The organism is Pseudonocardia sp. P1, from assembly GCF_000178675.2.
Lineage (GTDB): Bacteria > Actinomycetota > Actinomycetes > Mycobacteriales > Pseudonocardiaceae > Pseudonocardia.
Map to the genome: position 1 here is coordinate 4,357,358 of NZ_ADUJ02000001.1, position 111,388 is coordinate 4,468,745.

Sequence of the window (111,388 nt, forward strand, 5' to 3'; positions counted from 1 at the left end):
CGACGTCGACCTGGGCGTCGACGGTCTTCCCGTCGAGCTTGTCGAGGCGGCGCTCGAACCGGTCGACGGCGCTCGCCATCTTGACGAAGACCTTCGACGCCTGATCGAGGGCGGAGACGTCGAATCTAAGTTCCCGGCTGGCCACGTGCGCACCTCGCGACTCTTCTCCGCGAAGTACGCGCCGGCCCGGGTTCGCGGGTCCCGGTGCCGGCACTTCCTCCGATGATCAGTCGAAGGCGTTCAGAGGATGGATGGTCAGCGGCCGCGAGGCAGGCCGAACAGCGGATCCGGCCCCTCGTTGAACCGGTCCGCCAGACCGGAGGGGTCAGTGTCGCGGCGGGTAGCACCGATCGGGTCGTCGACCAGGCCGTCGCGCGGATCGAAGTCGCTGCTCAGGTACTCGTCCGGGGTCATCGCTGTTCTCCTCATCGGTGCTTCGGCGGGACGTACGGAGTGCGTTCGCCGCACTCGCACGGACACGTGCAGGCCTTCGCTCCGGACGGCGGCGCGATCAACCGCTCGGCCCGACTCACCTGATGCCCGACCGGCAAGTTCATCTGGAGGTGGAGACGCCGAGCACGAGCGGCGACAAGTGGCTCCTCGGTCCGCGTCTTGGCCGCCTGGGCCTGCTCGTACTCGCCCTCCGCAGCTTCGAGCTCGCGGCGGAGTCTCCGCATCTCCGACCGCGACTTCGGGCCGGGAGGAGGGAACGCCCACGCCTGATGTGCCTCGCCGTACCGCTTCGCAGCCCGATGCCAGACACCCTCGGCAGCAGTGAACCGCTCGAGGAGTGCGTCCACCTCGCGGCCGGCCGCCTCGATCCTCGCCCGGTTCTCCGCGTACTCGGCCTCCTCGGCCTTCCGCCGCACCTCGTCCTGCCGGCGCTTCTCCTCGGCCGCGCGCGCCCGCTCGATCTCCTCCGGATCAGCTTCATCCGGCTGCGGCACGGCGGCCAGCTGCAGCATTTCTCGCTCGGCGGCGGCGCCGCCGAGCAGCCGCCGGCCCCACCCGCGTCCGGGTCCGTTGTTCATCGCCAGAGCCACCGAGCCACCTCCACGGGCCCCGGGTACGCCGCGGCCGCCTTCGCCTCGAACAGGACAGCACCGGGCTCGTCGTGCCCGGCCAGATGCGCGACCTCGTGCGCCGCGACCGCCCAGGCCCGGCGAGACGGCAGATCCGAACGCAGCCACACCGTCCAGTCCGCGTTCGGCCGGCAGAACCCAAGCAGCGGCTGCTCGGCGTAGGCCACGACGTGATCATCGCCGGACACAGCAGACAGCTCGGCCGGCTCCGGCGAGAACCACCGGATCTGCGGATCCACGTGCACCCCCAGCTCAGTCACCGCCCACCGAGCTCCCGCCCAGGCCGGCGCGAACGTCGCGAGCGGGGGCCGCCGCACGAGATCCTCGCTGTAGGGGATCAGCTCGCCGGCCCGGACCGCCTCGGCCAGCTGCTCGCGCCGGAATCGCAGATCCGCGTCGCGCCGATGAGCGGCCTCCCGGATCGCACGGACCTCGTGCAGCTGCGCGATCGCGCGCAGCTCCGCGCGATCACCGGGAGACAGATGGTCCCGCGCTGCGCTCTTCGCGACCAGGGTCCGTGTCCGTCCCGGACCAGCGGCGCCGAGCAGCACCGGGGACACCTCGTGCACGCTCAGCCGGCGCAAGAACCGGACCCGCTGGCCCGCATGATCGCCGAACTCGGAGTCGACCACGTCGAAGCCGTAGGACCACTCCTGCAACTCGCCCATGTGCTTGACCACCGCGAACGTGTCGCGCCCGGCCTCGGTGTCGAGGAAGAACTTGCCGGCCATCACGGCTTGGTTCCCGCGCACCGTGATCCGGCCGCGACCCACCGGCAGCGCGCCGTCCCACGACGAGTGCCCATAGGCCGAGATGCGCACCTCCTGGCCCTCCGTGAAGGCCCCCGGAATCGTCACGTCGCCGTCCAGGTCGCGGACCCCGAGCGTCGCGAACACTGCCTCGACCTCGCCGCGGGCCTCGGACTTCACCCGCAGTGCACCGACCCGCTTCGTGTCCATCACGCCGCACCCCTCCGCTTGCGGCGCTCGGCGAGCACCTCGTCACGATCCAGCAGCCACGACCCGTCAGGTCCTCGCACCCCGCCCAGAGAGGGAGCGAGCTGCCGGACCCGCTGTTCGGATACCCCGAGCAACTCGCTCACCTCCTGGACCCGCATCGCCTGACGCGGGGCAGAGGCTGGCACAGATCGGTCAGGGACAGGTTTCGCGCTTTCGTTGATCATGGCCGTTGCGGCACTCTCCTCCAGCTCGCCGATGAGCAGCAGGACCTCGTTCCGCTGGTCAGGGAGCAATTCGTCGAACGCTCCGGACCGGGCCGCGGCGCGCAAGATCAACGAAAGTGGCCGCAACACCGGGCCCGCGATCAACACCCCCGACGGCAGCCTCACGACGCACCGGTGACCATGATCCAGACTTCCGGAATCGGCCCTCGGAAGAAAATTTCGAGCTTGGGAGCGGGGTCAGGGGCCTCTGACCAGCCACGATGCCTACCCGCCCCCCTACTCCCGCAGGTCAGAGCGTCATGGACGTCGATCTCGAAGTCGACCACTTCGTGTGCGCTGATGATCGCGAGATCGATCGATCGATGATCGTCGCTGCGAGCTCGTCGCTGCTCGTCGCTGCGACCGTGTGGGCTGGGTGGCAGTGGGTGGTAGGCGGGCAGGGCGGGGGCCGGGGCGGGCCGGTGCCGGTCGGGCGATGGGGTGCGTGCGTGCGGTGACGTGGTGTCGGCGTCGGGCTGCTGGTGCTGGTGCTCACCAGTGCTTGCCGGCGACTGTGCGACCTGCGAGTACGAAGCCGTGGCTGCCTCGCTGTGCTGCGAAGTCGTCGGCGGTGAGCTCGCAGGCGGTGAGGGCGGGGCAGCGCTGGCAGATGGTGCGGGCGCGGTGCCGGCGGTAGTCCAGGTCATCGGGGGGTTCGCCGGCGTGGGGCGGGTCGAAGAGCTCCCACCGGCCTGTGCAGGCGGCTTCCGGGAGGTCGGGCCCGAGGATGGCGGGGAGCAGCGTGTCGCGAGGGGGAGCGGGAGGTGGCACGCGGGGGCTCCGATCGTGGCGGGTGGGTACCTGAGGCAGCGCGAGCGGGGAGGCGCCTCGTCCTCCGAGCGGGTGCGGTGTTGCTGCTGGGGGTGCACTTCGCGGCGCCTTGTCCTGGTCGTGGCGGGACGAGGGGGCGCGGTCACGCGGGTCGTGGTCATCGGTCCGGGTTCTCCTGCTGTTCCGCGACGATGGCCTGAGTGGCGGCCGTGATGGTCGTGCCGAGGTCAGCGAGCTGGTCTGCGTCGCAGAGCAAGGCGGCGAGGCCGATGCTGCTGACGATGTCGGCGAGCTCCTGGATGAGGCGTGGCTCGGTGCGCAGGCAGTCCGGGCACAGTGCGCCGGCCTGGGCGGGACCGAGGCGGGGGCCGTGGCTGTCGAGGGTGGCGGCGCATCGGCCGCACACCAGGGGGTCAAGGTCGCTGGTCCAGAACACGGTGCAGTCGGTGAGGTTCATGGATGGCAGCTCGCCTCGGTTCGAGCCGCGAGGCGGTATCTGGTGGCTCGGTGGTGCATTCCGGGGACGCGGACGTACTCGACTTCGAGGTGGCCGTCTCGGCGTGCGAGGCGCAGCAGGTTCCGTGCGGTCTTCTCGGCGAGGGGCGCGGCCCGGAGCATGTGCTCGACGAGCTCGGCCGAGGTGAGCCAGGAGTCTGGGTTGCTGGTGATCAGCGACCAGGCGGCGCGCCAGGCGGGGCCGATGACGCCGCCGGCGAGGGGGTAGGTCCCGACGAAGTTCGGGGCCGGGGGCCGGTCGGTCTGGCTGGGCATGGTGGGTGGCTCCTACGCGGGTCGTTCGTAGCGGGGTGGAATGGGGGTCTCGAGCCATCGCTCGGGGCGCAGCTCGCGCTCCAAGGCCGCGCGTAGGTAGCGCTCAGGCGACTTCGGCGCGCGGCCGTCGAGGACCTCGCGCACGACTGCGTCGGCGTAGTCGTCGGAGATGCTCTTCCCCGTCCGTTCTTCGAGGACGCTTCGCACGACTGCGCGGTGCTCGGGAGCTGCGCGCGCGGATGACGGTTCCCTGACGGGATGAACTTCTGACGGAAGGGCGGTCCCACGGGTCCGCCTTTCTCCGGGTTTGGCGGTCTCACGGGACCGCCTTTCCGGTCCGACGGGACCGCCTTTCTCGTCGCGAAGGCGGTCCCCTGGGTCCGCCTTCTGCGAGGCAATGGCGGTCTCACGGGACCGCCTTTCGTCGTCCTCGGCGCCGGTCGAAAGGCGGTCCGCTCGGTCCGCCTTCTCCGGGCCGGTCACGATCCTGAACGTCGTCCGATGACCGCGGTGCGCGTAGACCGTGGTGCCGTTCCGGTCGGTGCCGCTGGCGACCCGCTCCAAGATCCCGAAGGTGATGAGCCGACGGACGGAGCGCCGGATGCTTCCCTCGGACATGCCGGTTCGAGTCGTGAGCGTGTCCGTGCCCGGCCAGCAGAGCCGCGTGCTGTCACGCGCTTGTTCCGCAAGTACGAACATCACGAGCCGATCGCCGAGCGTGGCCTCTTGAGGCATGGCGTCGAGGACGTAGGACAGCAGCCGGACGCCCATCAGCGCCGCCCGCGAGGTACCTGAACCGACCTGCGATGTGTGCTGGTCTGAGGCTCGACCAGGTCGCTACCATCCGAGGGCGTCCCGCCGGCCAGCTGGATGTTGCAGTTCGCGCCCGTCCCGGCTCGGACCCCGGGGCGGGCGCTCTCATCTGTGCTCATCCTGCCGCGGCCTCCATCTCGGGACCGGCGAGCAGCAGCTCGGCCAGGCGCTCGCGGTCGCTGCTCGTCAGCGGTGGATCGGCGACGAGTGCATGCCGGATCTGCTCTTCGAGGCGGAGCCCGAAGAACTCGGCACGGGTGGCGCGCAGCTGATCGACGCGGTCGGGATGGTGGCGGGTCAGCCCGCCGAGCCGGGCGCGGGCTGCGCGTCGACGTGCGACGACAGACGGGGTACTCACGGGGGTGCCCTCCGAGCATGCTCGATGAGGGCACCGGGGCGTGGCTGTCTGCCGGTGCCGGCCTGAGGCGGCTGGATTGACCATGACCCACGAGCGGCCAGCCGCGGCCGATGTGCTTGCGAACGGTAGCAGCGCCGGTCGCCCGCGGGAACGGTTCGGACGGCCGCGGGGAGTGCGCTTCATCGCGGTCAGCTGGCGCGGTCGGAGATGCGGTCTGCCGACCGCTGCTCCTCGATCCAGCGCATCACCTCGTCGCGGTCGAACACGACCGCGCGCCCGAGCCGGAAACCGGTCGGCCCGTAGCCCTTCGCTCGCCAGTTCAGGAGGGTCTTCCGCTCGACGCGGAGGACCGCACACACCTCATCCACGGTCAGGAGGCTCAACTCGGCCATCTCGCCATCTCCGATTCTCAATGAGCATCACACCGGTGTCGATGTGGCATCAGTGACGAAGCATGGTGCGCGGGGGTTGTGTTGTCAATCGGGATCAGGTTTGATGCCCGCATGGAATCGAGAGCGGACGCGGTCACGGCGGTCATCGCTCGCCGGGTGCGGACGCTCCGCGAGCACGCACGGCTCTCCGGCGCCGACCTGGCCGACCGGATGATCGATCTCGGTGTCGCCTGGAACCGCACGACCGTGGCGAAACTTGAGACCGGACGGCGTAGCAACGTCACGGTGTCGGAACTGCTGGCTCTCGGACTTGCGCTCGATGTGCCGCCGATCCTGCTCATCGCGGACCCGCGAGCAGGAGAAGAAGTCCCCGTAGCGGCAGGAACGTCGTCCGACGCATGGTCGGCGCTGCTCTGGCTAGCTGGTCGCCAGCGGATCGCGGACAGCGACTTGAACAACTACCCGTCGTCGTCGTTGCTCATCCAGCTCGGCGCCGACGTCGTTGACGCCCTGGCCGAGCTCGAACGCTGGGAGCAGCACGTCAGCTGGCCGAGCGCGGAGGCTCAAGAGCGTGCGAAGGCTCGCGATGACGAGCGCCACCGCGACGCGCTGGAGAAGCTCCAGGTTGCCGTTCTTGGTCTCACGCAGAAGTCGGTCGTCGCCGACGGCGCGGTGCCGACGATCCCGGGAGTCGACTTCACGGTCGCATCGAAGCGAGCCGCAGAGCTGGGCGTATCGGTGCTGTGGGACCTCGACGGAGACGTCGGCCAGCCCGAAGAGCGGAGCAGCTGACATGGGCTACATCCGCGACCGCTGGCGCGACCCTGCCCGCGTAGGCAAGGGGCGCCGCTGGCAGGTCAAGGTGCGGGTCGACGGCCGCGAGCGCGACGGCGGCACGTACGACACGAAGGACATGGCGAAGCGCCGGCTCGTCGAGCTCGAGGCTGCCGCCCAGCGTGGAGCGTGGGTAGACCTCACGGACCGGACGACCGTCGCCGAGGCCGCCCGCGCCTACATCGCCACCCGGCCCTACAAGCCCGGCACCCTGGAGCGGGTCGACGGCTACGTGCGGAACCACATCGAGGGCACAACGCTCGGGCCGCGGCGGCTCACAGCGGTCCGCCCGTCGGATGTCCAGTCCTGGGTCACCGACCGGTCTGCCGCGATGGCGCCGACGACGCTGCGCGCACTGGTCAAGTTCGTCCGCTCGGTCTTCCGAGCGGCCGTCGACGACCACCGCATCGCCCGCAGCCCGTTCGTTCGGATCACGCTGCCTCGGCACGAGCCGGACCGCATCGTCCCGCTGACCGTCGACCAGGTCCGCACGCTCGCCGAAGCGGTACCCGCCCGGCACCGCGCTCTGGTCCTCGCGCAGGCCGGCCTCGGGCTGCGCATCGGCGAGCTGCTCGCGCTGCGCGTGGTCGACGTCGACTTCCTGCGCCGCACGGCCCGCGTTGAGCACCAGATCGACCGTCGGACGCGGGACCGCGTCCCACCCAAGACGCCTCGGAGCCGGCGCACGATCCCGCTCCCTAACGTCGTCGGGGTGGCGCTGGCCGAGCATCTCGCGGAGTACGGGCCGGCCGCTGACGGGCTGATCTTCCACACCGCCGAGGGACGGCCGCTGCTGCAGGAGTACGTCAGCCGCAACGTGTTCGGCCGAGCCGTCCGGCGAACCGACCTGCCCGCCAGCACGACGAGCCACGACCTACGCCACCACTACGCGTCGATCCTGCTCGCCGCCGGCGAGAGCGTGCTCGCGGTCGCAGAGCGGCTCGGTCACGAGGACGCGACGCTCGTGCTGACGACGTACGGCCACCTGATGCCGGACTCGGAGGACCGGACCCGCAAGGCCGTCGACGGAGCGTGGTCCGGGCAGCCCGGGCCGCTGCCCGCGGAGGCTCGTGCTGCCCAGGTGCTGCCCGGATGATCTACGCCGTCATGTTCACGCTGCTCAGCGCCGGTGCGCTGCTTGCCGTTAGTAGTGCCAGGGGAACGGTGACCAGTCCGGGTCCCGCTTCTGCAGGAACGAGTCCCGGCCCTCGACCGCCTCGTCGGTCATGTACGCCAGCCGGGTCGCCTCCCCGGCGAACAGCTGCTGGCCGACCAGGCCGTCGTCGGCGAGGTTGAACGCGTACTTCAGCATCCGCTGCGCGGTCGGGGACTTGCCGTTGATCTCACTGGCCCACTGCAGCGCGGTGGTCTCCAGCTCGGCGTGCGGGACGACCTCGTTGACCGCGCCCATCCGGTGCATCTGCTCGGCCGAGTAGGTCCGGCCCAGGAAGAAGATCTCCCGGGCGAACTTCTGCCCGACCTGCTTGGCCAGGTACGCCGAGCCGTAGCCGCCGTCGAACGAGCCGACGTCGGCGTCGGTCTGCTTGAACCGGGCGTGCTCCGCCGAGGCCAGGGTCAGGTCGGCGACCGCGTGCAGCGAGTGCCCGCCACCGGCGGCCCAGCCGTTGACCACGGCGATGACGACCTTGGGCATGAACCGGATCAGGCGCTGGCACTCCAGGATGTGCAGCCGCCCCGCCCGCCCGGCCTGCACGGTGTCGGCGGTGTCGCCGTCGGCGTACTGGTAGCCGGTGCGGCCGCGGATGCGCTGGTCCCCGCCGGAGCAGAAGGCGCGCTTGCCGTCCTTGGGGGAGGGCCCGTTCCCGGTCAGCAGCACGGCGCCGACGTCGGCGCTGGTCCGGGCGTGCTCCAGAGCGGTGAACAGCTCGTCGACGGTGCCGGGGCGGAACGCGTTGAGGACCTCGGGCCGGTCGAACGCGATCCGCACCGCCCCGGTGGCCACCGCACGGTGGTAGGTGATGTCGGTGAAGGAGAACCCCTCCACCGGCCGCCAGGCGTCGGGATCGAAGGTCTCGGAGACGGGCATGATCGGCAGCCTAGAGTCCGCGCTCCGGCTCCAGCAGGCCGCGCCCTCGGCGCCCGCTCGTCGCGCGGGGTGGCGGGCACGCTGCGAGTCTGCGAGGGCCGCCCGACCCCGAGCAACGGAGTTCCGCCGTGCGCCGCACGCTGATGATCGTCCTCGTCGCCCTCCCCGGCCTGCTGCTCGCGCTCGCCGGCTACCACCACCCGCGCGGGCTCGACCTGACGACGGCGAACGAGTGGTGGACCGCGCACGTCCCGCTGGTCCCGGTGTTCCCGCTGCTCGGCGTGGCCCTGTGGGTGCTGCTGCGCCAGGAGACCGGGCCGGTCGCCTGGATCGGGAAGATCGGGGCGTACCTGTTCGGGTGCTTCTACACCGCGCTCGACTGCCTGGCCGGGATCGCGGCCGGGCTGGTGCTGGAGACCGAGGGCCGCGGGCAGCAGTCGATCATCGAGCTGATCGCGCTCGGCGACCGGCTCTCCTACATCGGGACGGCGTCGTACCTGGTCGCGACGGTCTGCGTGGCGGGGCTGCTGTTCCGCCGGGCCGGGTGGGCGGTCCTGCCGGGGGCGGTGCTGCTGATCGGTGCGGCGATCCCGTTCCAGACCTCGCACATCTTCTGGCCGACCGGCGTGGTCGCGATGCTGCTGACCGGGCTGGGCGCCGGGCTCGTCGAGTGGGCCCGGCCGGTCCCGGCGGGGACCGGCGACCGTGAAGGGATGCGCATCTCCTGATCGACGGGGCAGACTCGGCCGCGGAGTTCCACCCGTTGCCGTGTCGGACCCTGGAGGACGCGTCCATGACGATCCCGAATGTCGACCTCACCGAGGAGACGATCTTCACCTGGGGCGCGCCGCCCCTGAAGTTCGGTGCCGGCTCGATCGACGAGATCGGTTTCGAGATGACCGGCTACGGGGCGGGCCGGGTCCTCATCGTGACCGACCCCGGTGTGCGCCTGCTCGGCATCCCCGAGCGCATCGCCGAGTCCCTGCAGCGCTACGGCATCGGTTCCGAGATCTTCGACGGCGTCCACGTCGAGCCGACCGACGACTCGATGGTCAAGGCCACCGAGTACGCCCGCGCCCAGGGCCCGTGGGACGGCTTCGTCGCCGTCGGCGGCGGGTCCGCGATCGACACCGCCAAGGCGATCAACCTGCTGACCAGCGGCCCCGGCGAGCTGATGGACTTCATCAACAAGCCGATCGGCAACGCGAAGGTGCCCGAGGGCCCGCTCAAGCCGCTGATCGCCGTCCCGACGACGGCCGGTACCGGCTCGGAGTCCACCGCGATGTGCGTGCTGGACATCCTGTCGATGAAGGTCAAGACCGGGATCAGCCACTGGCGGCTGCGCCCGACCCTGGCCGTGATCGACCCGCTGGTCACGATGTCGCTGCCGCCGGAGGTCACCGCCGCGTCCGGGATGGACATCGTCTGCCACGCGCTGGAGTCCTACACGGCGCGCTGGTACACGACGTTCGACCGGAAGAAGCCCGAGGAGCGGGTCACCTACTGCGGCTCGAACCCGGTCTCGGACCTCTGGTGCGAGAAGTCGATGACGCTGCTCGCACAGTCCTTCCGGGACGCCGTGCACCGCGGCGCCGACGACCTGGAGGCCCGCTCGAACATGATGATGGCGGCGACGTTCGCCGGGATGGGGTTCGGCAACTCCGGCGTGCACATCCCGCACGCCAACGCCTACCCGATCGCCGGGATGGTCAAGGACTTCACGCCGGCCGGCTACCCGCAGGACGAGCCGATGGTGCCGCACGGCATGTCGGTGTCGCTGACCGCGCCGGAGGCGTTCCGGTTCTCCTTCGACTCCGCACCGGACCGGCACCTCAAGGCGGCCGAGCTGATGGCCCCGCGCGCGGACCGGCTGAACGACCAGCGTGAGCAGCTGCCGTCGGTGCTGATCGACCTGATGCGCGACATCGGCATCCCCAACGGGATCGGCGGCGTCGGGTACACCGAGTCGGACGTGCCGGACCTGGTGCCCGGCACGATGAAGCAGCAGCGGCTCCTGGCGACCTGCCCGCGCACCCCCACCGAGGACGACATCGCCGACATCCTCACGAAGTCGGTCGAGAACTGGTGAGCCGGTGACCTCCGGCAGGCCGGGGTAGCGTCGTCGCGTCCCGGCCTGCCGAGAGGAGTGCTGTGAGTACCGCGACCACCACCGCGTACCGCGCCCTGGAGAACGAGCTGCGTGCCGCCGTCGGCGGTGAGGTCCGGTTCGACGCCGGCAGCCGCGCCATGTGGTCGGCCGACGCGTCGAACTACCGGGGTGTCCCGATCGGTGTGATCGCTCCGCGCAACGCGGCCGACGTCGAGGCGGCGATGGCGGTCTGCCGCGCCCACGACGTGCCCGTCATGCCGGTCGGCTCACGGACCTCGATCGCCGGTCAGGCGGTGAACACCGCGGTCGCGCTCGACTTCCGCACCCACATGGACTCGATCCTGTCGGTCGACCCGGACGCGCGGACCGCGACGGTCCAGCCCGGTGCGGTGTGCGACGCCGTCCGCGACGCCGGGAAGCCGCACGGGCTGACGTTCGGGCCGGACCCGTCGACGCACAACCGCTGCTCGATCGGCGGGATGATCGGCAACAACGCCTGCGGCTCGCACTCGGTGGCCTGGGGCAAGACGGTCGACAACGTCCGCTCGCTGGACGTCCTGACCTACCGCGGGGAGCGGATCACCCTCGGCCCGGACGGCACCGAGACGGGCGCGATCCCGGACGCGCTGCGTGCGCTGGGCGCCGAGATGGCGACCGACGTGGCGAACCACGTCCCGGAGCTGACCCGCCGGGTGTCGGGCTACAACCTCGACCAGCTCGTCCCCGGGAACGTGAACCTGGCGAAGGCACTGGTCGGGACCGAGGGCACCTGCGCCACGATCCTCGCCGCGACGGTGGACCTGGTCGAGTCGCCGCCCGCGCGGGCGCTGGCCGTGCTGGGCTTCCCGGACGCCTACCACGCCGCCGACAACGTGATGATCGTCCGCGAGCACTCCCCGCTGACCATCGAGGGGATGGACGCCGGCCTGATCGCCTCGCTGCGTGCGCTGCGCCCCGACGAGACGACCTCGCGGATGCTGCCGGAGGGCAAGGGCTGGCTCTACGTCGAGACGGGCGGCGAGGACCGGGCGGCCGCCGAGGCCGCCGCGCACGCCGTCGCGTCCGCGATGAAGCCCTACACCACCGGCGCCGTCGTGGTCTCCGAGCCGAAGCAGATGGCCGCGCTGTGGCGGGTCCGCGAGGAGGGTGCCGGTCTGGTGACCCGCTCGCCCGACGGCGGCGAGGCATGGCCGGGCTGGGAGGACGCCGCCGTCCCGCCGGAGAAGTTCGGTGCCTACCTGCGCGAGTTCGACAAGGTGCTGGAGCGGCACGGCCGCACGGGCATCTACTACGGCCACTTCGGCGACGGCTGCCTGCACGTCCGGATCGACTTCGACCTGCTGACGAAGCCGGGGATCGCGAACTTCCGGGCGTTCATGACCGATGCGGCGGACGTCGTCGTCGCGCACGGTGGGTCGCTCTCGGGTGAGCACGGCGACGGGCAGGCCCGCGCCGAGCTGCTGCCGCGCATGTACCCGCCGCAGATCATCACCGGCTTCGAGCGGTTCAAGGCGGTCTGGGACCCGGACGACCGGATGAACCCCGGCCGCGTCGTGCGCCCGGCGACGATGGACGAGAACCTGCGCGTCCAGCTCGGCATGCCGACCATGCCCGACGAGCCGAAGCTGGCCTTCGGGCACGACCGCGGCTCGTTCCACCGGGCCACCCGGCGCTGCCTGGGTGTCGGCAAGTGCGCGATCGACACCGGCTCCGGGGTGATGTGCCCGAGCTGGAACGTCACCAAGGAGGAGAAGCACTCCACCCGCGGACGCGCGCGGCTGCTGTTCGAGATGGCGAACGGCGAGATCATCACCGACGGCTGGCAGTCCGACGAGGTCGCCGAGTCGCTCGACCTCTGCCTGTCCTGCAAGGGCTGCAAGTCCGACTGCCCGGTCGGTGTGGACATGGCGTCGTACAAGACCGAGTTCCTCGCCAACCGCTACCACCGCAGGATCCGGCCGCGCACGCACTACTCGATGGGCGCGCTGCCGCGCTGGCTGCGGATGGTGGGGGCGCTCCCGGCGGCCGCCGTCGACGGGCTGAACCGGCTCGCGCAGGTGCCGCTGCTGGCGACGGTCGCGAAGAAGGCGGGCGGGATCGACGCCCGCCGGGCCATCCCGCCGATCGCCCGCGAGACCTACACCGCGCAGGCCGCACGCGGCCTGCCGATGTCGCGGGTCCCGGACCTCGGGATCGCCCCGGGAAGCCGCGGCCCGCTGCTGCTGTGGACCGACACCTTCACCGACCACTTCGACCCGGAGATCGCGGCGGACGCCGTCGCCGTCCTCACCGGGCTCGGGTATCGGGTCGAGCTGCCGCCCAGGAACGTGTGCTGCGGCCTGACCTGGACCTCGACCGGCCAGGTCACCGCCGCCCGCCGGGTGCTGGCGCGCAGCCTGCGGGCGATCGGCCCGGCGCTCGACGCGGGGATCCCGGTCGTCGGGCTGGAGCCGTCGTGCACCGCCGCCCTGCGGTCCGACGCGGCGGAGCTGCTGCCCGACGAGCCGCGGGTCACGGTCCTCGAGCAGCAGGTGTCGACGTTCGCGGAGTTGCTGAACCGGCACGCCGACGAGCTCGCCGCCGTCGCGGGGGAGGGCAACGGCGCGGCGCTGGTGCAGATCCACTGCCACCAGCACGCCGAGCTGGGCAGCGAACCGGACCGCGCGGTGCTGGCGGCGCTCGGGGTGGACGCGACCGTGCTCGACTCCGGCTGCTGCGGCCTGGCCGGCAACTTCGGCTTCGAGGACGGGCACTACGACGTCTCGATGGCTTGTGCCGAGCGTGCGCTGCTGCCCGCGGTCCGGGCCGCCGACGGCGCGGTGGACCTGCTCGCCGACGGCTACTCCTGCCGTACCCAGGTCCGGCAGGCCGGGGAGCGGGAGCCGGTGCACCTCGCCCAGATCGCCGCCCGGGCGCTGCGGGGCTGACAGCGGATGGGCGACGAGCGGCGGGCACTGGTCCTCGGCGGTGGCGGGATCACCGGGATCGCCTGGATGTACGGGCTGGTCGCGGGTCTGGCGGCGGACGGGATCGACCTGACCGGGGCCGATCTCGTCGTCGGGACGTCGGCGGGGTCGGCGGTCGGAGCGAACCTCGCCGCCGGACGGGACCCGCAGGCGTTGCTGGAGACCCAGCTCGCACCGCCGTCGGGCGAGATCGCGGCGAACCTCGGGCTGCGTCTCGCCGTCCGGTACGGGGTGGCCGCGCTGGCGGGCCCGCGGGACGCCCGCCGGGTCCGCGCCCGGATCGGCCGGATGGCGCTGGCCGCCGACACCGTCGGGGAGGCCGAGCGGCTCGCCGCGATCGGGTCCCGGCTCGGCGACGCCGGCTGGCCGTCCGGCCGTGACCTGTGGATCACCGCGGTGGACGCGTACACCGGCGACCTCCGGGTCTTCACCCGCGACGACGGCGTCCCGCTCGCCACCGCGGTCGCCGCCAGCTGCGCGGTCCCCGGCGTCTGGCCACCGGTGACGGCCGCCGGAACCCGCTGGATCGACGGCGGGGTGCGGTCCATGGCCAACGCCGACCTCGCCGCCGGGTACGGCCGCGTCGTCGTGCTCGCCCCGCTGACCGGCGGGCTCGGGTCGGCCGTCGCCCCGCGGGTGCAGGCCGAGGCGCTCGGCGCGCTCGGGCGGGTCGCCTGCGTCGAGCCGGACCGCCGCGCCCGGCGCGCGTTCGGCCGCAACGTGCTCGACCCGGCACGGCGGCCGGCCGCGGCCCGGGCCGGGCGGGCGCAGGCGGCCGGCGTCGCAGCAGAGATCGCCCGGGTGTGGGGCTGAGCTATTCCCCGTCGAGGCACATCCCACGGTGGGGCATGTGCGCGCGCAGGCGCGGGTAGACCGGAGTCATGGCTACTCCCACGATCACGCTCAACGACGGCCGGGAGATCCCGCAGCTCGGCTTCGGCGTCTTCCAGATCGAGCCCGGCGACACCGCGGAGAAGGTCAAGGCGGCCCTGGACGTGGGCTACCGGCACATCGACACCGCGCAGATGTACGGCAACGAGGAGGGCGTCGGGAAGGGGATCGCCGACGCGGGCGTCCCGCGCGACGAGCTCTGGATCACCACGAAGCTGAACAACGACGGCCACGGCCGCGGCTCGGCCGTCGAGCGCCTCGACGACAGCCTCACCAAGCTCGGCCTCGACCACGTCGATCTCTACCTGATCCACTGGCCGAAGCCGCAGGAGGACCGCTACGTCGAGACCTGGCAGGGCTTCGAGGACGCGAGGAAGGCCGGCAAGGCCCGGTCGATCGGCGTCTCCAACTTCCAGGTCCCGCACCTGGACCGGCTCGCGGCCGAGACCTCGACGGTGCCGGCGATCAACCAGATCGAGTTCCACCCGCACCTGGTCCAGCGCGAGCTGCGCGACTACCACCGGCAGCACGGCATCGCGACCGAGGCGTGGAGCCCGATCGGCCAGGGCAAGGGCCTGCTCGACGCCCCGGAGCTCGCCGAGCTCGCCCGGAAGTACGGCAAGTCCGCCGCGCAGGTCGTGCTCCGCTGGCACATCCAGCTCGGGAACATCGTGTTCCCGAAGTCGAACGACCCGGGCCGGATCAAGGAGAACTTCGAGATCTTCGACTTCTCCCTGACCGACGACGACATCGCGTCGATCGAGAAGCTGCACACCGGCAAGCGGATCGGCCCGGACCCCGACGACTTCGGCTGAGTCCGCGCCACCCGCTCGCGGTACCTGCGGCCCGGCGTCCCACGGTGGACGCCGGGCCGCTCTCGTGCGCGGGGCCGGTCGCCGGGGTGGGTGACGTAGCTCACCCGGCGCATTCCCGGTGGACACGGGGCCGTCGCCACCCGAACGTGATCGGGACGGGGGGACACCGGTGGACGTGCACACCGCCGTCCGTACGGTGGGGTCGATGTTGGCGATCACCGAGAACGCCGCCGAGGCGATCAAGACCCTGAGCACCGACGCCGAGCTGCCCGACGACGGCGGCCTGCGCATCACCGCGCCGGACCCCGCGCAGGGCCTGGAGCTCGCGCTGGCGCAGACGGCCGACGACCAGGACACCGTCCTGCGCGGCGAGGGCATCACCGTCTTCCTGGAGCCCACCGCGGCCCAGCTGCTGGACGACAAGGTGCTCGACGTGCAGCCGGTGACGACGGAGGGCGGTGAGGAGGAGCTGCGCTTCGCCATCGTCGCGCAGTCCGACGCCGCCGAGCCCGAGCAGGCCTGACCCCGCCCACCCTTCTTCCGCACTCGAACCGGGGAGCCCCGGACCGGCGACACCGGTCCGGGGCTCTCCGGTTCGTAGCGGGGTCAGAGCTCGGTGACCGCTCCGTCCCGCAGCTCCCAGCGACGGGTCGCGCGAACCGTGTCGAGCATCCGCCGGTCGTGCGTGACCAGCAGGACCGTCCCGGTGAACGCGTCGAGCGCCTGCTCCAGCTGCTCGATCGCGGGCAGGTCGAGGTGGTTGGTCGGCTCGTCGAGCACCAGCAGGTTCACCCCGCGGGCCTGCAGCAGCGCCAGCCCGGCCCTGGTCCGCTCACCCGGTGACAGCGACGCCGCGGTCCGCAGCACCTGGTCGGCGGTGAGCGCGTACTTGGCCAGCAGCGTCCGCACCTCGGACTCGGGCCAGTCGGGCACCTGCTCCCCGAACGCCCGCAGCAGCGTCTGCTCGCCGAGGAACGCGCCGCGGGCCTGGTCGATCTCCCCGACGACCACCCCCGATCCCGGCCCCGCGGCGCCGGTGTCCGGTGCGATCCGGCCGAGCAGCAGCCCGAGGAGCGTCGACTTCCCGGCACCGTTCGCGCCGGTGACGACGACCCGGTCCGCCCACTCCAGCTGGAGCGTCACCGGGCCGAGCACGAAGTCCCCGCGGCGCACGACGGCCGCGTCCGCCCGCGCGACGACCGTCCCGGACCGGGGCGCGGCCGCGATCGTCATCCGCAGCTCCCACTCCTTGCGGGGCTCCTCGACGACCTCCAGCCGCTCGATCGCCCGCTCGGTCTGGCGGGCCTTCGCGGCCTGCTTCTCGCTGGACTCGGCGCGCAGGGCGCGCACGTTCTTGTCCGGGTCCTTGGTCTTGCGGCGCGCGTTCCGGACGCCCTGGGCCATCCAGTTCCGCTGCATCACGGCCCGCTGCCGGAGTGCGCCCAGCTTGTCGGCGTACTCGTCGTAGTCCTCGCGTGCGTGCCGGCGCGCGATCTCGCGTTCGGCGAGGTAGGCCTCGTGTCCGCCGTCGTGGATCCGGACCTGCTGCTGGGCGAGGTCGAGCTCGACGATCCGGTTCACCGTGCGGGCCAGGAACTCGCGGTCGTGGCTGACCAGGACGGTCGGGGTGCCCTGGCGGGCGAGGCCGGTGACGAACCGCTCCAGTCGGTCCAGCCCGTCGAGGTCCAGATCGTTGGTGGGCTCGTCGAGCAGCAGGAGGTCGTAGCGGGACAGCAGCAGCGCGGCGAGGTTCGCCCGCGCCGCCTGCCCGCCGGACAGCCCGGTCATCGGCGCGCCGGTCCCGACGCCGAGCCCGACCTCGCGCAGCGCGTCGCCGGCCCGCTCGTCGAGGTCGGCCCCGCCGAGGGCGAGCCAGCGGTCCAGCGCGCCGGCGTACCGGTCGTCGGCACCCGGGGCGCCGGACGCCAGGTCCTCGGCCGCGGTGTCCATCGTGGACTGTGCCGCGGCCACGCCGGTGCGCCGGGCGAGGAAGCCGGCCACCGTCTCGCCGGGCCGCCGGTCGGGCTCCTGTGGCAGGTGCCCGACCGTGGCGTCCGGCGGGGCGAGCGTCAGCTTTCCGGCGTCGGGCTCCCGTTCCCCGGCGAGCAGCGACAGCAGGGTCGACTTCCCGGCGCCGTTCGCGCCGACCAGGCCGACGACGTCGCCCGGTGCGACGACGAGGTCCAGCCCGGAGAACAGGGGGTGATCGCCGTGGCCCGCGGCCAGGCCCGTCACGTGCAGGGTCGCGCTCATCTCGGGCGGAACGTTACCCCGCGGCCGTTCCCGTCAGAGTGCGCCGCCGAACAGGCGGTGCAGGGCCTCCCAGTGCCGCTGCTCGGCGGCGTCGTCGTGGGCGGGAGTGTCGGGGACGGCGAACCCGTGCGCCGCCGGATAGGTCTCCACCGTGTGGCCGACACCGGCGCCGGACAGGGCCTCCTCCAGCCGCTGCCGCTGCTCCTCGGGGAACGAGCGGTCGTCGGTGGCGCCCGCGACGTACACGGTGGCGCGGATCCGGTCGGCGAGCCGGTGCACGCTGGCCGGGTCGTCGGTGGCGAGGTTCCCGCCGTGGAACGACGCCGCCGCGGCCACCCGCTCGGGCTGCGTGCCGGCCGTCCGCAGCGCCATCACGCCGCCCATGCAGTACCCGGTGACGCCGACCCGGGGGCCGGCGACCTCGGGGCGGTCGAGCAGCGCCGTCACCCAGGCCTCCGCGTCGACGGCGACCATCCGCGGCTCCAGCGAGGAGACCATCCCCATCAGCCGGGCGCGCTCGTCGTCGTCGGTGAACACGGTGCTCATGTCGAAGGGCGCCCAGTCGCCGTGCCGGTGGTAGACGTCGGGCAGCAGCACCGCGTAGCCGAGGACGGCGAGGTGGGCGGCCATGTCGTGCATGGCCTTCCGGACCCCGCCCGCGTCGACGTAGAGCACGACCCCGGGCCAGGGGCCGTCGCCGTCCGGGGTGTGCAGGGTGGCACGGGCGTCGCCGTCGGGGGTGGGGATCGTCAGGTCGGTACGCGGCACGGGGCGGCTCCGGGGACGGTGGTCGGGTCGGTGCCCGTTCTACGCCCGGCGGAGCCGCCGCGCTCGGTGAGGATCTGTCCCGCGTCAGCGCTCCGTCAGCGCTCCGTCAGCGCATCGTCGGCGTCGAGGCGGCGGGTCCGGGTCTCCGAGTAGAGCGCCACGGCGACGATCGTCACCACCGAGCTGGCCGCGATGTAGACGGCGATCGAGAAGCCGGTGCCGGTCGCGGTCAGCAGTGCGACCGCGATCACCGGGGCGAGACCGCCGGCGAACACCGAGGCCAGCTGGTAGCCGATCGACACCCCCGAGTAGCGGACCTTCGTGCCGAACAGCTCGGACAGGAACGCCGCCTGCGGGCCGTACATCGCGCCGTGCAGCACCAGGCCGACCGTCACCGCGATCGCGGTGAGCGCGAAGTTCCGCGTGTCGAGCAGGGCGAAGAACGCGAACGCCCAGACACCGACGCCGACCGCACCGACCAGGTACACCGGCTTGCGCCCGACCCGGTCGGAGATCGCGCCCCACATCGGGGTGGTCACCAGGTGCACGGCCGCACCGATCAGCACCGCCCCCAGCACGAACGACGACGGCAGGTCGAGCTGACGGGTCGCGTAGGTGGAGATGACGATCGTGAAGATGTAGTAGGAGACGTTCTCGGCGAACCGGGCGCCCATCGCGGTCAGCACCTCGCGCGGGTACTGCCGGAACACGTCGACGATCGGCATCGTCTCCTTCTCGCCGGCCGCGGCCCGCGCGGCCGCCTTCGCCTGCGCCTCCCGGAACACCGGGGACTCCTCGACGGCGAGCCGGACGTACAGGCCGATCAGCACCAGCACGGCGGACAGCAGGAACGGGATCCGCCAGCCCCAGGCCTGGAAGGCCTCCTCGGACTGCACCAGCGCCATCACCGCGAGCAGGCCGTTGGCGAGCAGCTGCCCGGCGGGCGCGCCGGCCTGCGGCCAGCTCGCCCAGAACCCCCGGTGCTCGGGCTTCCCGTGCTCGGACACGATCAGGACGGCGCCGCCCCACTCGCCGCCCAGTGCGAAGCCCTGGATCAGGCGCAGCAGCACCAGCAGCGCCGGCGCGGCGATGCCGATCGTGGCGTAGCCCGGCAGCAGGCCGATCGCGAACGTCGACAGGCCCATCATGAGCAGCGAGATGACCAGCAGCTTCTTGCGGCCGATCTTGTCGCCGTAGTGGCCGAACACCAGGCCGCCCAGCGGGCGCGCGATGAACCCGACGGCGAACGTGCCGAGCGAGAGCAGGAGGCCGGTGGCGCCGTCGGAGTCCGGGAAGAACACCTGCGGGAAGACCAGCGCCGCGGCGACGCCGTAGAGGAAGTAGTCGTACCACTCGACCGTCGTGCCGAGCATGCTCGCCGCGACCACGCGGCCGATCGGCGTGCGTGGCCGGCCGGGCTCCGTCGGCGTCGTCCCGGTTCCCGGTGCGGTGGCACCGGACTGCGTGTCGGACACGGTCTCTCCCCATCGTGAGACTGGCTGTCGGTGGCGTCACCGTAGTTCGTCCGGGTGATGGATACACCGGTTCCCACCACACCAGGACCCGGCATCCGACGTGCTGCGGCCACACCGGGCCGACGGTCCCCGCCACACTGGACCCATGTCCGACGACGACTACCTGCCGCTGCCCGAGGACGCCGACCGCGTGCTGGTCGTCGTCGCCCATCCGGACGACATGGAGTACGGCGGTTCCGGCGCCGTCGCCCGCTGGACGTCGCAGGGCAGGCGGGTCACCTACCTGCTGGTCACCCGCGGTGAGGCGGGGATCGACACCCTCGCCCCCGACGCGTGCGCCCCCGTCCGCGAGGCCGAGCAGCGGGCGGCGTGCGCGGCCGTCGGCGTCGACGTCGTCGAGTTCCTCGACCATCCCGACGGCCTGGTCGAGTACTCGGTCGCGCTGCGCCGCGACATCGCCGCGGCGATCCGCAGGCACCGGCCGCAGCTCGTCGTCACCGGGAACCACCGGGAGTCGTGGGACGCCGACGGCGCCGCGCCCAACCACGCCGATCACGTCGCCGTCGGCCGGGCCGTCATCGACGCCGTCCGGGACGCGGCGAACCGGTGGCTGTTCCCGGAGGCGGGCGAGCGGTGGGACGGCGTGCGCGGGGTCGCGGTCGCGGCGTCGCCCCGCGCGCGGCACGCGGTCGACATCTCCGGGCACCTCGACGCGGCCGTCGCCTCGCTGGAGGCGCACCGGGCGTACCTGGCGGCGCTGGACGGCGACATGGCGGGCAGCGGGGTCCTGCGGGAGTGGGCGGCCGGGGTCGCGACCCGGCTCCCCGGCGCGAGCGCGGCGACGACCTTCGAGTACCTGGAGGTCTGAGCCGCCGACGACGGGCGTCACAGGTGGAGGCCCCGCCGTACGGGGTACCGTCGATACCGGCCGGTCGCGGTCGCGCCTCCCGAGCGCCGGACCGCACGACCGGCGGCGGGTTTCCGGAGCGTGCGTCTCGCCGCCCGCCCGGCCCCCACCACGGCTACCGAGGGTTGATTGCGTGAACGGCTCCACCGCCCAGGCTCGCGTCCTCGTGGACGAGCTGATCCGCGCCGGCGTCACCGACGCTGTGCTCTGCCCGGGCTCCCGCAACGCGCCGCCGGCGTTCGCGCTGGCCCGGGCCGAGGCGCTCGGGCTGATCCGGCTGCACGTCCGGATCGACGAGCGGACGGCGGGCTTCCTCGCACTCGGCCTGGCGCTGGCCTCCGGGCGTCCGGTGCCGGTCGTCGTCACCTCGGGGACGGCCGTCGCGAACCTGCATCCCGCCGTGCTCGAGGCCGCCCACGCCGGGGTGCCGCTGATCGCGCTCACCGCGGACCGGCCGCCCGAGCTCGTCGGGACCGGTGCCAGCCAGACGATCGCGCAGTCCGCCCTGTTCGGGCCGACCGTGCGCTGGTCCGGCTCGCTCGCCGTGCCCGACGTGGTGACCGACACGGAGGCGCGGCGCTGGCGGTCGTCGGTGGCGCGCGCGCTGGCGGCGGCGACCGGGACCGGGGCCGGTGCCCCCGGCCCGGTGCACCTGGACCTGCCCTACGCCGAGCCGCTGGTGCCCGAGGGCCCGGCCGCGACGCCCGGTGCGCAGGACCTCCTCGGGCCCGGCGTCCCCGCCGGCCGCGCCGCCGGAGCGGCCTGGACCGCGGTGACCCGGCCGGTGCGGACGGCGCCGCCACTGCCGCTGGACCCCGCCGCCCGGACCCTCGTGATCGCCGGTACCGGCGGCCCGGCCGTCGATCCCGGCCTGCTCGGTGGCGCCCCGCTGGTGGCCGAGCCGTCGTCGCCGTGGTGGCCGCACGCCCTGCGCACCGGCCCCTGGCTGATCGACCGGCCGGAGCTGCGGCCGACGCAGGTGGTCGTCCTGGGCCGTCCGACGCTGCACCGCGCGGTGTCCGCCGTGCTCGCGGACCCCGGCATCGCGGTGTACGCCGACCCCGGTCAGGACGGCGTCGGCTGGACCGACGTGTCCGGCACGGTCCGGGCCGTCGGCGCGCTGCCCGCCCTCACCCCGCCCGACGACTGGACGTGGGCGTGGGGCGACGCCGACCGGGCCGCGGCCAAGGCCCTCGACACCGCCCTCGACGACGGCACCGCCGACGGTGCGCCCGGCCTGCGCCTGGCCCGTCAGGTCGTCGCCGCGCAGCGCGACGGCGGGCAGCTCGTCCTCGGCTCGTCGAACCCGGTCCGCGACGTCGCGCTCGCCGCCACCCCCCGGTCCGGGCTGACGGTGCGCGCGAACCGGGGCGTCGCGGGGATCGACGGGACGGTGTCGACCGCCGTCGGCGCGGCGCTGGCGCACGACGGCCCGACCGCGCTGCTGCTCGGTGACCTCACCCTGGTGCACGACACGACGGGCCTGGTCATCGGCCCGGACGAGCCCTGCCCGGACCTCACCGCGGTCGTCCTCGACGACGACGGCGGCGGCATCTTCCACCTGCTCGAGCAGGGCGGCGCGGAACACGCGCACGCCTTCGAGCGGATCTTCGGCACGCCGACCGGGGTCGATCTCGTCGGTCTGGCCCGCGCCGCGGGCTGGGACGCGGCCGACTGGTCCGGTGACCCGGCCGAGCTGACCGCACGGCCCGGCTCCGGGCGCCGCCTGGTCCGTGTCCGGGTGCCGCGGGCCGGTCTGCGCGACGCGCACGCCGCCCTCCGCGAGGCCGTGGGCGCGGCACTGGGCTGAGGGCGCTCAGCCCTCCAGCGCCTCCCGGACGGCGCGCATCTTGGCGGCGGCCTCGCGCACCTCCGCGTCGGGATCGGAGTCGGCGACGATCCCGCACCCGGCGAACAACCGCGCCGTGCGGCCGCGCAGCTCGGCGCAGCGCAGCGCGATGCCGGTCTCCCCGCCGCCGTCGGCGTCGACGTAGCCGACCGGGCCGGCGTAGCGGCCGCGGTCGAGCCCCTCGATCTCCGTGATCAGCGCGGTCGCGTCCGGGGTCGGGGTCCCGCCGACGGCCGCGGTCGGGTGCACCGCACCGAGCAGCGTCAGCAGGGAGGCGGGGCGCGCCGCGTCGAGCCGGGCGGTGACGTCGCTCGCCAGGTGGGACACGTTGGGCAGGGTCAGGACGGACGGGCCGTCCGGCACCCGCAGGTCGGTCACCAGCGGCCGCAGCGACGCGGCGAGGGAGTCGACCGCGTAGGCGTGCTCGCGGCGGTCCTTCGCGGACCCGGCGAGCGCGCTGTCCACATCGGTCCCGTCGCCGGAGGGCCACATCGTCCCGGCCAGCACCCGCGACTCCACGGTCGGCCCGTCGAGCCGCAGCAGCAGCTCCGGGGTGGCGCCGACCAGGCCGTCGACGGCGAACGTCCAGCACGTCGGGAACCGTCGGGCGAGCCCGCCCAGGAGGAAGCGCGTGTCGAGGTCCGCGTCGGCGTGCGCGAGCAGGTCGTGGGCGAGCACGACCTTGTCCAGCTCACCCGCCCGCATCCGGCGCACGGCCTCGCCGACCGCGCCGCGGTAGCGGTGGGCCGGGACGTCGCCGTCGGCGAAGTGCAGCCGCCCGCCGGGCCGGACCGGCGCGGGGACGGGCAGCGCCGCGCCGGGCGGCTCGTCGTCCGTGGAGATCTCGGTGACCCACGCCCGGTGCCCGCGGCGGCCGACGACGACCCGCGGCACCACCAGCACCGACCCGGCGGAGGCCGGATCGAAGGTGAAGGAGGTGAAGGCGACGGCGCCGGTGCCGGGCAGCCGGACGTCGTCGTCGACCTCCAGGTCGGCCACGACCGAGCGCCACCAGCGGTCGGCCTCGGCGAACCGCCCGGGACCGGACGCGGTGAACCGGGCGGCCTCGCCCCACCCGACGATGCCCTCGTCGCCACGCACCCAGGACAGCGCGCCCGCACCGCGGGGCAGCACGTCCAGCAGCGGCCCGTCGAGCCGGAGCGGGCGGGTGCGGACCCGCAACGCGGTGCCGGCCGGTGCGACAGTCACACCCCGAGGGTAGGCAACGGACCGCGGCGGTGCGGGGCGGCGGGGCGAGGCACCCGACACACCCGGGTGGCCGTGGCCCGGTGGGCGGCTCCCTAGAATCGGGTGTCGTGACCAGTCCGACCGGCGACGTGCTGACCGAGACCCGGGCCGCTGCGGGCCGCTTCATGGCCCGGGTGCGCTACCGGGTGCCGGAGATCGTCGCGGGTGTCGGGATCACCCTGACGCTGCTGGTGCTGATCGCGCTCGGTGGGGCGTTCCTCACCGACATCCGGATCTCCTCGCACGGCGCCACCACGGCGGCCACCGTCCTCGACGGCTCCGGCTACTGGCGCTCGGTGGTCCGGTTCGTCGACGCCGAGGGGCGCCTGCAGACCCCCGGGGCCGGGATCGCCTACCCGGTCGGTCTCACGCCCGGCGAGAACATCTACGTCGAGTACGACATCGCGGAGCCCACCCGGGTCCGCGTCGCCGGCCGGTCCGCGGTCGACGGCATCCTCCCGGCGGCCGGCGCGCTCGCCGCGATCTGGGTCGTGGTCGGCCCGGCCTGGGTGACGCTGCGGCGCCGCCGCGATCAGCGGTCCTGACCGCGCCAGAGCGCGCACGTCTCCGCCGCCACCTCCGGCGCGACGACGAGCAGCCCGTCCGCCGGCATCGGGGCGGACCGCCCGTCGCGGCCCAGCACCATCGCGCCGGACTCCGCGGCCAGGCACAGCGCCCCCGCCACGTCCCACTCGTGGTAGCGGGTGAGCACCGCGGCGACGGCGTTGCCCAGCGCCACCTGGGTGATCGCCAGGGCGGCCGACCCGAGCACCCGGACGCCGGCGTGCGCGGCGCGGGCACGGTCGACGAAGGCCGGGTCCGGGTCCTCCGCACACACCAGTGAGCCGGCCAGCCGGGCCGGCCGGGCCGGGGGGACCGGCTTGCCGTTCGCCCGGAACCCGCGGCCGCGGGCGGCCGCGTAGATCTGCCCGCGGCCCGGATCGGCGACGACGCCGACGGCCGGGCCGTCGCCGTCGACCAGGGCCAGGCTGTACGCGCACCACGGGAGCCCGGCCACGTAGTTCGCGGTGCCGTCGACCGGGTCCACCACCCACCGCATCGGCGCCTCCGCCGCGCCCCGGTCGGCGCCGTACTCCTCGCCGACGACCGGGCAGCCGGGGAACTCGGCCGCCAGGACGCGGCGGGTGTGCCGCTCCAGCGTCCGGTCGGTGTCGGTGACCCAGTCGAACGGGTTCGCCTTGGCGGTGGCCTCCGGCGGTCCGCCGTGCTCGCGGCCGAGCGTCGCGGTGATCACCTCGGCGGCGTCGTTCGCCAGCCGCCCGGCCGTCTCCAGGGCGCGGGAGAGCAGCGCCGGGTCCACCGGGCGCACGGGTCGGGTGGTCTGCGGGACGGCCGTCATGCGCACCGAGTGTCCGGGCAGGTGGTGACCCGGTCGCGACCGCGAGATGACGCGACCGTGCCGGGCACACCAACTCGCGGGCGCCCCACCCGATGTTCGCCGAGGGTTGGGTGGTTGATCACGCCGTGGACCCGGCCCGGCGTCCCGCTCCGAGCACTGTCGAACCGTGCGCGTCGCAATCGTCTCGGAATGCTTCCTGCCGGTGGTCAACGGCGTCACCAACTCCGTCCTGCGGGTGTGCGAGCACCTGCGGGCCGGTGGTCACGACGTCCTCGTGATCGCACCCGGGTCCGGTGAGCCGCAGGAGTACGACGGGATCCCGGTCGTCCGGATCCCCGCCGTCGGGCTCCCGGTGGTCAACTCGATGCCGGTCGGCGTCCCGAGCCGCCGGGTGCTCACCGCGCTGCGGGCGTTCCGGCCGGACGTCGTCCACCTGGCCGCGCCGTTCGTCGTCGGGGCGCGGGGGCTGGCCGCCGCGCGCCGGCTCGGCATCCCGACGGTCGCGATCTACCAGACCGACGTCGCCGGGTTCGCCTCGTCGTACGGGCTCGGTCTCACCGCCCGTGCGGCCTGGCGCTGGACCTGCCGGCTGCACTCGATGGCGGACCGCACGCTCGCCCCGTCCAGCTGGGCGACCGGCGCGCTGCGCGAGCGCGGCGTCCCGCGGGTGCACCAGTGGGCGCGCGGCGTCGACACCCGGCGGTTCACCCCCTCCCGGCGCGACGACGCGCTGCGCGCCGAGCTGGCGCCGGACGGGGAACGGCTGATCGGGTTCGTCGGCCGGCTGGCCCCGGAGAAGCAGGTCGACCGGCTCGCGGTGCTGGGGTCGATGCCCGGGACGCGGCTGGTCGTCGTCGGGGACGGGCCGAGCGCGGACGGGCTGCGGGAGCGGCTGCCGTCGGCGGCGTTCCTCGGGCACCGCGGCGGCGACGAGCTCGCCCGGATCTACGCCAGCCTCGACGTCTTCGTCCACACCGGACAGGCCGAGACGTTCTGCCAGGCCGTGCAGGAGGCGCTGGCCTCCGGTGTCCCGGTCGTCGCGCCGGACGCGGGCGGACCGCGCGACCTCGTCCTGCCCGGCCGCACCGGGTACCTCGTCGCGCCCCGCCCGGACGGCGGCGAGCCCGGCGATCCCGCCACCGACGAGGCCGACCGCGAGCTGGTCGGCGCCGTCACCGCGCTGTGCGACCCGGGCCGCAACCGGGCGTTCGGCACCGCCGCCCGCCAGTCCGTCCTGCGCCGCACCTGGACCGCGGTCGGGGACGAGCTGCTCGCGCACTACACCCAGGTGCTGCACGCCGCGCCCGAGCACCTCGCCGCCTGACCCCGCTCGGTCGCGGCTGCGTAGTCGTGCGGATCCGGGAGCAGCCCGCCCGGCGCAGGCTCGGCGGCATGACACACGTGGGCACGACCGTCGTCGTCGAACCGCAGGGTGAGCTCGCCGGGGTGGACACCTCGGCCGCCGTCGCGCAGATGCAGCGGCTGCTCGACCGCAACCCGGCCGTCCGTGCGACGGCCAGGGCCGAGGTGCTGGCCGCGCCGCACCGGGTGCTGCCGCCGGTGCTGTTCGCCCTGTCGGAGAACCTGGTCGCCGAGGGCGACATGGCGGAGGCCGCCCGCTGGTTCTACGCGGCCCAGGTCCGTGCCCGGTTCGACGCGACCCGCTGCACCGACCCCACGGCCGCGTCGGCGGTCGGGGTGCTGCGCGAGCGGTTCGGCGAGGCGGTGAACCGGTGGGCCTTCGCCGACCCGGCCCGGGTCCGGCGCGCCGCCGTGCGGGCCGTCGCCTGGGACCGGGGCGCCCCGCACGACTACGACCACCGGTGGATCGCCCTGCACGGGATGGGCGCCTTCACCGGACCCGGGACCGGCGTCGACACCCCCGCCGGGGAGTGGCCGGCGACCGCGGCCCGGGTCCGTGCGGAGTACCTGTCCGGGCTGCGCGAGGTCCTGCGGGAGCAGTTCGGCGAGCGGTGACCGCCGCTGCGTACGCTCGTGGCGTGTCCCGCGCCGAGCTCGACAAGGATCCGCACGACGTCGCCCGGATGTTCGACGGCGTCGCCCGGCGCTACGACCTGACCAACACCGCGATGTCCGGCGGTCAGGACCGCTACTGGCGGGTGCAGACCCGGCGCGCACTGGCCCTCTCGCCCGGCGAGAAGGTCCTCGACCTCGCCGCCGGTACCGCGGTGTCCACCGTCGAGCTCGCGAAGGACGGCGCCTGGTGCGTCGCCGCCGACTTCTCGCTGGGCATGCTGCGCGCGGGCGCCCACCGCGACGTGCCGAAGGCCGCCGCCGACGCCCTGCACCTGCCCTTCGCCGACGCCTCGTTCGACGCCGTCACGATCTCCTTCGGCCTGCGCAACGTCGCCGACACCGTGGCCGGGCTGCGCGAGATGGCCCGGGTGACCCGCCCCGGCGGACGTCTCGTGGTCTGCGAGTTCTCCACCCCCACCTGGGCGCCGTTCCGCGCGCTCTACCAGGGCGCCGTCCTCGGGCACCTGATCCCCACCGTGGCCCGCACGGTGTCCTCGAACCCGGACGCCTACCTCTACCTCGCCGAGTCGATCCGGGACTGGCCCGACCAGGCCGCGCTCTCCCAGAAGATCGCCGACGCGGGCTGGGAGCGGGTGGCCTGGCGCAACCTCACCGTCGGCGCCGTGGCGCTGCACCGGGCGTACAAGCCCGCCTGACCCACGCCGGCCTCCGCGCCGACGCCCCGTCCCGGCGCCGCCGCCGCGCCGTGCCGCCGCGCCGTGCCGCCGGGGCCGTGCCGCCGCGCCTCGTCCCCCGGGCCCCCGCCCCGCCTCCGCGCCGCGCCCCTCCGCGCCCCCCTCCGCGCCGCGCCCCGCCTCCGCGCCCCGCATCGCGCCGCGCCTCCGCGCCGCGCCGCGATGCGGCCGCACAGGTTCTGTGCTGCCCGCGCAGATTCCGTGCCTTCCGCACAAGTCCGGACCTGTGCGGCAGGCAACGAACCTGTGCGGTCGCGGTGCGGCTGTGCGGCTTCCCGGCGCCGGGTGTGCGGCCGCTCGGCCGGGTGTGCGGTTCCTCGGAGGTGTGCGGCTGTCGGCCGGGTGCGGGTCCTCGAGGGTGTGTGGCTGTCGGCCGGGTGTGCGGTCCTTCGCGGGCGTGCGGCTGTCGCGGCCTCTCCCACGTCGTGCTCCACCCCGTTGCCGCCGCCCGATGCGGCACGGCACCGCCAGCCGGGCGAATCGCCCCCGGGGCCCCGGCCCCCGGCGCCCGCCCCCGCCGGGCCACCCTCGCCGCCCACCCCCCAGCGCAACCGCACACCCTTGCGGCGTCCCGCACAGGCTCGGAGTTGTGCGGCGAGCCAGCAGACTGTGCGGCTGGAAGAGAGCCTGTGCGGTTACGGGTGCGACAGCTGCCGCCGGGGGAGCGGTACCGCCGCTGCGGGGTACGCGGCGGGCCTGCGGGCTGTGCGGCTGCCCTGCAGGGTGCGCGACTGCTCGGGAAGCTGTGCGGCGATCCGTGGGTGCCCGGCGCGTCAGAGCCGGACCGGCGGCCGGACCACGGCCGACCGCACGGGGCGGTGCCCCCCGGCCGCCGGCACCGGGCCGAGGGGCACCGTTCTCCGCGCGCCGGGCGGCTCCTGCATCCCGAGCGCTCCGGCCCGACCGGCGGTTCCTGCATCGCCCGAGCGCTCCGGCCCCGACCGACCGGTCCTGCACGGCCCGATCGGTCCTGCACGGATTCGTGCCTGCACCGACCGACCGCTCCCGCACGGGGCGAGCGCTGTCGCACCGGCCGGGCGGTGCCGGACCCTCTGTCACCGCCCGGTCGCGTCGCGTTGCGCCGCAAGAAGTTCGTCGTCCTCGCCCGATCCGCCGACGCGGATCCGTGGCTCACGTCCTACACTCGTCGCGACGTTCGTGAAGTTTTTCACAAGCGTGGTGCTCGACACGGCGATCGGAGGGCCTCGACCAGCGACGATGTGGATCACACGTGATCCAGGTCCCCCCTCAGGTAAGGCTCGCCTGGGTTCTTCGTCACACGGTGGCGGACATAGGGTCCCCCCGACCGGCTTGTCGATCACCACCAACGACGGTGGCGGCGCGACCACGAAGGTGAACGGATGCTCGATCCCTATCTCCCGCTCGTCCTGCTGTTCGCGTTGGCGGCGGGGTTCGCGGTGTTCTCGGTCGCCGCGGCGCCACTGATCGGGCCGCGCCGGTTCAACCGGGCGAAGCTGGACTCCTACGAGTGCGGCATCGAGCCCTCGCCGCAGCCCGTCGTCGGTGGCGGTCGCGTCCCGGTCGCCTACTACCTCACGGCGATGCTGTTCATCCTGTTCGACATCGAGCTGGTGTTCATGTACCCGTACGCCGTCGTCGCCGACGCGGTCGGTGTCTTCGGGTTCGTGGCCATCACGCTCTACATCGCCACGATCGCCTTCGCGTACGCCTACGAATGGCGTCGCGGCGGGCTCGAGTGGAACTGAGGCCGTCATGGGACTCGAGGAGAACCTGCCCAGCGGTGTCCTGCTGACCAACGTCGAGAAGCTGGTCAACTGGACCCGGAAGTCGTCGCTCTGGCCCGCCACGTTCGGCCTGGCCTGCTGCGCCATCGAGATGATGACCACCGGCGCACCGCGCTACGACCTCGCGCGGTTCGGCATGGAGGTCTTCCGTGCCTCGCCGCGCCAGGCCGACCTGATGATCGTCGCGGGCCGGGTGAGCAACAAGATGGCGCCGGTCCTGCGCCAGATCTACGACCAGATGCCCGAGCCGCGCTGGGTGCTCGCGATGGGCGTGTGCGCCAGCTCCGGCGGCATGTTCAACAACTACGCGATCGTCCAGGGCGTCGACCACGTCGTGCCGGTGGACATGTACCTGCCGGGCTGCCCGCCGCGGCCGGAGATGCTCATCGACGCGATCCTGAAGATCCACGCCAAGATCATGGACGAGCCGCTGGGCCCGAAGCGGGCCGCCGAGCTGGCCGAGTCCGGGTACCGGACGCCGATGGTGCCGTCGTCGGTGAAGTTCGCGCCGAAGCACAAGCAGCTGGACGCGCTGAAGAGCACGCCCACCCCGGACGTCCCGAACCATCTCGAGCCGGGCGCGCAGCCGAAGCCGGCCCTGAACGAGCTGGTCGCGGCCGAGCGGCCGGACCTGCCGTCGCTGGCCGACGCCGCGCGTGGAGGTGAGCAGCAGTGACCGGACCGACCGGTACCTCGAAGGACGACGCCGAGCCGACCGGCGGCGAGCACTCGTCGTCGCAGGAGAGCGGCGCCGCGCTGGAGCAGCAGCAGGCCGGTGGTGGTGGGGACGCGCTGGCCGGTGTCCGGCCCGCCGCCCGCATCACCGAGACCCGGGCACGCTCGGGCATGTTCGGCGTCCGCGGCACCGGGGACACCTCCGGCTACGGCGGGCTGACGCTGCCCGGGTACGCGCCGGCGCCGGCCGAGCGGCCCTTCGGCGGCTGGTTCGACGAGTTCGCCGACGAGCTGGGCGCGGCGATGGACGAGCGATCCATCCCGCGGGACGCGATCGAGCAGGTCACGATCGACCGCGACGAGATGACCCTGTACGTGCTGCCCGACAAGCTCAACGCGGTCGCCCGCACGCTGCGCGACGACCCGGGCCTGCGCTTCGAGTTCTGCGCGACGGTGTCCGGTGTGGACTACTCGGCGCCGGACGGGTCGCCCGTCGACCGGCCGGTGCACGTCGCCTACCACCTGCTGTCCATGACCTACCGGCGCCGCATCCGGCTCGAGGTCGCGCTGGACATCGAGAACCTGCACGTCGACAGCGTCGTCGACGTGTACCCCACCGCGGACTGGCACGAGCGCGAGACCTGGGACATGTTCGGCGTCGTCTTCGACGGCCATCCCGCGCTGACCCGGATCCTCATGCCGGACGACTGGGAGGGCCACCCCCAGCGCAAGAGCTACCCGCTGGGCGGCATCCCCGTGGAGTACAAGGGGGCGGAGATCCCGCCGCCCGACGAGCGGAGGGCCTACTCGTGACGAGCACCGACGACCGCCCCACCACACCGCAGCAGGACCCCTACGCCGCTCCCGGCCGGGAGACCACCGAGGGCACCGTCTACACGGTCACCGGTGGCGACTGGGACACCCTGATGGATGCGGACCACGACGACCGCATCGTCATCAACATGGGTCCGCAGCACCCGTCGACGCACGGCGTGCTGCGACTCGTCCTCGAGCTGGAGGGCGAGACCGTCACCCAGGGCCGTGCGGTGATCGGCTACCTGCACACCGGCATCGAGAAGAACTGCGAGTACCGGACCTGGACGCAGGGGGTCACGTTCGTGACCCGCGCGGACTACCTGGCGCCGCTGTTCAACGAGGCCGCGTACTGCATGGCCGTCGAGAAGCTGCTCGACGTCGAGGTGCCGCACCGGGCCGAGCACATCCGGGTGCTGCTCATGGAGCTCAACCGGATCGGTTCGCACCTGGTCGCGCTCGCCACCGGCGGCATGGAGCTGGGCGCGCTGACCGGCATGACGTCGGGGTTCCGCGAGCGCGAGGAGGTCCTGCACCTGCTCGAGTTCCTGACCGGCCTGCGGATGAACCACGCGTTCATCCGGCCCGGCGGGCTCGCCCAGGACCTCCCCGAGGGGTACCGGGAGCGGGTCACCGAGTTCCTCGACGTCATGGACTCGCGGCTGCCCGACTACGACCGCCTGCTCACCGGCCAGCCGATCTGGAAGCAGCGGCTGGAGGGTGTCGGCTACCTGCCCGTCGACGGCTGCCTGGCGCTCGGTGCGTCCGGTCCGATCCTGCGGTCGGCCGGGCTGGCCTGGGACCTGCGCAAGCACATGCCGTACTCGGTCTACGACGAGTACGACTTCGAGGTCCCGACGGCGACCGAGGCCGACTGCTACGCCCGCTACCGGCTGCGTGTCGCCGAGATCCACGAGTCGCTGAAGATCATGCGGCAGGCGCTGGCGAAGCTCGACGAGATCGGCCCCGGCCGGGTCATGGTCGACGACCCGAAGGTCGCGTGGCCGGCTCAGCTCTCGATCGGCAGCGACGGCATGGGCACGACGCTCGAGCACGTCCGCAAGATCATGGGCCAGTCGATGGAGTCGCTGATCCACCACTTCAAGCTGGTGACCGAGGGCTTCCACGTGCCGCCGGGCCAGGCCTATGTCGGCGTCGAGTCCCCGCGCGGCGAGCTCGGCGTCCACCTGGTCTCCGACGGCGGCACCCGCCCGGTCCGCGTCCACGTGCGCGACCCCAGCTTCGTGAACCTGCAGACGATGCCCGCGATGAGCGAGGGCGGCCAGGTCGCCGACGTCATCGCGGCCGTCGCGTCGATCGACCCCGTGATGGGAGGTTGCGACCGATGACCCTCCCCGGAGGCAACCCGGAGTCCAACTCGCCGGCCCCGGTCACCCCGACGGAGCGCGAGTTCCCCGCACCGCCGGAGCCGTCGCCGGTCTCGCCGACGTTCGACGAGCTCACCCGCGCGCGGACGAAGGAGACCATCGCCCAGTACCCGGAGCCGCGGTCGGCGCTGCTCCCGCTGCTGCACCTGGTGCAGTCGGTCGAGGGCTACGTCAGCCAGGACGGCATCCGCTACTGCGCCGAGGCCCTCGAGCTGACCACGGCCGAGGTGTCCGCGGTGGCGACGTTCTACACGATGTACAAGCGCAGTCCCTGCGGCGAGCACCTGGTCAGCGTGTGCACCAACACGCTGTGCGCGGCGCTCGGCGGGGACGACATCTACGCCCGGCTGCAGACCCACCTGGGTTCCGAGGACCGCCCGCTGGGGCACGAGGAGACGGTGGGCGAGCCGGGCACGACCGGCTCCATCACGCTCGAGCACGCGGAGTGCCTGGCGGCGTGCGATCTCGCCCCGGTCCTGCAGGTCGACTACGAGTACTTCGACAACCAGTCGGTCGAGTCGGCGGTCGAGCTGGTCGACGCGCTGCGCCGCGGTGAGCGTCCGCAGCCGACCCGCGGTGCCCCGCTGACCGACCTCCGCACCGTCGAGCTGGAGCTGGCCGGCTTCACCGACGAGGCGGCCCCGGTCGACGAGACCGCTCGGGTCGAGGGGCCGTCGTCGGCGATCGAGTCGGTGCGGGGGGCGCGGCTGGCCGAGGACAACGGCTGGACCGCCCCGGCGATGCCCGGCAGCCCGCCCGCGATGCCCGCGCTACCGGAGAAGAAGTGATCGCATGAGCACCACAGAGCCTGTGCGCAAGCCGGACCCGGTCACGCCCGTCCTGACGAGGCGGTGGCTGTCGCCGCGGTCGTGGTCCATCGACACCTACGAGCAGCTCGACGGCTACACGTCGCTGCGCACCGCGTTCGCCGCCCACCCGGACCAGCTCATCCAGCTGATCAAGGACTCCGGCCTGCGCGGCCGCGGCGGCGCGGGGTTCCCGACCGGCATGAAGTGGGGCTTCATCCCGCAGGACGACGGCAGCGGGAAGGGCCCCGGCGCGAAGCCGAAGTACCTGGTCATCAACGCCGACGAGGGCGAGCCGGGCACCTGCAAGGACATCCCGACGATGATGGCCGACCCGCACTCGCTCATCGAGGGCTGCATCGTCACCAGCTACGCGATCCGCGCGAACTTCTGCGCGATCTACGTGCGCGGCGAGGCGCTGCACTGCATCCGCCGGCTCCGTGCCGCGGTCCGTGAGGCGAAGGCGCGCGGCTACCTCGGCACCGACATCCTCGGCTCCGGGTTCGACCTGGAGATCGTGGTGCACGCTGGTGCCGGCGCCTACATCTGCGGCGAGGAGACGGCGCTGCTCGACTCGCTGGAGGGCCGGCGCGGCCAGCCGCGGCTCAAGCCGCCGTTCCCGGCGACCGCCGGGCTGTACGCCTGCCCGACCGTCGTGAACAACGTCGAGACCATCGCGAGCGTCCCGGCGATCGTCAACGGCGGCTCGGACTGGTTCCGCTCGATGGGCCGGGAGAAGTCGCCCGGCCCGAAGATCTACTCGATCTCCGGGCACGTCGAGCGCCCCGGCCAGTACGAGGCCCCGCTCGGCATCACGCTGCGCGAGCTGCTGGAGCTGGCCGGCGGCATGAAGGACGGCGTCCCGCTGAAGTTCTGGACGCCGGGCGGCTCGTCGACGCCGCTGCTCACCGCCGACCACCTCGACGTCCCGCTCGACTTCGAGGGCGCCGCCGAGGCCGGTTCCATGCTGGGGACGACCGCGGTGCAGGTCTTCAACGAGACCGTCTCGGTGCCGTGGGCGGTCATGAAGTGGACCGAGTTCTACAAGCACGAGAGCTGCGGCAAGTGCACCCCGTGCCGCGAGGGCACGTACTGGCTGGTGCAGGTGCTGGAGCGCATGGTGCACGGCCAGGGCACGAGCGCGGACGTCGACATGATGCTCGACGTCTGCGACAACATCCTCGGCCGCTCGTTCTGTGCGCTCGGGGACGGCGCCACGTCCCCCATCACCAGCGGCATCACGTACTTCCGCCAGGAGTTCCTGGACCTCATCGCGGAGCAGCCCGATGTGGACCGCCCGGAGCAGCTGACGGACGTGGAGCTCGCGCAACGGACCAACGGCACTGAACTGACCGGAGCCACCGCATGACGATCGCGCCGGACGAGAAGACCGAGACCCCGGTCCCCGAGGGCCACGTCCGCCTCACCATCGACGGCCAGGTCGTCGACGCCCCCAAGGGCGAGCTGCTGATCCGCACCTGCGAGCGCCTCGGCATCGTGATCCCGCGGTTCTGCGACCACCCGCTGCTCGACCCGGCCGGCGCCTGCCGGCAGTGCCTGGTCGAGGTCGAGATGGGCGGCCGGCCGATGCCGAAGCCGCAGGCCAGCTGCACGATGACCGTCGCCGACGGCATGGTCGTCAAGACCCAGCACACGTCGGAGCGGGCGGACAAGGCGCAGCAGGGCGTGATGGAGCTGCTGCTCATCAACCACCCGCTGGACTGCCCGATCTGCGACAAGGGCGGCGAGTGCCCGCTGCAGAACCAGGCGATGGCGCACGGCCGCGCCGACTCCCGGTTCGTGGAGACGAAGCGGACGTTCCCGAAGCCGCTGCCGATCTCCACCGAGGTGCTGCTGGACCGCGAGCGCTGCGTGCTGTGCCAGCGCTGCACCCGGTTCTCCGAGGAGATCGCCGGCGACCCGTTCATCGACCTGCTGGAGCGCGGCGCGAACCAGCAGGTCGGGATCGCCGAGGACCAGCCGTTCCAGTCGTACTTCTCGGGCAACACGATCCAGATCTGCCCGGTCGGCGCGCTGACCAGCGCCGCGTACCGGTTCCGCTCCCGGCCGTTCGACCTGCGCTCGACGCCCGGCACCTGCGAGCACTGCAGCTCCGGCTGCGACATGCGGACCGACTCCCGGCGCGGGACGGTGCTGCGCCGCCTGGCAGGCAACGACCCGGAGGTCAACGAGGAGTGGCTCTGCGACAAGGGCCGTTTCGCCTTCCGCTACCTCGGCAGCCGGGAACGGATCACCCGGCCGATGGTGCGCCGGGAGAACGGTGAGCTGGAGGAGGCCTCCTGGACCGAGGCGCTGCAGGTCGCCGCGGAGGGCCTCCTCGCGGCCCGCGACGGCGCCGGCATCGGCGTGCTGCCCGGCGGTCGGCTCACCGTCGAGGACGCCTACGCCTACTCCAAGTTCGCTCGCGTCGTCGCCCGCACCAACGACATCGACTTCCGGGCCCGGCCGCACTCCGACGAGGAGCTGGAGTTCCTGGCCGCCCACGTCGCCGGGGGCACCCCCGACGACGCGGTGACCTTCGAGCGGATCGAGAACGCCCCGGCGGTGCTCACCGTCGGGACCGATCCCGAGGAGGAGTCCGGGATCGTCTTCCTCCGGCTGCGCAAGGCGTGGCGGAAGAAGGGGCTGCGGCACTTCCAGGTCGGACCCTTCACCTCGACCGGCGCGGAGAAGACCGGGGCCACGGTGCTGCACGCCGTGCCGGGCGCCGAGGCCGCGGTCGTCGCCGACCCCGGTGCCGACGTCGTGACGGCGCTGGAGCAGCCGGGCACGGTGATCCTCGTCGGGGACCGCGCGGCGGAATCGCCCGGCCTCTACTCGGCGGTCTCGGCACTGGCCGCGCGGACCGGGGCGGCGATCGGCTGGCTGCCGCGCCGGGCCGGGGACCGCGGGGCGCTGGAGGCCGGTGCGCTGCCGACCCTGCTGCCCGGCGGGCGTCCGGTGACCGACGCCGCGGCCCGCGCCGAGCTGGAGCAGGCCTGGGGCTCCGGGCCGCTGCCGGAGCGGCCCGGTCGCGACGGTGACGCCATCCTGGCGGCCGCCGCGGGTGGTGCGCTGGCGGCACTCGTCGTCGGCGGGGTGGACCCGCAGGACATGGCCGACCCGCAGGCCGCGATCACCGCGCTGCGGGAGGTCGGTTTCCTGGTCAGCCTGGAGATCCACACCTCGGCGGTGACGGAGCTGGCCGACGTCGTGCTGCCGGTCGCGCCGGACGCCCAGCGCTCCGGGACCTACGTCAACTGGGAGGGCCGCCGCCGCCCGTTCGGCGTCGCGCTGGACGCGGCCGGCGTCCTGCCGGACTGCCGGGTGCTGGACACCCTCGGCGTCGAGATGGACGTCGACCTGTTCACCCAGACCCCGGCCGCCGCGGCCGGGGAGCTCGACCGGCTCGGCTCGCACCGTCCGGGCACCGCCGCACCGTCCCGGGCACCGGGTGAGGCGCGCCGTCCCGGCTACGGCCAGGCCGTCCTCGCGACGTCCCGCCAGCTGGTCGACGACGCCTCGCTCGCGATCGACGAGCCGGCGCTGGCGGGCACCGCACGGCGGCCCTACGTGAAGGTCAACGCGGCCACCGCCGAGCGCCTCGGCCTCGTCGAGGGCGACGACGCGGCGGTCCGCACCGACCGCGGCACGATCACCCTCCCGGTCTCGCTGACCGACCTGCCGGACGGCGTCGTGTGGCTGCCCACCTGCTCGCCCGGCTCGCACGTCCGGCCCACCCTCGGGGCCGGGCACGGTGACCTCGTCGGCGTGGCGCCGGCCGGCCCGAACGGGAGCGACTCGTGAACCTCCTGCCGCTGCAGGTGCCCGCGCCTCCGATCGAGGGGATGACGCGCACCCAGCAACTGCTGGCGGACGACCCGATCTGGCTGATCCTGATCAAGGTCGTCGGGCTCTTCGCGCTCGGCGTCGTGCTGACCCTGTTCATGATCAACTGGGAGCGCAAGGTCGTCGGCCGGATGCAGCACCGTCCGGGGCCGAACCGGACCGGTCCCGGTGGCTGGCTCCAGAGCCTCGCCGACGGGCTGAAGCTGGCGTTCAAGGAAGACATCATGCCGGCGCTCGCCGACAAGAAGGTCTACTTCGTCGCCCCGATCATCTCGACGGTGCCGGCGTTCGTGGCCCTCTCGGTGATCCCGTTCGGCGGCGAGGTCACGATCTTCGGCGAGGAGACCGTGCTGCAGCTGGTCGACGTGCCGGTCGGCGTGCTCGTCGTGCTGGCCTGCTCGTCGATCGGTGTCTACGGGATCGTGCTCGGCGGGTGGGCCTCCGGCTCGCCGTACTCCCTGCTCGGCGCGCTGCGCTCCGCGGCGCAGGTGATCTCCTACGAGATCGCGCTCGGTCTGTCGCTGGTCGGCGTGGTGCTCTACGCCGGGTCCGGTTCCACCGCCGACATCGTCGCGTCGCAGTCGAGCGGCTGGTACGCGATCCTGCTGGTGCCGAGCTTCGTGGTCTTCGTGATCGCGATGGTCGGCGAGACCAACCGCGCCCCGTTCGACCTCCCCGAGGCCGAGTCCGAGCTCGTCGGCGGGTTCCACACCGAGTACTCGTCGCTGAAGTTCGCGCTGTTCTTCCTCGCCGAGTACGTGAACATGGTGACCGTCTCGGCGATGGCGGTGACGCTGTTCCTCGGCGGCGGGATGTGGCCGTGGCCGCTGAGCTTCCTCAACGAGTACGGCTGGCTGCAGTTCCTGCTCTTCATCGCGAAGATCCTGCTGTTCCTGTTCGTCTTCATCTGGCTGCGCGGCACGCTGCCGCGGTTCCGCTACGACCAGTTCATGAAGCTGGGATGGAAGGTCCTCATCCCGGTGATGCTGGTGTGGACCGTCGCGATCTTCGGCATCCGCGCCTTCCAGAGCTCCGGTGGCGACAACGTCGTCCTGCTGCTGTCGCTGATCGGGTTCGCGCTGGCCGTCGTCCTCGCGGTGGCCTTCCTGCTCCCGGACCGGCAGGTCGAGCCACCACCGGTGGAACCGGCGTCGGACTACCCGGTGCCGCCACTGGACCTGAAGGTCCCCGAATCACCCCCCAGGCGTCGCAAGGCCGTCGGTGCCGGAAGGGAGAGCGAGTAGATGTTCGACTTCTTCAAGGGTTTCGGCGTCACATTCTCGACGATGTTCAAGAAGGTCGTCACCGAGGAGTACCCCGAGGACTTCCCCCCGGCCGCGCCCCGCTACCACGGTCGGCACCAGCTCAACCGGCACCCGGACGGGCTGGAGAAGTGCGTCGGCTGCGAGCTGTGCGCCTGGGCGTGCCCGGCCGACGCGATCTACGTCGAGGGCGGCGACAACACCGAGGAGGCCCGGTACTCCCCGGGTGAGCGCTACGGCGCGATCTACCAGATCAACTACCTGCGGTGCATCGGCTGCGGCCTGTGCATCGAGGCCTGCCCGACCCGTTCGCTGACGATGACGAACTTCTACGAGCTGGCCGACGACAACCGGCAGGACCTCATCTACACCAAGGAGCAGCTGATGGCTCCGCTGCTGCCGGGGATGGAGCAGCCGCCGCACCCGATGCGTCTGGGCGACGACGAGCAGGACTACTACGTCTCCGGGCCGACGCTCGCGAAGGTCTCCGTCCTGGACCAGACCGGGGAGCAGGTGCGATGACAACCCCGTACGCCGTGCTGGCCCAGGCCGCCGGGGAGGTGACGACGGGCGAGGCGATCACGTTCTGGATCCTCGGCCCGGTGGCCCTGGCCGGCGCGCTCGGCCTGGTCTTCGCCCGGCACGCGGTGCACGCCGCGCTGCTGCTGGTGCTGACGATGTTCTCGATCGCGGTGCTCTACATCGTGCAGTCGGCGCCGTTCCTCGGGTTCGTGCAGATCATCGTCTACACCGGCGCGGTGATGATGCTGTTCCTGTTCGTCCTGATGCTGGTCGGGAAGGACTCGAAGGACTCGGTGATCGAGGTGCTCCGCGGTCAGCGGGCCGCGGCGTTGGTGTTCGGCGTCGGGCTCGCCGCGCTGCTGGTCGCCGGGATCTCCCGGGGCCTCACCGAGGTCACCCCGGCCGGCCTGCAGGCGGGCGGGATGGGCGGCAGCGCGAACGTCGCCGGGCTCGGCAGGCTGATCTTCACCGACTATCTGCTGGCGTTCGAGCTGTCGGCGGCGCTGCTGATGGTGGCCGCGCTCGGCGGGATGGTGCTGACCGGGTCGCAGAGCTCCCAGCACGCCAAGCTCTCGCAGCGCGAGACGGTGCTGCGACGGCTGCGCGGGCAGCACGCCCGGATCTCGCCGTTGCCCGGCCCGGGTGTCTACGCGACCGCGAACTCGGTGGCGGTGCCGGCGCTGCTGCCGGACGGGTCGATCGCACAGGACTCGATGGCGGAGATCATCGAGTCGGTCGCGGTCGACGTCCCCGACACCACGACGCCGGACGCGCACGCGCTCACCGGACGTCCCGCCCCCGACCGCACGATCGAGTCGGGCGAGGCGAGTGCGACCGGGGAGGACCGATGACACCCGAGTACTACCTGCTGCTCTCGGCCCTGCTGTTCAGCATCGGTGCCGTCGGCGTGCTCGTCCGCCGCAACGCCGTCGTGGTGTTCATGTGCATCGAGCTGATGCTGAACGCCGTCAACCTGTCCCTGGTCACGTTCTCGCGGATCAACGGGAACCTCGACGGCCAGGTGATGGCGCTGTTCGTGATGGTCGTCGCCGCCTGTGAGGTCGTGGTCGGCCTCGCGATCATCACTGCGATCTTCCGCGCCCGGCAGTCGTCCTCGGTGGACGACGCGAACCTGCTGAAGTACTAGGAGCGGACAACGGTGACCCAGCTCCCCCTCACCCTCGCGCAGGCGGTCGAACCCGCCACCGGCGCCGCGTCGCTGGCGTGGCTGCTGATCGCGCTCCCCGCCGCGGGCGCACTGGTGCTGTTCCTGGCCGGCCGCCGCGCCGACGCCTGGGGCCACTGGCTCGGCGTCGCGACCGTGGTGGCCGCCTTCGCCGTCGGCCTCGCGATCTTCGTCGAGACCCTCGGGCTCGACCCGGACGCCCGCACCCGCGAGCTCTCGATCTACGAGTGGATGTCGTCCGGCGCGCTGAGCGTGGACTTCGGCGTCCGGCTCGACCCGCTGTCGCTGACGTTCGTCCTGCTCATCACCGGTGTCGGTGCGCTCATCCACCTCTACTCGGTGGGCTACATGAGCGACGACCCGAACCGCCGGCGGTTCTTCGCCCAGCTGAACCTGTTCGTCGCGGCCATGCTCGTGCTGGTCCTCGGCAACAACTTCGTGATGCTGTACCTCGGCTGGGAGGGCGTCGGCCTGGCGTCCTACCTGCTGATCGGCTTCTACCAGGACCGGGCGTCCGCGGCGACGGCCGCGAAGAAGGCGTTCATCATGAACCGGGTCGGCGACGTCGGCCTGGCCATCGCGATCTTCCTGCTCTGGCTGGAGCTCGGGACGCTGCAGTACACCGAGGTCTTCGCCCGGATCGGCGAGGTGCCCGGCGGGACCGTCCTGGCGGTCACCCTCCTGCTCCTGCTCGGCGCCTGCGGCAAGTCGGGCCAGTTCCCGCTGCAGTCCTGGCTCCCGGACGCGATGGAGGGCCCGACCCCGGTCTCGGCCCTGATCCACGCGGCGACGATGGTCACCGCGGGTGTCTACCTCATCGCGCGCGCCTCGCCGGTCTACGACCTCTCGGAGACCGGTCGGCTGGTCGTCTCGATCATCGGCGTGGTCACGCTGATGATCGGTGCGATCGTCGGCTGCGCCTACGACGACATCAAGAAGGTGCTGGCCTACTCCACGGTCAGCCAGATCGGCTACATGATCCTGGCCGTCGGGCTCGGCCCGGTCGGCTACGCGCTCGGCATCCTGCACCTGCTCACGCACGGCTTCTTCAAGGCGGGGCTCTTCCTCGGGGCCGGCTCGGTCATGCACGCCATGAACGACGACGTCGACATGCGCCGGTTCGGCGGGCTGTGGAAGAAGATGCCGGTCACCTTCGTGACCTTCGGCCTCGGCTACCTCGCGCTGATCGGGTTCCCGTTCCTGTCCGGCTACTTCTCCAAGGACGCGATCATCGAGGCCGCGTTCGCCCAGGACGGCTGGCAGGGCTGGACCTTCGGCGGGCTCGCGACGCTCGCGGCCGGCCTGACCGGCTTCTACATGACCCGGCTGATGCTCATGACCTTCTTCGGTGAGAGCCGCTGGAAGGACCTGAGATCCACCGACGGCCGGGAGTACCACCCGCACGAGTCCCCGGTGACGATGACCGTCCCGATGATCGTGCTGGCGTTCGGCTCGGTGTTCGCCGGTGGCCTGCTCTACGGGGTGCTGCCGACCTGGCTGGCACCGTCGGTCGGGGAGCGGGTCGAGGCCGAGGGCGGGGTGCTGCCGCACGCGGTGATCCCGTGGCTGGTCGTCGGGATCTCGCTGCTCGGCGTCCTGCTCGCGTACCTGTTCGTCGGGCGCTCCTCCGTGCCGGTGGAACGCCCGCAGCGGGTCTCGCCGGTCGTCCGGGCGGCCCGCGCCGACCTCGGGGCGAACGCCTTCAACGAGACCGTCATCGAGCGGCCCGGGATCTGGCTCACCCGGCTGCTGGTGTTCTTCGACAACCGCGGGATCGACGGCGTGGTCAACGGGACCGCGGCCGCGTTCGGCGGTGGCTCCGGCAGGCTCCGCCGGATGCAGACCGGCTTCGTCCGGTCCTATGCCCTATCGATGCTCGGCGGCGGGGTCATCATCGTCGCGGCGATGCTGGCGGTGAGGTTCGCATGATCGCCCAGGCCCAGATGGTCGACCCGATCGTCCCCGGGTCCGGTGGGAACCCGTTCCTGCTGGTCCTGCTGCTGGTCCCGGTGGCCGGCGCGCTGGTGATGTACCCGTTGCGCCGCAACGTGCCCGCCGCGAAGGCCGTCGCGATGGCGACGGCGTTGCTGGAGTTCGTGCTCGTCGTCGTCGCCTGGGGGATGTACTCGATCCCCTCGGCGCAGGCGGGCACCCGCTTCCAGCTGGAGTTCTCGCTCCCGTGGATCCCGGCCTTCGGCACCCACATCGCCTTCGGCGTCGACGGCATCGCGCTGGCGATGATCGCGCTCACCGCGTTCCTCGTGCCCGGCCTGATGCTGTTCGCCTGGGCGGAGAAGCTGCCCGAGGGGCGTTCGGCGGCCGGCTACTTCGCGCTGCTGCTGGCCACCGAGGCGACGCTGGTCGGCGTCTTCGCCGCGACCGACGTCTTCCTGTTCTACGTGTTCTTCGAGGCCATGCTGGTCCCGATGTACTTCCTGATCGGTCGCTTCGGCGGACCGAGGCGGCAGTACGCGGCGGTGAAGTTCTTCCTCTACTCGCTGCTCGGCGGCCTGATCATGCTGGCCTCGCTGATCGGCCTGTTCGTGGTCAGCGAGCAGCAGCTCGGGCAGGGGACCTTCACCTGGGCCGAGCTGCAGACGATGGCGGCGAGCGTGCCGCCGTCGACCCAGGTGTGGTTGTTCCTCGGCTTCTTCGTCGCGTTCGCGATCAAGGCGCCGCTGGTGCCGTTCCACACCTGGCTGCCCGACGCCGGCGCCGAGGCCCCGATCGTCGGGGCGGTGCTGCTCGTCGGCGTCCTCGACAAGGTCGGCACGTTCGGCTTCCTCCGCTACCTGCTGCCGCTGTTCCCGCAGGCCAGCCAGATCATGGCGCCGGTGGTGCTGGTGCTGGCGGTCGCCGGGATCGTCTACGCGGCGCTGCTCGCGGTCGGCCAGACCGACATGGGCCGGTTCGTCGCCTACACGTCGGTCGCGCACTTCGGGTTCATCGCGCTCGGGGTGTTCGCGTTCTCCTCGCAGGCCTTCGCCGGGGCGACGCTCTACATGGTCAACCACGGTCTCTCGACCGGCATGCTGTTCGTGATGGTCGGCGTGCTGATCAGCCGCGGTGGGTCCCGGCTGATCTCCGACTACGGCGGTGTCGCGAAGCTGGCGCCGGTGATGGCGGGCTGCCTGCTGCTGGCCGGGATGTCGTCGCTGGCGCTGCCGGGCACGAACTCGTTCGTCTCGGAGTTCCTGGTGCTCCTCGGGTCGTTCCCGACCCGCCCGGTGTTCACGATCATCGCGACCGTCGGGATCATCTTCGCCGCGCTCTACGTGCTGTGGTTCTACCAGCGCACGATGCAGGGCCCGGTCCGCGGCGACGCCGTCATCGCGGCCCTGGAGCGCGGGGGCGCGGGCGGGCCCGGGTCGATGATCGACCCGGTGGTCGCTGCGCAACGCAAGGGCAGCGGCTTCCCGGACCTCACCGGCCGTGAGATCGGCGTGCTCGCGCCGCTGATCGTCGCGATCGTCGTGCTGGGCTTCTACCCGGCGCCGGTGCTCGACCTGATCAACCCGTCGGTGACGGCGACCATGGCAGAGCTCGGCCTGCCCGACCCGGTGCCCGCTGGAGGGATCCGATGACCGTGCTGCTCCCGACGGCCCTCCCGGCGCAGGTGACGCAGATCGAGATGCCACCGATCGACTGGGCGGCGTCCTCGCCGCTGTGGATCGTGTTCGCCGGCGCCTGCGTGTCGGTGCTGCTGGAGGCGTTCCTGCCCCGGCACCAGCGCTGGCCGGTGCAGGTGCTGTGGACCGGGATCACCCTGGTCGCGGCGCTGGTGGCACTGGCGGGGTACGCGCTGTCGTCGCCCGGGCCGGTGCTCACCTTCGGCGCGGCACTGGCCGTCGACAGTCCCGCTCTGTTCCTGTGGGGCACGCTGATCGTGCTGGCGATCCCGAGCCTCCTCCTGCTGGCGGACCGGTCGGTCGAACCCGGCGGGGTGTTCGTGGCCTCCGCGGCCGAGCGGGCCGCGGCCCGCGCCGGCGTCCCCGCCACCGGTGGCGGGGCACCTCCCGAGCACGTGGACCGCTCCTACGGCGCGCCGGACGAGCAGCCGACGATGCAGACGGAGCCGTTCCCGTTCGTGCTGTTCGCGCTCGGCGGGATGATGGCGTTCGTCGCGGCCAACGACCTGCTGACGATGTTCATCGCGCTCGAGGTGCTGTCGCTCCCGCTGTACCTGATGTGTGGCCTGGCCCGTCGCCGGCGGCTGCTGTCGCAGGAGGCGGCGGTCAAGTACTTCCTGCTGGGTGCCTTCGGCTCGGCGTTCTTCCTCTACGGGATCGCGCTGCTCTACGGCTACGCCGGGTCGGTGCGGCTGAGCGCGATCTCGCAGGCCACCGCGGGCACGCTCGCGTCGGACACGCTGCTGTTCGCCGGGCTCGCCCTGCTCCTGGTGGGGCTGCTGTTCAAGGGGTCGGTGGCGCCGTTCCACACCTGGACGCCGGACGTCTACCAGGGCGCCCCGACACCGGTCACCGCGTTCATGGCGGCCTGCACGAAGGTCGCCGCGTTCGGGGCGATCGCCCGCGTGCTCTACGTCGGGTTCGGCAGCACCGTCTGGGAGTGGCGGGGCGTGCTCTGGGCGGTCGCGATCGTGTCGATGGTCGTCGGCGCGGTGCTCGGCCTGACCCAGACCGACGTGAAGCGGATGATCGCCTACTCGTCGATCGCCCACGCCGGGTTCATCCTGCTCGGCGCGATGGCCCTCACCCCGCAGGGCACCGCCGGGCTGCTCTTCTACCTGCTCGCCTACGGCTTCACCACGGTCGCGGTGTTCGGCGTGGTGTCGCTGGTCCGCGGCCCGGACGGCGAGGCGAGCCACCTGTCGGCCTGGGCCGGGCTCGCGAAGCGGTCCCCGCTCGCTGCGGGGATCATGACGTTCCTGCTGCTCGCGCTCGCCGGAATCCCGCTGACCAGCGGGTTCACCGCCAAGTTCGCGGTGTTCTCGGCCGCCTCGGCGGACGGGATGGTGCCGCTCGTCGTGATCGCGCTCGTCGCGTCGGCGGTGGCCGCGTTCTTCTACCTGAGGATCGTCGTGCTCATGTACTTCAGCGAGCCTGCGGAGGACGGCCCGACCGTCGTCGTGCCGGGTGCGTTCACCACCGTGGCGATCACGTTGGGCACGCTCGCGACGCTGGTACTGGGGATTCTTCCCACACCCGTCCTCGAATGGGCCGCCAGCGGCGCGTTCGCGGGCTGACGTTCGTACGCTGTGGGGGTGGAGACACAGAGTGTGGCCGGGGTCCGGATGGCCGATCCGGCCCTGGCGGAGGCCACGGCGGACGGGCTGAAGCGGGTCGAGGACCTGTTGCACCGCGAGGTGCACAGCGACTACGAGTTCGTCACCGAGACCTCGCTGCACCTGATCGAGGCGGGCGGGAAGCGGTTCCGGCCGCTGTTCACGCTGCTCGCGGCCCAGGTGGGGCCGCATCCGGAACGCGACGGCGTGATCACGGCGGCCGCGGTGGTGGAGCTGATCCACCTCGCGACGCTGTACCACGACGACGTCATGGACGAGGCCGCGATGCGCCGCGGCGCGGAGTCGGCCAACTCCCGCTGGGACAACTCGATCGCGATCCTGACCGGCGACTTCCTGTTCGCGCACGCGTCGCGCCTGGTCGCCGACCTCGGCCCGGACGCGGTCCGCATCATCGCCGAGACGTTCGCCCAGCTGGTGACGGGGCAGATGCGGGAGACCCGCGGCCCGAAGCCGTCGGACGACCCGGTGGAGCACTACCTGCGGGTCGTCGGGGAGAAGACCGGGTCGCTGATCGCGACGTCCGGCCGCTACGGCGGGATGTTCTCCGGGGCCCCCACCGAGCACATCGAGGCGCTGCACCGGTTCGGTGACGTGATCGGGACGGCGTTCCAGATCTCCGACGACATCATCGACATCGCCAGCCCCGCGGACGACTCCGGCAAGACCCCGGGGACCGACCTGCGGGAGGGCGTGCACACCCTGCCGATGCTGTACGCACTGCGCGACGGGGACGACTCGCCGTCGGCGCGGCGGCTGCGGGAGCTGCTGGCGGCCCCCATCACCGACGACGACGAGGTGGCCGAGGCCCTCGACCTCCTCCGGTCGGGCGACGCGCTGGTCCGGGCACGGGAGACGGTCGCGGGTTACGCCGACCGGGCACGGGCCGAGCTCGCGGTGCTCCCGGCCTGTCCGGCGATCGACGCCCTGCGGACCCTGACCGACTACACCGTCGAGCGGACCGGCTGAGCCCGGTCCGCCGGTGGCGGGCGCTTTCGTCGGGAGCAGGGCCGGCGGCGGCCTCGGCGGCCGCCCGGCGGGTTGCTCGGTGTCCTCGATGCGCTGAGACACCATCTGTGTCGGACGCCGTGCGGACACGCGGTGGCCGCCGGCTTCCGGCTCCGGGCCGTATCCGTCCCGAACGGTGGCGGGATGCCGGGCGGCAGCACTCTCCTTCCTGGTCAGGAGTTTGCTATCGCGAACGTTTACTAGCGGATCGAACATATGGTCGAGTACCTTCGACTGTATGACCGCGGTCCAGGAACCTCCACGCACCGGACTGCCTGCCGGGGATCCGGGGTTCCCTCAGGTCGATCTGGCGCTGGTGCAGCTGGCGGTGGAGCAGGCCGCGCAGGACGACCTGTCCGGTGTGTCCGAGGCGGAGTTGATCGATCAGATTCAGCAGCTGGAGTCGGTGCAGCACTCCTTGGCGGCGTTGCAGGCGACTCGGGTGCGGGCGTTTGCCCGGCTCCATGTGGAGAACGGCATCGCGGCCGGGCAGGTCGATCCGGATCGGTTGCTGCGTGGGGTGGTGGCGCAGGTCGGGTTGGCCTGTCGGGTGTCGCCGGCCGAGGCGCGGCGTCGGGTGAGCACGGCCCGGGATCTGCACGATGGTCTCGATCATGTGCGTGGGTTGTTCGGGGCCGGTGAGTTGAGCTCGGCGAAGGTGGCGGTGGTGGTGGCCGCGTGTTCGGGTCTGGACCGTGCTGAGCGTGCCGCGGTGGATGTTCGTCTGGCTGCGCACGATCTGACCAGGCTCGGTCTGGGCCGGTTGCGGGATCTTGCCCGCCGGTTCGCCGCCGAGGTCGCGCCGGGGAAGTTCCTCGCCCGCGTGGAGTCCGCACGGGCGGAACGGCGCGTGACCCTGCGTCCGGCGCCGGATGCGATGACCTTCCTGACCGCGTATCTGCCGGTGGAGCAGGGTGTGGCGTGTCTGGCCGCCCTGAACAAGGCGTTCACCGAGGTGTCGGTGAATCCGGCACCGTTGACCCGGACCCGCGGTCAGGTCATGGCCGACACGCTCGTCGAGCGCCTCACCGGACAGGCGATGGCGACCGATGTGGATGTCGAGGTCCAGGTCGTGGTGCCGATCGAGGCGCTGCTGGATCCGGAGTCGCCGTTGCCGGCGGAGATCCCCGGCCACGGCCCCGTCCCGGTCGAACTCCTCGCCACGAGCGAGGGGAGGAAGACCCTGCGCCGCCTGATCACCTCCGACGGTGTCGTGATCGGCGGGGACTCCCGCCAGCGCACCTTCACCGGGCTGCTGGCGCGCCTGGTGCGGGCGCGGGCCGGGGAACCGGTGTACCGAGCCGTACTGCGATGCCCCGGTGCGGCATATCGATCACATCCGCCGTGATGCCGACGGGGGAGCGACCGAGTTCGACAACGGGAGGGGTGTGTGCGAGTTCCACAACCATGTCCGGGAGCAGGCGGGGTGGCGCGTCGCGCGGGGCCCCGACGGCGCGGTGCGGACCACGACCCCCACGGGGCACACCTACCGGGCGCCCGGATGACCGACCTGCGCAGGCCGTCGGTGCTGACCCGCCCTGCTCCGCCGCGGACCGGCTCTCCTGGCTCGGAGCCGGCCCTCAGGCGACCGCCGGCGCGACGGGTGCCCGTCGGGCCCGGCGGACGAGGTCGATCGTGAAGACGACCAGGGCCAGCCACACGAGCACGAACCCGGCCCAGCGGGTCGGTGGCATGGCCTCGCCGACGACGAGGACGCCCCACAGGAACTGCAGTGTCGGGTTGATGTAGAGGAGTACCCCGAGTGTCGAGAGCGGGAGTCGCCGGGCCGCGGAGCCGTACAGGAACAGCGGCAGCGCCGTGGCCGGCCCGGCGGAGAGCATCAGCAGCAGGTGCCACGGGCCGAGGGACACGAACGTCCCGCTGCCCGCGGACTCCAGGACGAGCAGGTAGATCGTCGCCGGGACGAGCAGCACCAGCCCCTCGGCGGTCAGGCTGGTGGCGGCGGGCAGCCGCACCGTGGCCTTGAACAGGCCGTAGATCCCGAACGAGCCCGCCAGGACCATCGACAGCCAGGGGACCTCGCCGTTGCCGAACGCGATCACCCCGACGGCGACGACCGCCAGGGCGAGCGCCACCCACTGCATCGGCCGCAACCGTTCCCGCAGCACGACGACGCCGAGCAGTACCCCCACCAGCGGCGTCATGTAGTAGCCGAGCGCCGCCTCGACGACCCGGCCGACCGAGACGCCCCAGATGAACATTCCCCAGTTGACGGCGATGAACACCGCGGCCGCCGCGGTCGCACACCAGCCGCGCAGGTCCAGCCGGCGCAGGTCGCTCCAACCGCGCAGGACGGTGAGGACGACGGACATGAGCACCGCCGTCCAGACGATGCGGTGGGCGAGCACCTCGACCGGCGCCGCCGGATCGAGCAGCGGCCAGAACGCCGGGAACAGCCCCCAGATCACGTAGGCGGTGACGCCGGTGGCCAGTCCCTTCGGGTCCAGCTCGTCCCGTTCGGGGGTGGTTCGTTCGGGCGAATGCGCCGTCATCGCGTTACCGTTCCGAGCCCCGTCACGGGCACCATGATCCGGTACGGGCACGCGGGCGCGCGACCGGCTTACCGGCACGCACGATCCGTGATACCGATACCAGGCACGTGCGCTACCGAGGAACAGCGCCGGGGAACACCCGGCGGACGGAGGTCCGGTCATGGGCTGGATGTGGGTACTGCTCGCGGTCGTCGTCGTTCTCGTGGTGGCCGGGCTCGTCGTGGTCCGGGCACGGGGGCGGAACGCCGGCCCGGACGACGCCGTCACGGCGGAGACGTCCGGTGACGCCGGTCCGGGCGGTGCGGAGCCGGACCCCCGCGCGCACACGCCCTCGCCGGACGCCGAGCCTCCGGGGGACGGCCCGGACGACGCGTCTCCGTCCGCGGTGGACCGGTCGGCCGGGCCCGCGACCGTGACGGCGGGGGAGCGGTCCGTGGACCACGGTCCCGGCGCCGGTACAGGGCCGGGCGGAGCCGCGAGTCCGCCCACCTCCGTGACGGAGAACGAGGGGGAGATCTCCGCCTCGACCCCGGAGATCGCGACGCCGGAGGCCGCGACGCCGGAGATCGCGACCTCGGAGGCCGCGACGCCGGAGACCGCGGCCCCGATCGCCGTGGACGGGGACGCCACGGACCCGGATGCCGCGGGTCCCGACGACGCCGCCCAGGGTGCCGCCGTCCCGGACGCCGTTGGTCCCGATGCGGTCCCGACCGCCACCGGCTCGGACGTCACGAACCCGAACGCTGCCGCCCCTGACGCCGCGCATGCGGACACCGTGGCCCCGGAGACCGGGGCGGCCGCAACCGCCACCTCCCGCACCGCGGACGACGGCGAGGGCGCCCCCGTCTCGATCCCGCGGCAGCAGGACGGCACCACCGACGACGCGGAACCGTCCGGCCGCCACGCCCTGCGCGACGGCGTCGCACCGCAGCCGCTCCCGGATCTCGACCTGTCCGAGGAGCCGGCCCCGCCGGAGCCCGTGACGGCGTCGTCCCGGACGGGGAGGCCGTCGTCCGGCGGGTCGGCGCTCGCCGCCCTGGACTCCCGGCTCATCGGGCCGGCCGCGGCGTCCGACCCGGTTCCCGAGGGATCGCGCCCGGGCCCGTTCCCCGGATCGGTCCTGGCGCCCACGGACGGCGCCGAGCCGCCGGAGTCCCACCGGGTCAAGGTGCACAGCGGATCCCGGCGGTTCCACACGACGGAGTCCCCGTACTACGTGCGCACCCGCGCCGACCTGTACTTCACCGCGGAGGACGACGCCCGTGCCGCCGGCTTCATCGCCTGGCACGAGCGACCCGGATCCCGCTGACCGCCACCGCGGCAACTCGACGACGGCCCCGGCACTCGTGGAGCGCCGGGGCCGTCGTCGTCGTGACCTGTCCTAGATGATCGTCCAGGTGTCGCGGCCGTTGAGCAGGGCCTGCAGGTCGGCGCTGCCGGCCTGGCCGCCCTCGTGGACCGCGGTGGCTTCCTCGACCTGGGCGCGGGCGGCGTCGTCGTAGGTGGTGCGGGCGACGTCGCGGAACACGCCGGTGACGGTGTGGGTCAGGTCCTGGTCCGACAGGCGGGACAGGGCGAACGCGAGCTCGTGGTCGGTCGCGTCGTGGACGACGATCTCCGAGGCGTCGACCGTGGCGGCCTCGACGACCTTCAGCCCGAACCCGGACCGGACGACGGCGTGGGTGCCGAGCCCGTCGTCGCCCTCGGCGCCGAACCGGATCGGCTCGCCGTGGGTGACGGGGACGAGACGGTTCTCGTTCTGGCCCTTGCGCAGGACGTCGAAGCTGCCGTCGTTGAAGATCGGGCAGTCCTGGAAGATCTCGACCAGCGCGGAGCCGCGGTGCTCGGCGGCGGCCTGGAGGACGGCCTGCAGGCTCTTGCGGTCGGAGTCCAGCGCCCGGCCGACGAACGACGCCTCGGCGCCCAGTGCCAGCGAGATCGGGTTGAACGGGTGGTCCACCGATCCCATCGGCGTGGACTTGGTGACCTTCCCGACCTCGGAGGTCGGGGAGTACTGGCCCTTGGTCAGCCCGTAGATCCGGTTGTTGAACAGCAGGATCTTGATGTTGACGTTGCGGCGCAGCGCGTGGATCAGGTGGTTGCCGCCGATCGACAGCGCGTCGCCGTCGCCGGTGACGACCCAGACCGACAGGTCGGGGCGCGTGGTGGCCAGGCCGGTGGCGATCGTCGGGGCGCGGCCGTGGATGGAGTGCATCCCGTAGGTGTTGAGGTAGTACGGGAAGCGGCTCGAGCAGCCGATGCCCGAGACGAACACCGTGTTCTCGCGCTTGATGCCCAGGGTGGGCAGGAACTGGCGGACCGCGGCGAGCACGGCGTAGTCACCGCAGCCGGGGCACCAGCGGACCTCCTGGTCGGAGGTGTAGTCCTTCGCGGTCTGCTTGGCGTCGGTGGTGGGGACGCCGTCGAGTCCGCCGATCGAGGGCAGACCCAGGTCGGTGGCGCTCATGCCTGCGCTCCAGTGATCGCTGTGGTGCCGGGGCCGGTGGCCGACTCCGGGTGCTTGCCGGTGAGGTAGTCCAGGAACACGTCCTGCAGCTCCTCGGCGCCGAAGGGCAGCCCGGCCACCTTGGTGTAGCTCTTGACGTCGACCAGGTGCTCGGCGCGCAGCAGCATCGCGAGCTGCCCGAGGTTCATCTCCGGGCACAGCACCGTGCGGTAGGCGCCGAGGACCTCGCCGAGGTTGGCCGGCATCGGGTTGAGGTTGCGCAGGTGCGCGGTCGCGACCGAGTGGCCGAGCTTGCGCACCCGCCGTGCGGCGGCGTTGATCGGGCCGTAGGTCGAACCCCACCCGATGACGAGCACGTCGGCGTCACCGTCGGGGTCGTCCACGGCCAGGTCGGGCACCTCGACGCCGTCGATCTTGGCCTGGCGCAGCCGGACCATGCGGTCGTGGTTGTCCGGGTCGTAGGAGATCGAACCGCGGCCGTCGGCCTTCTCCAGGCCACCGACCCGGTGCTCCAGCCCCGCGGTGCCCGGGATCGCCCACGGCCGCGCCAGGGTCTCCGGGTCACGCAGGTAGGGCCAGAACTCGCCGGAGCCGTCCGGGGCGTTCGGCTCGGTCGCGAACCCGGGGTCGACGGTGGGCAGCGACTCGACGTCGGGGATCTTCCACGGCTCGGAGCCGTTGGCCAGCGCCCCGTCCGACAGCAGCATCACCGGCGTCCGGTACTTCACCGCGATCGCGGCGGCCTCCACGGCGGCGATGAAGCAGTCGCCGGGGGTGCAGGGTGCGATCACCGGCAGCGGTGCCTCGCCGTTGCGGCCGTGCAGGGCCTGCAACAGGTCGGCCTGCTCGGTCTTGGTCGGCAGCCCGGTCGACGGGCCGCCGCGCTGGACGTCGATCACCAGCAGCGGCAGCTCCAGAGCCACCGCCAGACCGACGGTCTCGGCCTTGAGCGCCACACCCGGACCGGAGGTCGTGGTCACGCCCAGCGCGCCGCCGAAGCTCGCCCCGAGCGCGGCACCGACACCGGAGATCTCGTCCTCGGCCTGGAAGGTGGTGACCCCGAACGACTTGTGCTTGGACAGCTCGTGCAGCACGTCCGAGGCCGGGGTGATCGGGTAGGTGCCCAGGAACACCGGCAGGCTCGTGGTCTGCCCGGCGGCGACGATCCCGTAGGCCAGCGCGGCGTTGCCGGTGATCTGGCGGTAGGTGCCCGGGTCCAGCTTCGCCGGCGCGACCTCGTAGGTCACCGCGAACGCCTCGGTCGTCTCGCCATAGGCGTGCCCGGCGCGGAACGCCAGCACGTTCGCCTCGGCGATGTCGGGCTTCTTCGCGAACTTCTCCCGCAGGAACCGCTCGGTCGACTCGCTCGGCCGGTGGTACATCCAGGACAGGAGCCCGAGCGCAAACATGTTCTTCGCCCGCTCGGCGTCCTTCTTCGACAGCCCGGTCTCCTCCAGCGCCCCGCGGGTCAGGGTCGCCATCGCGACCCCGTGCACGGCGTAGGGCTCCAGGGAGTCGTCCTCGAGCGGGTTCGCCTCGTACCCGACCTTGGTCAGGTTCCGCTTGGTGAACTCGTCGGTGTTGACGATCACGACGCCGCCGTGCGGCAGGTCGCCGATGTTCGCCTTCAGCGCCGCCGGGTTCATCGCGACCAGCACGTCCGGGCGGTCACCCGGGGTGAGGATGTCGTAGTTCGCGAAGTGCAGCTGGAACGAGCTGACCCCGGGCAGCGTCCCGGCAGGTGCCCGGATCTCGGCCGGGAAGTTCGGCAGGGTCGACAGGTCGTTGCCGAAGTTGGCCGTCTCCGAGGTGAAACGGTCACCGGTGAGCTGCATCCCGTCACCGGAGTCACCCGCGAACCGGATCACCACCCGATCGCGCTGGACGACCTCGGAGTCACGAGCCTCGACAGGGGTGTCGCTGGTGGTCATGGGCAGATCGGCCCCCGGTTCCGTCGGAAGTGCGGTGCTAAGTCGAGGTTAACTGCCGGTTCGCAACGACGTCCCGTCGCCCTGTCGCACGTCACAGGGGTTCGTGCCGTCGCCGGAGTGAGTCCGGTCACTTCTTGCTGATCTTCTTCTGCAGTGCGGCGACGCGCTCGGCGAACGCCTCGGTGTGCACCGTCTCGGCCTGCGCCCGGACCTCGATGTCGGTGGCGTCGGCGTGCGCGTCGAGCCGGGACGTCACCCGCATGGTGGCCTTCGTCGTCGTGATGAGGTCCCGCGGCGCCGCCGCCGCGCGCCCCGCCAGCTCCATCGCACCGGCGCGCAGGTCCTCGTCGGTGTCGTAGGCGCGCCACGCGAGGCCCACCCGTTCGGCGTCCCGTGCGTCGAGGACGTCGCCGAACAGTGTCATCGCCGCGTTCCCCTGCGCGCCCAGTGCGCGGTGCGCCATCCATGTGTACCCGCCGCCGGGGTGCAGGCCCAGCTGCATGAAGCGGACGTCGAACCTCGCGGTGGGCCCGGCGAGCCGGACGTCGCAGGCCAGCGCCAGGTTGATCCCGGCCCCGACGGCGGCACCGTTCACCGCGGCGAGGGTCGGTAGCGGCGACGCCGCGATGGCGAGGAAGCCCGAGTAGACGCGCCGCAGCGTCTCCGGGTCGGCCTCCTGCAGCTCCGCGAGGTCGCCCCCGGCACAGAACGCCGGCGGCTCGCCGGTGACGACGATCGCGCCGACGTCCCGGTTCGCGTTCGCCGCGTCGACGGCCTCGACGAGCCTCCCGGAGAGCTCCAGGTTGAGCGCGTTCCGTCGCGCCGGGTTCGACACGGTGAGCACCGCGACGCCGTCGGTGATCTCGGTCCGGACCTCGATGTCGCTCATGCCACGGATCATCCACGCCGGAACGGCGGGCTGCACCCGTCGGGTTCCGGGGAGCGGGACGCCGTGGGTCACACCTCGGAACGTTGCGCCCGGTTCGCCCGTTCACCCGGTGAACCCCCACAGGACCGCACGGAGAGGTGAGGGCGGCGTGCACAGCCACATGAACGGTCTGAAGACGGCCGTGCTCCTCGGCGCGATGAGCGCCCTGATCATCGCGATCGGCGGGGTGATCGGCAGTCGCGGCGGCCTGGTCGTCGCCGTCGTGATCGCGTTCGCGATGAACGGCTGGGCCTACTTCAACTCGGCGAAGCTGGCGCTGCGCTCGATGCACGCCCAGCCGGTCACCGAGGCCGAGTACCCCCAGCTGTTCCGCGTGGTCCGCGAGCTCAGCCAGCGTGCGCGCCAGCCGATGCCCGCGCTCTACATCAGCCCGACCGACGCCCCGAACGCGTTCGCCACCGGCCGCAACCCGCGCAACGCCGCGGTGTGCGTGACCACGGGCCTGATGCAGCTGCTCGACGAGCGGGAGCTGCGCGCGGTGCTGGGGCACGAGCTCAGCCACGTCTACAACCGCGACATCCTGATCTCGTCGGTGGCCGGTGCGATGGCCTCCGCGGTGTCCTTCATCGCGAACATGGCCATGTTCAGCTCGCTGTTCGGCGGTGGCGACGAGGACCGGCCGAACCCGATCGCGATCATCCTCGTCGCGATGCTCGGGCCGATCGCCGCCGGCGTCGTGCAGATGGCGGTCAGCCGGTCCCGGGAGTACCAGGCCGACGCCTCCGGTGCCGAGCTGACCGGCGACCCGCTGGCGCTGGCGTCGGCGCTGCACAAGCTCAAGTACGGGACGGCCGCGGCGCCGCTGCCGCCGGACCCGCGGCTCACCTCGCAGTCGCACCTGATGATCGCCAACCCGTTCCGGCCCGGCGAGAAGGCCGCGCGCTGGTTCTCCACGCACCCGCCGATCGAGGACCGGATCGCGCGCCTGCAGGCGATGGTCCGCTGATGCCGGACCCGGCGGAGGTCGCGAATTCGTAACGGTCCGGGGGTTCGCGCGCGATGTAGTGGGAGAGCAGAGCTCCCCCTGCAGAAGAGGACCCGATGAGCGAGACCCCGTCCCGCAAGCCCCGGCACGCGCTGTCGGACACCGGACCGGCCGTGCCGACCCAGGGCGGCCCCCGGGACGACGAGCCGGCAGGTGTCCGGGCGGACGTCCCCGAGCAGCAGGCGTGGTCCCCGGCGGAGGACCGCGCGGAGCGCGTCGAGGTACCGGCCCGGCCGGACGTGCAGGCGACGGGCGACGCCCCGGCCGTGCCGCAGCCCGCGCCCGCCGGTGACGAGCTGTTCACCCCGCACGCGGGTGATCCGGCCGACGAGGCCCCGACCCAGGCGCTGCCGGTGATCCCGCGTCCACGCGACGACCGGGCCTCCTGGCGCGGTCCCCACGCGGTCGCGCAGCTGCCGGAGCCGTTCCGGCCCGCCCCCGTGCGCGGCACGACGGCGACCGTGCTGCCGTCGTCGGTGCGGCCGGTGCTGCCTGCCGTCCTGGGCGCGGCGACGGCGATCGTGCTGGCCCTCGGCGTCGTCGCCGGGGTGAACGGTGCGCCGGATCCCGCTCCGGCACCCGCACCGCCCGCACCGGTGTCCGGCCCCTGATCCGTGCTTCGATCCCCGTGTGGGGATCACGTGGGAGGACTACCGCAGCCACGACGCCGTCGGCCTGGCCGGGCTCGTCGCCTCGGGTGAGGTGAGCGCGCCGGAACTGCTGGAGGCGGCGCTCGACCGGGCCGACGCCGTCGAGCCGTCGATCAACGCGATCCGGCACCGGCTGACCGGCAGCGCCCGTGCCCGCGCGCGGGGCGCGCTGACCGGGCCGTTCGCCGGGGTGCCGTTCCTGGTGAAGGACCTCGGCCAGCACATCGCGGGCGTCCCGACGGGCAGCGGGACCCGGCCGCTGGCGTCGTACCCGCGCCCGGAGACCTCCACGGTGGTGCGGCGCTGGCTCGACGCGGGGCTCGTCGTCCTCGGCCGTACCGCGACGCCCGAGTTCGGTGCCCGCGCGGTGACGGAACCGGTCGCCGGCGGCCCGACCCGCAACCCGTGGGACCCGGCCCGCACCCCCGGTGGCAGCTCCGGCGGGTCCGCCGCGGCGGTCGCCGCCGGGATCGTCCCGGCCGCCGGTGCGAGCGACGGCGGAGGGTCGATCCGCATCCCCGCCGCTGCCTGCGGGCTGTTCGGGCTGAAGCCGGGCCGCGGCGTCGTCCCCTCCGGTCCGGAGGCCGACGAGGGGTTCCACGGCGCCGCCGTGCAGGGCGTGCTGTCGCGGACGGTCCGCGACTCCGCGGCGCTGCTCGACGTCGTCGCCGGTCCCGCCCCGGAGAGCCCGTACCTCGTGCGGCCGCCGGAGCGGCCCTACGCCGACGCGGTCCGCGACGATCCTCGCCGCCTGCGGATCGGGATGAGCACGGCGTCCCCGCTCGGCGGAGCCGTGCACCCCGAGGCCGTCGCCGCCGCGGCCGACGCCGCCGAGCTGCTCACCGGGCTCGGGCACGTCGTCGAGGAGTCCGCTCCCGCGGTCGACGGCCGGGCGCTCGCCACCGACTTCCTCACGACGTGGTTCGGGATGATCGCCACGCAGGTCGACGCCGCCCGCCGGCTGACCGGCTGCGGCGACGACGCGTTCGAGACCGCGACCCGGGTGATGGCCGCCATCGGGCGGGCCACCCCGGCACCGGCCTACCTGGGGGCGCAGGCCCGCTGGCAGACCCACACCCGCGCGCTGGCGGAGTTCCACCAGCGCTACGACCTGCTGCTCACCCCGACCCTGGCCCGGCCGCCGTGGCCGATCGGGGAGCTCGACCTGGCCGCGCCGGTCGAGCTGACCGCGCGGGGGCTGCTGTCGGCACGGGCCGGTGGGCTGCTCGGGCGGATGAACCTGGTCGAGAGCCTGGTCGACGCCAACTTCGCCCCGGTCCCCTACACCCAGCTGGCGAACCTGACCGGGCGTCCGGCGTCGTCGGTGCCGCTGTACCGGACGCCCGGCGGGCTGCCGCTCGGCGTCCAGTTCGTCGGACGGCCCGGGTCGGAGCCCGAGCTACTGGCGCTGGCCGCACAGCTGGAGCGGGCCCGCCCGTGGGCGCACCGGGAGCCGCCGCTCGGTCAGCGGTAGTTCGTGAACTGCAGTGCGATGCCGAAGTCCTTCTCCTTCAGCAGCGCGATCACGGCCTGGAGGTCGTCCTTCTTCTTGCCCGAGACGCGCAGCTGGTCGCCCTGGATCTGGGCCTGGACGCCCTTGAGCTTCTCGTCCCGGATCGCCTTGCTGATCTCCTTGGCCTTGTCCTGCGCGATGCCCTGGAGGATCGTGCCGTTCGCCCGGTAGGTCTTGCCGGAGATCGCCGGCTCGTCGGCCTCGAACGCCTTCAGCGAGATGCCCCGCTTGATCAGCTTCTCCTTGAAGACCTCGAGCCCGGCGCGCAGCCGCTCCTCGGTGTCGGACTCGAAGGTGACGGCCTCCTCCCCGGCCCAGGCGACCGTGGTGTTCGTCCCGCGGAAGTCGAACCGCTGCGAGAGCTCCTTCGCGGCCTGGTTGAGGGCGTTGTCGACCTCCTGCCGGTCCACCTTGCTGACGACGTCGAACGACGGGTCCGCCATGTCTCGGTCCTCCTCTCGGGGTCGGGCCCCCCTCGTCGGGGGCTCACGTGTCGTGTCGTATCCTCGTCCACGCACCGAGAGAGAACGACGTGCACCCCGGCTGGTTGCCCGAGCGGCCAAAGGGAGCGGACTGTAAATCCGTCGGCGTAGCCTTCCCAGGTTCGAATCCTGGACCAGCCACCAGGGTTGAGAGAGGCCCCCGACCAGCGGAGACGCTGGGAGCGGGGGCCTTTCTCGTTGTGGGAGTGCTCCTCCCGGCCGGTCGCTCAGCGGCGCAGCGTCTCCTCGGGGGGCTCGCCGAATGCACGGGTGTAGGCGACCCGGAACCGTCCGAGGTCGCCGAACCCCCACCGGCGCGCGAGGGCGGCGATGTCCGGGGCGGTCTCCGGCGCGGCCTGTTCGAGGGCTCTCCGCGCCCCGCGCAGCCGGGCGTCCCAGAGCAGCTCGGAGGGATGCTTCCCGCGGCTCCGGCGCAGGCCCTCCCCGACGTCACGGGTGGACCGTCCCGTCAGGCCGACGATGTCGGTGGGCCCGAGCGGCCGGTCGGCGTGTGCGTCGATGTACTCGGCGACCTCCCGGAGCGTGGCCTCCGGGAGGTCGCCGTGGACCGGTGGGGTCTCGGGGTCGACCGCGCGTGCGAGCGCCGAGTTCGGGATCGTCGAGAGCAGTCCGGTGGCCAGCGTGCGGAACGCCTGGTTCGCCAGGATCGGCTCGGCGACCACCCAGGGGTTGATCAGCACGTCGTCGCGGACGTGCGCGACCGTGCCCGTCCAGAACCGCGCCATCCGCGGGTCCGCGGGCGTGATCCGGTCGAACCGCAGCTGGTCGGGCTCGATCCCGACCATCGCGGCCGCGTGCCGGGCCACCCGGGCGCGGTCGAGGACGACGACGGCCGCGCCGAGCTGCTCGGACGCCGCGACCGCCGGTCCGGTCGGTGGGCTGAGAGCCACCTCGCCCCGGGTCACGCAGGTGTCCTGGTAGCAGGTCTCGGCGTAGGTGAGCCGGCCGGTGAAGGGGCTGGACATCACGAGGACGTCGTCGAGCATCTGGTCGATCGCGTAGGTCAGGTCGATGCCGATCTGCAGCGTGCTCACCACCAGCCCGGGGCCCGTGACCGCGAGCTGGTCGACGGTGAAGTCCTCCGGTCGTCCGGTGAACCGGAGCCGCAGGTCGGCGTAGGAGTCGCGGAAGAACTGCTCGGCGCGTGCGGGATCGGTGGTGGAGAAGCCGGACCGGGTGATCTCGCCGTCGGACCCGTCGCTCGCGGACATCCTCATCCTCGTGCGGTTCGTGCCGAGGGCCGGCGCCTCCCGCGGACGGCCGTGTCCGGGCGCCTCCCACGGGTCCTGGTTCCGGCAGCCGGTTCGGGCGGGACCCGCGGACCGGATTATCCCCGTCCCGGTGGCGACGGCAAGGGGTGCGGACCCAGGACCTCCCGGTAGTGGGCGGTGAGCGCCTCGTCGGGCCCGGTGTGTTCCGGGGGCTCCTCGCCGTCGAGGTCCGCGGCGAGTGCGTGGAGGCAGCGGTCCCAGCCGGCCGCGGTGTTCGCGGTCCAGCCCGGGTCCGCGACGGGGTTCTCCAGCCGCAGCACGCAGCCGTCACCGTCGGGGGTGACCGTCCATCGCAGGTGCTCACCGCCCCACGTGAACGCCAGCACCCGGGGCGGGTCCAGCTCGGTGATCTCGGCGGTGTCGACGTCGTCGGCGCCGAACCGGAACGTGATCAGGCCGCCGACGCGGAGATCGGCCTCCACCTCGCAGGGGAACCAGCGGCTCATCCGCTCGGGCTCGGTGAGCGCCGCCCACACCCGTTCGACGGAGTGCGGGTAGCGGCGGGTGAAGTGGAGGACCGGCCCTTCCGGGCCGTGTTCCAGCCTGACGTCGGTGCTCATGCGGTGTCTCCTCCTGCGGGGTCCGTCTCGTCGAGGTACTCGCCGAGCGCCTCGAACCGTTCCGTCCAGTACGCGCGGTGCGGTGCGAGCCAGTCCTCGACCGCCGCCAGCCCGCCGGGCCGCAGGCTGTAGCGACGTTGCTGGGACTCGGCGACGACGTCGACCACGTGCAGGTCGCGCAGCACCCGCAGGTGTTTCGAGACCGTGGGCTGCCCGAGCCCGAGCGCCGTCGTGAGCTCACCGACGACGCACCCGCCCCGGCGGCGGAGCTCGTCGAGGATGGCTCGCCGGGTCGGGTCGGCCAGCACGTCGAAGACGTCGCGCACGAGTCCTAGCATGCCGTTACCGGTATATACGTGTCAAGGAATATCAGGTACAGCGTTCCCGCAGGGTCGCGACGCCCGGGCCGTCCAGCTCGCCGAGCACGGCGGCACGCCCGGCCAGCGCCGTCACCAGTGCCACCGTGGTCCCGCGGACCAGGGGCCCCGAGCCGTGGGCGAACGGTCCGTCCGTGGCCTCCAGCCGCAGCCCGGCGGCGGCCCGGCGGCTGTTCACGGTGAAGTCGCGGCGCACGAAGAACCCGGCGACGGCGGTGGCCGCCCCGACCGACGGGGCGCGGTCGATGCCGAGCGGGAGCCGGACGTCCTGGCCGTGCACGACGACCTCGCCCAGCCACGCCGCGGTGTGCCCGGACGCCGCCGTCGTGGCGGTGACCACCGCGCGGAAGCGTTCGAGCGTCCCGGCGGGGGTGACGCCCCGGTGCTCCGCGAGCCGGCGGTCGTTGTGGACGCCGTCGTCGAACCGGGCGGCGAGCATGCTCCGCACCCAGCGGAACGTGCCGGTGCTCGCCGCCGCCGTGAGGTGGGCGACGACCTCCTCGACCGTCCAGCGCCCGCACAGCGACGGCGTCGCCCACTGCTCGTCGGTCAGGTCGCCGAGGTCCTCGGCGAGGGCGGCGCGCTCCGCGTGGATCGCGGCCCACAGGTCGTCACGGGGCGTCAGCGGCACGGTCGTCTCCCGGTGGTCGGTGGCCTCGGAAGGGGAGACCGCGGAACACTGCGGAACTCATCCCGGTCCGTCGACACCGAGGAGCACCGATGCCGCGCTGGACGTCGTTCGTCGCGCCCGACACCGAGCCGCCCGTCCGGACGCTGCACGAGGACGGCAACCCGCGACACCGGCTCCGGGTCGAGCACGACGACCGGATCCTGCTGGTGCACCTGTCCGGTGAGGACGGACCCGGGTGGACGTGCCTGGCCGTCGACCGCGACACGCGGGCGTGGGCGGTCGGGCAGGGCACCCGGCAGATCGACGCGGCCGAGGCCGCCGTCGGGCAGCTGCGCGGCTGACCGGCTCACCCCGCCGGCAGCGCGGGATCCGCTTTCAGCGCCACCCCGGACAGCTTGAGCCGCCACGCCTCACCCATCAGCAGGGCGAGCGTCGTCGCGGCCTCGGCGTACCCGGTGCCGTGCGGGGGCCGGATGTTGGACAGGCAGTTCCGCTCGGAGTCGCGACGGCCGCGGCGGGCGTCGTAGGTGAAGTAGACGCCGAGCGAGTCGACCGAGCTCATCCCGGGCCGCTCGCCGATCAGGACCACCACGCTCCGGGCGCCGACCGCGGTGGCGATCTCGTCGCCGAGCGCCACCCGGGCCTGGGTGGCGACGACGACCGGGGCCACCCGCGCGTCACCGAGCCGGTCGAGGACCTCGGCGAGCATCCCCACCGCGTGGTCGGTCACCGCTAGCGGAGAGAGCCCGTCGGCGACGACGAGCACGACGTCGTGCTCACCCCGCGGCAGCTCCACACCGGGCGCCAGCCGGCGGCCGAGGTCGGGGCGGGTCAGGTACTCGGCGCGGTCGCGCGGGGCGCCGGCCGCACGCAGCGTCGGCACGCCGAGCCCGGCGATCCGGTCGGCGAGCGCGTCGGCGTCGAGCGGGGTGTGGACGGCGTCGCGGGCGGCGGCGTGCGCAGCCCGCAGCTCCAACAGCCGGGCGGTGGGCAGGGCGTCGCCGGCGCGGCCCAGCGCGACCCGGGCCCGGGTCGAGGCGCGCAGGACGTCGAGCGGGTCGGACCCGCCGTGCCCGGTCACCGGACCCCCGCCGTCAGTGCACGCATCGCCGACGCCGGGAGCTCACGGACCCGGCCGTCGTCGTCGAGCATGTCCATCGTCGCCAGCCACGACGCGAACTCGGGCGCGGGCTGCAGTCCCAGCACCTGGCGGGCGTAGAGCGCGTCGTGGAACGACAGCGACTGGTAGTGCAGCATCACGTCGTCGCCGCCGGGCACGCAGATGACGAACGAGCAGCCCGCGGCGCCGAGCAGGGTGAGCAGGGCGTCGGTGTCGTCGGCGTCGGCCTCGGCATGGTTGGTGTAGCAGACGTCGACCCCCATCGGGACGCCCAGCAGCTTCCCGCACACGTGGTCCTCCAGCCCGGCCCGGGTGATCTGCTTGCCGTCGCGCAGGTACTCCGGCCCGATGAACCCGACGACGGTGTTGACCAGCAGCGGATCGAAGGCCCGCGCCACGCCGTAGGCACGGGTCTCGAGGGTCTGCTGGTCGACGCCGTGGTGCGCGTCGGCGGACAGCGCGCTGCCCTGACCGGTCTCGAAGTACATGCAATTCGTGCCGACCGTGCCCCGGCCCAGTGCGAGCGCGGCCTCGTGCGCCTCGCGCAGCAGGTCCAGGCCGACGCCGAACCCCTCGTTCGCGGCCTGGGTCCCGGCGATCGACTGGAAGACGAGGTCGACGGGGGCGCCGCGCTCCATGATCTCGATCGACGTCGTGAGATGGGCGAGCACGCAGGACTGGGTGGGGATCTCGTACCGGGTGCGCACCTCGTCGATCAGGTGCAGGAGCTCGGTCGTGCGCTGCGGCGAGTCGGTGGCCGGGTTGATCCCGATGACGGCGTCGCCGCAGCCGAGCAGGAGGCCGTCCACGATGGACGCCGTCACCCCGCCCGGGTCGTCGGTCGGGTGGTTGGGCTGGAGCCGGGTCGCCATCGTGCCCGGCAGCCCGACCGTGGACCGGAACGCCGTGACGACCGGGGTGCGTCGGCCGACCGCGACGAGGTCCTGCAGCCGCATCAGCTTGGCCGTCGCCGCGACCATCTCCGGGGTGAGCCCGGCGGCGAGGGACGTCGTGTCGGTCGAGGGCCGGAGCAGGTGCTCCCGGAACCCGCCGACGGTCATCGACGCGACCGGGGCGAACGCCTCCCGGTCGTGGGTGTCGACGATCAGCCGGGTGACGTCGTCGTCCTCGTACGGGACGACCTGCTCGGAGAGGAACGTCGCCAGGGGGAGGTCGGCCAGGACGCCCTGGGCGGCGACCCGTTCCTGCTCCGACGACGCGCCGATCCCGGCGAGCACGTCACCGGAGCGTTCCGGAGTGGCGGCGGCCAGCAGCGCCGCGAGGTCCGCGAACTCGTAGGTGTGACCACCGAGGGTCGCCCGCCGCCGTGTCATCCCGCCCCCCGCTCGGCCGTCACATCGGCTCCGTCACGTCAGCTCCGCCTCGGCCTCCGCCAGCGCCGCGAACTCCTCGTCCGGCGCGGCGGCCACCAGGTGACGCCGTGAGTAGAGGGCGAAGTACAGCATGAACAGGGCGAAAGCACCCAGGGTCGCGCCCGCGGCGACCGGATCGACCAGGAACGTCGCGACCACCGCCAGCAGCGCGACGACCAGCGCGAACCCGGTCGTGACCGTCCCGCCCGGCGTCCGGTACGGCCGCGGCATCTCCGGCGCCCGCCTGCGCAGCACGATGTGGCTGACCATCATCAGCACGTACGACAGCGCGGCACCGAACACCGCCATGTTCAGCAGCATGTCGCCCTGCCCGGTCAGCGACAGCAGGAACCCGACCAGGCCGGGGACGAGCAGTGCGAGCGTCGGCGCCTTCCGGCCGTTGGTGATCGACAGGACGCGCGGCAGGTACCCGGCGCGGGACAGGGCGAACGTCTGCCGCGAGTAGGCGTAGATGATCGAGAAGAAGCTGGCGACGAGCCCGGCCAGACCGATGTAGTTGACGACGACGGCGGCCGGCGAGCTGCCGAGCGCCTCGACCAGCGGGTTGCCGGACTCCGAGAGGGCGTCGGCACCGAGCGCCCCGGTGGCCAGCACCAGCACCGACGCACCCGTCAGCAGCAGGACGAGCATCGCGGCGAGGATGCCGCGCGGGACGTTGCGCTCCGGGTCCCGCGCCTCCTCGGCCGCCAGCGGGACGCCCTCCAGCGCGAGGAAGAACCAGATCGCGAAGGGCACGGCGGCCCAGACGCCGAGCCACCCGAACGGCAGGAACGGTGACGCGCCCGCCGCAGCGGTCGGCGCGATGTCGACCAGGTTGGCCGGGTCGAACAGCGGGATCGCGGCGACGGCGAACACCACCAGCCCGACCAGCGCGATCGCCGTGATCACGAACATCGCCTTCAGGGCCTCGCCCGCACCGGTGAGGTGGATGCCGATGAAGACGACGTAGGCGGCCAGGTAGACCCACCAGCCGTCGGTGATCCCGAACAGGCCCAGCGACTCGACGTAGGCGCCGATGAAGGTCGCGATCGCGGCCGGGGCGATCGCGTACTCGATGAGGATCGCCGTCCCGGTGGCGAACCCGCCCCACGGCCCGAGCGCGCGGCGGGCGAACGTGTAGCCGCCGCCGGCGGCCGGGAGCGCCGAGGACAGCTCGGCCATGCCCAGGACCATCGCGAAGTACATCGCGGCGATGACGATCCCGGCGACGAGCAGGCCCCCGAAACCGCCCTCGGCCAGGCCGAAGTTCCATCCGGAGTAGTCGCCGGAGATGACGTAGCTCACGCCGAGGCCGGCGAGCAGCACCCAGCCGGCGGCGCCCGTGCGGAGCGTGCGTCGGGCCAGATAGTCCTCGGTCGGGTCGCTCATGGGGCACGCCTCCGCTCGTCGGGTGAGCGGATCGTAGGAGTGACCCCCGGCCGGGTGGGATACGCCGTTGTGAGGGTTCTGTTTCGTGATGCAGCGGGCGGAAGACGACGCGAGAGGGTGACGCGGGCTCACGCGGCCGTGCGGAGCGACATCACGGAGCGTGGTTCACGAAAAGGATGCGCGTCCGTTCGGGTCCACCGTGGTGACGGTCCGTCGTGCGACGCGTCCGTCGGGGCCAGTTCGACGAAGATCGGGATGCCGGAAGAGAGCAGTATCCTCGCCTAAAGTAATTCCACTGGTCCGATGGTGGTAAGGAATTCGTTGGATCGAGGTACGACCGGATAGCGTTCTGTGCATCGGCGGGGCTCCCGAACCCACGCCGAACACGCCGGTCCGACACGGACCCGTACACAAACGGAGAATGAACTGTGCTGAAGAAGGCTGGAATCGTCACCGCTGGTGTCACCGCCGGGCTGCTCGCCGTCTCGCCGCTGGCGTTCGCCGGTGACGGTGGCCACGGGCACGGGCACGGCGGGGACGTCAACGCCAAGCAGATCAACAACATCGACCAGAACGACTCGAACCGTCAGTCCGGTCTGATCAACGTCGGCGACGTCAACGCCCTGAACAACGCCAACGTGCTCTCCTGCTCGCTGAACAGCGTCGACATCGCCGCCAGCGTGCTGGGTGTGCTGGGTGGGCAGGCCGTGAACGGCGAGGACGCCCCGGCCGTCTCCGAGTGCTCCCCGGGCTCGACCTCGCAGACCAACATCGACGGCTGATCCAGGCCGACGATCTGTCGCGCCCGCCCGGACCCGGGGCCGTCTCCCCGGGCCGGACGGAACGCGTGCACCGGACATCCCCCGCTCTCGAACCGGAGCGGGGGATTCCTGCATTCCCGGGACCGGTTCCGTGACGATTCCGGGAATGCGCCCGAATGCGCTCAGGGGTGGTACGGCAGAACCACGTGCGACGGGTGGTCGGGGCCGTGCAGCACCTCGTACCGGATGGGACGGCCGTCGACCGCGGCCGACATCCGTTCACCCGTTCCGTGGTTGCGGGCGAACCGCGGGAACGCGGCCCCCGCGATCTGCACCCGCAGCCGGTGCCCGGCGCGGACCCGGTACCCGGTCGGGCTCAATGCCATCCGGACGACGGTCGTGCCGTCCGGCGCGCTCGCCTCCCGCCCGGGGACGAGGCGGTGCATCGCGTCGGTGACGTTCGACGACGTCCCGTCCGGCGCGACGTCGCACACCCGGACGAAGACGTCACCGGCGCCCGAGTCGGTGCGGACGTAGACGACCGCCGACACGTCGCCGAGCAGGTCGAGATCGGTCTCCAGCGGCGCCCCGGTGTAGACCAGCACGTCGTCGCGGGCCTCGATGTCGCGGTTGTCGTGCTGCTTCGACGGCGGCTGCAGCATCGGCCCGCCCACGGTCGGCGTCGGGTCGGCCGGGTCGTAGACGAACGTGCCCGCCCCGGCCGGGCCGGTCGAGTCGCTGCGCAGCCGGGACCCGGGGGCCAGGTACCACTCGGTCGGCTGCGCGTCCGGCGGCGGCCAGCACGGCAGGTCGGTCCACCGGTCGGCGTGCTCGACCCACGCGCGGACCGGGGCGCGGCCGTCGTGCTCGCCGCCGTGCAGGTGCACGCCGAGCCAGTGCACCATCTCCTGCGCGATCGTCGGCAGCGAGCTCCGGTCGCCGTGGGTCCAGGGCCCGATCGTGATGCGGGCGGTGGCGCCGCCCCGCTGGAGCGCGGTGAAGTCGACCAGCTGCCGGTCGAGGAACAGGTCCCACCAGCCGGTGACCATGCAGACCGGGGGCATCGCGGCGGCGTCGAACCCGTCGTGCTCGGCGGGTGCCCAGAACTCGCGTGGCGACTCGGCGTGCTCGACGAAGTCGCGCCAGAACACCACCGGCGCGCCGGTCAGTGCGACGTCGGCGGCCTGCAGCGGCAGCGACGCCACGGCGCGGCGCTTGCGACGGCTGAACACCGGCGTCGCCAGGAAGCCGGTGACCGCGCCGATCCGCTCCTGCCTGCCGATCTGGTTGACCCAGCTCGCCAGGTTCAGCAGGCCCGGTGCGCCGCCCGGGTAGAACGTGCTGGTGAACTCCGACGCGGTGATGTCGGCGTTCATCGAGGCCAGGCCCGGACGGGCGTACGGGGCGATCGCCCACTGGGTGTGCCCGACGTAGCTCGGCCCGACCATCGACACACGGCCGTCGCACCAGTCCTGCTCACGCACCCAGTCCAGGGTGTCGAGCCCGTCCGGGCTCTCGTGCAGAAAGGGCCGGAACTGCCCGCCGGACCCGAAGGTCCCGCGGGTGGACTGCACCAGCACCTGGAAGCCGCGCCGGGCCAGCAGCGAGCCGATGATCGACCCGAGACCGTCGCGCCCGTAGGGCGTGCGCATGAGGACCGTCGGCCGCGGCTCGACCGGCCCGGGACGACGGTAGAGGTCGGCGAGCAGCACCACACCGTCGGACAACGGGACCCGCAGGTCCCGCTCACGCACGTACGGCGTGGTGCCGGTGAACCCCAGCCGCCGATCGACCAGGCGTTCCGCGAGCGCGGCCATCGTCACCTCCCCCTCGCACCCGCTCGATGCGGGGCTGGACCGATCGTAGGAGAACCCGGTTGCTCCATCCGGGCCGCCGCCGGAAGCCGTGCCCCACCGGGCGGTCGAGGGCGGTCGGCCGGAACTGTCGGGGGGCCCGCGTACCGTGCGCCCCCGTGCGGGTCGAGCGGATGACGTGTTGCGGTCGGGAGTGGGTCGGACCGGACCGGGCGCACTGCTGTGGCCGCTTCGGCGGCTGCGGCGCGGTGTTCGACGACGCGGAGCTCTGGGACACCCACCGGCGGCGCGGGGCGTGCGTCGCCGACCCGGGCGAGCTGGGCCTCGTCGCCACCCGCAACGGGATCTGGCTCCGCGCGCTCGACGCGGGGGTCTGAGCCCACCACCCGGGGATCAGGACGCGGCCCGGGTGATCCCGCGGAACACGGCGTCGGTCGTGCCGGGGTTGCGCACGACCACGAGATCCAGGCCGGTGAACCACAGGACCGATCCCGCGCCGAAGGTGCGGCTGCCGCCGGCCGAGCAGCAGAGCTCGATCTCCCCGGCGTCGACGACGACCAGGGCCCCGCGCCACTCGTCCTCGTCGTGCGGGCGGCTCCCGCCGGGGAGCAGCGTGATCGTGCGCGTGTGGAAGGTCGGTGCGCCCGGCATCGGCTCACCCCCTCACGGACCCGGCTCGGCAGTGGGGACCGGCCGGCACCCGGAAAATCATCGGGCCGGCCGGACCCGCCCCATGATCGCCCGGCGCGGGTCAGGCCGCAGCGGGGAGCCCGAGCGCGCCGTCGACGGTCTCGTGGCCGATCCGGGAGGCCGCGGCGACGCGGCCCGGATCGGTGGTCAGGCCCCGCACCCCGGCCGACGTGTGCGGGGCGAGCGTGAGCAGGTGCGCTCCGGCCCGGTCCGGGTGCGCCGCGTCGGTCAGCAGCGACAGACACTCGCCGTGCCGGCTCGCGTCCTGTGCCATCCGGCCCAGACCGGGGGCGAGCCGGTCCAGCGACCGCGCCCAGAGCGGGGCGCGGGCGTCGGCCGGCGTCGCGACGAGCTCGTCGACGGTGCGCGTCATCAGCGCCAGCACGTGGGTGGCGCCGCCGCGCAGCGCCCGGGCCACCGGCAGCGGGTCGCTCACCGACCCGTCGATCCAGTCGTCGTCGCCGATCCGGACGGGCGGCCCGGCGAGCAGCGGGATCGCCGCCGTCGCACGCATCGCGGACTTCCAGGCGTGGCCGTCGGGCAGGCCGGTCAGCACGTGCGCCGAGAGGTCCGAGGCCCGGGTGACCAGCACGTGCAACGGCACCGGGCTGGTCACCAGCGACGACCAGTCGGTCGGCTTGGACTCCACGAGGATGTGGTCGAGCAGGTGATCGAGCGACACCATCGGACGGCGGGTCCCGAAGCGGCGCGGGTCGATGAACTCCCGGCTCGCCATGTCGTCGCAGAAGATCCGCGACGCGTCCGCACCGTGCCCGAGCACCAGCGCCGTCCCGACGAACGCACCCGCCGAGCTGCCCCACACCTCGTCGAAGCAGCCGGCGAGGCCCGCGGCCTCCAGGGCGTGCACCATCCCACCGGCGTAGGAGCCGCGCATCCCCCCGCCGCCGACGACGAGGGCCAGCCGGTGGTCGTCGGCGTGCGCGCCGGCGCCGCGGCCCGCGGTCCGGCGCCGCTCGAGCAGCGCGAGGACCTCGGCGTCGCCGTGGGCCCCCGGGGAGAGCGAGTGGCTGCGCATCGGCCCATCATCGCGACGGGCCGGACGGAGCCCGACGCCGCGGTACCCGGCGGCGACGAGCGGACCGCTCGCGTACCACCGGCCGCCGGACCGGCGCCGCCCACCGCCCCGTCCCGGATGCCGGTACGGGCCCTAGTAGGTTCGCCCGACCAGGGGGTAACACCGTGACGCAACGACGCCAGCTGCGGTTGGGGGCGATCGAGTCGACGTCGCTTCCGGCCGCGTCGGCCCGCGCGAGTGACGCGCGCCGCCGCCGTCCGGTGGTGGGCGACCCGGCCGCCGCGGGGCTCGCCGACGATCTCGATCTCGGAACGGCACCGGGCCGCACCGACGCGCTCTGCATGATGCTGCGCGGCGCGGTGCTCGACCACTGGGTGCGGGAGTTCGTCGCCGAGCACCCGTCGGGGACGGTCGTGGAGCTCGGGCCGGGCCTCGACGGGCGGGCCGGGCGGCTCGGCGCGGAGGGCCCGGCGCACTGGATCGACGTCGAGCTCCCGGAGATCGCGGACCTGCGGCGCGAGCTCCTGCCGGGCCCGGCGCACCTGGTGTCCGGGTCGGCGCTCGACGAGGACTGGATGGAGCTCGCCCGCGAGCTGCCCGGGCCCCACCTCGTGGTGTCCGACCAGGTCCTGGCGCTGCTGCCGGAGCAGGGCGTGCAGCGGATCGTGTTCACGGCCGCCCGGATGCTGCCCGGCGCGACCCTGGTGACCGACGTGCTGTCCCGGGCCGCCGCCGACCGGCTGGTCGCCGGCCCGCTGCAGGGCCTCGACGTCGACTGGACCTGTGAGGACCCCCGCGAGCTGGAGCCGTGGGGCCTGCGCCTGCTGGAGGCCTGCGGCGCCGGGGTGCCGCCCGCCGCCGTCGCGGCGCGCCTGCCGCGCACGACCCGTGCGATGGCGGCCGGACTGCGGACGGTCCCCGCGCTGCGCGGCCACCGCCTGGCCCGCTACGAGCTGCTGGCGGCCTGACCGGCGCGACGAGCGTCCACCCGTCCGGTGACGGCTCGCACGGCGAGGATCTTCGGAGTGGCGGAGCGCGCGTCGGTAGGGTCGGCCCGGTGACGGTTCCGAAGATCGAGGTGGACCCGGCCGAGGTCGGGTTCGATGCGGAGCGGCTGGCCCGGATCGACACCCATTTCCGCCGCTACGTCGACGACGGCAGGCTCCCCGGCTGGACGATCGCGGTCGCGCGGCACGACCGCGTCGCGCACGTCTCGCACCACGGGTACCGCGACGTCGACGCGCGGACCCCGGTCACCGACGACACGATCTGGCGCATCTACTCGATGACCAAGCCGATCACGTCGATCGCGACGCTCATGCTCTGGGAGCGCGGCGCGCTGGAGCTGACCGACCCGGTGTCGCGCTACATCCCGGCGTTCGCCGACCAGCGGGTCTACCGCGGCGGGTCGGCCCTGAACCCGGGGACCGACGCGGCCGTCGAGCCCGTCCGGATCCACCACCTGCTCACCCACACCGCCGGTCTCACCTACGGCTTCCACCACGCGCACCCGGTGGACGAGATGTACCGCTCGAAGGGCTTCGAGTTCGGCGCCCCCGCCGGGATGGACCTCGCGACGGCCACCGAGCACTTCGCGTCGTTCCCGCTGCTGTTCCAGCCCGGCACCGAGTGGAACTACTCGGTGGCCACCGACGTGCTCGGGCGGGTCGTCGAGGTCGCGTCGGGCCGGCGGCTCGACGAGTTCTTCCGCGACGAGATCACCGGCCCGCTGGGGATGACCGAGACGACGTTCTCGGTCGCGCCGGACTCGCCGGAGGCCGAGCGGCTCGCGACGCTCTACAACGCCAAGCCCGGCGGCGGGCTCGTCGTCAACAAGGTGCTGGCACGCACGGCGACCCGGCAGCCGGACTACCTCTCCGGCGGCGGCGGGCTGCTCTCCACCGCGGGCGACTACCTGCGGTTCGCCCGCATGCTGGCCCGCGGCGGCGAGCTCGACGGCGTCCGGATCGTGGGACCGCGCACGCTCGCCGCGGCGACCCGCAACCACCTGCCCGGCGGTGAGGACCTCGACACGGTCGGCCGCCCGATCTTCTCCGAGTCCGCGTTCGCCGGTGTCGGCTTCGGACTCGGCTTCTCCGTGGTGATCGACCCGGCGGCGGCCAAGCAGCTCGCCAACCCGGGCACCTTCGCCTGGGGCGGGCTCGCCTCCACCGCGTTCTGGGTGGACCCGGTCGACGACGTCGTCGCCCTCTTCTTCACCCAGCTGGTGCCGTCGAGCACCTACCCGATCCGTTCCCAGCTCCAGACCCTCGTGCAGCAGGCGGTGATCGACCGATGAGTGACCGACCGGCGATGCAGGCCGGACCAGGACTCGCGTTCGTCGTACGGACGCTGGTGGTCGCAGCGTCGCTGTGGGTGGCGACCGTCCTCGTCAGCGGCATCGACCTCAGCGCCGGGTCGACCGGGGCCCGGGCCGGGACGCTGCTCGCCGTCGCGCTCGTGTTCGGCGTGGTGAACGCGATCGTCAAGCCCGTCGTGGCGACGCTCGGCTGCCCGCTCTACATCCTCACGCTCGGGCTGTTCGCCCTGGTGGTGAACGCGCTGATGTTCATGCTGACCGGCTGGCTGGCCGGTCTGGTGGACCTGCCGTTCGTCGTCGACGGGTTCTGGTCCGCGTTCTGGGGCGCGATCATCGTCGGGATCGTGTCGTTCTTCCTGCACCTCGTGATCCCGGACCGCTACGACGCCCGCTGACCCGGCGGCCCCGGCGGGGGTCGTCAGACCGGCCAGGTCTCCTGCCGGTGCGCGGCGTCCCAGAACATCCACTCGTAGCGCGACGTCGTCGTGAAGTGCTCGCGCATCAGGGCGAGCTCCGCGACGGACGCGGCCGCACCGGCCCGGTCGGTGGCGTCCAGGGCGGCGTCGACCACCGCGCGGTACTCCTCACCGGCGTACATGTCGATCCAGCGCTGGTAGAGGGGGTCCTGCGAGCCGGTCCCGACCAGGTGCTCGCCGACCTTCGCGTAGATCCAGTAACAGGGAAGCACCGCGGCGACGCCCTCCGCCCACGACCCGCCGTACACGGCGGCGAGCAGGTAGCTGACGTAGGCGCGGGTGGCCGGGGCGACCGGCGCCGTGCGGGCCTGCTCGGAGGTGAGGCCCAGCGCGCCGAGCAGGTCGTCGTGCAGCTCGCGCTCGGCGGTGATCGCACCGCCGGCGTGCTCGGCGAACATCAGGGTGTCGTCGTCGGTGGGGGCCTTCGCCGCGCACACCGCGAGCGCCTTCGCGTAGCCGCGCAGGTAGTGCGCGTCCTGGACGATGTAGTGCCGGAACGTGTCGTGGGGCAACGATCCGTCGGTCAGCCCGGTGACGAACGGGTGCCGGAGGATCTTCCCGTGGATGGTCTCGACGTCCGACCAGAGCAGGTCACGCGTGCGGTCCGCCATCCGTCCACCGTAGTCACGAGGCCCGGCGGGACCTGTGATCATCCGGGCAACACCTGCTCAACGTGCCGTCAACCGTGCGGTGACGTGCAGATTGAGACGCAGCGCACTTCTGCGTGCGAATCGCGGATCGTCCGTCACCATGAGGACGGCGGGCACCTCAGCGCGGAGAGCGCGCCGAAGTCGAGTCCCCCAAAGCGGAGGTGAGGGCATGAGCGCACCGGCGCCCATGGAGCACCACGAGAAGATGCGGATGCGGGCAGCCGCGTTCCGTGCCACCCGGGTGTACCCCGGCCCGGTCGGCGAACTGATCTCCCGGGAGCTCCTCGCCTGGGAGGACTTCGGCTACCGGCTCGGCGGGAACCGTCTCGTCGGCGAGCTGATGGAGCACGTCCTCAAGTCGCAGCCCGCAGGGCAGCAGGAGTCCCGCACGGACGCCGCCTGAGCCCGCTCAGCGCGGGGTGCTGACGGCGGCCTCGCCCGTACCGTCGGCCGGCGGCTCGCCGTCGGCGAGCCCGGCGACGGCGGCCGCGAGGACGACCATCGCGGCCAGCGTGGTGAGGCTGCCGGCCCGGGCGAGGACGGTGAACGTCCGTGCCGCCGTGGTGACCGGTCGCGCCGTGCCCCGGTGCCGGCCGGGTGCGCCGGCTCGGTGGCCGGCCTCCGGGGCCGGTCGCGGGGCCGGGACCTGCGGGATCTGCGGGACCGGTCCGACGGATCCGACGGGACGGCGCGGGCTCGGGATGCGGACGACGGGCGCGGACATGACGATCACCACGATCTCGGGGGAGTCGATACGGGTTCTTCGGGACCCGGTGCGCGCCGCCGGTTCCTGCTTCTGCCCGTCTTGTCGTGTCGGACGTTCACCTTGTTATCCGGTGACGGCATCCGCCAATCGTCGGAGTGACTACTCCACCCGTGTGGCTGACGGGAACACCCGTACGCCGATCGGAACGTGACTACGAGTCACGCCTTGTCACTCCGATGCGGCACCCTGCTCCGGGATCCCGGCCAGCTGGTCGCGCAACTCCCGCTTGAGCACCTTGCCCGCCGCGGAGACCGGGATCGCCTCCACCACGTGCACCTCGCGCAGGCGCTGGTAGGGCAGCAGCCGGGCGTTCAGCTCGTCGACGGCGGCGCGGGCGTCGGCCTCGGTGGGCCCGGTGAGGAACGCGACCGGACGCTCGCCCGCCACCCCGGCCGGCCGGCCGACGACCGCGGCGCCCGTCACGCCGGGCACGGCGAGCAACCGCTCCTCCAGGTCGCGGGGGTACACGTTGTAGCCCTTGTGGAGCAGCATGTCCTTGAGCCGGTCGACGATCCGGAGGAAGCCGTCGTCGTCGAGGACGCCGACGTCGCCGGTGTGCAGCCAGCCGTCGCCGTCGAAGGCGGCCGCCGTGTCCGCGGGCCGGCCCAGGTAGCCGCCGGTGACCTGCGGACCGCGGATCCACACCTCGCCCTCCGCGCCGGGCCCGAGCTCCTCGCCGTCGTGGCCGGAGATCCGGATCTCCGTCCCCGCGACCGGCAGCCCGACGGTGCCCGGCCGGCGCGGCGCCGAGCGCCCGGCAGGCCCGAGGGTGGCGGCCATCGTGACCTCGGTGAGGCCGTACCCCTCACTGATCGCGAGGTCGTCGCCGAGCCACTCCCGCAGCCCGGCGATGATCCCGGTGGGCAGCGGCGCCGCCCCGGAGGTCAACGACCGGACCGAGGACAGGTCCCCGGCGGCGGCGCGGTGGGCGAGCAGCGCGGCGTACACCGGCGGCGCCCCGGACATCGACGTGACCGCGAACCGGGTCGCGTCGGCGAGGTACGCCTTCGGGTCGAAGCGGCCGTGCACGATCGTCAGGCTCCCGGCGAGCAGGGGCACGTTCAGCCCGCCGATCGTGCCCATCGCGTGGAACCACGGCGCGATGCCGATCGCGCGGCCGGAACCGAGGGGCGTCGGGAACTCCTCGGGCGGGCCGGGATCGACCAGCACGACGCCGGGGCCGTGCGCGGTGTCCCGGACACCCGGGCTCGCGCCGGTTCCCCAGCAGGCGGACTGCAACGCGTTGGTCAGCACGTTCCGGTGGGTCACCCGGACGCCCTTGGACCGGCCGGTCGTCCCGCCGGTGTAGGCGAGGTGCGCGAGATCGGTGGCCGGGTCGAGATCGAGGTCGGTGCCGGGCGGGGCCGTGGGCCGGCCCTCGAGGAACGCGTCCAGGTCGGTCACGTCGGCGGGCACCTCACCCGGTCCCGTCGCGAGGACCCGCTTCAGCGCGGTCCCGGGCCGCGCGGCGAGCAGCGCGGGCAGCGCCGCGCCCCACGACAGGGCGGCCACCGCGCCGGAGTCGGCGAGCTGGGCCCCGAGATCGGCGGGGGCCAGCAGCGGGTTCGCCGGGGTCACGGTCGCCCCGGCGAGCAGCGTGCCCCAGTAGGCGACCGCGTACTGCGGGCAGTTCGGCAGGTGCAGGGCGACGACGTCGCCGCGGCCGATGCCGTCGGCGTGCAGCGCGTGCGCGAACGACGATGCCCGGGCGAGCAGCCCGGCGAACGACAGCTCGTGCCCGGCGTGGTGGAGCACCGGGGCGTCGCCGAACGCGGCGGCGGCACCGCGCAGCTGCGCGCCGGCCGGCAGGGCCGGCACGTCGAGGGCGGGAGCGGGGGAGCGGACGATCATGCGAGCACGGCCTTTCCGGCGTCGGCGGTCAGTGGCAACCGGGTGATCCCGTTGATGAACATCGAGCGCAGCCGGCGCGGCTCCTCGGTGACGGCCACCCGCGGAGCCCGGCGCAGCAGCTCGGTGAACAGCACGGTCAGCTGGCGTCGGGCCAGGTGCGCGCCGAGGCAGAAGTGCGGGCCCGGACCACCGAACCCGAGGTGCGGGTTCGGGGCGCGACGCACGTCGAAGGCCTCGGGATCGGCACCGTCCCGGCCGAACACCGCGGGGTCGCGGTTCGCCGACCAGTAGAACAACGCCGTCTTCGCCCCGGCGGGCAGCTCGGTGCCGCCGAGCACCGCGGGCTCGGAGAGCGTCCGGCGCATGTAGATCACCGGCGAGGCCCAGCGCACGATCTCCTCGACGGCGGTCGCCGTCACCCCCTCCGGATCGGCGAGCCAGGCGGCCCGCTGGTCCGGGTGGTCGGTCAGCAGCTGCAGACCCCAGCTGGTGGCGTTGCGGGTGGTCTCGTTGCCGGCGACGACGAGCAGGACGAAGAAGCTCGCCAGCTCGTCCGGGGTGAGGCGCTCGCCGTCGATCTCGGCGTTGACCAGCGCGGAGGTGACGTCGCCGGTCGGGTCGGCCCGCCGGGCGTCGCCGAGCTCGCGCATCAGGGCGGCGAGCTCGCCGCCCGCGGTGAGCAGGGCGGTGGTGACGTCGGTGCCCTCGGGCACGAACTCCGGGTCGCCGGCGCCGAGGATCACGTTGGAGCGGTCGTAGACGAACCGGTGGTGGCTGGCCGGGATGCCCATCATGTCGCAGATCGTCCGCAGCGGGAGCCGCGCGGAGACGGTCTCGACGCCCTCGCACTCCCCGGCGGCCAGGAGGTCGTCGACGATCTCGCGGGCTCCCTGCTCGATGCTGCCCTGCAGGTCGGCGAGTCGTCGCGGGGTGAAACCGCGGGAGACGATCCGGCGGAGCCGCGCGTGCCGCGGGTCGTCGGCGTTGATCATCGAGCCGAAGAACTCGAGGAACGCCGGCGGCATGTCGGCGACCGACGTCGCGCCCGGCCCGGACCGGAAGACGCCCGGTGCGCGGCTCGCCTCGACGATCTCGTCGTAACGGGTGAGGGCGTAGTAGCCGGGGCCCGGATCGGGGACGGGCGAGGGCGGCTGCTCGAACCAGGGGATGCCGGGCGCCTCGCGCAGGGCCGCGAACCCGGCGGCGCGCTCGCGGATCGGGGCGGTCCAGGCGCCGTCGATGTCCGAGAGGTCGAACGGGTGGGTGGTCGCGTCCGGCATCGTCGCCGTCCCTCCTGCCGCGCAGGCGCGGCAGTCCGAGGCTAGGCAGCGTGCGTGGCGCGCGTCACGGCCCGGGCGTGCCACCGGCGGACCGGAGGGGACAGGGTCTCCGGTCCGCCCCCGCCCTCGGGCGGGAACGCCTCAGGAGGGCGGTGGCAGCAGGCCGCGGCGGTAGGCGGGGACGAGCCGGCGCGGCACCAGGTGCCGGCGCCCCTCCAGGGTGAGCGGCACGAGGTCCGGCGTCTCGGCCTTCCACTGCGACCGGCGGTGCCGGGTGTTCGCGCGCGACATCCGCCGCTTGGGGACGGCCATCAGTGCTCTCCTTCTCGATCGGTTCCGGTGGTCGGGTCGCTGCGCGCCGGTTCGGGGTCCGCGCAGGGTTCGTCGTGGGCCCAGCCGAAGGGATCGGGCAGCTCGGCCCAGGCGGCCTCGCCGGCGGCGATCTCGGCGTCGGTCAGCAGGGCGAGACGCAGGGCGGCGTCGACGTCGTCGGGGTCGGCCTCGTGGCACAGCACCACGAGGTCCTGGGCCCGGTCACCCCAGCGCGGGTGCCAGGACAGGGCCGCCATCGCCCGCCGCTGGTCGCCCGCCTCGGCCCAGGCCTGCTCGTCGGCGCCGTCCAGCCAGTCGCCGGCGTGCCCGATCCGCAGCCCCCCGCCCGCGCTCTCCAGCCAGAGGACGGCGTCCGGCCGGGTGGCCAGCCAGACCCGTCCCCGGGTCCGCACGACGCCGTCGAGCAGCGAGTCGATCGCGTCGTGCAGGCGGTCCGGGTGGAACGGCCTGCGCTCGGAGAACAGCAGCGTGCGGACGCCGCCCGACTCCTCCAGCGGAGGGGTGCCGCGCAACAGCGGATCGTGTACCCCGCCCGGGACGCCGCGGCGCGCGTCCGGAGCGAGCCCGTCGCAGAACAACCGGTGGTCGGCGGTGTCGGCGGTCAGCCGCGGCGCGGTGGGGGCGAGCCGGTCCAGGACGGCCGCGGTCCGCCCGGTCGCCGGCCCTCCGGCCGTCACGACGACGTCCGCGAACTCGGCCTGGCCGACGGCGAGCTGGGCGACCGTGCGCTCGTCGTCGGGCAGGGTGCTCAGGCCGCGCTCGGGCAGGGTCGCGTCGCCGGTGGCGTCGTCCAGCCAGGTGTCGGTGTCGAGCACGGCGACCACACCGCGCAGGTCGACCAGGTCGGCCGCGGTGCAGGCAGCACGGCCGTCGCCCGGCTCGAACAGCACCGCCCCGAGTGCCCAGCAGACCGGCTCGGGTTCGAGGCGCGGGTCAAGGTGCAGGACGACCCGGTCCACCGTGCCGGTCAGCGCGGCCAGCGTCGGCAGGACGTCCTCGCGGATCGTGCAGCTCACGCAGCCGTGTGCCAGCTCCAGCACGGTGCGTTCGTCGTCGGCACCGCGGCGCAGGCGCCGGTGCACCCGGCCGCGGCCGAGGTCGTGCAGCTCGTGGTGCAGCACGACGACGCCCGGGTCGAGCTCCCGCATCCGTCCGATCGTCCGCTCGACCCCGTCGCGCACGGTCCCGCACAGGACCACCAGCTCGGTCATGACTTCCCTCCCGGGGCTCGGGCCTGATGACGGTCGGGTGTAGCGTAAACGAAAACGATTCCCATGTTGAGAGGAGGGCTCCGATGGCGAAGACGACCGACGTCCGGCCGATCGTGAAGCTGCGGTCGACGGCCGGCACCGGCACGACCTACGTGACCCGCAAGAACCGGCGGAACGACCCGGACCGGCTGGTCCTGCGCAAGTACGACCCGAAGCTGCGCCGCCACGTCGAGTTCAAGGAGGAGCGCTGATGCCGTCCCGGAAGACGACGCTGCGCCCGGCCCGCCGCAAGGCCAACCCGCTGAAGGTCCGCGGGATCGAGCACGTGGACTGGAAGGACGCGGCGCTGCTGCGCACGTTCATCTCGGACCGCGGCAAGATCCGGGCCCGCCGGGTGACCGGGCTGACGGGCCGGCAGCAGCGACAGGTGGCGCTCGCGATCCGCAACGCGCGGGAGATGGCCCTGCTGCCCTACCCGCGCGCGGGGCGGTGACCGATGTCGCGTCGTTGTGACCTGACCGGCCGCGAGCCGTCGTTCGGGAAGGCCGTGTCCCACTCCCACCGCCGGACGAGCCGGCGCTGGGACCCGAACGTGCAGTCGAAGCGCTACTGGTTCGCCGACGAGGGGCGCTGGGTCCGGCTGAGCCTCTCGGCGAAGGGGATCAAAACAGTGGACCGGATCGGCGTGCCCGCGGCCGTCGCCCGGATCCGCGCGAACGGGGTGAGGGTCTGATGGCCACGCAGGGGCAGATCGCCAAGAACGAACGCCGCAAGGAGATCGTCGCGCGGTACGCCGAGCGGCGGGCCGAGCTCAAGGCGGTGATCGCGCGCCCGTCGGCGACCGAGGAGGAGCGGGCGGCCGCGGCCGCCGAGCTCCGCCGCCAGCCTCGGGACGCCAGTGCCACCCGGGTCCGCAACCGCGACTCGGTCGACGGCCGTCCGCGGGGGCACCTCCGCAAGTTCGGGGTGTCCCGGGTCCGGCTGCGGGAGCTGGCCCACGACGGGGCGCTGCCCGGCGTCCGGAAGTCGAGCTGGTGAAACCGGCCTGACCAGCGCGGACAGGGTTCCGGGGACCCCCGGATCGGGGCCCCGGAACCGCCGTGTAAAGTTCTTCCAGTCGGTGAGCGGAGAGCGCAGTACCACTCCCGCTGACCGCTGCCGCCCCCTTAGCTCAGTCGGCAGAGCGTCTCCATGGTAAGGAGAAGGTCTACGGTTCGATTCCGTAAGGGGGCTCTGACTGAACTTCAGAGCTGACACAGGCGAGCTCTGTATGACGGTGTAGCTCAGTTGGTAGAGCAAGCGGCTCATAATCGCTGTGTCGCCGGTTCAAGTCCGGCCATCGTCACCACGTTGGCGAAGTATTCCGATCATCCTGCTGGGAGGCACCCGCGATGGCCAAGGCCACGGACGTGCGGCCGAAGATCACTCTGGCCTGCGAGGAGTGCAAGAACCGCAACTACATCACCAAGAAGAACCGGCGGAACGACCCCGACCGGCTCGAGATCAAGAAGTTCTGCCGGAACTGCGGCACCCACCGGGCGCACCGCGAGACCCGCTGAGCGTGGTCGACCAGTCCTGGGTCGGGCATGAGCTCGACCCGGTCGGGCCGTACCAGGTCGGTCGGGAGAAGATCCGCGAGTTCGCCGTCGCCATCGGTGACGGCGATCCGCTGTTCCACGACCTCGACGCCGCTCGCGCGGCCGGGCACCCCGATCTCGTCGCCCCGCCGACGTTCCCGGTCTGCTTCACCATGCCGGTCATCGAGGAGTTCCTGAAGGACCCCGCGTTCGGCTGGGACTACACCCGCATGGTCCACGGTGACCAGCACATCGCGTACCGTCGGCCGATCCGCGCCGGCGACGAGCTGACCACGGTCGTGCACGTCGACGAGCTCCGCACCCGTGCCGGGAACCACATGCTGACCCTGCGCTGTGAGGTGTCCGACGCCACGGGCGAGCCGGTCGCCACCACGCGCAGCATGCTCGTCTCGCCCGCCGGGGAGGCCGGCGAATGACCGGCCGACTGACCCCGGAGACCGCCGCAGCGGTGCAGAAGGGCGACGACCTGCCGTCGTTCCAGGTGCAGGTCACGCGCTCGGACCTCGTCCGGTACGCCGCGGCGTCGGGTGATCTCAACCCGATCCACTGGAGCGACCGGATCGCCTCCGCCGCGGGCCTGCCCGGCGTCATCGCGCACGGGATGCTCTCGATGGCGCTCGCGGCCCGCGTGCTCACCGCCTGGACCGGCGACCCCGCGGCCGTGCTGAGCTACGGCACCCGCTTCACGCGCCCCGTCGTCGTCCCGGACGACGACACCGGCGCCACCGTCGAACTCGGCGGCACGGTGTCCGAGGTCCGGGAGGACGGTGACCGCCGGGTCGCCGTCGTCGACCTCCGGGCCGTGTTCGACGGGAAGACGGTGCTGGGCCGTGCCCGTGCCGAGGTCCTGCTGCCGTCGGCGCCGGACCGATAAGGACCCGGGGTGCGGGCCCGCCACGGCGGGTGCGTACACTCGAACCAGCCGGGTGCGCCGGATGATCGGTCGTGCCCGTCCCACCGCCTCTAGGGGTGGATCGGGGCAAAGGGGTGTAGCTCAATTGGCAGAGCAGCGGTCTCCAAAACCGCAGGTTGCAGGTTCAAGTCCTGTCACCCCTGCCACGACGCCGCAGGTCACCGGATGGCACGGTGGCGCGGCCGACGGCACGAACGGCGAAGCAGAGCAGGTTCTCCTCAGGAGGAGGACGTGACCGAAGGGCGGGCGGACGTCCGCCGCGTGCGGAGGGCGAACGCGTGAGCGACGAGCACGAGCCGGGGTCCGGGCAGGAGCGCCCGAGCAACGCCGCCGACCGTCGTGGGCGGCGGGCAGCCCGGTCCGGATCGGGTGAGACCCCGTCCAAGGGGCGGGTCACCCCGACCCGGGCGACGGCCACCAAGGAGAAGAAGGCGTCGCCGTTCGCGCGGATCGCCCGCTTCCTGCGTGAGGTCGTCGCCGAGCTCCGCAAGGTCATCTGGCCGAACCGTTCCCAGATGGTCAAGTACACCATCGCCGTCCTCGTCTTCGTGACGTTCATGGTGACCCTGGTGTTCCTGCTCGACTCGGCGTTCGCCGAGGGCGTCGCGCTGCTGTTCGGCAACTGACGCGAGCGGACCGGACCGACCGGTGACGACCCGACACCGATAAGGAAGCGAGTAGGACGTGACCTCCGACAGCAACGCGTACGACGAGACGGCCGACGAGGCCGCGCTCGACGCCGTCGCCGAGCACACGGCCGACGAGACGCTGCCCGAGCAGTCCGTCCAGGACGCCGACACCGAGGCGGCCCACGGTGACGACGCCGTCTCCGGCGACTACACCGCCGCCGACGACGAGTCGACCGCCGGTGCCGCCGCGGAGACGCTGGACGGTGCGGGCGACGAGCCGGCCGCCGACGCCGCGACCGACGAGAGCGACGACACCGCGACCGACGAGCCCGCGGCCGACGAGCCGGCGGAGGACGTCGACCCGGAGGAGGAGCTGCGCGCTGCGCTGCGCCGCGCCCCCGGCGACTGGTACGTCGTCCACTCGTACGCCGGCTACGAGAACAAGGTGAAGTCGAACCTCGAGACGCGAGCACAGACCCTCGACGTCGAGGACTACATCTTCCAGGTCGAGGTGCCGACCGAAGAGGTCACCGAGATCAAGAACGGGCAGCGCAAGAAGGTCCAGCGCAAGGTGCTGCCCGGCTACATCCTGGTGCGGATGGAGCTGAACGACCAGTCCTGGGGCGCGGTGCGGAACACCCCGGGCGTGACCGGTTTCGTCGGTGCCACGTCCAAGCCGTCGCCGCTGACCGTCAACGAGGTCGTCAAGTTCCTGCTGCCCAAGACCGAGGCCCCCAAGAAGGAGGCCGAGGCGGGCAAGCCGGCTGCCGCAGGCGCCGCCGCCACCACCGGTGGATCCTCCACCGTCGAGGTCGACTTCGAGGTCGGCGAGTCGGTCACCGTCATGGACGGGCCGTTCGCGACGCTCCCCGCGAGCATCAGCGAGGTCAACATCGACGCCCAGAAGCTCAAGGTGCTGGTCTCGATCTTCGGCCGGGAGACCCCGGTCGAGCTCGGGTTCAACCAGGTCTCCAAGATCTGAGGCACCGCTGAGGACGCCCGTGGCGAGGCAGGGCCGCGCGGCGCGCACATCGATCACGACAGGACCAGGACATGCCCCCCAAGAAGCGGAAGCTCTCCGCGATCATCAAGCTCCAGATCCAGGCCGGCGCCGCGACGCCGGCCCCGCCGGTCGGCCCCGCGCTGGGTCAGCACGGCGTGAACATCATGGAGTTCTGCAAGGCCTACAACGCGGCGACCGAGGCCCAGCGCGGCAACGTCGTGCCGGTCGAGATCTCCGTGTTCGAGGACCGCTCGTTCACCTTCGAGCTCAAGACCCCGCCGGCGGCGAAGCTGCTGCTCAAGGCCGCGGGCGTCGACAAGGGCTCCGGCGAGCCGCACAAGACCAAGGTCGCCACCGTCACGATGGCGCAGGTCCGCGAGATCGCCGAGACCAAGATGAGGGACCTCAACGCCAACGACCTCGACCAGGCCGCCAAGATCATCGCCGGCACCGCCCGGTCGATGGGCATCACGGTCGACGGCTGACGAACCCTCCCGTACGCGTGGGAGAGCCGGGCGCGGCTCGAACCACGACCTGACCTCCAAGGAGACGAGGACAGATGGCACAGCGCAGCAAGGCCTATCGCGAGGCCGCCGCGAAGATCGACGCGGACCGCCTCTACTCGCCGCTCGCGGCGACCAAGCTGGCCCAGGACACCTCCAGCCGCAACACCGACTCGACCGTCGAGGTCGCGCTGCGGCTGGGTGTCGACCCCCGGAAGGCGGACCAGATGGTCCGCGGGACCGTGAACCTGCCGCACGGTACCGGCAAGTCCGTCCGGGTGATCGTGTTCGCCACCGGTGACAAGGCCGTCGAGGCCGAGGCCGCCGGTGCGGACGCCGTGGGCGCCGAGGACCTGATCGAGCGGATCCAGGGCGGGTGGCTCGAGTTCGACGCCGCCATCGCGACCCCGGACCAGATGGCCAAGGTCGGCCGGATCGCGCGCATCCTGGGCCCGCGTGGCCTGATGCCGAACCCGAAGACCGGCACCGTCACCCCGGACGTCACCAAGGCCGTCAACGAGATCAAGGGCGGCAAGGTCAGCTTCCGGGTCGACAAGCAGGCCAACCTGCACATGATCATCGGGAAGGCCTCGTTCGACACCGACAAGCTGGTGGAGAACTACGGCGCCGCCCTCGACGAGATCATGCGGCTCAAGCCGTCGGCCGCCAAGGGCCGCTACGTCAAGAAGATCACCTTCTCGACGACCTCCGGCCCGGGCATCCCGGTCGACCCGAACCGCACCCGCAACCTCCTCTCGGAGGACGCGGAGGAGACGGTCTGATCTCCTGGCACCACGCACGACGCCCCCGGTTCCGCTCGCGGAGCCGGGGGCGTCGTCGTGTGCCGGGGCGGTGCGCTCAGACCCAGTCGGCGAGGACGGCGTCGACGTCCTCCGGGCCGGTGCCCTGCGTCGCGGTCGCGGTGCCGGTCCGGGAGAACCGGGGCGCGGGCGCGGCCTGCGGGACGCCGTCCGCGGTGACGATCGTGCCCCGCGCGGCCAGGTGCGCGTCCTCGGCGGCCTCGCCGAAGGAGAGTACCGGGGTGGTGCAGGCGTCGGTGCCCTCGAAGACCGCGGCCCACTCGTCCCGCGGCTTCGACGCGAACACCTCGGTGAAGCGGGCCCGCATCGCGGGCCAGCCCGCCCGGTCGTACTGGTGGCCGAGCTCGTCGTCGGTCAGCTCGAGACCGGCGAGGAGCTGGGCGTAGAACTGCGGCTCCAGCGCCCCGACGGCCATGTACCCGCCGTCGGCGCAGGCGTAGGTGTCGTAGAACGGGGCGTGCCCGTCGAGCAGGTTGGAGTCCTTCTCGTCGGTCCACGCGCCCTGCCCGAGGAAGCCCCAGAACATCTGGTTCAGCACGCTGACGCCGTCGACCATCGCGGCGTCGACGACCTGGCCCTCACCGGACGCCCTGGCCTCCCAGAGCGCGGCCAGCACGCCGACGACCAGCAGCATCGAGCCGCCGCCGAAGTCGCCGACCAGGTTCAGCGGCGGGACCGGGCGCTCACCGGCACGCCCGATGGCGTGCAGCGCGCCCGTCATCGAGATGTAGTTGATGTCGTGCCCGGCGCGGGGGGCCATCGGCCCGTCCTGGCCCCACCCCGTCATCCGGCCGTAGACCAGCCGCGGGTTGCGGGTGCGGCAGTCGTCGGGCCCGACGCCGAGGCGCTCGGTGACCCCCGGCCGGTAGCCCTCCAGCAGGACGTCGGCCTTCTCGACCAGCCGCAGCACGGTCTCCCGGCCCGCGGGGTCCTTGAGGTCCGCGGTGACGGTGCGCCGCCCGCGGACCGTCGGGTCGGGCGCGTCGCCCGATCCCGGTGAGAACCCGCCGGACGGCCGGTCGATGCGGACCACGTCGGCGCCGAGATCCCCGAGGATCATCGCCGCGTGCGGTCCGGGCCCGATCCCGGCCAGCTCGATCACCTTCAGTCCGGCCAGCGGACCCTTGCCCCGTGTCACCCGGCAACCTCCTCGTCGCGTGTCGTCGCGGCGACGGTATCCCGGCGCCGCGGTGCAGGCGGGCTCAGGCCTTCAGCAGGTCGTCCCGCCCTTCGGCCTCCAGCTTCGCCTTGTACGGCCCGAACAGCTGCTTCGCCAGCGGGAGCAGCTTGAGCAGCTTCGAGACCGGGCCCTTCGCCCGCACGTCACCCTTGGCCATCGCGACCGGCAGGACGACCTTCCCCAGCCAGAACTTGTTGCCGGTGTCGGCCGACATGAACAGCTCGATGTTGGGCGCAGGGCCGTTGCCTGCGCCGGTGTGCAGCTCGGAGTTCGGCATGTCGACCGTGACCACCGCGTCCGGCTTCGTGTAGGTGATCCGCAGGACGACCCCGGACGGCTGCAGCGAGGCCACCAGCTGCGGGTCCTCCAGACCGATCCGGAAGACCCCGCCCAGGTACTCGTAGACCTCGGCCTCGTCGGCGAACACGGCCATCAGCGCCTCCTCGCGAGATGTGCGGCGGGCACGGACGTGCCCGTGACCGTGGGGGAGTCTGGCGGCAGCGGGCGGCGCGGCCCAGCCGATCACCGGGCCACGTCTGGCCCGTCCGGGCCGTCCCGCCCGGAACGGCTCAGGCCCGCCCGGAACGGCTCAGGGCCGGTCGGCCGGGTCCTCGTCGAGCAGCCCGCAGCGCCCGGCCAGCGCGGCGGCCTCGATCCGGTTCGTCGCACCCAGCTTGTGCAGCAGCGATGCGATCATGCGCTTCGCCGTGCGCTCGCTCACCAGCAGCGGCCGGGCGATGTCGGCGGTCTCCAGGCCACGGGCGAGCAGTGTCCACAGCTCGATGTCGCGGTCACCGAGCCGGTCGAGCAGGCCGTCGGCGGTGCGGTCGGAAGCCGCGAGCAGCGCGTCGAGCAGCTCGGCCCGCAGCACCCGCACCCCGGCGGCGATCGACAGCAGCGGCGCGACGAGCACCTCGGGGTCCGCCGACTTGCCGAGGTAGCCGTCCGCACCGGCCCGCAGCGACGCCGCGGCCAGGTCGAGGTCCTCGGTGCCGGACAGCGCGAGCACCTTCGTCGCGGGGTACGCGGCCTTGATCCGGCGGATGGTCTCCACCCCGCCGAGCGGTGGCAGGGCCAGGTCGACGATCGCGATCCCCGCCCGGTGCTTCCCGACGAGCGCGACCGCCTCCTCCCCGGCGGTGGCCGACCCGGCGACCCGGAAGGTGTCACCGGCGCGGGACTCGAGCAGCAGGGCGAGCCCCTGGGAGAAGAGGGCGTGGTCGTCGACGATGACGACGACGTGCGGCTCGGCGGGCACGGCCGCGAGCCTAGTGTGGGCGCGCCAGCCGTCGTCGCACCGGGAGAGCGGGGCCGTCCAGGATGACCACCAGCACCGCCGCCACCAGGCCCTCCGACCAGCTACCGGAGCGGACGACCGAGGAGCGCACGGCCGTCGTCCTGCGGTTGTGCGTGGTGCTCGCGGCGGTCGTGCTGATCGTGCTGCGCCCCGAGCTCGCCGGGGAGCGGGTCGTCCTCGCCACGGTGCTGATCGGGCTGACGGCGGTCTACGCCGCGGTGCTGGCGGCGATGTCGGTGCTGCGCGGGACCCTGCCGGTCCGGCCGGCCGTGCTGACCGGGCTGGACGGGGTGCTCGGCGTCGTCGCGTGTTGGCTGACCGGCGGTCTGGCGAGCCCGATGGTCGCGACCCTGCCGCTGGTCGTCATCGCGATCGCGCTGCGCGGCGGCGACCGGGTCGGGCGGGCCGCCGCCCTCGCGCTCGGGGCCGGGTACACCGCGGCGGCGCTGTTCGGCTCGGCCACGGGCACGTCGCTGCTCGGCCGGGTCGTCGCCGGCGTGTGGTGGACCGGGTTCCTGTTCGCGACGGCCGTGCTCGTCGGGGTGCTGGTCCGGCTGCTGGAACGCCAGCTCGCCGACATCGCCACCACCCGGGCCCGTGCCGAGAGCGAGCACGAGCGGTACCTGTCCGAGCGGGAGCTGCGCGACCGGATCGTCTCGCAGAGCCGGGCTCGCCTCGACGGGGCGCGGGTCGTGCTGCACGAGTTCCGCACCCCGGTCGCCTCCCTGACCGCGCTCTCGGCCGACCTCGCCCAGGAACGGCTGACCGGTGACGCCGCCCGGACGGCATCGCGGCTGCTCGCCGACCACGCCGCCCACCTGCAGGACATGCTCGACGGCCTGGCCGATCTCGCCGTCGCCGACGGCAGCCCGCTGGGCCGCAACCGGCCCCGCCGGATCCCGCTCGCCGATCTCGCCGACGCCGTCCTCGACTCGGCCGGGATCACCGCGGAGCGGCGGCGCCCCGTCGTCACACCGCCCGACGCCGCCGTGCACTGCGACCCGCAGCGGCTGCGGCGGCTGCTCACCAACCTCGCCGAGAACGCCGCCCGGCACAGCGGCGACGAGCCGGTGGACCTCCACCTGGCACACGACGGCGCCACCCTCACCGCCGAGGTCCGCGACCGCGGCCCCGGCCTGCCCGAGGGTCAGGAGGGCGTGGTCACGGCGAAGGGCGTGGCGCTGGGGGAGCGGCGCGGCACCGCGGGGCTGGGTCTGTGGATCGCCGAGGCGCTCGCGTCGGCGATGGACGGCGAGCTCAGCCTGCTCCCGCGCGACGGCGGCGGGCTCACCGCCCGGCTCACCCTGCCGCTGCCACCGGCCTGACTCCCGCGGCCGGCCGGGTGGCACCCGGGGGCCAGCCGTGGCGCGGACGGCGGGTGTGGCCGCCGGTGCGAGCGGACCATCATCGGCCGCCATGCGGACGACGGCAGCGGTGCTGTGGGAACCGGGCGGCAAGTGGGAGCTCGAGGAGGTCGAGCTCGACGGGCCGAGCGCCGGTGAGGTGATGGTGGAGCTGACGGCCTCCGGGCTGTGCCACTCCGACGAGCACCTGGTCACCGGGGACCTCCCGGCCGTGCTCCCCATGGTGGGCGGGCACGAGGGCGCGGGCCGGGTGATCGAGGTGGGCCCGGGCGTCACCGACCTGGAGGTCGGCGACCCGGTCGTCATGACGTTCCTGCCGTCCTGCGGGCGCTGCCCGTACTGCGCCAAGGGCCTGCCGAACCTGTGCAACGACGGCGCGGGCGCCACCCTGGGCCCGCAGCTCGACGGCACCTACCGGTTCCACGCCCGTGGCGAGGACATCGGGCAGATGTGCCTCCTCGGCACGTTCGCGAAGCACACCGTGGTCCCCGTGAAGTCCGTCGTGAAGATCGATGAGGGCTTCCCCCTGGACCTGGCGGCACTGGTCGGCTGCGGCGTGACCACCGGGTTCGGCTCGGCGGTGCGCACCGCCGAGCTGCGTGCCGGCGACGCGGCCGTGGTCGTCGGTGTCGGCGGGATCGGCGCGAACGCCGTGCAGGGCGCCCGGGTCGCGGGCTGCCGGTACGTCGTCGCCGTCGACCCGGTGGAGCTCAAGCGCGAGCGCGCGCGGGAGCTCGGCGCCACGCACGTCGCGGCGAGCATCGACGAGGCCTGGGAGATCGTCAGCGAGGTGACCCGCGGCCAGATGGCGGACGCCGCGATCCTGTGCACCGGCGTCGCGGCCGGCGCCGAGCTGCAGCCGCTGCTGCAGCTGGTCGGCAAGCGCGGCCGGGTCGTCGTCACCGCGCTGGCGAACGCCGAGGAGGAGACGGCGACGCTGTCGTTGCTGGACCTCACCCTCTACGAGAAGCAGATCCGCGGCGCACTGTTCGGCAGCTCGGCCGCGCAGCACGACGTGCCGCGGCTGCTCGAGATGCACAACCTCGGGCAGCTCCGGCTCCGGGAGCTCATCACCCGGGAGTACACACTCGACCAGGTCAACGAGGGTTACGAGGACATGCGGTCGGGGCGCAACATCAGGGGACTGATCAGGTACCGGTAAGGCGACCACGGCAAGGGGGCCGAGCGTTGACCACCACCACGCGCACCATCGAGCACGGCAAGCGGGACGGGTTCGCGAGCCTGTCCGCGGGACGGCTGCGGGCCGACTCGTTCCCGATGCGGCTGTTCAGCAAGGGCAACGGGAAGCACTGGGACCCGTCGGCGATCGACTTCACGCAGGACGCCGAGGACTTCGCGGCGATGACCGACGACGAGCGCTGGCAGACCTGCGCGCTCGCCGCGCAGTTCATGGCCGGCGAGGAGTCGGTGACGCAGGACCTGCAGCCGTTCGTGGCCGCGATGGCCGCGGAGGGCAGGCTCGGCGACGAGATGTACCTGACCCAGTTCGTCTACGAGGAGGCCAAGCACACCCAGGCCTTCCGGCTGTGGTTCGACGCCGTCGGGATGACGGGTGACCTGCACTCCTACATCGAGCACAACGAGCACTACCTGGAGATCTTCACCCGGGCGCTGCCGGAGAGCCTGTACGCGCTCGCGGACGACCCGAGCCCTGCCAACCAGCTCCGCGCGTCGGTCACCTACAACCACGTCGTCGAGGGGACGCTCGCGCTGACCGGCTACTTCACCTGGCACAAGATCTGCGCCGAGCGCGGGATCCTCCCCGGGATGCAGAAGGTGATCAAGCACATCGGGGACGACGAGCGCCGCCACATGGCCTGGGGCACCTTCACCTGCCGCAGGCACGTCGCGGCCGACGACGCGCTCTGGGACGTCGTCGACGGCCGGATGCAGGAGCTCATGGTTCCGGCGATGGGTGTCGTCACCGGCACCGTCGACCGGTGGCCGGACGGGCAGGCGCCGTTCGGGATCGACCTGAACGAGCTGGCCGAGTACGCCATGGACAAGGTCGGACGACGGCTGGGCGCCATCGAGTCGGCCCGCGGCGCCGACCTGCTCACGATCGACGCCGACGCCGAACCCGAGCGGCTCGAGGAGCGGTTCCACGCCGAGGACCAGCGGATCCTCGCCGCGGCCGCCGCATCGTAGGAGGAACCAGGATGGACACCCGGCCCGGACGGTACGACCGGCGCGACGAGCTCGCGGCGATGGACCCGGAGGTCTCCTACGTCGAGATCTACCGGGCGCTGTCCGGGCTGGAGTTCCCCTGGGACGTCCAGCAGGCGCTGTCGCTGGCGTTGTTCCGCACCTACGCCGTGCCCTCGATCGGGCGGCTGCTCGCCGGCACCGGCGAGTTCACCGGGCGGGTGCAGAAGCGCTACGACGACACCGCCCTGATCCTGGAGTCGGTGCTCGCGAACGGGTTCGACCACGTCGAGGGCCGGGCCGCGATCCGCCGGATGAACCAGATGCACCGGTCCTACGACATCTCGAACGACGACATGCGCTACGTGCTGGCGACGTTCGTCGTCGTCCCGCTGCGGTGGGTGGACCGGTGGGGCTGGCGCCGGCACACCGACGTCGAGCGGGTCGCGACCGCGAACTACTACCGGCGGCTCGGCAGGCACATGGGGATCAGGGACGTCCCGGAGACCTGGCAGGAGTTCTACGCCCTCCTCGACGCCTACGAGGCCGAGCACTTCGGCTACGACCCGGGCGGCCGGGCCGTGGCCGACGCGACCCTCGGGCTGGCGACGACGTTCCCGCCGAACCACCTGCTGCCGGCGGCGCTGAGCCGCGGGTTCGTGCTGTCCCTCATGGACACACCGCTGCTCGACGCCCTCGGGTACGCGTTCCCGCCGAAGCCCGCCCGGATCGCCGCCGACCTGCTCCTGCGGGCGCGGGGCGCCGTCGTACGGCGGATGCCGGTGCGGACCGAGCCCTTCTCCGTCACGGAGTCGCCCAACATCCGCAGCTACCCGAGCGGCTACGACGTCCGGGAGCTCGGCACGTTCCCCACCTGCCCGGTCCGGCACGACGGGCCCCACGACACCGCGGTCTGAACGGGGCTCGCCGGGCTCAGCCGACCAGGTCGCGGATCGTGCGCAGGTGCTCCGGCGACCCGTCCACGACCATGGTCGTGACCAGGGAGTCCCGGAACACCGGGAGCTCCTCGCGGATCTTCGCCTCCGGCCCGACGAGCGCCACCTGCTCCACCATCGACGTCGGCACGGCCTTCGCCGCCGCGTCCTTGTCCCCGGCCAGGTAGAGCTCCTGGATGCGGGCGCAGGTGTCGGGGTAGCCCATGCGGGCGAACACCTCGTAGTGGAAGTTCGCGCCCTTCGCGCCCATCCCGCCGATGTAGAGGGCGAGGAACGGGCGGATGCGGTCGGCGGCGGCCTCGACGTCGTCGTCGACGACGACCTGGACCATGCAGACGACCTCGAAGCCCGGCGGCTCCCCGCCGCGGGCGGCGAAGCCGGCGGCGAGCGACTCGCGGTAGTGGGCGTCGTGGCGGGGTGCGTAGAACAGCGGCTGCCAGCCGTCGGCGATCTCCGCGGCGAGGGCGACGTTCTTCGGGCCCTCGGCGGCGAGCAGGATCGGGAGGTCGGTGCGGTACGGGTGCAGTGTGGACCGCAGCGGCTTGCCCAGGCCGGTCCCGCCGGGGTGCGGGATCGGGTAGGCGGGTCCGTCGGAGACGACCTTCTCCCGGGCGATCGTGTCGCGCAGGATCCGCACGTACTCGCGGGTGCGGGCGAGCGGGCGCGGGTACGGCTGCCCGTACCAGCCCTCCACCACCTGCGGCCCGGACGCGCCGATGCCCAGCACCGTGCGCCCGCCCGACAGGTGGTCGAGGGTCATCGCCGCCATCGCCGTGGCGGTCGGCGTGCGGGCCGACATCTGCACGACCGAGGTGCCCAGCCGCATCCGCGTGGTCCGCGCCCCGAGCCAGGACAGCGGGGTGAAGGCGTCCGAGCCGTAGGCCTCGGCCGTCCACATCGAGTCGAAGCCGAGGTCCTCGGCGGCGGCGACCTTCTCCGCGGTGCCGCGGGGCGGGCCCGCCGCCCAGTACCCCAGCGCGAGACCGAGCTTCACGACGCCTCCCCGAAGGTCACCGGCAGCCGCTTGATGCCGTTGATGAAGTTGCCCGCCAGCCAGACGGGTTCGCCGACCGACAGGTCCGGCACCCGGGTCAGCAGCTCGCCGAACAGCGACCGCAGCTGCATCCGGGCCAGGTGGCTGCCCAGGCAGAAATGTGGCCCGCCGCCGCCGAAACCGACGTGCGGGTTCTCCGCGCGGGTGACGTCGAACGCGTGCGGGTCGGCGAAGACGGACTCGTCGCGGTTGCCCGAGTGGTAGAACATCACGACCCGCTCGCCCTCGGCGATCCGCTGCCCGCGGATCTCGGTGTCGCGCGTCGCCGTCCGCCGGAAGGTGAGCACCGGGCTCGCCCAGCGCACGAACTCCTCGACCGCGGGGCCGATCCGGTCGTCGAACTCCTCGACGAGCAGGCGTCGCTGCTCCGGGTTCCGGTCGAGCGCGAGGACCGCGTGCGACGCGGTCTGCCGGGTGGTGTCGTTCCCCGCCACGCAGAGCAGGACGAAGAACGCGGCGATCTCCTCGTCGGTGAGCGATGCCCCCTCGACCTCGGCCTGCACCAGCGCCGTCATCAGGTCGTCGGCCGGCTCCTCGCGGCGCAGCGCCGACAGCTCGAACGACGCGGTGTGCAGCGTCATCAGCCCGTCGAGCAGGACGGCCATCGGGTCGCCGTCACCGATGAAGTCGGGGTCGTTCCAGCCGACCATCGCGTTGGCGGCGTCCGCGACCCGCTGCCGGTCCGGCTCCGGGATGCCGATCATCTCCGAGATCGTCCACATCGGGAGGCGGGCGGACACCGCGCCGACGAAGTCCACCTCACCGGGCTGTGCGAGCAGGTCGTCGACGATCAGGCGGGCCTGCTCGCGGATCTGGTCGGAGATCCGCTTGACCCGGCGCGGGGTGAACACCGAGGCGATCACCCGGCGCTGGCGGACGTGCCGCGGCGCGTCCATCGCGAGGATCGAGTGCGCCGCCTCGAGCATGTCCTCGGGGACGTCCTCGAGCATCACCCCGCCGAACCGCTGCCCGGAGGCGAACGTCTCGGCGTCGCGGCTGACCGCGGTGATGTCGGCGTGGGTGACCAGCGCCCAGAACCCGGGGGCGTCCGGATCGGGCAGCAGGTCGGTCTCGGCCGGCGGGTGCCAGGACAGCGGGCGTTCCCGGCGCAGCTCGGCGAACGACTCCTCGCGGGCGTCCGGTGGCCGCGCCCAGAACGCCCGGCTGGAGATGTCGACGGGATCGTGGGCCCGGGCGGCCGTCACGACGCCACCAGCAGGTCGTCGCGGCCGTCGGCGCGCAGCCGCTCGGCGTAGACCGGGAACAGCCGCTTCGCCAGGGGCGCCAGCTGCAACAGCTTGGTCACGGTCCCCTCGACCTTCACCGTGCCGCGGGCCATGGCGAACGTGAGGTTGACCGTGCCCTGCCAGTAGGCGTTGGCGGTCGCGGTCGCCATCGCCATCGTGGCGTGGGCGTCCGGGGCGGCGGGGTCCGATCCCCGCCAGACCTTCCCACCGGGGAGGTCGATGACCAGGGCGGAGTCGGGGTCGGTGCACTGCTGGCGCAGCACCAGACCGGTGGCGCGCAGCCGTGGTTCCAGGTCGGGATCGGCGAGTGCGGTCTCGAAGATTCCGCCGATGTAGCGGTACAGCTCGTCCTCGTCGGCGAAGCCGGGCACGTGTCCTCCACGTCGTCGTGTGAACCGGTCGTCCCGAACATAACGTAGACTACGTTACTGTCAAACGGGTGGACGGCCCTCGCCCTCGGGGCGGGGTGGTGGGCCCGGATCCGTGGCAGGGTGGTCGCTCCGGAACGGGGCGCGACGAGAGCGGGGCGGCGCGAGGTGGCCAGGAGAGCGGGACGGCAGGTGGCCGCCGAGCAGTACTACGAGGCGGCCATGTCGATCCTCGCGCGGGACGGGGCCGCCGGGCTCAAGATCGGCCCGCTGTGCCGGTCGCTCGGCGTCACGAGCGGCTCGTTCTACCACCACTTCGGTGGCTGGGCGGGATTCGTCCGCGGCCTGCTGCGGTACTGGGAGGCCGAGCAGACCGAGCGGGTGGTCGAGCTGGCCAGGGCCACCGCGGACCCGGTCGAGCGGATGCTGGTGGTGAAGCGGCTGACGGTCGACCTCCGGCACGACGCCGAGGCGGCCATCCGCGCGTGGTCGCAGATCGACGCCGAGGTGGGCCGGGCCCAGTCCCGGGTCGACGTGCAGCGACGGATCGCGCTCGAGCAGGTCGTCGGCGCCGTCGTCGAGGACCGCTCGGAGGCGCACCGTCTCGCCGTCCTCGGCATCTCGCTGATGGCCGGCTTCCAGCAGACGTGCGACCCCCGTGACCGGGACCTGCTCCGGGTGCTGTTCGACGATTTCCAGCGCCTGATCCTCACGTACGCGCCCGAACATCTCCGGCCCGTGACGCCTCCGATCGGGTGATCATCCGGCCGGGTGTCCCGGCCGGTGCGGAACGGGGCGATCGGTGACGATCAGGCCGTTCGGACCAGTCCGATGGGCGTCGGAGAGCAACTGTTACCCACGGTCCGCTACATCGGTGACCAAAGATTGACGCACCGTCACCATAACGTAGAGCACGTTATGGAAACTGGCCGGACGGCTGGGGTACCTCCGAGTAACCCGGTGCCGTCCGTCTCGTTGTGCCGTTCAGCACCGAAGAGTGGCCCGCGCTCCCCGCGTACCCGGGCCCCCGGTGCGGACCGACGGTCGATTGCGCGAGGAGGCGACACGTGGCCGGTGTCGAGGTGAAGGTCGAGGGGCTGACCAAGTCCTTCGGTCGGGCCAACATCTGGTCGGACGTGACGCTGACCCTGCCCCCGGGCGAGGTGTCGGTGCTGCTGGGCCCGTCGGGTACCGGCAAGTCGGTGTTCCTGAAGACCCTGATCGGGCTGCTCAAGCCGGAGAAGGGGTCGATCATGATCCACGACACCGACCTCGTCCGATGCACGGAGTCGAAGCTCTACGAGATCCGGAAGCTGTTCGGGGTGCTGTTCCAGGACGGCGCGCTGTTCGGGTCGATGAACCTGTTCGACAACATCGCTTTCCCGCTGCGCGAGCACACGAAGAAGTCCGAGGCCCAGGTCCGCGACATCGTGCTGGAGAAGATGGACCTGGTCGGCCTGCGCGGCGACGAGGGCAAGCTGCCGGGTGAGATCTCCGGCGGGATGCGCAAGCGGGCCGGGCTGGCCCGGGCGCTGGTGCTGGAGCCGGAGATCATCCTGTTCGACGAGCCGGACTCGGGTCTGGACCCGGTGCGCACGGCGTACCTGAACCAGCTGATCATCGATCTGAACGCGCAGACGGACTCGACGTTCCTGATCGTCACCCACGACATCAACACCGCGCAGACGGTGCCGGACAACATCGGGCTGCTGTACCGCAAGCACCTGGCGATGTTCGGTCCGCGGGAGGTCCTGCTGACCTCGGAGGAGCCGGTGGTCGCGCAGTTCCTCAACGGCCGCCGTGAGGGGCCGATCGGGATGTCGGAGGAGAAGGACGCCGGTCAGGCGGAACGGGAGATGGCCGAGGCGGGGGAGCTGCAGGGCCTGCCGCCGCTCAAGCCGCAGCTCGAGGCGTCGTCGGGGATGCCCGACCGGCAGGCGGTGCACCGTCGCCGGGAGCGGGTCGAGGCGATGCTGCACGAGCTGCCCGAGCCCGCCCAGCGGGCGATCCGGGAGTCCTACGGGGCCGCAGGCGGGTCCGGCCACGCCCGCCCCGACCTCCCCGCGAACGACGGCACGACCCGCGAGGTCGCACGTGACGGCGCCGGGTCCGACGAGCGGCCCACCGACATCCACCCGCGGATCACCGACGACACCACGCCGCCCGGGCGGCACCAGCTCTCCGGCGGCGACCGGTGACCGCGCCCAGCCCCGTCACCCGGGTCCTCTCCCCGGTCGGGAAGTTCATCGGCCTCGGCGCCGAGATCGGGAAGCAGTCGCTGCGGCGCCCGTTCCAGCTCCGCGAGCTGATCGAGCAGACCTGGTTCGTCACCAAGGTCTCGGCTCTCCCGACCGCGCTGTTCACGATCCCGTTCGGCGCGACGATCGCGCTGCTGCTGGGCGAGCTCACCCGCCAGTTCGGTGCGCAGTCGCAGACCGGTGCCGGTGCGGTGCTCGCGATCGTCCAGCAGGCGGCGCCGATCGTCACGGCGCTGCTGATCTCCGGTGCGGGCGGCAGCGCGGTCTGCGCGGACCTCGGGGCGCGGACCATCCGCGAGGAGATCGCGGCGATGGAGGTGCTCGGCATCTCGCCGATCCAGCGCCTCGTCGTGCCGCGGGTGCTCGCCATGGGCATCACCGCGGTGGTGCTCAACGGCCTGGCGACCTGCGTCGGCGTGAGCGGCGGCTACTTCTTCAACGTGATCATCCAGGGCGGTTCGCCCGGGGCCTACATCAGCAGCTTCTCGGCGATCGCCCAGGTCTCGGACATCGTCGTCTCGGAGATCAAGGCGTTCCTGTTCGGGATCGTGGCCGGCGTCGTCGCGGCCTACCGCGGGCTGAACCCGCCCCCCGGCGCGAAGGGCGTGGGCGACGCGGTGAACCAGGCCGTCGTCATCTCGTTCGTGCTGGTCTTCCTGATCAACCTCGTGCTCACCGCCCTGTACCTCGAGCTCGTCCCGCCGAAGGGCTTCTGACATGGCCACACAACTGGGCACGCGGGCCCGCCGGCTGGCGCAGGCACCGCTGAACCAGCTCGAAGAGCTGGGCGACCAGCTCTCGCTGTACACCCGGTCGATCGTCTGGATCCCGAAGACGCTCAAGGACTACCGCAAGGAGGTCGCCCGGCTGCTGGCCGAGGTCTCCTTCGGGTCCGGTGCGCTGATCGTCATCCTGGGCACGGTCGGCGTGATGGCGTCGCTGTCGCTGTTCGTCGGCTCGCTGGTCGGCCTGCAGGGCTTCCGGGCGCTCGACGCGCTCGGCGTCGAGGCCCTGACCGGCTTCATCACCGCCTACTTCAACACCCGGTCGATCGCGCCGCTGGTCGCCGCGTCGGCGCTGACGGCGACGCTGGGCGCCGGCTTCACCGCGCAGCTCGGCGCGATGCGGATCTCCGAGGAGATCGACGCGCTGGAGGTCATGGCGGTGCCCTCGGTGCCGTACCTGGTCACCACCCGGGTGATCGCGGGCATCGTCGCGATCATCCCGATCTACACGCTGGGCCTGCTCGCGAGCTACGCCGCCGCCCGGCTGAACGTCACGCTGGTCAACGGACTGTCCGGTGGTACCTACGACCACTACTTCGACCTGTTCCTGCCGGTCAGCGACGTGCTGCTGTCGTACCTGAAGGTGATCGTCTTCGCGACGGTGATCATCCTGATCCACTGTCACTACGGCTACGCGGCCAAGGGCGGCCCGGCGGGCGTCGGCGTCGCGGTCGGGCGTGCGGTGCGGCTGTCCATCGTGAGCACCGCGATCCTGGACTTCTTCCTCACGCTGGTCATGTTCGGCACCTCGACCTCGGTGCGGGTGGCCGGATGAGGTCCCCCAAGCGAGTCCTCCAGGGCCTGGCGTTCGTCACCGTCATCGTGGTGCTGCTCGGCCTCGCCGTCGCGCAGTACTCGGGCCTGTTCTCCTCCGGCGTCCCGGTGACCCTCAACGTCGCCCGGGTCGGCACCCAGATGCAGGAGCGCGCCGACGTCAAGGTGCGCGGGCTCATCGTCGGCGAGGTCGACCAGGTCACCTCGGACGGGCAGACGACCAGCATCGAGATGTCGATGAACCCGGCGCTGATCGACCAGATCCCGGAGAACGTCCAGGCGCAGCTGCTGCCGAAGACGCTGTTCGGCGAGAAGTTCGTGTCCCTGGTCCCGCCGCAGGCCCCGGCGACGACGCGCCTCACCGCGGGCGACGTGATCCCCGAGGACCGCAGCCAGGGCGCGATCGAGGTCGAGCGGGTGCTCGACGAGCTCCTCCCGCTGCTGCAGACCGTCCGCCCGCAGGACCTGGCGACCACGCTGAGCTCGCTGTCCCAGGCGCTGCAGGGCCGTGGTGACCAGCTGGGACAGACGCTGACCCAGCTCAACACGCTGGTCGAGGGCCTGAACCCGGCGGTGCCGGACCTGCAGGAGGACATCCGCCAGCTCGCGACGTTCTCGGACAACCTGAACACCGCGGCACCGGACCTGCTCGACGCGCTCGACGACCTCACCGTCACGAGCCGGACGATCGTCGAGAAGCGCGAGGGGCTGCGGAACCTGTACCGCTCCGTCACCGGCGCGTCCGACGACCTGCGGGCCTTCCTCGACGCCAACGGCGACAACATCATCGGCGTCTCGAGCGCCAGCAGGCCCACGCTGGAGACCCTGGCCCGGTACTCGCCCGAGTTCCCGTGCCTGACCCGCCAGCTCGTCGACCTGGTCCCGAAGATCAACGACGCGTTCCGGCCGGGCACCGACCGGGTCGGCCTCAACATCACGCTGGAGATCGTCGCCAGCAAGGGCAAGTACCTGCCGAACCAGGACGAGCCCGAGTACGGCGACGACCGCGGCCCGCGCTGCTACCCGATCCCGGTCCCGGAGGGCACCCAGTACCCGCCGGACGGCCCGTTCCGTGACGGCTCGGTGCCCGGCCCCGGCCCGGCAGGCCAGCCGATGGGCAACCCGGAGGACTTCGGCGTCGACACCTTCGGCACCTACGACGGCACCGACAGCTTCGGCCTGGTCCAGGACCAGAGCGCGCAGAACGGCGCCGGGATCCTGCCCCCGCTGACGACGGCGCTCGGGCAGGCCGGCATCCAGCCGAGCTCGCACACCGGCGGTGAGCACCAGTCCGGCGCCGTCGACATGGGCGTCGCCAACTCACCCGGCGAGCAGCAGGTCGTCGCACAGCTGCTGGCCGCGCAGCAGGGTGGCTCCCCGGAGGCCGTCCCGGCGTGGAGCAGCACGATGGTCGGCCCGCTGCTGCGCGGGGCGGAGGTGACGCTGACGTGAGCAGGCTCCCGCTCTCCCCGCTGATCAAGTTCCTGGTGTTCGCGCTGGTCACGGCGCTCGGGACCACGGTCCTGGGTCTGACGATCGCGAACGCCCGTGGCGGCGACACCACCGAGTACACGGCGCGGTTCACCGACGCGACCGGCCTCCTGGCCGGCGACGACGTCCGGATCGCCGGCGTCGTCGTCGGGTCGGTGAAGGACGTCCGCATCGTCGACCGGCGCGTCGCCGAGGTCGAGTTCGACGTGAACTCGTCCACGCAGCTGCCCGCGTCCACCAACGCGGCGCTCAAGTACAAGAACCTCATCGGGCAGCGCTACCTGGCGCTCGACCAGGGCGCGGGCCCGACCGGTGAGACGCTGCCCGCCGACGGCCAGATCCCGCTGGAGCGCACCCGGCCCGCGGTCAACCTGACCGTGCTGTTCAACGGCTTCCAGCCGCTGTTCCAGGGACTCGACCCGGACCAGATCAACAAGCTGTCGATGGAGATCGTCCAGGTCCTGCAGGGCGAGGGCGGCACCGTGCAGTCGCTGCTCGCGTCGACGTCGTCGCTGACGAACTCCGTCGCCGACCGCGACCAGGTGATCGGGCAGGTCATCGACAACCTGAACCTGACCCTGCAGACGGTCAACGACAACGACCAGGGGCTCAACGAGCTGATCAGCTCGCTGCAGGCCGTGGTGTCGGGACTCGCCCAGGACCGTGAGCCGATCGGTAACGCGATCGAGTCCATCGGCACGCTGACCCAGGTCACCGGGTCGTTCGTGGAGGACGCGCGGCCCGCGCTGCGCGACGACATCCGCAACCTCGGCGACCTGGCCACCCAGCTCGACCAGGGCCGGCCCGCGATCGAGCGGTTCCTGGAGTACGCGCCGTTCAAGCTGAACCGGATCGCCCGGGTCGGCTCCTACGGCAGCTGGTTCAACTTCTACCTGTGCGGCCTCGACGGGAACATCGGCGTCTCGCCGATCCTCCCGCCGACCTCACTGGAGGACCTCGGCCTGGGCGGGCTGGCGCAGAACCCCGAGCGCCGCTGCGGCCCGGACCCGTCCGGGCTCGGCCCGGGCGGTACCGGCCCGACCGACGGCTCGTCGCCCGGCGGCCCGGACGACCGGGCGCAGAAGCCCGAGGACAACCCGCTGATGCGCGACCCGAACACCGAGTCGCTGGAGCAGCTGGCGAACCCGGCCGGGCAGGGCGTCGACTCCAGCGGCGACCCGACCGCCGCGCTGCAGCCGGGAGGCAACTGATGGCACAGGTGGGGCAGAAGCGGCCCGTCCTGGTCGCCACGATCGGCCTCGTGACCGTCGTGGCGCTGACCCTGGCCGCGTTCAACTACGAGGCGCTGTTCTCCGGGGCGACCCGCTACACCGCGGAGTTCCCGGAGGCCGCCGGCCTGCAGGCGAACGACCGGGTCACGGTCGCCGGCGTCGAGGCGGGCCGGGTGCAGAGCGTCGAGCTCGAGGGCGACCACGTGAAGGTCGACTTCAGCGTCGAGGAGGCCTGGGTCGGCAACCGGACGACGGCGTCGATCGAGATCGCGACGCTGCTCGGCTCGAAGTTCCTGGCCCTCGACCCGCGCGGCGACGCCGAGCAGGACCCGGACGCGCCGATCGGGCGGGACCGCACCAAGTCCCCGTTCGACGTCGTGGACGCGTTCAACGGGCTGTCGGGCACCATCGACCAGCTCGACACCGACCAGCTGGCGACGAGCCTGACCACGCTCTCGGACACCTTCCGGGAGACGCCGCCGGAGATCCGCGGGGCGCTGGACGGGCTGTCCCGGCTCTCGAACACGATCTCCAGCCGGGACGGCCAGCTCAAGCAGCTGCTCGCCAACACCCGGCAGCTCTCGACCACGCTGGCCGACCGGCGGGGCGACGTCGTCAAGCTCGTCGACGACGGCAACCTCCTGCTCGGCGAGCTGCAGCAGCGCAAGGACGCCATCGCGAACCTGCTCGACGGCGTGCAGAAGCTGTCGGTGCAGCTGCGCGGGCTGGTGGGCGACAACCAGGAGCAGCTGCGGCCGGCGCTGGAGACCGTGGACAAGGTGCTGGCGGTGCTCGAGGAGAACCGCGACAACCTCGGCGAGATCCTGGACAAGGAAGCGGTGTTCGTCCGCGTGTTCGGCAACGCCCTCGGCAACGGCCGCTGGTTCGACAACTACGTCTGCGGGCTCGTCCCGCCGGCCGTCCCGCTGGGGGGTGACTGCTGATGGGTTCCTGGGCCAACGACCGGCGCGCGCTGCAGTTCGGTGCCCTGGTCGCCGTCGTCGCCGTGCTGGCGGCGAGCGCGATCTGGCTGATCACCTCCGGTGGCGGCCGCCCGGTCACCGCGTACTTCACCAGCGCCGCGGCGCTGTTCGAGGACAACGACGTGCGGGTGCTCGGCGTCCCGGTCGGGAAGATCGAGAAGATCACCCCCGAGGGCGACCGGGTGCGGGTCGACATGACCATCACCGACGACGACGTGACCCTCCCGGCCGACGTCAAGGCCGCGGTGGTCTCGCCCAGCCTCGTCACCGGCCGGTACGTCCAGCTGACGCCGGTCTACACCGGTGGACCCGAGTGGAACGGCGAGCCGATCCCGCTGGAGCGCACCGCGTTCCCGCTGGGCGTGGACGACCTGACCCGGACCGCCACCGAGCTGTCCCGGGCACTCGGCCCGCAGGGCGCCAACGCGAACGGTGCGCTGAACGACACGCTCGACGTCGCCGCGCAGAACCTCGACGGCAACGGCCGTGCCCTCAACGACACCATCCGCAACCTCGGCGGGCTCTCGACGACGCTGAACGGCTCCAGCGAGGACCTGTTCGGCACCGTCACCGAGCTGCAGAAGTTCGTCGCCACGCTGAAGGAGAACGACCCCGGCGTGCGGGAGCTCAACGGCAAGCTCGCCGACGTGACCGGGTTCCTCGCGGGCCAGCGCGGCGAGCTGGGCGGCGCCCTCAACGAGCTGTCCTACGCGCTCGGGGACGTCGCGGGCTTCGTCCAGGACAACCGCGGCGCGCTCAAGTCCAACGTGGACAAGCTCGCGAACGTGTCGCAGGAGGTCGTGGACCACCAGCGGGCGCTGGCCGAGATCGCGGACACCGCCCCGGCGGCACTGGGCAACCTGGCGAACATCTACAACGGATCGTCGGAGACCCTGGACACCCGGGCGAACATCAACGAGCTGGCGTACCCGCTGCCGGTCGCGATCTGCGAGATCCTCCGCCGCGGAGCGGGCACGCTCCCCACGGAGGGACCGCAGGCCGGAGCCGGAGCGCTGTGTGACGGCCTGCAGCCGATCCTCGACGGCGCGGTCCCGCTGCCCACGCCGCAGGAGATCATCACCCAGCTCCAGCAGGGCGTGACGCCGTCCAACCCGGCGCTGCCCCAGCTGCTGCCCGGCTCGCCGCTCTCCCTGACCGACCCGGGTTCGCAGCTGCGGGCCCCGGGCGCCCCGGCGCCGTCCGCCCCGGAGGCCCCGGCCCCGGAGGCCCCGGCCCCCGGTAGCGCCCCGCCCGCCGTTCCGGCACCGACGTCCGGCCCCCAGGCCACGCCGACGCCGGTACCCGAGCCGGAGGAGCGCGGCGGCGGCCTGTTCGGCGGACTCTTCGGAGGTGGATCGTGATCGGCACGACCGGCCGGATCGGTCGCGCCGCCGCCCTGCTGACCGCCGTGGCGATCGGTGCGAGCGGCTGCGGCGTGGTCGACGGCGGCCTGCGGGGCATCCCGCTGCCCGGTGGCGCGAGCCTCGGCGACGACCCCTACCGGGTGCAGATCGAGTTCCCGGACGTCGTGGACCTCGTCCCGCAGTCGATCGTGCGCTACGGCGACGTCCCGATCGGGACGGTCGAGAGCGTCGACGTGGAGCCGGCCTCCTGGAACGCGCTCGTCACGATCGACGTCAACCGCGACGTCGAGCTGCCGGCGAACTCGACCGCCCGGGTGCGGACGACGTCGCTGCTCGGCGAGAAGTTCGTGTCCCTGGACCGTCCGCAGGGTCCCGCCGAGGGCTCGCTGGCCCAGGCCGGGCGGATCCCGCTGCAGTCCTCCGGCCGGGCGGCCGAGGTCGAGGAGGTGCTCGGCGCGCTGTCGATGCTGCTCAACGGTGGCGGCGTCGCGCAGATCCGGACGATCTCCACCGAGCTCAACAACGCGCTCTCCGGACGCGAGCCGGAGATCCGGGCCCTGCTCGGCAACCTCGACCAGCTGGTCGGGTCGCTGGACCAGAGCAAGGACGACATCAACCGCGCGCTCGACGGCCTCAACCGGCTGTCGGCGACGCTGGCCGAGCGCCGTCCGCAGATCCAGAACGCCCTGCAGAACATCAGCCCCGGGCTGCGCGAGCTGGAGGCGCAGCGGACCCAGCTGGTCGGGATGCTGCAGGCGCTCGACCGGCTGTCCGGCGTCGCGACGAACGTCGTGAACCGCTCCCGCGACGACCTCCTCGCCGATCTCGAGGCGCTGCGACCGGTCCTGCGCAACCTCGCCGACTCCGGGCAGAACCTGCCGGACTCGCTCGAGCTGCTGCTGACGATCCCCTTCACCGACGCGGCCACCGACGCCGTCGCCGGCGACTACGCGAACCTCTACGTGACGGTCGACGCCGACCTGGGGAACATCCTGCAGAACATCCTGAACTCCCGGCAGCTGGGACTCCCGCTGCCGCTGGACCAGCTCCAGCAGCTGCCGCCGACGGCCCAGCTGCTCACCCCGCTGCTCGGCGGGGACGCGCCGGCCACCCCGCCTGCCCCCGGCGTCCCGCAGCTGCCGCTGCTCGGGCCGGAGCAGGAGACCCCGGCACCGGCGCCCCCCGCGGAGGGCGCACCCGGGACCCCGGCGCCGTCCGGAACGGCACCGGCGACCCCGACCCCGACCCCGGCGCCCGAGTCCGGTGACTCCGGCGGTGGCGGTCTCCTCGGCGGACTCTTCGGAGGTGGATCGTGATCACGAAGACCGTCCGCTGGCAGCTGATCGCGCTGGCGATCGTGACGATCGTCGGTGTCGGCTACGCCGGGTTCCGCTACGCGGGCCTGGACCGGATCTTCGGGGCGACGACGTACCCGGTGACCGTGCAAATGGCCGACTCCGGCGGGATCTTCACCGGCGCCGACGTCACCTACCGCGGCGTCAGCGTCGGCCGGGTCGGCCCGCTGTCGCTGTCCCAGTCCGGCGTCGACGTCCAGCTGGACATCGCCAACGGGTCGCCGGAGATCCCGGCCGACACCCGCGCCGTCGTCGGGAACCTGTCGCCGATCGGTGAGCAGTACGTCGACCTGCAGCCCGTCGCCGACGGCGGCGAGACCCTCGCCGCCGGTGCCGTGATCCCGCAGGAGCGCACCCAGGCCCCGGTCGGGATCAACACCTTCCTGACCGAGCTCGACGGGCTCGTCTCGACGGTCCCGAAGGACTCGCTGCGCACCGTGGTGTCGGAGCTGGGCCAGGGCTTCGAGGGCACCGCGCAGCCGCTGCAGCAGCTGCTCGACACGTCCGGGCAGTTCACCCGGACCGCGACCGAGGCGCTGCCGCAGACGACGGCGCTGATCCGCGACGCGCGTCCGGTCCTGACCACCCAGAACGAGGTCGCACCGCAGTTCCAGGAGTTCAGCCGGGGGCTGCGCGAGGTCGCCGAGCAGCTGAAGCAGTCCGACCCGGACATCCGGCGGATCATCGACGACGGCCCCCGGGCCGGCGACCAGCTGAGCGGGCTGATCCGCGAGAGCGGCCCGGGTCTCGGCGAGTCGGTCGCGAACCTGCGCACCGTCAGTGAGCTGCTGGAGCCGCGCCAGGCGGGGCTGCGCCAGCTGCTGGTGACCTACCCCGGACTGGTCGCCGTGGCGCCGAACGTGGTGCCCGGCGACGGGACGGCCCACCTCGGCCTGGTGGTCAACTTCTTCGACCCGCCGGCCTGCGCCCGTGGGTACGAGGGTACGGACACCCGGGGTGGCCTGGACGTCAGCGAGGTCCCGGTGAACTCCGACGCCCGCTGCGCCGAGCCCCCCGGCAGCCCCACCAACGTGCGCGGTATGCAGAATGTCGAGAGGCCCCAGCCTCTCGAGGTGCAGGACTACTCGGGCAACTCCGGGTTCTCCGGGAACGGTGGAGACCCCGGCGCCGGTGGGACCGACGGTGGGCCCGGGACGCGGCCCAACGCCGGTTCGCTCGGCGACGACCGTCCCGAGCGGATCGCTTCGTCTGGCCTGGTCGACGACGCCGCCCAGATCCTGATGGGCGGATGAGCGCGACGGTCGCGCCCCCGGCGGGCGTGACCGGCACGACGGTCGTGCACCCCCGTGGCGCGACCGGCACGACGACCGCGGTGCCGCGGCCGCCCGCCGGGCGGCCCGGTCCCACGGCCGGCCCCACGGCCGCCCCGAGCGGCCGCCGAGCGGCTGTGCCCCCGCAGCCGGGAGGAGGAACGCTCCGCAATGGTCACCGAACTCGACGAGCGCCCGGCCGACGCCGGGGAGCCGCCGAACCCCCCGAGGGAGCCGGGACGGCTCGCCCGGATCCTGCCGATCGCGGCGATCGTCGCCGCGGTGCTGGCACTGGTCTTCGGAGCGCTCTGGCTGATCGCCCTGAACAGCGACTCGGTGCAGGTGGCGCAGGCCCGTGACGAGGCACTGCGCGACGCCCGACAGGCCGTCATCAACCTGAACACGCTGGACCACAACGACGCCCAGAAGGGCCTGGACCTGTGGATCCAGTCGTCGTCGGGCTCCGTGCGGGACGAGTTCGAGAAGAACCGTGACGCCTACGCCCAGCTCGTCACCCAGCAGAAGCGCACGACCACCGCGACCGTCGCCGACGCCGCCGTGTCCGAGGTCGACCCGCGGGCCGGGACGGCCAGGGTGCTGGCCGGCGTCGACGTGACCGTGACCCCCGAGGGCGGCCAGCCGACCGTGACCCGGCAGCGCATCGAGCTCGGCATGGTCGACACCCCGGACGGCTGGAAGGTCGACGCCCTCGAACCGCTGCTGACGCCCGGTTCCGAAGGCTGAGTCCCGCCCTCCCGGCGGCCCGCACCGGCCGCCGGCCCGCTCCCAGGTCGACCACCCCAGGAGGTCACCGCATGTCCACCCCGCGCCGCCGCCCCACGGGCGGCATCCGCAGGCCCCAGGTCGCCGGGCGGCCGCGCACCGGCCGCGCCGACGACGAGCACGACGGCGCCACCGAGACCGCCGGGCAGCAGCAGGCCGGCGTCGCCGTCGACGAGCGCTCCGACGCCCCGGTCGACGTCGCGCCGGCCGCTCCGGTCCGCACCGGTGCCGAGGAGCCCGGCGACGCGGTCACCGACGAGGCCCCCGACGCCGCCGACGCCCCCGACGGCGCCGGGGACGGGTCCACCGGGCCGGGGGACCCCGGCGGGTCCGGGACCCGCCGCCGCGGCCTCCCGCTGCCCGCCGCCCCGGCCACCGGCCGGGCGACCGCGGTGCTGCTCGCCGTCACCGTGCTGCTCACCGCGGCCGCCGCGTTCTTCGGCGTGCAGTGGTACCGCACCGAGTTCGCCGGCTCGGCGGCGAACACCGCCCTCACCGACGTCGGCGCCACGGCGGAGGTGAGCGCCCAGGTCGGCGAGGCGGTCACCAAGGTCTACTCGTTCGACTACGCCCGGCTGCAGCAGGCCGAGGCCGACGCCGCCGACGTGATCACCCCGGCCTTCCGGCCGGAGTTCGAGCGGATCTTCGGCAGCGTGCGGGACCTCGCCCCGCAGCAGCAGGCCGTCGTCACCGCGACGATCCCGAAGTCCGCGGTCGCGAGCATCGACGGCGACCGGGCCACCGTGTACGTGTTCGTCAACCAGGTCATCCGCCGTCAGGCCGACGGTGGGGCGCCGCAGGAGGGCTCGGCCGCGGCCCGGCTGCGGATCGACGCCGAGTTCGTCGACGGCCGCTGGAAGATCGGCGCCATGACCCCGGCCTGACCCCGGTCCGGACGCCGCGTCCCGCGCCCCCGTACCCCCGCCTGCCGGGGGTGCGGGGCGCTCGCGTAGGGTTGCCCTCGATCCACCGAAGACCGCAGGTCTGCGCCCCGGCTCGCCGGAGCGTCGAAGGTCCCGGAAGAACCGGGCGGCCCGCGCAGGAGGACGAGGCGATCCGGCGCGACAGCGCCCCAGTACTTTCCACGCCCCGTGCTCTGCGCACGGGGCGTTCGTCGTCTCTCGGGGTCGGTGCGGTGGCACCTGCAAGGACCAACCACCCGAGAGGAGGGCAGCGATGGCAGCACCTGACAAGGTCGCAGCGGTCGAGGAGATCACCAGCCGCTTCCGCGAGGCCAACGCCTCGGTCGTGACCGAGTACCGCGGTCTCAGCGTCGCCAAGCTGACCCAGCTGCGCCGGGACCTGGGTGCGGACGCGAAGTTCCGCGTCGCGAAGAACACGCTGGTCAAGCGCGCGGCCGCGGATGCCGGGGTGCAGGGTCTGGACGACCTGCTCGCCGGTCCGACCGCGATCACGTTCATCCAGGGCGAGGCTGTCGACGCCGCCAAGGCGCTGAAGAAGTTCGCCAAGGAGAACCCCGGCCTGTCGATCAAGGGCGGGTACATGGACGGGCGTGCCCTGTCCGTCTCCGAGATCGAGCAGCTCGCGGACCTCGAGTCCCGCGAGGTGCTGCTGGGCAAGCTGGCCGGCGCGATGAAGGCGAACCTGTCGAAGGCCGCGACGCTGTTCAGCCAGCCGGCCTCCCAGGTCGCCCGGCTCGCTCAGGGCCTGGCCGACAAGAAGGTCGAGGGCGGCGAGTCCGTCCCGGCCGAGGCCGAGGCCGCGGCCGACGGCGACTCCGCCGAGAGCTGATCACCACCCCCACCGAACGTCTTTCGTAAGAGAAAGGACCAGCCATCATGGCGAAGCTGTCCACCGACGAGCTGCTCGACGCCTTCAAGGAGCTCACCCTCCTGGAGCTCTCGGACTTCGTGAAGAAGTTCGAGGAGACCTTCGACGTCACCGCCGCCGCCCCGGTCGCCGTCGCGGCCGCCGGCGCCCCGGCCGCGGGCGACGCCCCGGCCGAGGAGGAGAAGGACGAGTTCGACGTCGTCCTCGAGTCCGCCGGTGACAAGAAGATCCAGGTCATCAAGGTCGTCCGTGAGGTCGTCTCGGGCCTGGGCCTCAAGGAGGCCAAGGACCTCGTCGAGGGTGCGCCGAAGCCGCTCCTCGAGGGCGTCAACAAGGAGGCCGCGGACGCGGCCAAGGCCAAGCTCGAAGAGGCCGGCGCCAAGATCTCCCTCAAGTGATCTGAGCGCATGCGCCCGGAAGGGGCGGGACCCGATGCGGGTCCCGCCCCTTCTGCGTTCCCGGGGTCCTATCCCCGCGGGTCGCGGTCCCGCAGCTCCCGGCGGAGGACCTTGCCGGTCACCGTCTTGGGCACCTCGTCGAGGATCTCGACCTGCCGCGGGTACTTGTAGGCAGCCATCCGCTCCCTCGTGAACGCGACGAGCTCCTCCGGGGTCGCGCTCGTGCCCTGGCGGAACGAGACGAAGGCCTTCACCGTCTCGCCCCGGTACCGGTCCGGGACGCCGACGACGGCCGCCTCCCGCACCGCGGGGTGCTCGTAGAGCACGTCCTCCACCTCGCGCGGCCAGACCTTGTAGCCGCCCGCGTTGATCTGGTCCTTCTTCCGGTCGACGATGTAGAACCAGCCGGCCTCGTCCATGTAGCCGACGTCGCCGGTGTGCAGCTCCGGCGGCCGCGTGGGGTCGCTGTGCAGCGCCGTCGCCGTCTCCTCCGCCTTGTTCCAGTAGCCGGACACGACCTGCGGGCCGGACGTGCAGATCTCGCCGACCTCGCCCGGCGGCAGCTCGGCGCCGTCGTCGTCGAGGATCCGCACGACGGTGTTGTAGATCGGTACACCCACCGACAGCGCCCCGGACGCGGCGTCGACCGGGCCCTGCGTGCCGATCGGCGTCCCGTGCGACGGCGAGGTCGTCTCGGTGAGCCCGTAGACGTTGTGGATCCAGTGCCCGAACACCTCGTGGAACGCGGTCACCGTGGACGGCGGGATCGGCGCGCCCCCGGACGCGATCGTGGTGAGCGATGCGAGTGCGGAGCGCTCGGCGTTCGGGGCGTTCATCAGCGCGATGAACACGGTGATCGCGCCGACGGTGAAGGTGGGCCGGTGCTCACGGATCACGTCGATCCCCAGCGACGGCTCGAACCGGTGGAACAGCACCAGCGGGACGGCCAGGTACTGGGCCAGGGTGACGTGCGCGATCAGGCCGGTGATGTGGAACAGCGGTGCCACACCGAGCACCACGTCGTCGTCGCCGAGGTCGCACCAGGTGGCGTAGGCCTGGCTGTTGAACACGACGTTGCCGTGCGTGTTCATCGCTCCCTTCGGCGGCCCCGTCGTGCCCGAGGTGTAGGTCAGGAACGCGGTGTCCCCGGCCTCGAAGGACACCGCGGGCGGCACCGTCCCGCGGTGCCGCTCCAGGAACGCGCCCAGGCCGGTGACGGCGGCCCCGGACAGGTCCGGGCGGGGCGCGTCGCCGAACGCCCGGGGGTCGTCCCGGGTCTGGAAGTCCCGTTCGGAGGTCGTGAGCACGGTACGGACGCCGGTCCCCGCGACCACCCCGGCGGCGACGTCGGCGTAGAGCGACTCCAGGCACACCAGGACCGACGCCCCGGAGTCACGCAGCAGCAGGTCCAGCTCCCGCTCCCGGTTCATCGGGTTGACCGAGACGGCGACGCCGCCCGCCTTCCAGGTCCCGACGAGCCCGATCACGAACTGCGGCACGTTCTGCAGGTACATGGCGACCCGCTCACCCGCGGTGAAGCCGGCGTCGAGGAGCCCGGCCGCGAAGGCGTCGGTCAGAGCGTCGAGCTCGCGGTGGGTGACGGCGCCGTCGAAGTAGCGGATCGCGTCCCCGTCGGGGTTCCGCGCCACCGCCGCGCGGAACATCGTCAGCGCATCCGGGAAGTCCGGGGTGATGTCGTGCGGCTGCCCCTCGGCGAAGCGGGGGAGCCACGGGCGGTCCGCGTACCCCATCAGCGGATCGCGATCGGGTTCACCGGCGCGCCGGTCCCGTTGACGACCTTCAGCGGCGCGGCCGCGTACAGGAAACTCCAGCGGTTGTCGGCGGCGCAGGCGTCGGCGAGGTCGTCGAGCCAGGCGATCTCGGTGAGGGTGACGCCGAGGTTGCGCATCAGTGCGCAGTGCAGCGGCAGGGCCACCCCGGTACCCGGCTCCGTCGTCACCTCGTTCGCGATGGTGTCGGTGACGAGGTTGGGGATCTCCTTGTCCCGGAACCACTCCACGAGCTCCCGGGAGTAGGTCAGGCCGGGTTCCTTGAAGTCGGTGTAGAAGGTCTCCGGGTCGTTCAGCTCGTACCAGTACCGCATCCACCCGGTGCGGACGACGAGGACGTCGTGCGGCTCGATCTCGACCCCCTGCGCCGCCGCGGCGGCCTCGAGGTCGGTGTGGTCGAAGGTCTCGCCCTTCTCCAGCCACTGCTTCCCGCGGTGCCGGGCGACGTCGATCAGGACCCCCCGTCCGACGACACCCTTCTCGGCGATCGGGAGCACCGACGCCCGGTCCATCGCGTCGACCGTCGAGCGGGCGTCGTAGCCGTTCCAGAGCTTGCCGTCGTACCAGACGTGGCCGAGCGCGTCGTACTGCGTGGAGCCCTGCAGGAAGATCAGGGCGGTGTCGTCGGCGTAGTGCAGGCCGCCGGGGAACTGCGGCGCGTCCGCACCGTCCCAGGTGCCCTCGTCCATCACGTTCTGGCGCTTGATGCCCTCCCGGCCCGGCCACAGCGGATCGCCGGGGGAGTCGGTGCGCCCCATCTGGATCTGCAGCGTGAAGACCTCGCCGGACCGCACGTGCCGTACGCCGCGCAGGACCTCGCCGGCGTCGAGGTAGTTGAGACAGCCGAGCTCGTCGTCGGGGCCCCACCGGCCCCAGTTCGACGGTGCGTCGTCCCCGAGCAGCTCGCGCATCGAAGGGGTGTCGTCGGACATCGTCGTCCTCCCGCGTCGTCATCCGCGTCGTCATCGACCCGTGACAGATCGTTGGTGTGGCGACGACGTCGTGTCAACCATCGGGAGGAACCGCTGCGAACGGACGGCCGACGACCGGTCGTCCCGGACTTCCGACCGTTCATCGACGCTCGGGGACTTGACTCGGTGCGCCGGGCAGGTCACTCTTGGGCCACGGTGGTTGCCTGGATGCTGAAATCGGCGACCTGTCTCGACAGCTGCGTTCGCAGCGTCTATAGTCATTCTTTGCGCTGCCTGCGCCCAGGCTCTGCGCGCTCACTACCGGAAGTATCCGGGCCTGGCGGTGTGTGTCCGTCGGCCGTCGGAGAGGGTCCGGCGGAGTGGGCGCGGGGATTCTGGCGCGCACGACGGCGCCTGACAACAGACGGCGTGCGACGGGGCCGGCTGCCGGCTCACGATCCCGGGGGGACCCGATCGGATCGAGGGAGACGGTAGCGCTCGCCACCGGCGCACGCCAGACGAGAAGCGCAGTTCTCGGAAGGACGCATCTTGGCTGTCTCCCGCGCCGCCGCGACCACCTCGACCCTCTCCGCTTCGGCGAACCCGAACTACCCCGGTGCACCCACTCGGGTCACCTTCGCGAAGATCTCCGAGCCGCTGGAGGTCCCGGACCTCCTCGACCTGCAGATCCAGTCCTACGAGTGGCTCGTCGGCAGCGAGGCCTGGTTCCAGCGCCGGATCGAGGCCGGCGACGACCTCCCCGTGAGCGGTCTCGAGGAGATCCTCACCGAGATCTCCCCGATCGAGGACTTCTCCGGGTCGATGTCGCTGTCCTTCTCCGACCCCCGCTTCGACGAGGTCAAGGCCTCCGTCGAGGAGTGCCGGGACAAGGACATGACCTACGGGGCCCCGCTGTTCGTCACGGCGGAGTTCACGAACAACACCACCGGTGAGATCAAGTCCCAGACCGTGTTCATGGGTGAGTTCCCCGTGATGACGGACAAGGGCACCTTCATCATCAACGGCACCGAGCGCGTCGTCGTGTCGCAGCTCGTCCGGTCGCCGGGTGTGTACTTCGACCACTCGATCGACAAGACGACCGAGAAGGACGTCTACTCGGTCAAGATCATCCCGAGCCGGGGTGCATGGCTGGAGTTCGACGTCGACAAGCGCGACACCGTCGGTGTCCGCATCGACCGCAAGCGCCGCCAGCCGGTCACCGTGCTGCTGAAGGCGCTGGGCTGGACGGCCGAGCAGATCGGCGAGCGTTTCGGGTTCTCCGAGACGATCATGACCACGCTGGAGAAGGACAACACCGCGGGTCAGGACGAGGCGCTGCTCGACATCTACCGCAAGCTGCGCCCCGGTGAGCCGCCGACGCGCGAGAGCGCCCAGGCCCTCCTGGAGAACCTGTTCTTCAAGGACAAGCGCTACGACATGGCCAAGGTCGGGCGCTACAAGGCCAACAAGAAGCTCGGTCT

General features: G+C 72.7%; 116 protein-coding genes, 4 tRNA genes and 1 pseudogene (2 of these 121 cut by a window edge). 77 read left to right on the forward strand and 44 right to left on the reverse strand.

The annotated features are described in order from the left end of the window. The 4 genes from PP1_RS20010 to PP1_RS20025 all read right to left on the reverse strand — a co-directional run. Nucleotides 1-145, reverse strand: the 5' end (the start) of a protein-coding gene (locus PP1_RS20010; protein ID WP_010231158.1) for a hypothetical protein. The gene continues 4,163 nt to the left of window position 1, outside the view; the window shows 145 of its 4,308 coding nt (coding positions 1-145); the start codon lies at nt 143-145; its stop codon lies off the left edge, out of view. Nucleotides 146-255: 110 nt separating this feature from the next. Then, on the reverse strand, nt 256-414 hold the full coding sequence (locus PP1_RS20015) for a hypothetical protein (protein ID WP_010231161.1): 159 nt from the start codon (nt 412-414) through the stop codon (nt 256-258). Between the two features lie 11 nt (nt 415-425). Next, the gene (locus PP1_RS20020) at nt 426-1,043 is read right to left on the reverse strand and encodes a hypothetical protein (RefSeq protein ID WP_010231163.1); all 618 of its coding nucleotides are present in this window, start codon (nt 1,041-1,043) and stop codon (nt 426-428) included. After that, nucleotides 1,028-2,041 (reverse strand): HK97 family phage prohead protease, encoded by a 1,014-nt coding sequence (locus PP1_RS20025; protein WP_010231166.1) that lies wholly within the window; start codon nt 2,039-2,041, stop codon nt 1,028-1,030. The genes PP1_RS20020 and PP1_RS20025 overlap by 16 nt, the downstream gene beginning before the upstream one ends. A gap of 255 nt (nt 2,042-2,296) precedes the next feature. Here PP1_RS20025 and PP1_RS20030 point away from each other — a divergent pair, with 255 nt between their 5' ends. Both PP1_RS20030 and PP1_RS20035 read left to right on the forward strand, forming a co-directional pair. Next, on the forward strand, nt 2,297-2,443 hold the full coding sequence (locus PP1_RS20030) for a hypothetical protein (RefSeq protein ID WP_157178969.1): 147 nt from the start codon (nt 2,297-2,299) through the stop codon (nt 2,441-2,443). Nucleotides 2,444-2,564: 121 nt separating this feature from the next. Beyond that, entirely contained in the window at nt 2,565-2,762 is a 198-nt protein-coding gene (locus PP1_RS20035) for a hypothetical protein (protein WP_010231172.1), read from the forward strand. Between the two features lie 470 nt (nt 2,763-3,232). On the opposite strand, the gene PP1_RS20040 is transcribed toward PP1_RS20035, so the two are convergent. From PP1_RS20040 to PP1_RS20060, 5 genes are all read right to left on the reverse strand, one after another. Continuing rightward, entirely contained in the window at nt 3,233-3,532 is a 300-nt protein-coding gene (locus PP1_RS20040) for a hypothetical protein (protein WP_010231175.1), read from the reverse strand. After that, nucleotides 3,529-3,846: a hypothetical protein gene (locus PP1_RS20045; protein WP_010231179.1), complete on the reverse strand. Its 318-nt coding sequence runs from the start codon at nt 3,844-3,846 to the stop codon at nt 3,529-3,531. Before PP1_RS20045 ends, PP1_RS20040 begins: the two co-directional genes overlap by 4 nt. A 12-nt stretch (nt 3,847-3,858) precedes the next feature. Then, nucleotides 3,859-4,617 carry a helix-turn-helix domain-containing protein gene (locus PP1_RS20050; RefSeq protein ID WP_010231182.1) on the reverse strand — a complete coding sequence of 253 codons (759 nt, stop codon included), beginning with the start codon at nt 4,615-4,617 and terminating at the stop codon, nt 3,859-3,861. A gap of 157 nt (nt 4,618-4,774) precedes the next feature. Continuing rightward, nucleotides 4,775-5,017, reverse strand: a complete 243-nt coding sequence (locus PP1_RS20055; protein ID WP_010231184.1) for a hypothetical protein — start codon at nt 5,015-5,017, stop codon at nt 4,775-4,777. 188 nt (nt 5,018-5,205) lie between these two features. Continuing rightward, on the reverse strand, nt 5,206-5,409 hold the full coding sequence (locus PP1_RS20060) for a helix-turn-helix transcriptional regulator (protein WP_010231186.1): 204 nt from the start codon (nt 5,407-5,409) through the stop codon (nt 5,206-5,208). Nucleotides 5,410-5,520: 111 nt separating this feature from the next. On the opposite strand from PP1_RS20060, the gene PP1_RS20065 reads away from it, so the two are divergent. Together PP1_RS20065 and PP1_RS20070 are read left to right on the forward strand one after the other, a co-directional pair. Further along, nucleotides 5,521-6,201, forward strand: a complete 681-nt coding sequence (locus tag PP1_RS20065) for a helix-turn-helix domain-containing protein (RefSeq protein WP_139323968.1) — start codon at nt 5,521-5,523, stop codon at nt 6,199-6,201. A 1-nt stretch (nt 6,202) separates the two neighbouring features. Then, nucleotides 6,203-7,339: a tyrosine-type recombinase/integrase gene (locus PP1_RS20070; protein ID WP_010231192.1), complete on the forward strand. Its 1,137-nt coding sequence runs from the start codon at nt 6,203-6,205 to the stop codon at nt 7,337-7,339. A gap of 48 nt (nt 7,340-7,387) precedes the next feature. Here the strand turns inward: PP1_RS20070 and PP1_RS20075 are convergent, their stop codons facing one another. Next, nucleotides 7,388-8,290, reverse strand: coding sequence for a 1,4-dihydroxy-2-naphthoyl-CoA synthase (locus PP1_RS20075; protein ID WP_010231195.1), 903 nt, complete (start codon nt 8,288-8,290; stop codon nt 7,388-7,390). A 128-nt stretch (nt 8,291-8,418) separates the two neighbouring features. On the opposite strand from PP1_RS20075, the gene PP1_RS20080 reads away from it, so the two are divergent. The 6 genes from PP1_RS20080 (at nt 8,419) to PP1_RS20105 (ending at nt 15,595) form a co-directional block, all read left to right on the forward strand. After that, nucleotides 8,419-9,018 carry a hypothetical protein gene (locus PP1_RS20080; protein WP_010231198.1) on the forward strand — a complete coding sequence of 200 codons (600 nt, stop codon included), beginning with the start codon at nt 8,419-8,421 and terminating at the stop codon, nt 9,016-9,018. Between the two features lie 65 nt (nt 9,019-9,083). Next, the gene (locus PP1_RS20085) at nt 9,084-10,379 is read left to right on the forward strand and encodes a hydroxyacid-oxoacid transhydrogenase (RefSeq protein ID WP_010231202.1); all 1,296 of its coding nucleotides are present in this window, start codon (nt 9,084-9,086) and stop codon (nt 10,377-10,379) included. A gap of 62 nt (nt 10,380-10,441) precedes the next feature. Continuing rightward, the gene (locus PP1_RS20090) at nt 10,442-13,327 is read left to right on the forward strand and encodes an FAD-binding and (Fe-S)-binding domain-containing protein (protein WP_010231206.1); all 2,886 of its coding nucleotides are present in this window, start codon (nt 10,442-10,444) and stop codon (nt 13,325-13,327) included. A gap of 6 nt (nt 13,328-13,333) precedes the next feature. Next, nucleotides 13,334-14,179, forward strand: coding sequence for a patatin-like phospholipase family protein (locus tag PP1_RS20095; RefSeq protein ID WP_060574782.1), 846 nt, complete (start codon nt 13,334-13,336; stop codon nt 14,177-14,179). A gap of 68 nt (nt 14,180-14,247) precedes the next feature. After that, nucleotides 14,248-15,072, forward strand: a complete 825-nt coding sequence (locus PP1_RS20100) for an aldo/keto reductase (protein ID WP_010235915.1) — start codon at nt 14,248-14,250, stop codon at nt 15,070-15,072. 205 nt (nt 15,073-15,277) lie between these two features. Continuing rightward, the gene (locus PP1_RS20105; RefSeq protein ID WP_029239766.1) at nt 15,278-15,595 is read left to right on the forward strand and encodes an adhesin; all 318 of its coding nucleotides are present in this window, start codon (nt 15,278-15,280) and stop codon (nt 15,593-15,595) included. A gap of 83 nt (nt 15,596-15,678) precedes the next feature. Here the strand turns inward: PP1_RS20105 and PP1_RS20110 are convergent, their stop codons facing one another. The 3 genes from PP1_RS20110 to PP1_RS20120 all read right to left on the reverse strand — a co-directional run bounded on the left by PP1_RS20110 (nt 15,679) and on the right by PP1_RS20120 (nt 19,466). Further along, nucleotides 15,679-17,325, reverse strand: a complete 1,647-nt coding sequence (locus tag PP1_RS20110; RefSeq protein ID WP_010235909.1) for an ABC-F family ATP-binding cassette domain-containing protein — start codon at nt 17,323-17,325, stop codon at nt 15,679-15,681. A gap of 33 nt (nt 17,326-17,358) precedes the next feature. After that, a complete protein-coding gene (locus PP1_RS20115) occupies nt 17,359-18,093 on the reverse strand; it encodes a dienelactone hydrolase family protein (protein ID WP_010235905.1) in 735 nt (244 codons plus the stop codon). A gap of 95 nt (nt 18,094-18,188) precedes the next feature. Next, entirely contained in the window at nt 18,189-19,466 is a 1,278-nt protein-coding gene (locus tag PP1_RS20120) for an MFS transporter (RefSeq protein ID WP_139324184.1), read from the reverse strand. 247 nt (nt 19,467-19,713) lie between these two features. Here PP1_RS20120 and PP1_RS20125 point away from each other — a divergent pair, with 247 nt between their 5' ends. Then, nucleotides 19,714-20,436, forward strand: a complete 723-nt coding sequence (locus tag PP1_RS20125; RefSeq protein WP_010235899.1) for a PIG-L deacetylase family protein — start codon at nt 19,714-19,716, stop codon at nt 20,434-20,436. 172 nt (nt 20,437-20,608) lie between these two features. Next, complete coding sequence (gene menD, locus PP1_RS20130) at nt 20,609-22,285, forward strand: 2-succinyl-5-enolpyruvyl-6-hydroxy-3-cyclohexene-1-carboxylic-acid synthase (protein WP_075314735.1); 1,677 nt, start codon at nt 20,609-20,611, stop codon at nt 22,283-22,285. A 6-nt stretch (nt 22,286-22,291) separates the two neighbouring features. Here menD and PP1_RS20135 read toward each other — a convergent pair whose 3' ends face one another. Next, on the reverse strand, nt 22,292-23,533 hold the full coding sequence (locus PP1_RS20135; RefSeq protein WP_060574786.1) for an isochorismate synthase: 1,242 nt from the start codon (nt 23,531-23,533) through the stop codon (nt 22,292-22,294). Nucleotides 23,534-23,640: 107 nt separating this feature from the next. On the opposite strand from PP1_RS20135, the gene PP1_RS20140 reads away from it, so the two are divergent. After that, nucleotides 23,641-24,117: a DUF3592 domain-containing protein gene (locus PP1_RS20140; RefSeq protein ID WP_010224817.1), complete on the forward strand. Its 477-nt coding sequence runs from the start codon at nt 23,641-23,643 to the stop codon at nt 24,115-24,117. Here the strand turns inward: PP1_RS20140 and PP1_RS20145 are convergent. After that, entirely contained in the window at nt 24,105-24,932 is an 828-nt protein-coding gene (locus PP1_RS20145) for an inositol monophosphatase family protein (RefSeq protein WP_010224819.1), read from the reverse strand. The genes PP1_RS20140 and PP1_RS20145 overlap by 13 nt on opposite strands. A gap of 166 nt (nt 24,933-25,098) precedes the next feature. Here PP1_RS20145 and PP1_RS20150 point away from each other — a divergent pair, with 166 nt between their 5' ends. The 19 genes from PP1_RS20150 to PP1_RS20240 all read left to right on the forward strand — a co-directional run bounded on the left by PP1_RS20150 (nt 25,099) and on the right by PP1_RS20240 (nt 47,550). Further along, on the forward strand, nt 25,099-26,256 hold the full coding sequence (locus PP1_RS20150) for a glycosyltransferase family 4 protein (protein WP_050802201.1): 1,158 nt from the start codon (nt 25,099-25,101) through the stop codon (nt 26,254-26,256). 68 nt (nt 26,257-26,324) lie between these two features. Next, nucleotides 26,325-26,909, forward strand: coding sequence for a hypothetical protein (locus PP1_RS20155; RefSeq protein ID WP_139323967.1), 585 nt, complete (start codon nt 26,325-26,327; stop codon nt 26,907-26,909). 23 nt (nt 26,910-26,932) lie between these two features. After that, nucleotides 26,933-27,625, forward strand: a complete 693-nt coding sequence (locus PP1_RS20160) for a demethylmenaquinone methyltransferase (RefSeq protein WP_010224825.1) — start codon at nt 26,933-26,935, stop codon at nt 27,623-27,625. A gap of 1,400 nt (nt 27,626-29,025) precedes the next feature. Continuing rightward, complete coding sequence (locus PP1_RS20165) at nt 29,026-29,391, forward strand: NADH-quinone oxidoreductase subunit A (RefSeq protein WP_010244283.1); 366 nt, start codon at nt 29,026-29,028, stop codon at nt 29,389-29,391. 7 nt (nt 29,392-29,398) lie between these two features. After that, nucleotides 29,399-30,106, forward strand: coding sequence for a NuoB/complex I 20 kDa subunit family protein (locus PP1_RS20170; RefSeq protein ID WP_010244280.1), 708 nt, complete (start codon nt 29,399-29,401; stop codon nt 30,104-30,106). After that, a complete protein-coding gene (locus PP1_RS20175) occupies nt 30,103-30,918 on the forward strand; it encodes an NADH-quinone oxidoreductase subunit C (RefSeq protein ID WP_010244276.1) in 816 nt (271 codons plus the stop codon). Before PP1_RS20170 ends, PP1_RS20175 begins: the two co-directional genes overlap by 4 nt. Then, entirely contained in the window at nt 30,915-32,267 is a 1,353-nt protein-coding gene (locus tag PP1_RS20180; RefSeq protein ID WP_010244273.1) for an NADH-quinone oxidoreductase subunit D, read from the forward strand. The genes PP1_RS20175 and PP1_RS20180 overlap by 4 nt, the downstream gene beginning before the upstream one ends. Continuing rightward, nucleotides 32,264-33,094, forward strand: coding sequence for an NADH-quinone oxidoreductase subunit NuoE (gene nuoE, locus PP1_RS20185; RefSeq protein ID WP_010244270.1), 831 nt, complete (start codon nt 32,264-32,266; stop codon nt 33,092-33,094). The genes PP1_RS20180 and nuoE overlap by 4 nt, the downstream gene beginning before the upstream one ends. A gap of 4 nt (nt 33,095-33,098) precedes the next feature. Continuing rightward, a complete protein-coding gene (gene nuoF / locus PP1_RS20190; protein WP_033200784.1) occupies nt 33,099-34,481 on the forward strand; it encodes an NADH-quinone oxidoreductase subunit NuoF in 1,383 nt (460 codons plus the stop codon). Beyond that, nucleotides 34,478-36,919 carry an NADH-quinone oxidoreductase subunit G gene (locus tag PP1_RS20195; RefSeq protein WP_010244264.1) on the forward strand — a complete coding sequence of 814 codons (2,442 nt, stop codon included), beginning with the start codon at nt 34,478-34,480 and terminating at the stop codon, nt 36,917-36,919. The genes nuoF and PP1_RS20195 overlap by 4 nt, the downstream gene beginning before the upstream one ends. Nucleotides 36,920-36,960: 41 nt before the next feature. Further along, complete coding sequence (gene nuoH, locus PP1_RS20200; protein ID WP_029240154.1) at nt 36,961-38,205, forward strand: NADH-quinone oxidoreductase subunit NuoH; 1,245 nt, start codon at nt 36,961-36,963, stop codon at nt 38,203-38,205. Next, nucleotides 38,206-38,745: an NADH-quinone oxidoreductase subunit NuoI gene (gene nuoI / locus PP1_RS20205; RefSeq protein WP_010244258.1), complete on the forward strand. Its 540-nt coding sequence runs from the start codon at nt 38,206-38,208 to the stop codon at nt 38,743-38,745. Next, nucleotides 38,742-39,596, forward strand: a complete 855-nt coding sequence (locus PP1_RS20210; protein ID WP_010244255.1) for an NADH-quinone oxidoreductase subunit J — start codon at nt 38,742-38,744, stop codon at nt 39,594-39,596. Before nuoI ends, PP1_RS20210 begins: the two co-directional genes overlap by 4 nt. Next, nucleotides 39,593-39,892, forward strand: coding sequence for an NADH-quinone oxidoreductase subunit NuoK (nuoK, locus tag PP1_RS20215; RefSeq protein ID WP_010244252.1), 300 nt, complete (start codon nt 39,593-39,595; stop codon nt 39,890-39,892). Before PP1_RS20210 ends, nuoK begins: the two co-directional genes overlap by 4 nt. Before the next feature lie 72 nt (nt 39,893-39,964). Then, a complete protein-coding gene (nuoL, locus tag PP1_RS20220; protein WP_029240153.1) occupies nt 39,965-41,860 on the forward strand; it encodes an NADH-quinone oxidoreductase subunit L in 1,896 nt (631 codons plus the stop codon). Further along, on the forward strand, nt 41,857-43,515 hold the full coding sequence (locus PP1_RS20225; RefSeq protein ID WP_010244247.1) for an NADH-quinone oxidoreductase subunit M: 1,659 nt from the start codon (nt 41,857-41,859) through the stop codon (nt 43,513-43,515). Before nuoL ends, PP1_RS20225 begins: the two co-directional genes overlap by 4 nt. Then, nucleotides 43,512-45,137: an NADH-quinone oxidoreductase subunit NuoN gene (gene nuoN, locus PP1_RS20230; protein ID WP_010244244.1), complete on the forward strand. Its 1,626-nt coding sequence runs from the start codon at nt 43,512-43,514 to the stop codon at nt 45,135-45,137. Before PP1_RS20225 ends, nuoN begins: the two co-directional genes overlap by 4 nt. A 48-nt stretch (nt 45,138-45,185) precedes the next feature. Next, nucleotides 45,186-46,163: a polyprenyl synthetase family protein gene (locus tag PP1_RS20235; RefSeq protein WP_050802602.1), complete on the forward strand. Its 978-nt coding sequence runs from the start codon at nt 45,186-45,188 to the stop codon at nt 46,161-46,163. 277 nt (nt 46,164-46,440) lie between these two features. Next, nucleotides 46,441-47,550 (forward strand): DUF222 domain-containing protein, encoded by a 1,110-nt coding sequence (locus PP1_RS20240; RefSeq protein WP_249266052.1) that lies wholly within the window; start codon nt 46,441-46,443, stop codon nt 47,548-47,550. 232 nt (nt 47,551-47,782) lie between these two features. Here the strand turns inward: PP1_RS20240 and rarD are convergent, their stop codons facing one another. Further along, nucleotides 47,783-48,715 (reverse strand): EamA family transporter RarD, encoded by a 933-nt coding sequence (rarD, locus tag PP1_RS20245; RefSeq protein ID WP_010243140.1) that lies wholly within the window; start codon nt 48,713-48,715, stop codon nt 47,783-47,785. A 160-nt stretch (nt 48,716-48,875) separates the two neighbouring features. Here rarD and PP1_RS20250 point away from each other — a divergent pair, with 160 nt between their 5' ends. Continuing rightward, nucleotides 48,876-50,024: a sunset domain-containing protein gene (locus tag PP1_RS20250; RefSeq protein ID WP_010243142.1), complete on the forward strand. Its 1,149-nt coding sequence runs from the start codon at nt 48,876-48,878 to the stop codon at nt 50,022-50,024. A 72-nt stretch (nt 50,025-50,096) separates the two neighbouring features. Here PP1_RS20250 and PP1_RS20255 read toward each other — a convergent pair whose 3' ends face one another. The 3 genes from PP1_RS20255 to PP1_RS20265 all read right to left on the reverse strand — a co-directional run bounded on the left by PP1_RS20255 (nt 50,097) and on the right by PP1_RS20265 (nt 54,002). After that, complete coding sequence (locus PP1_RS20255) at nt 50,097-51,182, reverse strand: 2-oxoacid:ferredoxin oxidoreductase subunit beta (RefSeq protein ID WP_010243144.1); 1,086 nt, start codon at nt 51,180-51,182, stop codon at nt 50,097-50,099. Further along, nucleotides 51,179-53,113 carry a 2-oxoacid:acceptor oxidoreductase subunit alpha gene (locus tag PP1_RS20260; RefSeq protein ID WP_010243146.1) on the reverse strand — a complete coding sequence of 645 codons (1,935 nt, stop codon included), beginning with the start codon at nt 53,111-53,113 and terminating at the stop codon, nt 51,179-51,181. Before PP1_RS20260 ends, PP1_RS20255 begins: the two co-directional genes overlap by 4 nt. 127 nt (nt 53,114-53,240) lie before the next feature. After that, nucleotides 53,241-54,002 (reverse strand): enoyl-CoA hydratase, encoded by a 762-nt coding sequence (locus tag PP1_RS20265; RefSeq protein WP_010243148.1) that lies wholly within the window; start codon nt 54,000-54,002, stop codon nt 53,241-53,243. A 148-nt stretch (nt 54,003-54,150) separates the two neighbouring features. Here PP1_RS20265 and htpX point away from each other — a divergent pair, with 148 nt between their 5' ends. From htpX to PP1_RS20280, 3 genes are all read left to right on the forward strand, one after another. Next, the gene (htpX, locus tag PP1_RS20270) at nt 54,151-55,008 is read left to right on the forward strand and encodes a zinc metalloprotease HtpX (protein WP_010243150.1); all 858 of its coding nucleotides are present in this window, start codon (nt 54,151-54,153) and stop codon (nt 55,006-55,008) included. A gap of 95 nt (nt 55,009-55,103) precedes the next feature. Beyond that, nucleotides 55,104-55,658: a hypothetical protein gene (locus PP1_RS20275; protein WP_010243151.1), complete on the forward strand. Its 555-nt coding sequence runs from the start codon at nt 55,104-55,106 to the stop codon at nt 55,656-55,658. A 25-nt stretch (nt 55,659-55,683) separates the two neighbouring features. Further along, nucleotides 55,684-57,171, forward strand: a complete 1,488-nt coding sequence (locus PP1_RS20280) for an amidase (RefSeq protein WP_029240093.1) — start codon at nt 55,684-55,686, stop codon at nt 57,169-57,171. Here the strand turns inward: PP1_RS20280 and PP1_RS20285 are convergent. Next, complete coding sequence (locus PP1_RS20285; protein ID WP_010243155.1) at nt 57,162-57,653, reverse strand: YajQ family cyclic di-GMP-binding protein; 492 nt, start codon at nt 57,651-57,653, stop codon at nt 57,162-57,164. The genes PP1_RS20280 and PP1_RS20285 overlap by 10 nt on opposite strands. A 98-nt stretch (nt 57,654-57,751) precedes the next feature. Between PP1_RS20285 and PP1_RS20290 the strand changes: the two genes are divergently transcribed. Continuing rightward, a tRNA-Tyr gene (locus PP1_RS20290) sits at nt 57,752-57,836 on the forward strand. An 83-nt stretch (nt 57,837-57,919) separates the two neighbouring features. On the opposite strand, the gene PP1_RS20295 is transcribed toward PP1_RS20290, so the two are convergent. The 4 genes from PP1_RS20295 to PP1_RS20310 form a co-directional block, all read right to left on the reverse strand. Continuing rightward, complete coding sequence (locus PP1_RS20295; protein ID WP_010243157.1) at nt 57,920-58,924, reverse strand: AraC family transcriptional regulator; 1,005 nt, start codon at nt 58,922-58,924, stop codon at nt 57,920-57,922. A gap of 116 nt (nt 58,925-59,040) precedes the next feature. After that, entirely contained in the window at nt 59,041-59,544 is a 504-nt protein-coding gene (locus PP1_RS20300; RefSeq protein ID WP_010243159.1) for an SRPBCC family protein, read from the reverse strand. Then, nucleotides 59,541-59,882, reverse strand: coding sequence for an ArsR/SmtB family transcription factor (locus PP1_RS20305; protein WP_033200686.1), 342 nt, complete (start codon nt 59,880-59,882; stop codon nt 59,541-59,543). Before PP1_RS20305 ends, PP1_RS20300 begins: the two co-directional genes overlap by 4 nt. 31 nt (nt 59,883-59,913) lie before the next feature. Then, nucleotides 59,914-60,552: a maleylpyruvate isomerase family mycothiol-dependent enzyme gene (locus tag PP1_RS20310; RefSeq protein ID WP_010243163.1), complete on the reverse strand. Its 639-nt coding sequence runs from the start codon at nt 60,550-60,552 to the stop codon at nt 59,914-59,916. An 89-nt stretch (nt 60,553-60,641) separates the two neighbouring features. Between PP1_RS20310 and PP1_RS20315 the strand changes: the two genes are divergently transcribed. Continuing rightward, entirely contained in the window at nt 60,642-60,893 is a 252-nt protein-coding gene (locus PP1_RS20315; protein WP_010243165.1) for a hypothetical protein, read from the forward strand. Nucleotides 60,894-60,898: 5 nt separating this feature from the next. On the opposite strand, the gene eutC is transcribed toward PP1_RS20315, so the two are convergent. From eutC to eat, 3 genes are read right to left on the reverse strand one after another with little or no spacing between them, the layout of a single operon-like run. Then, nucleotides 60,899-61,633, reverse strand: coding sequence for an ethanolamine ammonia-lyase subunit EutC (gene eutC, locus PP1_RS20320; protein ID WP_010243167.1), 735 nt, complete (start codon nt 61,631-61,633; stop codon nt 60,899-60,901). Then, entirely contained in the window at nt 61,630-63,006 is a 1,377-nt protein-coding gene (locus PP1_RS20325; RefSeq protein WP_010243169.1) for an ethanolamine ammonia-lyase subunit EutB, read from the reverse strand. Before PP1_RS20325 ends, eutC begins: the two co-directional genes overlap by 4 nt. Nucleotides 63,007-63,039: 33 nt before the next feature. Next, nucleotides 63,040-64,434, reverse strand: coding sequence for an ethanolamine permease (gene eat, locus PP1_RS20330; RefSeq protein ID WP_010243171.1), 1,395 nt, complete (start codon nt 64,432-64,434; stop codon nt 63,040-63,042). 428 nt (nt 64,435-64,862) lie between these two features. Here eat and PP1_RS20335 point away from each other — a divergent pair, with 428 nt between their 5' ends. After that, nucleotides 64,863-65,216, forward strand: a complete 354-nt coding sequence (locus PP1_RS20335; protein ID WP_010243173.1) for a hypothetical protein — start codon at nt 64,863-64,865, stop codon at nt 65,214-65,216. A 161-nt stretch (nt 65,217-65,377) separates the two neighbouring features. Here the strand turns inward: PP1_RS20335 and PP1_RS20340 are convergent, their stop codons facing one another. Continuing rightward, nucleotides 65,378-67,012 carry a CocE/NonD family hydrolase gene (locus PP1_RS20340; protein WP_010243175.1) on the reverse strand — a complete coding sequence of 545 codons (1,635 nt, stop codon included), beginning with the start codon at nt 67,010-67,012 and terminating at the stop codon, nt 65,378-65,380. Between the two features lie 155 nt (nt 67,013-67,167). Here PP1_RS20340 and PP1_RS20345 point away from each other — a divergent pair, with 155 nt between their 5' ends. Continuing rightward, the gene (locus tag PP1_RS20345; RefSeq protein ID WP_010243177.1) at nt 67,168-67,386 is read left to right on the forward strand and encodes an FDXHR family putative zinc-binding protein; all 219 of its coding nucleotides are present in this window, start codon (nt 67,168-67,170) and stop codon (nt 67,384-67,386) included. 16 nt (nt 67,387-67,402) lie between these two features. Here PP1_RS20345 and PP1_RS20350 read toward each other — a convergent pair whose 3' ends face one another. Then, on the reverse strand, nt 67,403-67,660 hold the full coding sequence (locus PP1_RS20350; protein ID WP_010243179.1) for a hypothetical protein: 258 nt from the start codon (nt 67,658-67,660) through the stop codon (nt 67,403-67,405). A gap of 100 nt (nt 67,661-67,760) precedes the next feature. Next, nucleotides 67,761-68,735, reverse strand: coding sequence for a patatin-like phospholipase family protein (locus PP1_RS20355; protein WP_010243181.1), 975 nt, complete (start codon nt 68,733-68,735; stop codon nt 67,761-67,763). Nucleotides 68,736-68,899: 164 nt separating this feature from the next. Between PP1_RS20355 and PP1_RS20360 the strand changes: the two genes are divergently transcribed. The 3 genes from PP1_RS20360 (at nt 68,900) to PP1_RS20370 (ending at nt 71,450) form a co-directional block, all read left to right on the forward strand. After that, on the forward strand, nt 68,900-69,703 hold the full coding sequence (locus PP1_RS20360) for a class I SAM-dependent methyltransferase (RefSeq protein WP_082398771.1): 804 nt from the start codon (nt 68,900-68,902) through the stop codon (nt 69,701-69,703). Between the two features lie 89 nt (nt 69,704-69,792). Beyond that, a complete protein-coding gene (locus tag PP1_RS20365; protein ID WP_010243184.1) occupies nt 69,793-71,034 on the forward strand; it encodes a serine hydrolase domain-containing protein in 1,242 nt (413 codons plus the stop codon). Continuing rightward, the gene (locus PP1_RS20370) at nt 71,031-71,450 is read left to right on the forward strand and encodes a phage holin family protein (RefSeq protein WP_227012767.1); all 420 of its coding nucleotides are present in this window, start codon (nt 71,031-71,033) and stop codon (nt 71,448-71,450) included. The genes PP1_RS20365 and PP1_RS20370 overlap by 4 nt, the downstream gene beginning before the upstream one ends. 23 nt (nt 71,451-71,473) lie before the next feature. Here the strand turns inward: PP1_RS20370 and tenA are convergent, their stop codons facing one another. Beyond that, complete coding sequence (gene tenA, locus PP1_RS20375; protein ID WP_010243188.1) at nt 71,474-72,142, reverse strand: thiaminase II; 669 nt, start codon at nt 72,140-72,142, stop codon at nt 71,474-71,476. A 208-nt stretch (nt 72,143-72,350) separates the two neighbouring features. On the opposite strand from tenA, the gene PP1_RS20380 reads away from it, so the two are divergent. Beyond that, entirely contained in the window at nt 72,351-72,584 is a 234-nt protein-coding gene (locus PP1_RS20380) for a hypothetical protein (protein ID WP_139316882.1), read from the forward strand. A gap of 6 nt (nt 72,585-72,590) precedes the next feature. On the opposite strand, the gene PP1_RS20385 is transcribed toward PP1_RS20380, so the two are convergent. The 5 genes from PP1_RS20385 to mrf form a co-directional block, all read right to left on the reverse strand. Further along, nucleotides 72,591-72,905 carry a hypothetical protein gene (locus PP1_RS20385; RefSeq protein ID WP_139323965.1) on the reverse strand — a complete coding sequence of 105 codons (315 nt, stop codon included), beginning with the start codon at nt 72,903-72,905 and terminating at the stop codon, nt 72,591-72,593. Nucleotides 72,906-73,115: 210 nt separating this feature from the next. Beyond that, a complete protein-coding gene (locus PP1_RS20390; RefSeq protein WP_010243194.1) occupies nt 73,116-74,798 on the reverse strand; it encodes a class I adenylate-forming enzyme family protein in 1,683 nt (560 codons plus the stop codon). Then, the gene (locus tag PP1_RS20395; protein WP_010243196.1) at nt 74,795-76,078 is read right to left on the reverse strand and encodes a cytochrome P450; all 1,284 of its coding nucleotides are present in this window, start codon (nt 76,076-76,078) and stop codon (nt 74,795-74,797) included. The genes PP1_RS20390 and PP1_RS20395 overlap by 4 nt, the downstream gene beginning before the upstream one ends. Before the next feature lie 141 nt (nt 76,079-76,219). After that, nucleotides 76,220-76,390 (reverse strand): 50S ribosomal protein L32, encoded by a 171-nt coding sequence (gene rpmF, locus PP1_RS20400; protein WP_010243198.1) that lies wholly within the window; start codon nt 76,388-76,390, stop codon nt 76,220-76,222. Further along, nucleotides 76,390-77,622: a ribosome hibernation factor-recruiting GTPase MRF gene (gene mrf / locus PP1_RS20405; protein WP_010243201.1), complete on the reverse strand. Its 1,233-nt coding sequence runs from the start codon at nt 77,620-77,622 to the stop codon at nt 76,390-76,392. The genes rpmF and mrf overlap by 1 nt, the downstream gene beginning before the upstream one ends. Before the next feature lie 83 nt (nt 77,623-77,705). Between mrf and rpmG (PP1_RS20410) the strand changes: the two genes are divergently transcribed. From rpmG (PP1_RS20410) to rplA, 14 genes are all read left to right on the forward strand, one after another. Then, nucleotides 77,706-77,873: a 50S ribosomal protein L33 gene (gene rpmG, locus PP1_RS20410; protein ID WP_010243203.1), complete on the forward strand. Its 168-nt coding sequence runs from the start codon at nt 77,706-77,708 to the stop codon at nt 77,871-77,873. Continuing rightward, entirely contained in the window at nt 77,873-78,115 is a 243-nt protein-coding gene (rpsR, locus tag PP1_RS20415) for a 30S ribosomal protein S18 (protein WP_010243205.1), read from the forward strand. The genes rpmG (PP1_RS20410) and rpsR overlap by 1 nt, the downstream gene beginning before the upstream one ends. A gap of 3 nt (nt 78,116-78,118) precedes the next feature. Continuing rightward, a complete protein-coding gene (rpmB, locus tag PP1_RS20420) occupies nt 78,119-78,355 on the forward strand; it encodes a 50S ribosomal protein L28 (RefSeq protein WP_010243207.1) in 237 nt (78 codons plus the stop codon). Then, nucleotides 78,355-78,660, forward strand: coding sequence for a 30S ribosomal protein S14 (gene rpsN / locus PP1_RS20425; RefSeq protein WP_010243209.1), 306 nt, complete (start codon nt 78,355-78,357; stop codon nt 78,658-78,660). The genes rpmB and rpsN overlap by 1 nt, the downstream gene beginning before the upstream one ends. A gap of 122 nt (nt 78,661-78,782) precedes the next feature. Further along, nucleotides 78,783-78,855: transfer RNA gene (locus PP1_RS20430), tRNA-Thr, on the forward strand. 39 nt (nt 78,856-78,894) lie between these two features. After that, nucleotides 78,895-78,970 (forward strand) — tRNA-Met (locus PP1_RS20435). Nucleotides 78,971-79,013: 43 nt separating this feature from the next. After that, on the forward strand, nt 79,014-79,181 hold the full coding sequence (gene rpmG / locus PP1_RS20440) for a 50S ribosomal protein L33 (protein WP_029240095.1): 168 nt from the start codon (nt 79,014-79,016) through the stop codon (nt 79,179-79,181). A 2-nt stretch (nt 79,182-79,183) separates the two neighbouring features. Further along, nucleotides 79,184-79,636: a MaoC family dehydratase N-terminal domain-containing protein gene (locus PP1_RS20445; RefSeq protein ID WP_010243213.1), complete on the forward strand. Its 453-nt coding sequence runs from the start codon at nt 79,184-79,186 to the stop codon at nt 79,634-79,636. After that, nucleotides 79,633-80,094, forward strand: a complete 462-nt coding sequence (locus PP1_RS20450) for a MaoC family dehydratase (protein ID WP_010243216.1) — start codon at nt 79,633-79,635, stop codon at nt 80,092-80,094. The genes PP1_RS20445 and PP1_RS20450 overlap by 4 nt, the downstream gene beginning before the upstream one ends. 109 nt (nt 80,095-80,203) lie before the next feature. Then, nucleotides 80,204-80,279 (forward strand) — tRNA-Trp (locus PP1_RS20455). 132 nt (nt 80,280-80,411) lie between these two features. Then, complete coding sequence (secE, locus tag PP1_RS20460) at nt 80,412-80,759, forward strand: preprotein translocase subunit SecE (RefSeq protein ID WP_010243218.1); 348 nt, start codon at nt 80,412-80,414, stop codon at nt 80,757-80,759. Nucleotides 80,760-80,817: 58 nt separating this feature from the next. Continuing rightward, nucleotides 80,818-81,744, forward strand: a complete 927-nt coding sequence (gene nusG / locus PP1_RS20465) for a transcription termination/antitermination protein NusG (protein ID WP_010243219.1) — start codon at nt 80,818-80,820, stop codon at nt 81,742-81,744. Nucleotides 81,745-81,815: 71 nt separating this feature from the next. Beyond that, complete coding sequence (gene rplK / locus PP1_RS20470; RefSeq protein ID WP_010243222.1) at nt 81,816-82,250, forward strand: 50S ribosomal protein L11; 435 nt, start codon at nt 81,816-81,818, stop codon at nt 82,248-82,250. A gap of 74 nt (nt 82,251-82,324) precedes the next feature. Further along, complete coding sequence (gene rplA, locus PP1_RS20475; RefSeq protein WP_010243224.1) at nt 82,325-83,050, forward strand: 50S ribosomal protein L1; 726 nt, start codon at nt 82,325-82,327, stop codon at nt 83,048-83,050. 76 nt (nt 83,051-83,126) lie between these two features. Here the strand turns inward: rplA and PP1_RS20480 are convergent, their stop codons facing one another. From PP1_RS20480 to PP1_RS20490, 3 genes are all read right to left on the reverse strand, one after another. Then, nucleotides 83,127-84,227 carry a CaiB/BaiF CoA transferase family protein gene (locus PP1_RS20480; protein ID WP_010243226.1) on the reverse strand — a complete coding sequence of 367 codons (1,101 nt, stop codon included), beginning with the start codon at nt 84,225-84,227 and terminating at the stop codon, nt 83,127-83,129. A 64-nt stretch (nt 84,228-84,291) separates the two neighbouring features. After that, the gene (locus PP1_RS20485) at nt 84,292-84,702 is read right to left on the reverse strand and encodes a hypothetical protein (RefSeq protein WP_010243228.1); all 411 of its coding nucleotides are present in this window, start codon (nt 84,700-84,702) and stop codon (nt 84,292-84,294) included. A 156-nt stretch (nt 84,703-84,858) separates the two neighbouring features. Further along, a complete protein-coding gene (locus tag PP1_RS20490; protein ID WP_010243230.1) occupies nt 84,859-85,527 on the reverse strand; it encodes a response regulator transcription factor in 669 nt (222 codons plus the stop codon). 62 nt (nt 85,528-85,589) lie between these two features. Between PP1_RS20490 and PP1_RS20495 the strand changes: the two genes are divergently transcribed. From PP1_RS20495 to PP1_RS20510, 4 genes are all read left to right on the forward strand, one after another. Then, nucleotides 85,590-86,891 carry a sensor histidine kinase gene (locus PP1_RS20495; RefSeq protein WP_010243232.1) on the forward strand — a complete coding sequence of 434 codons (1,302 nt, stop codon included), beginning with the start codon at nt 85,590-85,592 and terminating at the stop codon, nt 86,889-86,891. 91 nt (nt 86,892-86,982) lie between these two features. Further along, the gene (locus tag PP1_RS20500; RefSeq protein WP_010243234.1) at nt 86,983-88,092 is read left to right on the forward strand and encodes an NDMA-dependent alcohol dehydrogenase; all 1,110 of its coding nucleotides are present in this window, start codon (nt 86,983-86,985) and stop codon (nt 88,090-88,092) included. Between the two features lie 26 nt (nt 88,093-88,118). Continuing rightward, on the forward strand, nt 88,119-89,099 hold the full coding sequence (locus PP1_RS20505; RefSeq protein WP_010243236.1) for a R2-like ligand-binding oxidase: 981 nt from the start codon (nt 88,119-88,121) through the stop codon (nt 89,097-89,099). A gap of 11 nt (nt 89,100-89,110) precedes the next feature. After that, nucleotides 89,111-90,013 carry an oxygenase MpaB family protein gene (locus PP1_RS20510; protein ID WP_010243238.1) on the forward strand — a complete coding sequence of 301 codons (903 nt, stop codon included), beginning with the start codon at nt 89,111-89,113 and terminating at the stop codon, nt 90,011-90,013. 16 nt (nt 90,014-90,029) lie between these two features. Here PP1_RS20510 and PP1_RS20515 read toward each other — a convergent pair whose 3' ends face one another. From PP1_RS20515 to PP1_RS20525, 3 genes are read right to left on the reverse strand one after another with little or no spacing between them, the layout of a single operon-like run. After that, nucleotides 90,030-91,046, reverse strand: coding sequence for an LLM class F420-dependent oxidoreductase (locus PP1_RS20515; RefSeq protein ID WP_010243240.1), 1,017 nt, complete (start codon nt 91,044-91,046; stop codon nt 90,030-90,032). Next, nucleotides 91,043-92,311 carry a cytochrome P450 gene (locus tag PP1_RS20520; RefSeq protein ID WP_010243242.1) on the reverse strand — a complete coding sequence of 423 codons (1,269 nt, stop codon included), beginning with the start codon at nt 92,309-92,311 and terminating at the stop codon, nt 91,043-91,045. The genes PP1_RS20515 and PP1_RS20520 overlap by 4 nt, the downstream gene beginning before the upstream one ends. Then, on the reverse strand, nt 92,308-92,724 hold the full coding sequence (locus tag PP1_RS20525; protein ID WP_010243244.1) for an SCP2 sterol-binding domain-containing protein: 417 nt from the start codon (nt 92,722-92,724) through the stop codon (nt 92,308-92,310). The genes PP1_RS20520 and PP1_RS20525 overlap by 4 nt, the downstream gene beginning before the upstream one ends. A 189-nt stretch (nt 92,725-92,913) precedes the next feature. On the opposite strand from PP1_RS20525, the gene PP1_RS20530 reads away from it, so the two are divergent. From PP1_RS20530 to rplL, 14 genes and pseudogenes are all read left to right on the forward strand, one after another. Then, entirely contained in the window at nt 92,914-93,480 is a 567-nt protein-coding gene (locus tag PP1_RS20530) for a TetR/AcrR family transcriptional regulator (RefSeq protein WP_010243246.1), read from the forward strand. Nucleotides 93,481-93,788: 308 nt separating this feature from the next. Further along, nucleotides 93,789-94,919 (forward strand): ABC transporter ATP-binding protein, encoded by a 1,131-nt coding sequence (locus tag PP1_RS20535; protein WP_010243247.1) that lies wholly within the window; start codon nt 93,789-93,791, stop codon nt 94,917-94,919. Further along, nucleotides 94,916-95,695, forward strand: a complete 780-nt coding sequence (locus tag PP1_RS20540) for an MlaE family ABC transporter permease (RefSeq protein WP_010243249.1) — start codon at nt 94,916-94,918, stop codon at nt 95,693-95,695. The genes PP1_RS20535 and PP1_RS20540 overlap by 4 nt, the downstream gene beginning before the upstream one ends. A 1-nt stretch (nt 95,696) precedes the next feature. Beyond that, the gene (locus tag PP1_RS20545) at nt 95,697-96,539 is read left to right on the forward strand and encodes an MlaE family ABC transporter permease (protein ID WP_010243254.1); all 843 of its coding nucleotides are present in this window, start codon (nt 95,697-95,699) and stop codon (nt 96,537-96,539) included. After that, nucleotides 96,536-97,990, forward strand: coding sequence for an MCE family protein (locus tag PP1_RS20550; RefSeq protein WP_010243256.1), 1,455 nt, complete (start codon nt 96,536-96,538; stop codon nt 97,988-97,990). Before PP1_RS20545 ends, PP1_RS20550 begins: the two co-directional genes overlap by 4 nt. After that, nucleotides 97,987-98,979 (forward strand): annotated as a pseudogene (locus PP1_RS20555) (MCE family protein); the annotation flags it as partial. The gene PP1_RS20550 and the pseudogene PP1_RS20555, both read left to right, overlap by 4 nt. Nucleotides 98,980-99,239: 260 nt before the next feature. Further along, the gene (locus tag PP1_RS20560; RefSeq protein WP_010243260.1) at nt 99,240-100,205 is read left to right on the forward strand and encodes an MCE family protein; all 966 of its coding nucleotides are present in this window, start codon (nt 99,240-99,242) and stop codon (nt 100,203-100,205) included. Then, nucleotides 100,205-101,605, forward strand: a complete 1,401-nt coding sequence (locus tag PP1_RS20565; protein WP_075314731.1) for an MCE family protein — start codon at nt 100,205-100,207, stop codon at nt 101,603-101,605. The genes PP1_RS20560 and PP1_RS20565 overlap by 1 nt, the downstream gene beginning before the upstream one ends. After that, nucleotides 101,602-102,924 (forward strand): MCE family protein, encoded by a 1,323-nt coding sequence (locus PP1_RS20570; protein ID WP_010225958.1) that lies wholly within the window; start codon nt 101,602-101,604, stop codon nt 102,922-102,924. Before PP1_RS20565 ends, PP1_RS20570 begins: the two co-directional genes overlap by 4 nt. Further along, a complete protein-coding gene (locus PP1_RS20575) occupies nt 102,921-104,216 on the forward strand; it encodes an MCE family protein (protein WP_010225957.1) in 1,296 nt (431 codons plus the stop codon). Before PP1_RS20570 ends, PP1_RS20575 begins: the two co-directional genes overlap by 4 nt. A gap of 189 nt (nt 104,217-104,405) precedes the next feature. Beyond that, nucleotides 104,406-104,978, forward strand: coding sequence for a hypothetical protein (locus PP1_RS20580; RefSeq protein WP_083680089.1), 573 nt, complete (start codon nt 104,406-104,408; stop codon nt 104,976-104,978). A gap of 71 nt (nt 104,979-105,049) precedes the next feature. After that, a complete protein-coding gene (locus tag PP1_RS20585) occupies nt 105,050-105,901 on the forward strand; it encodes a hypothetical protein (protein WP_083697243.1) in 852 nt (283 codons plus the stop codon). 292 nt (nt 105,902-106,193) lie between these two features. Continuing rightward, nucleotides 106,194-106,769 (forward strand): 50S ribosomal protein L10, encoded by a 576-nt coding sequence (rplJ, locus tag PP1_RS20590; RefSeq protein ID WP_010232384.1) that lies wholly within the window; start codon nt 106,194-106,196, stop codon nt 106,767-106,769. Between the two features lie 47 nt (nt 106,770-106,816). Next, nucleotides 106,817-107,206 (forward strand): 50S ribosomal protein L7/L12, encoded by a 390-nt coding sequence (rplL, locus tag PP1_RS20595; RefSeq protein WP_010232383.1) that lies wholly within the window; start codon nt 106,817-106,819, stop codon nt 107,204-107,206. A gap of 68 nt (nt 107,207-107,274) precedes the next feature. Here rplL and PP1_RS20600 read toward each other — a convergent pair whose 3' ends face one another. Together PP1_RS20600 and PP1_RS20605 are read right to left on the reverse strand one after the other, a co-directional pair. Continuing rightward, a complete protein-coding gene (locus PP1_RS20600; RefSeq protein ID WP_010232382.1) occupies nt 107,275-108,957 on the reverse strand; it encodes an AMP-binding protein in 1,683 nt (560 codons plus the stop codon). Further along, on the reverse strand, nt 108,957-109,928 hold the full coding sequence (locus PP1_RS20605) for a cyclase family protein (RefSeq protein WP_010232381.1): 972 nt from the start codon (nt 109,926-109,928) through the stop codon (nt 108,957-108,959). The genes PP1_RS20600 and PP1_RS20605 overlap by 1 nt, the downstream gene beginning before the upstream one ends. Before the next feature lie 528 nt (nt 109,929-110,456). Between PP1_RS20605 and rpoB the strand changes: the two genes are divergently transcribed. Then, on the forward strand, nt 110,457-111,388 hold the start of the coding sequence (gene rpoB / locus PP1_RS20610) for a DNA-directed RNA polymerase subunit beta (RefSeq protein ID WP_010232380.1). 2,578 nt of this gene lie beyond the right edge of the window; only the first 932 of its 3,510 coding nucleotides appear in the window; the start codon lies at nt 110,457-110,459; its stop codon lies beyond the right edge, outside the window.

Bases quoted from the DNA above. Each gene is read 5' to 3' on its own strand.
- PP1_RS20165 (WP_010244283.1), top strand. From the start codon at position 29,026: ATGCTCGATCCCTATCTCCCGCTCGTCCTGCTGTTCGCGTTGGCGGCG.
- PP1_RS20285 (WP_010243155.1), bottom strand. From the start codon at position 57,653: ATGGCGGACCCGTCGTTCGACGTCGTCAGCAAGGTGGACCGGCAGGAG.
- PP1_RS20195 (WP_010244264.1), top strand. From the start codon at position 34,478: ATGACGATCGCGCCGGACGAGAAGACCGAGACCCCGGTCCCCGAGGGC.
- PP1_RS20040 (WP_010231175.1), bottom strand. From the start codon at position 3,532: ATGAACCTCACCGACTGCACCGTGTTCTGGACCAGCGACCTTGACCCC.
- PP1_RS20060 (WP_010231186.1), bottom strand. From the start codon at position 5,409: ATGGCCGAGTTGAGCCTCCTGACCGTGGATGAGGTGTGTGCGGTCCTC.
- rpsN (WP_010243209.1), top strand. From the start codon at position 78,355: ATGGCCACGCAGGGGCAGATCGCCAAGAACGAACGCCGCAAGGAGATC.
- PP1_RS20510 (WP_010243238.1), top strand. From the start codon at position 89,111: ATGGACACCCGGCCCGGACGGTACGACCGGCGCGACGAGCTCGCGGCG.
- PP1_RS20210 (WP_010244255.1), top strand. From the start codon at position 38,742: ATGACAACCCCGTACGCCGTGCTGGCCCAGGCCGCCGGGGAGGTGACG.
- PP1_RS20070 (WP_010231192.1), top strand. From the start codon at position 6,203: ATGGGCTACATCCGCGACCGCTGGCGCGACCCTGCCCGCGTAGGCAAG.
- PP1_RS20560 (WP_010243260.1), top strand. From the start codon at position 99,240: ATGGCACAGGTGGGGCAGAAGCGGCCCGTCCTGGTCGCCACGATCGGC.
- PP1_RS20500 (WP_010243234.1), top strand. From the start codon at position 86,983: ATGCGGACGACGGCAGCGGTGCTGTGGGAACCGGGCGGCAAGTGGGAG.
- PP1_RS20155 (WP_139323967.1), top strand. From the start codon at position 26,325: ATGACACACGTGGGCACGACCGTCGTCGTCGAACCGCAGGGTGAGCTC.
- nuoH (WP_029240154.1), top strand. From the start codon at position 36,961: ATGACGCGCACCCAGCAACTGCTGGCGGACGACCCGATCTGGCTGATC.
- rplK (WP_010243222.1), top strand. From the start codon at position 81,816: ATGCCCCCCAAGAAGCGGAAGCTCTCCGCGATCATCAAGCTCCAGATC.
- PP1_RS20145 (WP_010224819.1), bottom strand. From the start codon at position 24,932: ATGACGGCCGTCCCGCAGACCACCCGACCCGTGCGCCCGGTGGACCCG.
- PP1_RS20350 (WP_010243179.1), bottom strand. From the start codon at position 67,660: ATGCCGGGCGCACCGACCTTCCACACGCGCACGATCACGCTGCTCCCC.
- PP1_RS20340 (WP_010243175.1), bottom strand. From the start codon at position 67,012: ATGGCCGCGCTCGCGGAACGCCTGGTCGATCGGCGGCTGGGGTTCACC.
- PP1_RS20120 (WP_139324184.1), bottom strand. From the start codon at position 19,466: ATGCTCGGCACGACGGTCGAGTGGTACGACTACTTCCTCTACGGCGTC.
- PP1_RS20600 (WP_010232382.1), bottom strand. From the start codon at position 108,957: ATGGGGTACGCGGACCGCCCGTGGCTCCCCCGCTTCGCCGAGGGGCAG.
- PP1_RS20225 (WP_010244247.1), top strand. From the start codon at position 41,857: ATGATCGCCCAGGCCCAGATGGTCGACCCGATCGTCCCCGGGTCCGGT.
- nuoI (WP_010244258.1), top strand. From the start codon at position 38,206: ATGTTCGACTTCTTCAAGGGTTTCGGCGTCACATTCTCGACGATGTTC.
- PP1_RS20260 (WP_010243146.1), bottom strand. From the start codon at position 53,113: ATGACCACCAGCGACACCCCTGTCGAGGCTCGTGACTCCGAGGTCGTC.
- PP1_RS20265 (WP_010243148.1), bottom strand. From the start codon at position 54,002: ATGAGCGACATCGAGGTCCGGACCGAGATCACCGACGGCGTCGCGGTG.
- rpmG (WP_010243203.1), top strand. From the start codon at position 77,706: ATGGCGAAGACGACCGACGTCCGGCCGATCGTGAAGCTGCGGTCGACG.
- PP1_RS20450 (WP_010243216.1), top strand. From the start codon at position 79,633: ATGACCGGCCGACTGACCCCGGAGACCGCCGCAGCGGTGCAGAAGGGC.
- PP1_RS20050 (WP_010231182.1), bottom strand. From the start codon at position 4,617: ATGGGCGTCCGGCTGCTGTCCTACGTCCTCGACGCCATGCCTCAAGAG.
- nuoE (WP_010244270.1), top strand. From the start codon at position 32,264: ATGACCCTCCCCGGAGGCAACCCGGAGTCCAACTCGCCGGCCCCGGTC.
- PP1_RS20065 (WP_139323968.1), top strand. From the start codon at position 5,521: ATGGAATCGAGAGCGGACGCGGTCACGGCGGTCATCGCTCGCCGGGTG.
- PP1_RS20035 (WP_010231172.1), top strand. From the start codon at position 2,565: ATGGACGTCGATCTCGAAGTCGACCACTTCGTGTGCGCTGATGATCGC.
- rpmG (WP_029240095.1), top strand. From the start codon at position 79,014: ATGGCCAAGGCCACGGACGTGCGGCCGAAGATCACTCTGGCCTGCGAG.
- PP1_RS20095 (WP_060574782.1), top strand. From the start codon at position 13,334: ATGGGCGACGAGCGGCGGGCACTGGTCCTCGGCGGTGGCGGGATCACC.
- rplJ (WP_010232384.1), top strand. From the start codon at position 106,194: ATGGCAGCACCTGACAAGGTCGCAGCGGTCGAGGAGATCACCAGCCGC.
- PP1_RS20240 (WP_249266052.1), top strand. From the start codon at position 46,441: ATGACCGCGGTCCAGGAACCTCCACGCACCGGACTGCCTGCCGGGGAT.
- PP1_RS20300 (WP_010243159.1), bottom strand. From the start codon at position 59,544: ATGAGCACCGACGTCAGGCTGGAACACGGCCCGGAAGGGCCGGTCCTC.
- rplA (WP_010243224.1), top strand. From the start codon at position 82,325: ATGGCACAGCGCAGCAAGGCCTATCGCGAGGCCGCCGCGAAGATCGAC.
- PP1_RS20295 (WP_010243157.1), bottom strand. From the start codon at position 58,924: ATGTCCGCGAGCGACGGGTCCGACGGCGAGATCACCCGGTCCGGCTTC.
- PP1_RS20485 (WP_010243228.1), bottom strand. From the start codon at position 84,702: ATGGCCGTGTTCGCCGACGAGGCCGAGGTCTACGAGTACCTGGGCGGG.
- PP1_RS20085 (WP_010231202.1), top strand. From the start codon at position 9,084: ATGACGATCCCGAATGTCGACCTCACCGAGGAGACGATCTTCACCTGG.
- PP1_RS20605 (WP_010232381.1), bottom strand. From the start codon at position 109,928: ATGTCCGACGACACCCCTTCGATGCGCGAGCTGCTCGGGGACGACGCA.
- PP1_RS20370 (WP_227012767.1), top strand. From the start codon at position 71,031: ATGAGTGACCGACCGGCGATGCAGGCCGGACCAGGACTCGCGTTCGTC.
- PP1_RS20105 (WP_029239766.1), top strand. From the start codon at position 15,278: ATGTTGGCGATCACCGAGAACGCCGCCGAGGCGATCAAGACCCTGAGC.
- PP1_RS20275 (WP_010243151.1), top strand. From the start codon at position 55,104: ATGAGCGAGACCCCGTCCCGCAAGCCCCGGCACGCGCTGTCGGACACC.
- PP1_RS20235 (WP_050802602.1), top strand. From the start codon at position 45,186: ATGGCCGATCCGGCCCTGGCGGAGGCCACGGCGGACGGGCTGAAGCGG.
- PP1_RS20580 (WP_083680089.1), top strand. From the start codon at position 104,406: ATGGTCACCGAACTCGACGAGCGCCCGGCCGACGCCGGGGAGCCGCCG.
- PP1_RS20545 (WP_010243254.1), top strand. From the start codon at position 95,697: ATGGCCACACAACTGGGCACGCGGGCCCGCCGGCTGGCGCAGGCACCG.
- PP1_RS20110 (WP_010235909.1), bottom strand. From the start codon at position 17,325: ATGAGCGCGACCCTGCACGTGACGGGCCTGGCCGCGGGCCACGGCGAT.
- PP1_RS20045 (WP_010231179.1), bottom strand. From the start codon at position 3,846: ATGCCCAGCCAGACCGACCGGCCCCCGGCCCCGAACTTCGTCGGGACC.
- PP1_RS20380 (WP_139316882.1), top strand. From the start codon at position 72,351: ATGAGCGCACCGGCGCCCATGGAGCACCACGAGAAGATGCGGATGCGG.
- nuoK (WP_010244252.1), top strand. From the start codon at position 39,593: ATGACACCCGAGTACTACCTGCTGCTCTCGGCCCTGCTGTTCAGCATC.
- PP1_RS20325 (WP_010243169.1), bottom strand. From the start codon at position 63,006: ATGACACGGCGGCGGGCGACCCTCGGTGGTCACACCTACGAGTTCGCG.
- PP1_RS20125 (WP_010235899.1), top strand. From the start codon at position 19,714: ATGTCCGACGACGACTACCTGCCGCTGCCCGAGGACGCCGACCGCGTG.
- mrf (WP_010243201.1), bottom strand. From the start codon at position 77,622: ATGACCGAGCTGGTGGTCCTGTGCGGGACCGTGCGCGACGGGGTCGAG.
- PP1_RS20015 (WP_010231161.1), bottom strand. From the start codon at position 414: ATGACCCCGGACGAGTACCTGAGCAGCGACTTCGATCCGCGCGACGGC.
- PP1_RS20305 (WP_033200686.1), bottom strand. From the start codon at position 59,882: ATGCTAGGACTCGTGCGCGACGTCTTCGACGTGCTGGCCGACCCGACC.
- PP1_RS20390 (WP_010243194.1), bottom strand. From the start codon at position 74,798: ATGATCGTCCGCTCCCCCGCTCCCGCCCTCGACGTGCCGGCCCTGCCG.
- PP1_RS20395 (WP_010243196.1), bottom strand. From the start codon at position 76,078: ATGCCGGACGCGACCACCCACCCGTTCGACCTCTCGGACATCGACGGC.
- PP1_RS20255 (WP_010243144.1), bottom strand. From the start codon at position 51,182: ATGAGCGCCACCGACCTGGGTCTGCCCTCGATCGGCGGACTCGACGGC.
- PP1_RS20495 (WP_010243232.1), top strand. From the start codon at position 85,590: ATGACCACCAGCACCGCCGCCACCAGGCCCTCCGACCAGCTACCGGAG.
- PP1_RS20170 (WP_010244280.1), top strand. From the start codon at position 29,399: ATGGGACTCGAGGAGAACCTGCCCAGCGGTGTCCTGCTGACCAACGTC.
- rpmF (WP_010243198.1), bottom strand. From the start codon at position 76,390: ATGGCCGTCCCCAAGCGGCGGATGTCGCGCGCGAACACCCGGCACCGC.
- PP1_RS20100 (WP_010235915.1), top strand. From the start codon at position 14,248: ATGGCTACTCCCACGATCACGCTCAACGACGGCCGGGAGATCCCGCAG.
- PP1_RS20025 (WP_010231166.1), bottom strand. From the start codon at position 2,041: ATGGACACGAAGCGGGTCGGTGCACTGCGGGTGAAGTCCGAGGCCCGC.
- PP1_RS20550 (WP_010243256.1), top strand. From the start codon at position 96,536: ATGAGGTCCCCCAAGCGAGTCCTCCAGGGCCTGGCGTTCGTCACCGTC.
- PP1_RS20030 (WP_157178969.1), top strand. From the start codon at position 2,297: ATGAGCAGCAGGACCTCGTTCCGCTGGTCAGGGAGCAATTCGTCGAAC.
- nuoF (WP_033200784.1), top strand. From the start codon at position 33,099: ATGAGCACCACAGAGCCTGTGCGCAAGCCGGACCCGGTCACGCCCGTC.
- PP1_RS20355 (WP_010243181.1), bottom strand. From the start codon at position 68,735: ATGCGCAGCCACTCGCTCTCCCCGGGGGCCCACGGCGACGCCGAGGTC.
- tenA (WP_010243188.1), bottom strand. From the start codon at position 72,142: ATGGCGGACCGCACGCGTGACCTGCTCTGGTCGGACGTCGAGACCATC.
- rarD (WP_010243140.1), bottom strand. From the start codon at position 48,715: ATGACGGCGCATTCGCCCGAACGAACCACCCCCGAACGGGACGAGCTG.
- PP1_RS20250 (WP_010243142.1), top strand. From the start codon at position 48,876: ATGGGCTGGATGTGGGTACTGCTCGCGGTCGTCGTCGTTCTCGTGGTG.
- PP1_RS20315 (WP_010243165.1), top strand. From the start codon at position 60,642: ATGCCGCGCTGGACGTCGTTCGTCGCGCCCGACACCGAGCCGCCCGTC.
- PP1_RS20585 (WP_083697243.1), top strand. From the start codon at position 105,050: ATGTCCACCCCGCGCCGCCGCCCCACGGGCGGCATCCGCAGGCCCCAG.
- PP1_RS20385 (WP_139323965.1), bottom strand. From the start codon at position 72,905: ATGTCCGCGCCCGTCGTCCGCATCCCGAGCCCGCGCCGTCCCGTCGGA.
- PP1_RS20565 (WP_075314731.1), top strand. From the start codon at position 100,205: ATGGGTTCCTGGGCCAACGACCGGCGCGCGCTGCAGTTCGGTGCCCTG.
- rpsR (WP_010243205.1), top strand. From the start codon at position 77,873: ATGCCGTCCCGGAAGACGACGCTGCGCCCGGCCCGCCGCAAGGCCAAC.
- rpmB (WP_010243207.1), top strand. From the start codon at position 78,119: ATGTCGCGTCGTTGTGACCTGACCGGCCGCGAGCCGTCGTTCGGGAAG.
- PP1_RS20075 (WP_010231195.1), bottom strand. From the start codon at position 8,290: ATGCCCGTCTCCGAGACCTTCGATCCCGACGCCTGGCGGCCGGTGGAG.
- nuoN (WP_010244244.1), top strand. From the start codon at position 43,512: ATGACCGTGCTGCTCCCGACGGCCCTCCCGGCGCAGGTGACGCAGATC.
- rplL (WP_010232383.1), top strand. From the start codon at position 106,817: ATGGCGAAGCTGTCCACCGACGAGCTGCTCGACGCCTTCAAGGAGCTC.
- eat (WP_010243171.1), bottom strand. From the start codon at position 64,434: ATGAGCGACCCGACCGAGGACTATCTGGCCCGACGCACGCTCCGCACG.